General features: G+C 63.2%; 109 protein-coding genes, 1 tRNA gene and 8 pseudogenes (1 of these 118 cut by a window edge). 54 read left to right on the top strand and 64 right to left on the bottom strand.

All coding sequences use genetic code 11. The features are described 5' to 3' along the window. Window positions 1-474 carry the 3' portion of a DUF4238 domain-containing protein gene (locus BN2694_RS15470; RefSeq protein WP_135667218.1) on the top strand. Its footprint begins 129 nt before the window's first position, so only the last 474 of its 603 coding nucleotides appear in the window; its start codon lies off the left edge, out of view; its stop codon occupies window positions 472-474. 659 nt (window positions 475-1,133) lie between these two features. Here the strand turns inward: BN2694_RS15470 and BN2694_RS15465 are convergent. Then, window positions 1,134-1,508, bottom strand: a complete 375-nt coding sequence (locus BN2694_RS15465) for a DUF7718 family protein (protein ID WP_135667216.1) — start codon at window positions 1,506-1,508, stop codon at window positions 1,134-1,136. A 6-nt stretch (window positions 1,509-1,514) separates the two neighbouring features. Further along, window positions 1,515-1,757: a MarR family transcriptional regulator gene (locus tag BN2694_RS15460; protein WP_135667214.1), complete on the bottom strand. Its 243-nt coding sequence runs from the start codon at window positions 1,755-1,757 to the stop codon at window positions 1,515-1,517. Between the two features lie 556 nt (window positions 1,758-2,313). On the opposite strand from BN2694_RS15460, the pseudogene BN2694_RS15455 reads away from it, so the two are divergent. From BN2694_RS15455 to BN2694_RS15440, 4 genes and pseudogenes are all read left to right on the top strand, one after another. After that, window positions 2,314-3,296 (top strand): annotated as a pseudogene (locus tag BN2694_RS15455) (tyrosine-type recombinase/integrase). A gap of 465 nt (window positions 3,297-3,761) precedes the next feature. Continuing rightward, the gene (locus BN2694_RS15450) at window positions 3,762-3,950 is read left to right on the top strand and encodes a hypothetical protein (protein ID WP_135667212.1); all 189 of its coding nucleotides are present in this window, start codon (window positions 3,762-3,764) and stop codon (window positions 3,948-3,950) included. A 122-nt stretch (window positions 3,951-4,072) separates the two neighbouring features. Next, window positions 4,073-5,068: an aldo/keto reductase gene (locus BN2694_RS15445; protein WP_135667210.1), complete on the top strand. Its 996-nt coding sequence runs from the start codon at window positions 4,073-4,075 to the stop codon at window positions 5,066-5,068. A 160-nt stretch (window positions 5,069-5,228) separates the two neighbouring features. Next, on the top strand, window positions 5,229-6,146 hold the full coding sequence (locus BN2694_RS15440; RefSeq protein ID WP_135667208.1) for a thiamine-phosphate synthase family protein: 918 nt from the start codon (window positions 5,229-5,231) through the stop codon (window positions 6,144-6,146). Between the two features lie 24 nt (window positions 6,147-6,170). Here the strand turns inward: BN2694_RS15440 and BN2694_RS15435 are convergent, their stop codons facing one another. Then, a complete protein-coding gene (locus BN2694_RS15435; RefSeq protein ID WP_135667205.1) occupies window positions 6,171-6,407 on the bottom strand; it encodes an HTH domain-containing protein in 237 nt (78 codons plus the stop codon). 140 nt (window positions 6,408-6,547) lie between these two features. Between BN2694_RS15435 and BN2694_RS15430 the strand changes: the two genes are divergently transcribed. Then, on the top strand, window positions 6,548-8,542 hold the full coding sequence (locus tag BN2694_RS15430) for a hydantoinase/oxoprolinase family protein (RefSeq protein ID WP_135667203.1): 1,995 nt from the start codon (window positions 6,548-6,550) through the stop codon (window positions 8,540-8,542). Continuing rightward, window positions 8,539-10,123 (top strand): annotated as a pseudogene (locus BN2694_RS15425) (hydantoinase B/oxoprolinase family protein). The gene BN2694_RS15430 and the pseudogene BN2694_RS15425 overlap by 4 nt, the downstream one beginning before the upstream one ends. Before the next feature lie 91 nt (window positions 10,124-10,214). On the opposite strand, the pseudogene BN2694_RS15420 reads toward BN2694_RS15425, so the two are convergent. Further along, window positions 10,215-10,456: pseudogene (locus tag BN2694_RS15420) on the bottom strand (AAA family ATPase); the annotation flags it as partial. 81 nt (window positions 10,457-10,537) lie between these two features. Between BN2694_RS15420 and BN2694_RS15415 the strand changes: the two are divergent. Beyond that, window positions 10,538-10,622: transfer RNA gene (locus tag BN2694_RS15415), tRNA-Ser, on the top strand. 486 nt (window positions 10,623-11,108) lie between these two features. Here the strand turns inward: BN2694_RS15415 and BN2694_RS15410 are convergent. The 4 genes from BN2694_RS15410 to BN2694_RS15395 all read right to left on the bottom strand — a co-directional run bounded on the left by BN2694_RS15410 (window position 11,109) and on the right by BN2694_RS15395 (window position 15,412). Further along, on the bottom strand, window positions 11,109-12,965 hold the full coding sequence (locus BN2694_RS15410; RefSeq protein ID WP_135667201.1) for a DUF2070 family protein: 1,857 nt from the start codon (window positions 12,963-12,965) through the stop codon (window positions 11,109-11,111). Between the two features lie 47 nt (window positions 12,966-13,012). Beyond that, window positions 13,013-13,561, bottom strand: coding sequence for a GMP synthase subunit A (locus BN2694_RS15405; RefSeq protein WP_135667199.1), 549 nt, complete (start codon window positions 13,559-13,561; stop codon window positions 13,013-13,015). A gap of 73 nt (window positions 13,562-13,634) precedes the next feature. Beyond that, entirely contained in the window at window positions 13,635-14,696 is a 1,062-nt protein-coding gene (locus tag BN2694_RS15400; RefSeq protein ID WP_135667767.1) for a sensor histidine kinase, read from the bottom strand. 125 nt (window positions 14,697-14,821) lie between these two features. Continuing rightward, entirely contained in the window at window positions 14,822-15,412 is a 591-nt protein-coding gene (locus tag BN2694_RS15395; protein WP_135667197.1) for a DUF7097 family protein, read from the bottom strand. Between the two features lie 81 nt (window positions 15,413-15,493). Here BN2694_RS15395 and BN2694_RS15390 point away from each other — a divergent pair, with 81 nt between their 5' ends. Continuing rightward, on the top strand, window positions 15,494-15,868 hold the full coding sequence (locus tag BN2694_RS15390; RefSeq protein ID WP_135667195.1) for a DUF192 domain-containing protein: 375 nt from the start codon (window positions 15,494-15,496) through the stop codon (window positions 15,866-15,868). 169 nt (window positions 15,869-16,037) lie between these two features. Beyond that, window positions 16,038-17,576, top strand: coding sequence for a (R)-citramalate synthase (locus BN2694_RS15385; protein WP_135667193.1), 1,539 nt, complete (start codon window positions 16,038-16,040; stop codon window positions 17,574-17,576). Between the two features lie 110 nt (window positions 17,577-17,686). On the opposite strand, the gene BN2694_RS15380 is transcribed toward BN2694_RS15385, so the two are convergent. Beyond that, a complete protein-coding gene (locus tag BN2694_RS15380) occupies window positions 17,687-19,738 on the bottom strand; it encodes a histidine kinase N-terminal 7TM domain-containing protein (RefSeq protein WP_135667191.1) in 2,052 nt (683 codons plus the stop codon). A 231-nt stretch (window positions 19,739-19,969) separates the two neighbouring features. Here BN2694_RS15380 and sugE point away from each other — a divergent pair, with 231 nt between their 5' ends. Beyond that, window positions 19,970-20,293 carry a quaternary ammonium compound efflux SMR transporter SugE gene (gene sugE / locus BN2694_RS15375; RefSeq protein WP_135667189.1) on the top strand — a complete coding sequence of 108 codons (324 nt, stop codon included), beginning with the start codon at window positions 19,970-19,972 and terminating at the stop codon, window positions 20,291-20,293. Between the two features lie 107 nt (window positions 20,294-20,400). Here the strand turns inward: sugE and BN2694_RS15370 are convergent, their stop codons facing one another. Further along, on the bottom strand, window positions 20,401-21,075 hold the full coding sequence (locus tag BN2694_RS15370) for an HAD family hydrolase (RefSeq protein ID WP_135667187.1): 675 nt from the start codon (window positions 21,073-21,075) through the stop codon (window positions 20,401-20,403). A gap of 120 nt (window positions 21,076-21,195) precedes the next feature. Between BN2694_RS15370 and BN2694_RS15365 the strand changes: the two genes are divergently transcribed. Continuing rightward, window positions 21,196-21,711, top strand: coding sequence for a redoxin domain-containing protein (locus BN2694_RS15365; RefSeq protein ID WP_135667185.1), 516 nt, complete (start codon window positions 21,196-21,198; stop codon window positions 21,709-21,711). A gap of 85 nt (window positions 21,712-21,796) precedes the next feature. After that, the gene (locus BN2694_RS15360; protein WP_135667183.1) at window positions 21,797-22,222 is read left to right on the top strand and encodes an arsenate-mycothiol transferase ArsC; all 426 of its coding nucleotides are present in this window, start codon (window positions 21,797-21,799) and stop codon (window positions 22,220-22,222) included. Between the two features lie 15 nt (window positions 22,223-22,237). On the opposite strand, the gene BN2694_RS15355 is transcribed toward BN2694_RS15360, so the two are convergent. The 4 genes from BN2694_RS15355 to BN2694_RS15340 form a co-directional block, all read right to left on the bottom strand. Continuing rightward, complete coding sequence (locus tag BN2694_RS15355; protein ID WP_135667181.1) at window positions 22,238-22,573, bottom strand: ArsR/SmtB family transcription factor; 336 nt, start codon at window positions 22,571-22,573, stop codon at window positions 22,238-22,240. Between the two features lie 75 nt (window positions 22,574-22,648). Then, entirely contained in the window at window positions 22,649-22,888 is a 240-nt protein-coding gene (locus BN2694_RS15350; RefSeq protein WP_135667179.1) for a thioredoxin family protein, read from the bottom strand. A 44-nt stretch (window positions 22,889-22,932) separates the two neighbouring features. Next, complete coding sequence (locus BN2694_RS15345; RefSeq protein ID WP_135667177.1) at window positions 22,933-24,087, bottom strand: permease; 1,155 nt, start codon at window positions 24,085-24,087, stop codon at window positions 22,933-22,935. A 126-nt stretch (window positions 24,088-24,213) separates the two neighbouring features. Next, window positions 24,214-24,750 carry a bifunctional nuclease family protein gene (locus tag BN2694_RS15340; protein ID WP_135667175.1) on the bottom strand — a complete coding sequence of 179 codons (537 nt, stop codon included), beginning with the start codon at window positions 24,748-24,750 and terminating at the stop codon, window positions 24,214-24,216. A gap of 172 nt (window positions 24,751-24,922) precedes the next feature. On the opposite strand from BN2694_RS15340, the gene BN2694_RS15335 reads away from it, so the two are divergent. Next, window positions 24,923-25,168: a hypothetical protein gene (locus tag BN2694_RS15335; RefSeq protein ID WP_135667173.1), complete on the top strand. Its 246-nt coding sequence runs from the start codon at window positions 24,923-24,925 to the stop codon at window positions 25,166-25,168. Window positions 25,169-25,203: 35 nt separating this feature from the next. Here the strand turns inward: BN2694_RS15335 and BN2694_RS15330 are convergent, their stop codons facing one another. From BN2694_RS15330 to BN2694_RS15295, 8 genes are all read right to left on the bottom strand, one after another. Next, window positions 25,204-25,461, bottom strand: coding sequence for a DUF3194 domain-containing protein (locus BN2694_RS15330; RefSeq protein ID WP_135667171.1), 258 nt, complete (start codon window positions 25,459-25,461; stop codon window positions 25,204-25,206). Next, entirely contained in the window at window positions 25,458-25,856 is a 399-nt protein-coding gene (locus BN2694_RS15325; RefSeq protein ID WP_135667169.1) for a prefoldin subunit beta, read from the bottom strand. Before BN2694_RS15325 ends, BN2694_RS15330 begins: the two co-directional genes overlap by 4 nt. A gap of 64 nt (window positions 25,857-25,920) precedes the next feature. Next, the gene (locus BN2694_RS15320; RefSeq protein WP_135667167.1) at window positions 25,921-26,565 is read right to left on the bottom strand and encodes a hypothetical protein; all 645 of its coding nucleotides are present in this window, start codon (window positions 26,563-26,565) and stop codon (window positions 25,921-25,923) included. A 110-nt stretch (window positions 26,566-26,675) separates the two neighbouring features. Continuing rightward, entirely contained in the window at window positions 26,676-26,957 is a 282-nt protein-coding gene (locus BN2694_RS15315; RefSeq protein WP_135667165.1) for a KEOPS complex subunit Pcc1, read from the bottom strand. A gap of 15 nt (window positions 26,958-26,972) precedes the next feature. After that, window positions 26,973-27,107, bottom strand: a complete 135-nt coding sequence (locus BN2694_RS15310; RefSeq protein WP_135667163.1) for a DNA-directed RNA polymerase subunit P — start codon at window positions 27,105-27,107, stop codon at window positions 26,973-26,975. Between the two features lies 1 nt (window position 27,108). Then, window positions 27,109-27,390, bottom strand: a complete 282-nt coding sequence (locus tag BN2694_RS15305; RefSeq protein ID WP_135667161.1) for a 50S ribosomal protein L37ae — start codon at window positions 27,388-27,390, stop codon at window positions 27,109-27,111. Between the two features lie 144 nt (window positions 27,391-27,534). Next, the gene (locus BN2694_RS15300; protein WP_135667159.1) at window positions 27,535-28,254 is read right to left on the bottom strand and encodes a DUF2103 domain-containing protein; all 720 of its coding nucleotides are present in this window, start codon (window positions 28,252-28,254) and stop codon (window positions 27,535-27,537) included. A 68-nt stretch (window positions 28,255-28,322) separates the two neighbouring features. Next, the gene (locus BN2694_RS15295) at window positions 28,323-29,654 is read right to left on the bottom strand and encodes an MFS transporter (RefSeq protein ID WP_135667157.1); all 1,332 of its coding nucleotides are present in this window, start codon (window positions 29,652-29,654) and stop codon (window positions 28,323-28,325) included. A 127-nt stretch (window positions 29,655-29,781) separates the two neighbouring features. Here BN2694_RS15295 and BN2694_RS15290 point away from each other — a divergent pair, with 127 nt between their 5' ends. Next, a complete protein-coding gene (locus BN2694_RS15290) occupies window positions 29,782-30,051 on the top strand; it encodes a hypothetical protein (RefSeq protein WP_135667155.1) in 270 nt (89 codons plus the stop codon). A gap of 109 nt (window positions 30,052-30,160) precedes the next feature. Here the strand turns inward: BN2694_RS15290 and BN2694_RS15285 are convergent. The 5 genes and pseudogenes from BN2694_RS15285 to pth2 all read right to left on the bottom strand — a co-directional run bounded on the left by BN2694_RS15285 (window position 30,161) and on the right by pth2 (window position 34,026). Further along, window positions 30,161-30,558, bottom strand: a pseudogene (locus BN2694_RS15285) (helix-turn-helix domain-containing protein). Between the two features lie 135 nt (window positions 30,559-30,693). Further along, window positions 30,694-32,058 carry a tRNA pseudouridine(13) synthase TruD gene (truD, locus tag BN2694_RS15280; protein WP_135667153.1) on the bottom strand — a complete coding sequence of 455 codons (1,365 nt, stop codon included), beginning with the start codon at window positions 32,056-32,058 and terminating at the stop codon, window positions 30,694-30,696. 96 nt (window positions 32,059-32,154) lie between these two features. Next, window positions 32,155-32,859 carry an archaeal proteasome endopeptidase complex subunit beta gene (psmB, locus tag BN2694_RS15275; protein WP_135667151.1) on the bottom strand — a complete coding sequence of 235 codons (705 nt, stop codon included), beginning with the start codon at window positions 32,857-32,859 and terminating at the stop codon, window positions 32,155-32,157. After that, the gene (psmA, locus tag BN2694_RS15270) at window positions 32,856-33,593 is read right to left on the bottom strand and encodes an archaeal proteasome endopeptidase complex subunit alpha (protein ID WP_135667149.1); all 738 of its coding nucleotides are present in this window, start codon (window positions 33,591-33,593) and stop codon (window positions 32,856-32,858) included. Before psmA ends, psmB begins: the two co-directional genes overlap by 4 nt. A 94-nt stretch (window positions 33,594-33,687) precedes the next feature. Continuing rightward, window positions 33,688-34,026, bottom strand: coding sequence for a peptidyl-tRNA hydrolase Pth2 (gene pth2 / locus BN2694_RS15265; protein ID WP_135667147.1), 339 nt, complete (start codon window positions 34,024-34,026; stop codon window positions 33,688-33,690). 108 nt (window positions 34,027-34,134) lie between these two features. Here pth2 and BN2694_RS15260 point away from each other — a divergent pair, with 108 nt between their 5' ends. The 4 genes from BN2694_RS15260 (at window position 34,135) to BN2694_RS15245 (ending at window position 37,119) form a co-directional block, all read left to right on the top strand. Further along, window positions 34,135-34,893, top strand: coding sequence for a Yip1 family protein (locus BN2694_RS15260; protein ID WP_167880063.1), 759 nt, complete (start codon window positions 34,135-34,137; stop codon window positions 34,891-34,893). A 78-nt stretch (window positions 34,894-34,971) separates the two neighbouring features. Further along, entirely contained in the window at window positions 34,972-35,559 is a 588-nt protein-coding gene (gene dcd, locus BN2694_RS15255) for a dCTP deaminase (protein ID WP_135667143.1), read from the top strand. Continuing rightward, window positions 35,556-36,452, top strand: coding sequence for a thiamine-phosphate synthase family protein (locus BN2694_RS15250; protein WP_135667140.1), 897 nt, complete (start codon window positions 35,556-35,558; stop codon window positions 36,450-36,452). Before dcd ends, BN2694_RS15250 begins: the two co-directional genes overlap by 4 nt. Window position 36,453: 1 nt before the next feature. Continuing rightward, the gene (locus BN2694_RS15245) at window positions 36,454-37,119 is read left to right on the top strand and encodes a class I SAM-dependent methyltransferase (RefSeq protein WP_135667138.1); all 666 of its coding nucleotides are present in this window, start codon (window positions 36,454-36,456) and stop codon (window positions 37,117-37,119) included. A gap of 56 nt (window positions 37,120-37,175) precedes the next feature. Here the strand turns inward: BN2694_RS15245 and BN2694_RS15240 are convergent, their stop codons facing one another. The 7 genes from BN2694_RS15240 to BN2694_RS15210 form a co-directional block, all read right to left on the bottom strand. Next, window positions 37,176-37,943, bottom strand: coding sequence for a DUF7001 family protein (locus tag BN2694_RS15240; protein ID WP_135667136.1), 768 nt, complete (start codon window positions 37,941-37,943; stop codon window positions 37,176-37,178). A 125-nt stretch (window positions 37,944-38,068) separates the two neighbouring features. After that, complete coding sequence (locus BN2694_RS15235) at window positions 38,069-38,998, bottom strand: sulfide-dependent adenosine diphosphate thiazole synthase (RefSeq protein ID WP_135667134.1); 930 nt, start codon at window positions 38,996-38,998, stop codon at window positions 38,069-38,071. Window positions 38,999-39,099: 101 nt separating this feature from the next. Continuing rightward, window positions 39,100-39,720 (bottom strand): trimeric intracellular cation channel family protein, encoded by a 621-nt coding sequence (locus BN2694_RS15230; RefSeq protein WP_210409012.1) that lies wholly within the window; start codon window positions 39,718-39,720, stop codon window positions 39,100-39,102. A gap of 111 nt (window positions 39,721-39,831) precedes the next feature. Beyond that, window positions 39,832-40,065: a hypothetical protein gene (locus BN2694_RS15225; protein WP_135667130.1), complete on the bottom strand. Its 234-nt coding sequence runs from the start codon at window positions 40,063-40,065 to the stop codon at window positions 39,832-39,834. Between the two features lie 71 nt (window positions 40,066-40,136). After that, the gene (locus BN2694_RS15220; RefSeq protein WP_135667128.1) at window positions 40,137-40,787 is read right to left on the bottom strand and encodes a chemotaxis protein CheC; all 651 of its coding nucleotides are present in this window, start codon (window positions 40,785-40,787) and stop codon (window positions 40,137-40,139) included. A 73-nt stretch (window positions 40,788-40,860) separates the two neighbouring features. After that, a complete protein-coding gene (locus BN2694_RS15215) occupies window positions 40,861-41,622 on the bottom strand; it encodes a 4-phosphopantoate--beta-alanine ligase (RefSeq protein ID WP_135667126.1) in 762 nt (253 codons plus the stop codon). Window positions 41,623-41,657: 35 nt separating this feature from the next. Next, window positions 41,658-42,542 carry a pantoate kinase gene (locus BN2694_RS15210; protein ID WP_135667124.1) on the bottom strand — a complete coding sequence of 295 codons (885 nt, stop codon included), beginning with the start codon at window positions 42,540-42,542 and terminating at the stop codon, window positions 41,658-41,660. A gap of 93 nt (window positions 42,543-42,635) precedes the next feature. Here BN2694_RS15210 and BN2694_RS15205 point away from each other — a divergent pair, with 93 nt between their 5' ends. Both BN2694_RS15205 and BN2694_RS15200 read left to right on the top strand, forming a co-directional pair. Further along, window positions 42,636-43,070, top strand: coding sequence for a hypothetical protein (locus tag BN2694_RS15205; RefSeq protein WP_135667122.1), 435 nt, complete (start codon window positions 42,636-42,638; stop codon window positions 43,068-43,070). A 46-nt stretch (window positions 43,071-43,116) separates the two neighbouring features. After that, a complete protein-coding gene (locus BN2694_RS15200) occupies window positions 43,117-43,311 on the top strand; it encodes a hypothetical protein (RefSeq protein ID WP_135667120.1) in 195 nt (64 codons plus the stop codon). A gap of 71 nt (window positions 43,312-43,382) precedes the next feature. Here BN2694_RS15200 and aspS read toward each other — a convergent pair whose 3' ends face one another. Then, window positions 43,383-44,687 (bottom strand): aspartate--tRNA(Asn) ligase, encoded by a 1,305-nt coding sequence (gene aspS / locus BN2694_RS15195; protein ID WP_135667118.1) that lies wholly within the window; start codon window positions 44,685-44,687, stop codon window positions 43,383-43,385. A gap of 133 nt (window positions 44,688-44,820) precedes the next feature. On the opposite strand from aspS, the gene BN2694_RS15190 reads away from it, so the two are divergent. The 3 genes from BN2694_RS15190 to BN2694_RS15180 all read left to right on the top strand — a co-directional run bounded on the left by BN2694_RS15190 (window position 44,821) and on the right by BN2694_RS15180 (window position 48,209). After that, window positions 44,821-45,288: an Lrp/AsnC family transcriptional regulator gene (locus tag BN2694_RS15190; protein WP_135667116.1), complete on the top strand. Its 468-nt coding sequence runs from the start codon at window positions 44,821-44,823 to the stop codon at window positions 45,286-45,288. A gap of 323 nt (window positions 45,289-45,611) precedes the next feature. After that, window positions 45,612-46,022, top strand: coding sequence for an NAD-binding protein (locus BN2694_RS15185; RefSeq protein ID WP_135667114.1), 411 nt, complete (start codon window positions 45,612-45,614; stop codon window positions 46,020-46,022). A 6-nt stretch (window positions 46,023-46,028) separates the two neighbouring features. After that, entirely contained in the window at window positions 46,029-48,209 is a 2,181-nt protein-coding gene (locus BN2694_RS15180; protein WP_135667112.1) for an amino acid permease, read from the top strand. 38 nt (window positions 48,210-48,247) lie between these two features. Here the strand turns inward: BN2694_RS15180 and BN2694_RS15175 are convergent, their stop codons facing one another. Further along, window positions 48,248-50,734, bottom strand: coding sequence for a DNA topoisomerase I (locus tag BN2694_RS15175; protein WP_135667110.1), 2,487 nt, complete (start codon window positions 50,732-50,734; stop codon window positions 48,248-48,250). Between the two features lie 429 nt (window positions 50,735-51,163). On the opposite strand from BN2694_RS15175, the gene BN2694_RS15170 reads away from it, so the two are divergent. Beyond that, a complete protein-coding gene (locus BN2694_RS15170) occupies window positions 51,164-51,763 on the top strand; it encodes a DUF5789 family protein (RefSeq protein ID WP_135667108.1) in 600 nt (199 codons plus the stop codon). Between the two features lie 2 nt (window positions 51,764-51,765). Here BN2694_RS15170 and BN2694_RS15165 read toward each other — a convergent pair whose 3' ends face one another. From BN2694_RS15165 to BN2694_RS15150, 4 genes are all read right to left on the bottom strand, one after another. Further along, window positions 51,766-54,495 carry a cation-translocating P-type ATPase gene (locus BN2694_RS15165; protein WP_135667105.1) on the bottom strand — a complete coding sequence of 910 codons (2,730 nt, stop codon included), beginning with the start codon at window positions 54,493-54,495 and terminating at the stop codon, window positions 51,766-51,768. A 346-nt stretch (window positions 54,496-54,841) separates the two neighbouring features. Continuing rightward, window positions 54,842-55,039, bottom strand: a complete 198-nt coding sequence (locus BN2694_RS15160; RefSeq protein ID WP_135667102.1) for an HVO_2922 family protein — start codon at window positions 55,037-55,039, stop codon at window positions 54,842-54,844. Between the two features lie 115 nt (window positions 55,040-55,154). Continuing rightward, window positions 55,155-56,642, bottom strand: a complete 1,488-nt coding sequence (gene gatB, locus BN2694_RS15155; RefSeq protein WP_135667100.1) for an Asp-tRNA(Asn)/Glu-tRNA(Gln) amidotransferase subunit GatB — start codon at window positions 56,640-56,642, stop codon at window positions 55,155-55,157. A 167-nt stretch (window positions 56,643-56,809) separates the two neighbouring features. Further along, entirely contained in the window at window positions 56,810-58,186 is a 1,377-nt protein-coding gene (locus BN2694_RS15150) for an ATP-binding response regulator (RefSeq protein ID WP_135667098.1), read from the bottom strand. A gap of 174 nt (window positions 58,187-58,360) precedes the next feature. On the opposite strand from BN2694_RS15150, the gene BN2694_RS15145 reads away from it, so the two are divergent. The 3 genes from BN2694_RS15145 to BN2694_RS15135 are packed head-to-tail and all read left to right on the top strand — an operon-like array spanning window position 58,361 to window position 63,213. Further along, window positions 58,361-58,639, top strand: coding sequence for a DUF7518 family protein (locus tag BN2694_RS15145; protein ID WP_135667096.1), 279 nt, complete (start codon window positions 58,361-58,363; stop codon window positions 58,637-58,639). A 41-nt stretch (window positions 58,640-58,680) separates the two neighbouring features. Further along, a complete protein-coding gene (gene smc / locus BN2694_RS15140; RefSeq protein ID WP_135667094.1) occupies window positions 58,681-62,256 on the top strand; it encodes a chromosome segregation protein SMC in 3,576 nt (1,191 codons plus the stop codon). A 48-nt stretch (window positions 62,257-62,304) separates the two neighbouring features. Next, a complete protein-coding gene (locus BN2694_RS15135) occupies window positions 62,305-63,213 on the top strand; it encodes a segregation and condensation protein A (protein ID WP_135667092.1) in 909 nt (302 codons plus the stop codon). A 28-nt stretch (window positions 63,214-63,241) separates the two neighbouring features. On the opposite strand, the gene BN2694_RS15130 is transcribed toward BN2694_RS15135, so the two are convergent. Continuing rightward, window positions 63,242-64,231 carry an AEC family transporter gene (locus BN2694_RS15130; RefSeq protein ID WP_135667090.1) on the bottom strand — a complete coding sequence of 330 codons (990 nt, stop codon included), beginning with the start codon at window positions 64,229-64,231 and terminating at the stop codon, window positions 63,242-63,244. A gap of 132 nt (window positions 64,232-64,363) precedes the next feature. Beyond that, on the bottom strand, window positions 64,364-65,056 hold the full coding sequence (locus BN2694_RS15125; protein ID WP_135667088.1) for a phosphoribosyltransferase: 693 nt from the start codon (window positions 65,054-65,056) through the stop codon (window positions 64,364-64,366). 121 nt (window positions 65,057-65,177) lie between these two features. On the opposite strand from BN2694_RS15125, the gene BN2694_RS15120 reads away from it, so the two are divergent. The 9 genes from BN2694_RS15120 to BN2694_RS15085 all read left to right on the top strand — a co-directional run bounded on the left by BN2694_RS15120 (window position 65,178) and on the right by BN2694_RS15085 (window position 72,986). After that, window positions 65,178-66,560, top strand: coding sequence for an alpha/beta fold hydrolase (locus BN2694_RS15120; RefSeq protein WP_167880062.1), 1,383 nt, complete (start codon window positions 65,178-65,180; stop codon window positions 66,558-66,560). 115 nt (window positions 66,561-66,675) lie between these two features. After that, window positions 66,676-67,578, top strand: coding sequence for a PhzF family phenazine biosynthesis protein (locus tag BN2694_RS15115; RefSeq protein ID WP_135667084.1), 903 nt, complete (start codon window positions 66,676-66,678; stop codon window positions 67,576-67,578). Between the two features lie 77 nt (window positions 67,579-67,655). Continuing rightward, window positions 67,656-68,705, top strand: a complete 1,050-nt coding sequence (gene mfnA, locus BN2694_RS15110) for a tyrosine decarboxylase MfnA (RefSeq protein WP_135667082.1) — start codon at window positions 67,656-67,658, stop codon at window positions 68,703-68,705. A 156-nt stretch (window positions 68,706-68,861) separates the two neighbouring features. Continuing rightward, window positions 68,862-69,413 (top strand): YqaA family protein, encoded by a 552-nt coding sequence (locus BN2694_RS15105; protein WP_244605489.1) that lies wholly within the window; start codon window positions 68,862-68,864, stop codon window positions 69,411-69,413. A gap of 43 nt (window positions 69,414-69,456) precedes the next feature. Continuing rightward, a complete protein-coding gene (locus BN2694_RS15100) occupies window positions 69,457-70,014 on the top strand; it encodes a maltose acetyltransferase domain-containing protein (protein WP_135667080.1) in 558 nt (185 codons plus the stop codon). A 48-nt stretch (window positions 70,015-70,062) separates the two neighbouring features. Next, window positions 70,063-70,317 carry a hypothetical protein gene (locus tag BN2694_RS15095; protein ID WP_135667078.1) on the top strand — a complete coding sequence of 85 codons (255 nt, stop codon included), beginning with the start codon at window positions 70,063-70,065 and terminating at the stop codon, window positions 70,315-70,317. Further along, the gene (locus BN2694_RS17260) at window positions 70,304-70,474 is read left to right on the top strand and encodes a hypothetical protein (RefSeq protein ID WP_167880061.1); all 171 of its coding nucleotides are present in this window, start codon (window positions 70,304-70,306) and stop codon (window positions 70,472-70,474) included. The genes BN2694_RS15095 and BN2694_RS17260 overlap by 14 nt, the downstream gene beginning before the upstream one ends. A gap of 74 nt (window positions 70,475-70,548) precedes the next feature. Continuing rightward, complete coding sequence (metG, locus tag BN2694_RS15090) at window positions 70,549-72,645, top strand: methionine--tRNA ligase (protein ID WP_135667077.1); 2,097 nt, start codon at window positions 70,549-70,551, stop codon at window positions 72,643-72,645. A gap of 38 nt (window positions 72,646-72,683) precedes the next feature. Further along, window positions 72,684-72,986: a DUF7312 domain-containing protein gene (locus BN2694_RS15085; RefSeq protein ID WP_135667076.1), complete on the top strand. Its 303-nt coding sequence runs from the start codon at window positions 72,684-72,686 to the stop codon at window positions 72,984-72,986. Between the two features lie 55 nt (window positions 72,987-73,041). Here the strand turns inward: BN2694_RS15085 and BN2694_RS15080 are convergent, their stop codons facing one another. The 4 genes from BN2694_RS15080 to BN2694_RS15070 all read right to left on the bottom strand — a co-directional run bounded on the left by BN2694_RS15080 (window position 73,042) and on the right by BN2694_RS15070 (window position 76,161). Then, window positions 73,042-73,716: a TIGR00266 family protein gene (locus BN2694_RS15080; RefSeq protein ID WP_135667075.1), complete on the bottom strand. Its 675-nt coding sequence runs from the start codon at window positions 73,714-73,716 to the stop codon at window positions 73,042-73,044. 52 nt (window positions 73,717-73,768) lie between these two features. After that, window positions 73,769-73,918, bottom strand: a complete 150-nt coding sequence (locus tag BN2694_RS17255) for a hypothetical protein (RefSeq protein WP_167880060.1) — start codon at window positions 73,916-73,918, stop codon at window positions 73,769-73,771. Between the two features lie 104 nt (window positions 73,919-74,022). Continuing rightward, window positions 74,023-75,513 (bottom strand): cysteine--tRNA ligase, encoded by a 1,491-nt coding sequence (cysS, locus tag BN2694_RS15075; RefSeq protein ID WP_135667074.1) that lies wholly within the window; start codon window positions 75,511-75,513, stop codon window positions 74,023-74,025. A 180-nt stretch (window positions 75,514-75,693) separates the two neighbouring features. Beyond that, a complete protein-coding gene (locus BN2694_RS15070; protein WP_135667073.1) occupies window positions 75,694-76,161 on the bottom strand; it encodes a DUF7523 family protein in 468 nt (155 codons plus the stop codon). A gap of 76 nt (window positions 76,162-76,237) precedes the next feature. Here BN2694_RS15070 and BN2694_RS15065 point away from each other — a divergent pair, with 76 nt between their 5' ends. Further along, window positions 76,238-77,107 (top strand): CbiX/SirB N-terminal domain-containing protein, encoded by an 870-nt coding sequence (locus tag BN2694_RS15065; RefSeq protein WP_135667072.1) that lies wholly within the window; start codon window positions 76,238-76,240, stop codon window positions 77,105-77,107. A 20-nt stretch (window positions 77,108-77,127) separates the two neighbouring features. Here BN2694_RS15065 and BN2694_RS15060 read toward each other — a convergent pair whose 3' ends face one another. Beyond that, complete coding sequence (locus BN2694_RS15060) at window positions 77,128-78,234, bottom strand: outer membrane protein assembly factor BamB family protein (protein WP_135667071.1); 1,107 nt, start codon at window positions 78,232-78,234, stop codon at window positions 77,128-77,130. After that, complete coding sequence (locus tag BN2694_RS15055) at window positions 78,231-79,256, bottom strand: M48 family metalloprotease (protein WP_210409002.1); 1,026 nt, start codon at window positions 79,254-79,256, stop codon at window positions 78,231-78,233. The genes BN2694_RS15060 and BN2694_RS15055 overlap by 4 nt, the downstream gene beginning before the upstream one ends. A gap of 122 nt (window positions 79,257-79,378) precedes the next feature. Here BN2694_RS15055 and BN2694_RS15050 point away from each other — a divergent pair, with 122 nt between their 5' ends. After that, entirely contained in the window at window positions 79,379-80,458 is a 1,080-nt protein-coding gene (locus BN2694_RS15050; RefSeq protein WP_135667069.1) for a DR2241 family protein, read from the top strand. 23 nt (window positions 80,459-80,481) lie between these two features. On the opposite strand, the gene BN2694_RS15045 is transcribed toward BN2694_RS15050, so the two are convergent. Then, the gene (locus BN2694_RS15045) at window positions 80,482-81,039 is read right to left on the bottom strand and encodes a DUF7524 family protein (RefSeq protein WP_135667067.1); all 558 of its coding nucleotides are present in this window, start codon (window positions 81,037-81,039) and stop codon (window positions 80,482-80,484) included. A 33-nt stretch (window positions 81,040-81,072) separates the two neighbouring features. Further along, window positions 81,073-81,267 carry a methytransferase partner Trm112 gene (locus BN2694_RS15040; protein ID WP_135667065.1) on the bottom strand — a complete coding sequence of 65 codons (195 nt, stop codon included), beginning with the start codon at window positions 81,265-81,267 and terminating at the stop codon, window positions 81,073-81,075. 116 nt (window positions 81,268-81,383) lie between these two features. Here BN2694_RS15040 and BN2694_RS18065 point away from each other — a divergent pair, with 116 nt between their 5' ends. After that, window positions 81,384-81,617 carry a hypothetical protein gene (locus tag BN2694_RS18065; protein WP_210409001.1) on the top strand — a complete coding sequence of 78 codons (234 nt, stop codon included), beginning with the start codon at window positions 81,384-81,386 and terminating at the stop codon, window positions 81,615-81,617. 38 nt (window positions 81,618-81,655) lie between these two features. On the opposite strand, the gene BN2694_RS15030 is transcribed toward BN2694_RS18065, so the two are convergent. Then, complete coding sequence (locus BN2694_RS15030; protein WP_135667063.1) at window positions 81,656-83,035, bottom strand: adenylosuccinate synthase; 1,380 nt, start codon at window positions 83,033-83,035, stop codon at window positions 81,656-81,658. Between the two features lie 192 nt (window positions 83,036-83,227). On the opposite strand from BN2694_RS15030, the gene BN2694_RS15025 reads away from it, so the two are divergent. Next, on the top strand, window positions 83,228-83,533 hold the full coding sequence (locus BN2694_RS15025; protein WP_135667061.1) for a hypothetical protein: 306 nt from the start codon (window positions 83,228-83,230) through the stop codon (window positions 83,531-83,533). A gap of 22 nt (window positions 83,534-83,555) precedes the next feature. Here the strand turns inward: BN2694_RS15025 and BN2694_RS15020 are convergent, their stop codons facing one another. Next, window positions 83,556-86,165, bottom strand: a complete 2,610-nt coding sequence (locus BN2694_RS15020) for a DUF7527 domain-containing protein (RefSeq protein WP_135667059.1) — start codon at window positions 86,163-86,165, stop codon at window positions 83,556-83,558. Window positions 86,166-86,311: 146 nt separating this feature from the next. On the opposite strand from BN2694_RS15020, the gene BN2694_RS15015 reads away from it, so the two are divergent. The 4 genes from BN2694_RS15015 (at window position 86,312) to BN2694_RS15000 (ending at window position 89,524) form a co-directional block, all read left to right on the top strand. Further along, complete coding sequence (locus BN2694_RS15015) at window positions 86,312-86,698, top strand: DUF7541 family protein (protein WP_135667057.1); 387 nt, start codon at window positions 86,312-86,314, stop codon at window positions 86,696-86,698. A gap of 172 nt (window positions 86,699-86,870) precedes the next feature. After that, window positions 86,871-87,143 carry a DUF6684 family protein gene (locus BN2694_RS15010; RefSeq protein ID WP_135667055.1) on the top strand — a complete coding sequence of 91 codons (273 nt, stop codon included), beginning with the start codon at window positions 86,871-86,873 and terminating at the stop codon, window positions 87,141-87,143. 128 nt (window positions 87,144-87,271) lie between these two features. Beyond that, window positions 87,272-89,038: a cbb3-type cytochrome c oxidase subunit I gene (locus BN2694_RS15005; RefSeq protein ID WP_135667053.1), complete on the top strand. Its 1,767-nt coding sequence runs from the start codon at window positions 87,272-87,274 to the stop codon at window positions 89,036-89,038. A 213-nt stretch (window positions 89,039-89,251) separates the two neighbouring features. Continuing rightward, entirely contained in the window at window positions 89,252-89,524 is a 273-nt protein-coding gene (locus BN2694_RS15000; RefSeq protein ID WP_135667051.1) for a DUF7520 family protein, read from the top strand. Window positions 89,525-89,561: 37 nt separating this feature from the next. On the opposite strand, the gene acs is transcribed toward BN2694_RS15000, so the two are convergent. The 6 genes from acs to BN2694_RS14970 all read right to left on the bottom strand — a co-directional run bounded on the left by acs (window position 89,562) and on the right by BN2694_RS14970 (window position 97,639). Next, window positions 89,562-91,577 (bottom strand): acetate--CoA ligase, encoded by a 2,016-nt coding sequence (acs, locus tag BN2694_RS14995; protein ID WP_135667049.1) that lies wholly within the window; start codon window positions 91,575-91,577, stop codon window positions 89,562-89,564. Between the two features lie 95 nt (window positions 91,578-91,672). Further along, window positions 91,673-92,473 (bottom strand): CBS domain-containing protein, encoded by an 801-nt coding sequence (locus BN2694_RS14990; RefSeq protein ID WP_135667047.1) that lies wholly within the window; start codon window positions 92,471-92,473, stop codon window positions 91,673-91,675. 125 nt (window positions 92,474-92,598) lie between these two features. Beyond that, on the bottom strand, window positions 92,599-94,188 hold the full coding sequence (locus tag BN2694_RS14985; RefSeq protein ID WP_135667045.1) for a DHH family phosphoesterase: 1,590 nt from the start codon (window positions 94,186-94,188) through the stop codon (window positions 92,599-92,601). Window positions 94,189-94,290: 102 nt separating this feature from the next. After that, complete coding sequence (gene lrpA1, locus BN2694_RS14980; RefSeq protein WP_135667043.1) at window positions 94,291-94,719, bottom strand: HTH-type transcriptional regulator LrpA1; 429 nt, start codon at window positions 94,717-94,719, stop codon at window positions 94,291-94,293. 83 nt (window positions 94,720-94,802) lie between these two features. After that, on the bottom strand, window positions 94,803-95,738 hold the full coding sequence (locus BN2694_RS14975; protein ID WP_135667041.1) for a thiamine pyrophosphate-dependent enzyme: 936 nt from the start codon (window positions 95,736-95,738) through the stop codon (window positions 94,803-94,805). A gap of 2 nt (window positions 95,739-95,740) precedes the next feature. Continuing rightward, window positions 95,741-97,639, bottom strand: coding sequence for a 2-oxoacid:acceptor oxidoreductase subunit alpha (locus BN2694_RS14970; protein WP_135667039.1), 1,899 nt, complete (start codon window positions 97,637-97,639; stop codon window positions 95,741-95,743). Between the two features lie 334 nt (window positions 97,640-97,973). Here BN2694_RS14970 and BN2694_RS14965 point away from each other — a divergent pair, with 334 nt between their 5' ends. Together BN2694_RS14965 and BN2694_RS14960 are read left to right on the top strand one after the other, a co-directional pair. Beyond that, the gene (locus BN2694_RS14965; protein WP_135667037.1) at window positions 97,974-99,011 is read left to right on the top strand and encodes a sensor histidine kinase; all 1,038 of its coding nucleotides are present in this window, start codon (window positions 97,974-97,976) and stop codon (window positions 99,009-99,011) included. Between the two features lie 141 nt (window positions 99,012-99,152). Continuing rightward, on the top strand, window positions 99,153-99,551 hold the full coding sequence (locus tag BN2694_RS14960; protein ID WP_244605483.1) for a universal stress protein: 399 nt from the start codon (window positions 99,153-99,155) through the stop codon (window positions 99,549-99,551). Window positions 99,552-99,650: 99 nt separating this feature from the next. Here the strand turns inward: BN2694_RS14960 and BN2694_RS14955 are convergent, their stop codons facing one another. From BN2694_RS14955 to BN2694_RS18190, 3 genes and pseudogenes are all read right to left on the bottom strand, one after another. Continuing rightward, window positions 99,651-100,253, bottom strand: a complete 603-nt coding sequence (locus tag BN2694_RS14955) for a chemotaxis protein CheC (protein ID WP_135667033.1) — start codon at window positions 100,251-100,253, stop codon at window positions 99,651-99,653. A gap of 81 nt (window positions 100,254-100,334) precedes the next feature. Further along, window positions 100,335-100,997: an O-methyltransferase gene (locus tag BN2694_RS14950; RefSeq protein ID WP_135667031.1), complete on the bottom strand. Its 663-nt coding sequence runs from the start codon at window positions 100,995-100,997 to the stop codon at window positions 100,335-100,337. A gap of 115 nt (window positions 100,998-101,112) precedes the next feature. Further along, window positions 101,113-102,057 (bottom strand): annotated as a pseudogene (locus tag BN2694_RS18190) (mechanosensitive ion channel family protein). Between the two features lie 185 nt (window positions 102,058-102,242). Between BN2694_RS18190 and BN2694_RS14940 the strand changes: the two are divergent. Beyond that, the gene (locus BN2694_RS14940) at window positions 102,243-103,526 is read left to right on the top strand and encodes an outer membrane protein assembly factor BamB family protein (RefSeq protein WP_167880059.1); all 1,284 of its coding nucleotides are present in this window, start codon (window positions 102,243-102,245) and stop codon (window positions 103,524-103,526) included. Then, window positions 103,523-104,317 (top strand): hypothetical protein, encoded by a 795-nt coding sequence (locus BN2694_RS14935; RefSeq protein ID WP_135667027.1) that lies wholly within the window; start codon window positions 103,523-103,525, stop codon window positions 104,315-104,317. The genes BN2694_RS14940 and BN2694_RS14935 overlap by 4 nt, the downstream gene beginning before the upstream one ends. A 26-nt stretch (window positions 104,318-104,343) precedes the next feature. On the opposite strand, the gene BN2694_RS14930 is transcribed toward BN2694_RS14935, so the two are convergent. Further along, window positions 104,344-104,922 carry a thioredoxin family protein gene (locus BN2694_RS14930; protein WP_135667025.1) on the bottom strand — a complete coding sequence of 193 codons (579 nt, stop codon included), beginning with the start codon at window positions 104,920-104,922 and terminating at the stop codon, window positions 104,344-104,346. Between the two features lie 83 nt (window positions 104,923-105,005). Continuing rightward, window positions 105,006-105,323, bottom strand: a complete 318-nt coding sequence (locus BN2694_RS14925) for a hypothetical protein (RefSeq protein ID WP_135667023.1) — start codon at window positions 105,321-105,323, stop codon at window positions 105,006-105,008. Window positions 105,324-105,433: 110 nt separating this feature from the next. Here BN2694_RS14925 and BN2694_RS14920 point away from each other — a divergent pair, with 110 nt between their 5' ends. The 4 genes and pseudogenes from BN2694_RS14920 to BN2694_RS14905 form a co-directional block, all read left to right on the top strand. Beyond that, window positions 105,434-105,922, top strand: coding sequence for an Lrp/AsnC family transcriptional regulator (locus BN2694_RS14920; RefSeq protein ID WP_135667021.1), 489 nt, complete (start codon window positions 105,434-105,436; stop codon window positions 105,920-105,922). Then, window positions 105,919-107,064: a pyridoxal phosphate-dependent aminotransferase gene (locus BN2694_RS14915; protein ID WP_210409000.1), complete on the top strand. Its 1,146-nt coding sequence runs from the start codon at window positions 105,919-105,921 to the stop codon at window positions 107,062-107,064. Before BN2694_RS14920 ends, BN2694_RS14915 begins: the two co-directional genes overlap by 4 nt. Window positions 107,065-107,171: 107 nt before the next feature. Next, window positions 107,172-109,454: a type II/IV secretion system ATPase subunit gene (locus BN2694_RS14910; RefSeq protein WP_244605482.1), complete on the top strand. Its 2,283-nt coding sequence runs from the start codon at window positions 107,172-107,174 to the stop codon at window positions 109,452-109,454. After that, window positions 109,451-109,981 (top strand): annotated as a pseudogene (locus BN2694_RS14905) (type II secretion system F family protein); the annotation flags it as partial. The gene BN2694_RS14910 and the pseudogene BN2694_RS14905, both read left to right, overlap by 4 nt. A gap of 3 nt (window positions 109,982-109,984) precedes the next feature. Here the strand turns inward: BN2694_RS14905 and BN2694_RS14900 are convergent. Then, window positions 109,985-110,899, bottom strand: a pseudogene (locus BN2694_RS14900) (ISH6 family transposase); the annotation flags it as partial. Here BN2694_RS14900 and BN2694_RS14895 point away from each other — a divergent pair. Next, a pseudogene (locus BN2694_RS14895) lies at window positions 110,889-111,445 on the top strand (ISH6 family transposase); the annotation flags it as partial. The pseudogenes BN2694_RS14900 and BN2694_RS14895 sit on opposite strands and share 11 nt — an antisense overlap.

The following is a 111,445-nucleotide window of genomic DNA, read 5'->3' as shown; positions in this document are numbered from 1 at the left end:
GAGGAATTTGAGCAGTTAGGTACTGAGGAGTTCGCACGAGCTATCCAAAATGAAACACTCAGAGAAAACAGTATAGAAACCGCTGAAATATTTTTAAACAAGAATTGGACGTTACTTGAGAACAAAACAGGAACGCCGTTCTGGACATCGGATCATCCGCTTTGTCTGCACAATCAACGAGACTTCGGCCCGTTTCGAGGGGATCTTGGTATCGAAAATCAGGGTATAGAGATATATTTTCCCCTCTCTCCAAAATACATGCTGGGTATTCTAGACCCAGAGGATTTCGAGGATATTTATGCAAAAATGCCTGTTATCGATGGAGGCATTGTAGATAATTTTAACTCACTACAAGTTAGTCAATCAAATCGTCAACTATTCTCCGCTGAAGATGACTTCACACTCGCTGAAGAGATGTTGGAGGAAATACCTGAACTAAAAGATCCGGACAGACGACGTACGCAAGTGCGTTAATGTAAAAGTTGAATACATCGAAGAGATTGTATGTCAACCTAGGAAGTGCTGTTCAATATAGGTTGCCTGTATCGCCAACCTCGGTTTGAAGGAAGCTCTTGGTTAGCGGCCGTATGCGTGAGGTCAACTTCTTGGTCTCGGAATTTCAGTGCGCTTAGCTCGTACGTGTCCTCAGGGCGTTCTGACCGTTCGAAGAGGTCGTCACCACGCACAGAATTACACTCCACTTCAGTAATGGCGGAGTGGAAAACAATGTTCGGGTGCAGATGGGAAGGTCGAGTCGGAAAGACCCTGGGGTTCACACGGAGAGAATTCCGCTTCTCTCGATATGCACACGAGACGCTCGCGAGCGTGTGCATATTTCGCGGGTGCCGATGACGTCAGGGTAGGTCTCCGGCGTGATCGAGCCGTCATTCCGGAGGGGTATAAAACGAAACTCCATTCTGTTACCGTAGATTCTCTGATCTACGCCGTCGTGTGTACGAGTGCGACCCTCGGGTCTGATCAAACAGCAATCGGTCGTACTTTGAGAGAACCATCAACGTGAAGAGATGGACGAGTAGCCTATTCGTCGTCTTCGAGCGCGTCGTCGAGAGCATCCCGAACCTTCTCGAAGTGCTCGCTGATGCGGTCGGGCATCTCCTCAAGCTCGTCGTCGCTCACAGGTTGCTCTCGTTTTTGATGTCGTGCCATTGCTCGAACCTCTTGATATATCGTTGGACGTTCTCACGTAAGTCGTCTTCGGCGTAATCGAGCCCTTTGGCGGGCGGGATCGGACCGCTGACGTCTTTCACATCGACTTTCTCACCGTCTCGATAGATGTCCATGTGAAGCCCTTTCTCGGCGATATCGTGGCCGCCTTTCGCGCCTCGGTCATGGTCATACCGGACGACGGGCTTCCAGTCGCCACGGTGCCAGTATTCGAGTTGCACCATGAACCGAACGACTTCGCCCTGTTCGGTCGTGAACGCAGTCCGGATTTGTACCTTCTCCGCGATACGATCCGGCGGCGGGGTGACTTCGTAGTCTGACACAGCTGTTCACTCTCCTTCGAGTTGCAGATCGTCAGCATCGAGATCGCCCGTGAGGTACTGTTTTCCCTTCTCTGTGATCCGATAGATTCCTTCCATCTCTTTTGCGACAAGACCACCCTCTACGAGAACCGCGAGCCGTTCACTCACGTAGTGACGTGAATAGTCGGTGTTGATAGCCAGAACCCGAGGAGAAAGTATCAAACCGGAATCATCGAGGGTTTCAAGTAGACGATCATCTGCCTGAGTCATCCACGAAACCCTCGGTCTGCGCATATCCTGCACTTGGAAGACGATTCCATATTTCCACCGGATGATTGTCGGCTACAAAACATTCGTTACTCTATAGAATAACGTACGTTAGGATTTAAGTAAGAGGGTTACATCACCGATGAATTGAGAGTGACACACCCGAACCTGCGTCAGCAGGCTCACGAGAGGAAGTTGCCCGCCGGTGTCCCAGTCGGCAGGGGTGTCGCTCTTGGGAGCGACCCGGTATGAGATCACCAAGCCCACGACGAAAAGCCACCCCGACAGTACCACCGGGCGGTATCGCTACGCCGACCAATTTCACTTTCACCTCGCGTGTGGACTGCCCCTTTTCCCACGGGTGGTTTCACTTCCTGCTGCCTATGTACGAAGACGAGGCCGTGCCGACGGTTCGCAGCGACAAACAAACCGGACGCTGGCGATTCGCGCATCCGTGCGCACCGATCGCCCGCGAGTGTGAGAGCGATCGAATCCACTCCTTCAGTGGGAGTTCGTTCGGGCCTGAATCCGGTTGGTCCAAGAGCGGAGGGTGTCGAGCGTGAGCGCCGCTTTGGAGCCACTGTCCCCTTCCAAGGCGCTCGACCTGTATCTAGAGTCCCGCGACGACGCGGCGGATCAAACGCTCGACGGTCAGAAGTACCGCCTGCGTGCGTTCGTCGCGTGGTGTGACGAGGAGGGGATCGCGAACCTGAACGAGCTGTCCGGCCGGGACCTGTACGCCTATCGCGTGTGGCGACGCTCCGGGCGTTCCTTCGGTTCTGTGGCGAGGTGGACGCCGTTCGCGAGGAGTTGTTTGATCAGGTTCCACTTCCCCGGATGGACGGGTCCCAGGACGTGAGCGATAGTACGCTCGACCCGGACCGTGCTGTCGAGATCGTCGATTACCTGGAGCGATATGAGTACGCGAGTCGTCGCCACGTGATCGTTCTGTTACTGTGGCACACTGGGTGCCGAGTCGGGGCGCTCCGATCGCTCGACCTTGGCGACGTGGACTTAGAGGGTGAACGCCCTCGTGCCGACGGACCGGCGGTTCATTTCGTTCACCGCCCGGAGAAAGGCACCCCGCTCAAGAACGGGGAGAAGAGTGAGCGATGGAATGCGATCAGCGGTCACGTCGCCCAGGTTCTTGACGATTACATCCACGGTCCGCGAGAGGGCGTGACTGACGAGTATGGGCGTGCCCCGCTCGTGACGACCCGGAACGGCCGGGTGTCGGTGTCTGCTTGTCGAGACACCTTGTACCGCGTCACGCGCCCGTGCTGGCGTGGCGAGGGCTGTCCCCATGACCGTGACCCGGAGGAGTGCGAGGCCGCCCACTACTCGCAGATGAGTACGTGCCCGTCGGCGCGATCTCCCCACGACGTTCGGAGTGGACGGGTAACGGCGCACCGGCTCGCTGACGAGGATCGTTCTCTCGTGTCGGATCGGATGGACGCGAGTGAGGACATTCTGGATAAGCACTACGACCGGCGGAGCAAGCGTCAGAAGGCGGAACAGCGACGGAGGTTCTTCGAGCTATGAATTCACGTAATTTCAAGCCAGACGGAGAGGAGTACCGCGCGGAAGATACCTCAGTACGGGGAGGGCGGACTTGGTTTCCTGCCGAAGTACGACAGACAGATAATCGCCTGTTTATTCGTCGTCTTCGAGCGTATCGTCAAGAATCCGGTCAGGCATCCACGACAGCATCCCAATCGGTGTCGGTCGGGTTGCGCTCCGCTGTCAGCCATAGGTCCACGAAGACGTGCTCGTGTGGTAGCGCCCTACCCGAGATCTGTTCGCGAGCGCTCGCCCAGTGTCGTGATGGGGGCCACCATACTCGACGCACGGCCACGAGAGATGCGTGTATTATTTGAAAATAAATAAAATACATAGTATATGTCCTTCTACTGATCATATATCTGGTTCCGTTATAAATGAATCCAAACCGACAGACGAAAGCGGGGTCGAAGGCGTAAACTATCGACTGCCTTTTTGACCTTCGGTGTGCACGATACAGTTGTGGTAACGATGGGTGTCTTCGATCGTGACACGTTCCTCTCGGGTGCCGACGAGGCTGAGGCGCTCCCATATCTCTGCCTGTCCTGTGAGACGCCACACCCGGTCCAGTATCACACTTGTCCGGAGTGTGGGAGCTACGACGTGCGCCGCGCGAAGTGGGTCGGCGATCACTGACGTCGCCTCCGACGTTGGTGGTCAAGGCGACGACCCACCGTACCGTGGTCGAACCCGGGATTAGCCCTTCGGGCCAGGAGCGGGCGCTACAAGTGTGTGGAGGGCTAATATAGTGGTTGAACATGCAGCGGAGACTACTCGGGACGACGGGATGGGACGTGACGGAGATCGGTCTCGGGACCTGGAATATCGGCGGCGCAGCCTGGGGTGACGTTTCAGACGAGGACGGCCGCGCGGTCGTCCGCACTGCGCTGGACGCGGGGATCGACTTCGTCGATACTGCGGACGTCTACGGCGACGGTACCAGCGAGCGCCATATCGGGACCGTCCTCGAGGAGGACGACTACGACCGCGAGGACATCGTCGTCGCGACGAAGGCGGGGCGGCGACTCGATCCCCACACGGCCGAGGGCTACAACGCCGAGAACCTCGAATCGTTCGTCGATCGCAGCCGCGAGAACCTCGGAACCGAGACGCTGGATCTCTTGCAGTTGCACTGCCCGCCCAACGATGTCTACTACCAGCCCGAGGTTTTCGATGCGCTCGACGATCTGAAAGTCCGTGGGAAGATCGCCCACTACGGCGTCAGCGTCGAGAAGGTCGAGCAGGCACTGAAGGCCATCGAGTACCCCGGCATCGAGACTGTCCAGATCATCTTCAACATGTTCCGCCAGCGTCCGGCGGAACTGTTCTTCGAGGAGGCCAAGCGACGGAACGTCGGCGTGATCGTCCGGGTACCGCTGGCCTCGGGGCTGTTGACGGGCGCGATCGATCGAGACACGGAGTTCCCGGAAAACGACCACCGGAACTTCAACCGCGAGGGCGAGGCTTTCGACCGTGGGGAGACGTTCGCCGGCCTGCCCTTCGAGCAGGGACTGGACGCCGTCGACGCACTGGAAACCCACGTTCCCGAGGGCATGACGATGGCCCAGATGGCGCTGCGATGGATTCTCGATCACGATGCCGTCTCGACGGTCATCCCGGGTTCGACCTCGCCCGAGCATATCCGGGACAACGTTGACGCCGCCGGGATGGACTCCCTCAGTCACGAGACTTACGGCGCAGTCCGGGACATCTACGAGGAGTTCGTCTACGAGGACGTCCATCACCGCTGGTGAGTTCGGTCGCCCCCGTTTCCCTTTCCGATCCCTTCGTTCTCTCTCTCTCTCTCGCTGACCGAATTGCCCCGTGAGTGACGGGAAACACTTTCGCCCATCGTGTCCGGGTTCCCGAGTGGCGAAGTGGGTGCTTATAGGCCGCGGCGTCGAAACGCCTGGCATGCGATTCCCGAGCGAGATCGTCGTCGACAGATTTCTGCCGACGGCGCGGGCGATGCTCGCCAGAGCGCTCGCCGACCGGGGGCTGACACAGCAGGAGATCGCTGACCATCTCGGGGTCACCCAGGCCGCGGTGAGCAAGTACGTCAGTGGCGACGTCGCGGTCGAGGAGCGTTTCAGCGAGGATCCGCGACTCCAGCGGGCCGTCGATCGCGTCGCGGCGGGCTTTGCCGACGGCTCGATGGACGCCTACGAGGCCCTGGGGGAGTTCCTCGAGGTCGTCCGCGCCTTCGAGGATCGGGGGCCGATCTGTGCGATTCACGAGGAACAGGTCCCTTCCCTCGAGGGATTGGGCTGTGACCTCTGTGTGCGTGGCTACGACGAGTCGGTCGGCACCGAACGCGCGGTACTCTCGGCCGTCCGGAAGGCAACCCGGCTGCTGGAAGACGAGACGGCAATGGTCGCACTCGTCCCCAACGTCGGGACGAACGTCGGTATGGCGTTACCCGACGCCGAGGACGAACTCGACGTGGCGGCCGTCCCGGGCCGAATACACGCGATGCGCGGGCGGATCGACGTCCCCGCAAACCCAGAGTTCGGTGGTTCGGAACACGTCGCCCGGACCATCCTGGCGGCCAGGAGCGTCGATCCCTCGGTTCGGGCCGCGCTGAACCTCGCGACCGAGGAGGCAGTGCTGGCGGCCGCCCGCGATCGCGGGATCGATCCGATCGAATTCGACGCGGGCTACGACGACCGTCGAGAGCGCCTCGTGACCGTGTTCCGCGAGCGCGGCGAGGTACCGAAGGTCATCTATCACGAAGGGGCGTTCGGGATCGAGCCGATCACCTACGTCTTCGGGAGCGACGCCGTCGACGCGACGCGGCTGGCGATCGAACTGGCTCGGGACGCCTCTACGTAAGTCCGCACCACGCTGTCTCTTCGCTCACTGATCGACGTGCACCGGGATCCACCATACCCGAGAGCGCCCGCCGACCTTCTTGCTGGTGATGTCCGTCGAATCCTCGAGATCGTGGAGCTTGTTGAGTGCGGTCCGCCGGGAACAACCGAGCGCCTCGGCCACCTCACTCGCTGTCAGCGGCTCGGCGTAATCCTCACGGTCCTGGAAGATCGTCGTGACGTCCTCGACGGTGTACTCCGTGTCGCGGCCTGGTCCGCTCATGGGCCTCGATACGTGGGCCTGCTATTTATTTCTCACGTAGGAATCTGATTGTCGGGGTCCGTTGATCTCCTTCGGGTGTCTCTCGTGTCACACAGCCGTCTGCCCAAGCGTTTAACCGCCCGCTCCTCTGATCCGGGGCCATGAACGCGGGCGGGCGGACCTGGCTCGGCGTCGATGTCGGCGGCACGTTCACTGACGTGGTACTGATCGTCGACGGCACGCTCACGACAGCCAAGGTCCCGACGACGGACGAGCAAAGCGAGGGCGTCATCGACGGGATCGAGACGGCGTGTGCGGCAGCCGGGATCGAGTTGGCGGCCGTCGATCGGCTCCGACACGCGACGACGGCGGCCGTCAACGCGATGCTCGAAGGGGAGGGGGCGAAGACGGCGCTGGTCACGACCGAAGGGTTTGCGGATGTCCTCGAGATCGGCCGCCAGGATCGCCCGTCGCTGTACGACCTCGATGTGGGCAAGCCGGACCCGCTCGTCCCGTCCGACCGACGCTTCGAGATCGAGGAGCGTGCGACGCCGAACGGTATCGAGCGTGCCGTCGATCCAGACGCGCCACGAGAACTCGCCGATTCGATTCCCGAAGAGGTCGAAAGCGTCGCCGTGTGCCTGCTGCACGCCTACGCCCACCCCGACAACGAGCGGCGAGTCGCCGCCGCGTTGGACCAGCACGGCGACTGGTCGATCTCGACGAGCCACGAGGTGCTCTCTACCTTCCGGGAGTACGAGCGGACAGCCACTACCGTCGCGGACGCCTCCGTGACGCCAGTCATCGACGAGTATCTGGGCCGGTTGGCCGATCAGGCACGCGAGCGTGAACTGCCCGCTCCGCGTGTCATGCAATCGAACGGGGGGATCGCCGACGCGGCGACTGTCCGTGAGCACGCCGTGACGACGCTGTTGTCGGGTCCGGCGGCAGGGGTCGTCGGTGCGTCGACTGTCGCGAATGCCGATCGGCTGGTCACCTTCGACATGGGCGGGACCTCGGCGGACGTGGGCCTGGTCACCGACGGTACGGCGGCCAGAACCACCGACGCGACGGTCGCCGAGCGCCCGGTCGGCGTGCCAATGGTCGACGTCGAGACGGTTGGGGCGGGCGGCGGCAGTATCGGCTGGGTGGACGCGGGCGGGGCGCTCCGGGTCGGTCCACGATCCGCGGGTGCCGACCCCGGCCCGGCCTGCTACGGCCGCGGTGGCACTGCGCCGACAGTCACGGACGCTGCGCTCCAGCTGGGGTATCTCGGCGGCGGATCGCTGGGCGATCTCGAACTCGACGCCGACGCCGCCGAGGCCGTCCTCACCGACCTCGCCGCAGCGGCCGACCTTGCGGGGCCGGTGGAGGCGGCCCGGGGGGTCTATCGCGTCGCCAATGCGACGATGACGCGGACGATCCGGTCGGTGACCGTCGAGCGCGGTCACGATCCGCGGGTGTTCACACTCGTCGCCTTCGGCGGTGCGGGCCCGATGCACGCCGCTGCGCTGGCCGACCGGCTCGGGATCGAGCGCGTTCTCGTCCCAGCGGCCAGCGGCGTCCTCTCGGCGTTGGGCCTGCTCGCCGCCGACGAGACGCACGACGCTGCCCGCACCCACCGGAGACGCCTCTCGGCGGCCGACGTGGCGACGATCGAAGCGTGCTACGAGGAACTGGACGCAGCCGTCCGTTCGGACGCGAGCGACCCCGACCGTGCGACAATCGAACGGGAGGCTGACCTCCGGTATGCGGGCCAGAGCCACGAGGTGACTGTTCCCGCGACCGATCCCTTCGACCCGGCGGCGATGGGAGAGCGCTTTCACGCCGCTCACGAGCGGGTCCGCGGCTATCGCCTCGACGATGAGGCGGTCGAACTCCTCACGCTCCGGACGACCGCGCGGATCGACGGCGAGGACCCGCCGCTGTCGGGGCGGGAGAGTGGCGACACACGCCGGACGGTCAGAGACGTTTCCTTCGAGGGACGGTATCGAGAGACGCCGGTGCTGGCTCGCGAGGGCCTTTCCGCAGGGGGCGTCGTGGATGGGCCGGCCATCGTCGCGGGCGGGGAGAGTACGGTCGTCTTGCCGCCGGGATGGACGGCATCGGTCGACGAGCGCGGAACGCTCGTCCTGGACGGTGGTGTCGGCCGATGAGCGACGCTTTCGATGCGATCGAACTGGAGATCGTGCGCAACCAGCTAGAGGGCGTCGCCGAGGAGATGGGCGACGTGTTGATCCGCGGGGCGTATTCGCCGAACATCGCCGAGCGCCGGGACTGCTCGACGGCGATCTTCGACGCCGACGGCCGACTCGTTGCCCAGGCCGAACACATCCCGGTCCATCTCGGCGCGATGCCCGACGCCGTCGCCGCGGTGCGTGGCCGTGATCCTGACCCCGGCGACGTGTTCGTCCTGAACGATCCCTTCACCGGCGGGACCCACCTTCCGGACGTGACGATGGTCTCGCCGATCGTGGCCGAGGTGTCCGACACCGCGGAGTCGTCGAGCGGGCGGCGTCCACCCGACGGAGGCGATGAACTCGTCGCCTACGCCGCGTCGCGGGCTCACCACGCCGATGTCGGTGGGATGGCGCCCGGCAGCATGCCCGCCGGTGCGCGGGACGTCTATCAGGAGGGGTTGCGGATCCCGCCGACGCGACTCGTAACGGGCGGCGAGGTGCGCAACGAGGTCGAGGACCTGCTGCTGGCGAACGTCCGCAATCCCGCCGAGCGCCGTGCGGATCTGCGCGCCCAGCGGGCGGCCAACGAACGTGGCGCCGAACGGATCGGCGAGTTGCTCGCCGAACACGGAGAGAGACTCCTGACGGCGTTCGACGCGGTGATCGAGTACTCCCGCGAGCGAGTCGAGAGCGAGATCACTGCCCTGCCGGATGGCCGCTACGAGGCAAGAGACGTACTCGAGGGTGACGGAATCACCGACGCGGACGTCCCGATCGCGGTGACCGTGACGATCGACGGCGATCGTCTGGACGTGGACTTTTCGGAGACGGCCGAGCAGGTTTCTGGCAACGTCAACGCGCCGCTGTCGGTCGCAAAGAGTGCGGTTTACTTCGTCGTTCGGTGCGTGACAGACCCGGACGTGCCGCCGAACCAGGGTTGTTATGACCCGGTATCGGTCAGCGCCCCCTGTCGGATCGCTGTTGAACCCCGAGCTGCCGGCGGCCGTCGTTGGCGGCAACGTCGAGACCAGCCAGCGCGTCGCGGACGTGGTCTTTGCGGCGATCGGCGAGGCCGCGCCCGAACGCGTCCCGGCGGCCGGCCAGGGGACGATGAACAACCTCGTGATCGGCTCGCCGACGTTCACCTATTACGAGACGATCGGCGGTGGCGGGGGCGCGACGGCCGACACAGACGGCATGGACGGCGTCCAGGTCGGTATGACCAATACCGAGAACACGCCCGTCGAAGCCCTCGAAACGGCCTATCCGCTCCGGGTCGAGGCGTATTCGATCCGGCGCGAGAGCGGGGGCGACGGTGCCCACGAGGGTGGGGACGGGCTACGACGGTCGATCCGCCTGGAGAGCGCGGCGACCGTCTCGCTGCTGACCGAACGTCGCCGACACGCCCCGGACGGCCGGGCGGGTGGCGCGAGCGGGGCAGCGGGCCGGAACCTGATCGACGGTGAACCAGTCCCCGCGAAGACGACCCGCGAACTCCCGGCGGAGACCGTCATCACCATCTTGACGCCGGGTGGCGGCGGGTACGGACAGGGATAACACACAAAGTCGGCGCCAGCCAAGTCACGACCCGTATAACCGATCGTCGGACGGCCGGAATTCTGATGATTGGGGTACTCGCTGTCCTCGCGCTTACGTCGGCGGGAAGCAGGTCCGGGGTGAACTGTATTCGCGAAAAGGAGCGGTCAAACGTCGCCGCTGGACTCCGGGCAGTGAGGGTCTTGCCGGTCCCGGGGACGTCTTCCAGCGGGACGTTCCGCGACCGAGTACGCCCAGCAGGACGGTTTCGAGGAACTCCCGATCGGTGATAATCGCCGACTCGAGTTCCGCGAGGTGGCGATCGCAGGTCTCGCTCGCCTCGCTGTTATCCATGGGGTGTGGGGTCGCTGCCCGTCCTTTGTAGCTTCGAGAGATCGAAACGGATAAACACGGCACTGGAGTATGACCGAGTGAGCCGAGGTAGCCTAGCCTGGCCAAGGCGCCTGCCTCGAGAGCAGGTGTCCTCACGGACTCGGGAGTTCAAATCTCCCCCTCGGCGCTTCTCACGTCACAACCTCGCGAGAGCGTTTTATCGCTCTCGCGTCCGTGACAGCGTATCGTCGTCACGGGAGATTTGGATGAGAGAATCGAGCAAAGCGAGATTCGCGTAGTTCAAATCTCCCCCTCGGCGCTTCTCCTTCCGAACAGACGTGAGGAAGTTGTCCAACGCGGGAGTTTGAACGTTCGAGCGGGAGGTGAGCGACCACCGGGAGCGAACGGGAGTGAGTGGAGTTCAAATCTCCCCCTCGGCGTTTTTCGCGATTTCAATCCGTGAGCGACCGCATTGCGTGTCGCGAGCACTCGGTCGCGAAAACGGCACATGGAGATTTGAACGAGAGGGCACGCAGCCCGCGCAACGAAGTGAGCAGGACCGTGACCGCGTTGTTCAAATCGCTCCCTCGGCGTTTTCAATCCAGTACCGGCGAGTGTCCTCTATCGTTCCTGACAGTGCAGACAGTGCACTGTGACGAGTCGATCTAGCCGCTCACGTCAGGAGGAACACCAGGAGGCTGATCGTGACGACGACGACGACGAACAGCCCCGCCATGGCCGCGCCCATCGAGACGACGGCGTTGGCCGTACTCGCGAGCGTCTCGGTGCGGTCGTTGCCGAAGACCGTCACCTCGGACTGCTCGCTGGCCATCCCGGCCTCGACCGGTTCCAGATCTTCGAGTGCGTCTCCGACCAATTTGTCGATCAGCGTGACCAACTCATCCTCGGGGATGGCGTCCCCGACCTGGTTCTCGGCCTCGACGGTGTTGACGATGTGAGTATCCGAGGTCATCACTTCAAGCAGGTCGACGTCGTCGACGGTGTCGGTAATGCGCTCGCGTAGCCCCGGTTCCATGTTGTTGCCGTCAACGAGGACGTAGCCCGTCGAGTGACCGCCGACCTCGACGACGGCGACCCGAATGCCGAGCGGGCCGATCCCTTCCTGGGGGTCCCAGGGTGTTTCGTCGGCTGCGATACCGAGCCGAACCGGCGCTTGCTCGGCGTCTGCGAGGCGTTTGCCGAGGCGTTCGGCGCCGTGGATCAGGTCGAAAGAGCGCTCGCCACCCGGGACGACGTGGCCCAGATTTGGTCCGTCGAGACCGTTGTTACAGTTGTGGGCGTCGATCAGCAGGATATCATCCAGGTGTCCAGCGCGCGCCTCCGCGCGCGCCGAGAGCCCGACGGCGTACTCGATATCGTCAGCGAACCCGGGCGAGAAGGTGGTCGTCACCAGAGCGTCGTCGCCGAAGGCCTGTCCGGTCAGCGTTGCCTCGCCCTCCTCGAGTCGGTCGCCGGGGGTTGCTTTCTCCCCGTACTCGATTTTGTCCTGAGCGCGTTCGACCGCGTCGAGGATGGTTTGGACCTCACGTTCGGTGACGAGGTTGAAGTCGTGGCCGGCGGTGGCGTGGGGTGGAAAACCGAGTCCATCGGCCTCCTCGGCGACGCGCAGCGGCAGGTTTCCGCCGCCGATCTCGCCCATCGGCCCTGGATGGATCATCGGCAGCACGAAGCGGGCCTTCTCGGGACCGTCAGGGTGGCGGAACGAAAGCACCGTCACCGGGACCAGCGCCTCCTCGCCGATTTCCTCGAAGAAGCCTTCGAGTTCGCGCGAGCCTTCGGCGATGTGGCCGATGAATCCCCGGAGGAAGTCCAGGGCGCTCACGCCGAGGCTCCGTCGCCACGGCCGGTCGATCACGACCAGGAACAGCCAGACTGCACCGGCATAGAGGACACAGAGGACGACGAGCAAGGCGAAGTCCCCGGGGAGAACGACGAGCAACTCCGGCGGGGCCGCGTCCGGGCGCGAGAGATACGAACGCGTCAGTGGGCCGCCGATCTCGAGGTAGCGCATCGTTCCGCTGTAGACGAACAGGAGGACGGCGGCGACGCCGGTCTGGACGCTCGCGGGGATCGCTGCGACGGGGAGGCGGTGACGCGAGATCGCCATGACGATCAACAGCCGGAAGGCGAAGATCGCCGCCAGCGCGAACAACAAGGCGTTGAAGACGAATATCTGACCGAGCGGCGTGAAGACCGAGATCACGCTCGCTCCCATCAGCACACCGATGACGAGTAGTTCACAGCCGAGCGCGAGCAGCGATGCTCGATTGGGCGTCAGTTGACCGCCGAGCATTCGGTCGATCGGAGGCGTGAGGACACTGGCGACGAGTGTCGGAAAACCGATGTAAAAAATCCCCTGCCAGGCGTCCTCAAGGATGTACCGTGAGTCGAACGCTGCCAGGCCGGTGAGTGCGGCGATCAGCAGTGCGAAGGTGATCGAGGAGTACCATCGTGGCGCGCGGAAGATATACCGCGAGAGTCCAGCAAGATCTCCCTGCGTGGCCGTCATTGCTACGACTGGATCCCCCGATGGGGTTAAACCTGTCTCACCGCTGCTCACTCACAGACTGTGCGAAAGTTCTCGAAGACGGCTTGGCCCTCCTCGGTGTGGGCCACTTCGGGATGCCACTGGACGCCGTAGAGATCTCGGTCGGTGTCACTCATCGCCTCGACCGCACAGACGTCGGAGGTCGCCGTTCGCTGAAAGCCCGTCGGCACCTCTTTGACTTCGTCTGCGTGACTCGCCCACACGCGGGTTTCGGGCGCCAGCGAGCCAACGAGGGGATCGTCCTCTTCGAGGATCTCGACGGTCACGTCGGCGTAGCCACCGTACTCCCCGGCACCCACCGTGCCACCGAGTTCCGTGGCCATGAGTTGCATCCCGAGACAGATTCCGAGGATCGGTACGTCCAGATCGAGATACGTGGGGGAATTGCCGATCCGATCCATCGATGGTCCTCCCGAGAGCACGAGTCCGTCAGCGTCGATCTCTTCGGGGGGTGTCGTGTTCTCGATGAGGTCGACGTCGACGCCGATGTCGCGTAACGCCCGCTGTTCGAGGTGCGTGAACTGGCCGTGATTGTCGATCACGTCGATCCGGGTCATGGACGCCGATAGCGTCCTACCGGATAAATATCCCCGGAAACACCGGGCGTCCCGAGCGTACGCCGCTATGGCTCTAGAACCGTTCGTGACTGGTCGGCATGGCTCGACGCAATCGCAAGGTCACGACGCAGGTGTCCTCGGACTGCTCGAGTTCCAGTGTGCCGCCGAATCCCTCGACGATCCAGTTGACGAGCCACAGACCGAGTCCTTCGCTGTGCTGGAGTGGCGTTTCGGTCCCCGAGTTGAGGGGTTCGACTTCGGCGGCGGGGAGATGGCCGTTGACGTCGACGATCCGGACGACTGTCGACCTGGGACCGGGGTGTTCGACCTCGATCCGCAGAACCGTTTCGCTCCCGCCGTTGGCGATGGCCGTCTCGAATACGTTCTCGATCGCGGTTTCGAGCATCCAGTCGGCGCTGACCCACGCCGTCTCCGGGAAGTCGGTTTCGAAACGCACTCCGGGATGGGCTGCCCTGGTGGCCCGCACGCGGCGGTCGACGATCTCGACGGCGTCGATCGGATGACGGCGACGCCCTTCGCCGGTGACGGCGACCTCGATCTGTTGGGCCTGTTCGGACAGTTCCACCATCTCGTCTACCTTCCCGCGGATCGATCTGACGTGTACGCGTGCTGGTCCCGAAACCTCCGATTCGAGTTCGTCGAGTTGGCCGAGGATTACGGTCAGGTCGTTGCGAAGGTTGTGCCTGAGTGCCCGAGAGAGAACCTCCGTACTCTGGGTAAGCGTCCGCGTCGATCGCTCGAATTCCCGGACGATCCCGACGACGCCCCCACCGGTACCACCGATGACGATCGAACTGGCGAGCAGCGCCGACCCTGTCGACCCGAGGTCTGTGACAGCTCTCAATCCGACCAGGAGGTCCGTCACCGTTACCACGCCGATGCCGAGTCCCACGTGTGTCGCGACCCGCCAGACTTGTTCGCCCCGCAGTCGACACGACCGGAGCCAGACGCCGGTGGCAGTCAAACCGACCGCAGCGAGCAACCCGAGCACTGCAACCGTTGTCTCCGTGGTGGGTGTCCCACGATGGGTCAGGGCCGGGACGAAAAGTATGCCAAGGACGACACCCGTCCCCGTTACGTAGTTGATCCCGAGTGCTCGCTTTGTCGCTGTCATCCTCTCCACCTAGGTAGCGTCTCCGACGTGTCACTTAGGCATACGTCTGAAATTATCACATGTGAAAACTGCGTCGCTCGATACGCCCGACACTTTCCAATCCTCAGACATTCCGACCCCGTCGTTCACCCGTCCTTGCGCCGTTCGGCCGCCGACTCGAAGGCCAGCTCCGCGCGTTCCTGGCTTCGGCGTTCTTCCCGGGCAGCCAGTGCCGCGAGAGCAGGGGAGGCGGGATCATCCAGATTCGCCCAGGAGTCGTGAACCTTTGCGTGACACCATCGACAGAGGTAGACCGTGATCTCGTGGCTCACCTGGGCGTCCGTCTCGTCACCCGCAGTCGGGGTCGGACCGTCGGCCTGATCGGGTCTGCCGTCGGCATAGGAGAGGTGGTGCTCTTCGAGCAGCGGTCGGTCGTCGGTGTGGGCTGACCGTCGTTCTTCGAGTCCACACCGGACGCACTCCCGCTCGCGGTTGCGCGCCCGCATGTGCGGGCAGTCCTTCCAGTCCCACGGCCCCGACAACCCCGTCTCGTCCGGGTCGCCGACGACCGGACACTGGAACTCCCTCTCGCTCAATACCTCCGCAAAGTCCCGATCGCGATCGCCGTGTTCGACCGCGAACCGACAGCGGCCCTCGTCGGTGCAGTAGTCACATCGGTCGACGTACGCATAGGGATCGTCGACGCCGACGGTCGTCCCCGCGTCCGTCTTCTCCATGGCACTCCGGCTAAGACAAAGCCCTTCAAAAGCCCATCGGCGTCCCAAAGGCGTTAGTCCGCACCCACTGTAGGGTCCGACATGCGTGTCGTTCACGATCCGGCGGGGGACGGCGACGACGAAGGCGGGCGAACTGTCCTGGCGACCGACGTCGCCGTCGCGGACGACGCTCTGGCGAAGCTCCGTGGACTCCGGTTTCGATCGTCGCTCCCGGACGGGTTCGCACTCGTGTTTCCCTTCGAGGGGGTCGGCCGCCGGGACATCGACATGCTGTTCGTCCGGACGCCGATCGACGTGCTGTGGTTGGTCGAGGAACGTGTCGAGCGCGTCGATCGGCTTCGGCCGTGGCTCGGCTTCGGGCTGGCAAAAGCGGACTGCGTGATCGAGTTACCCCCCGGCGTCGCCGCCGATGTCTCGACTGGCGATCGCGTCTTTCTAGAGGATGACGGTGAGTGACTGTCGACCGGCCCGCGGACGCCGTTGTGTTCCGCCGGGACCAATATCTTCATCAATGTCGAGCACATTTCCGTGAGTACAATGTCGGAACACCCGACGAGCGAGGATAGAGGAAGTCGCCGCAAGGCGGCTGGGCGCGAAATTCTCCCAGCGTAGCGAGGACCGAATTTTGTCAGGACTGTTCGGCGAGCACCCGGCGACCCAGCCACTCGAATCGCTGACGAACGTCGGCCTGCTCGATACGACGCTTCGAGACGGTGAACAGGCACCCGGGGTATCGCTCTCGCCCGCGGAGAAAGCACACATTGCCCGCCGACTCGACGCCGCCGGCATCGACGTGATCGAGGCCGGTAGTGCCGTCACCGGGCCGGGCGAGCGCGAGACGATCCGCCGCGTGGCGGACCTCGACCTGGACGCGACGGTCACCAGTTTCGCCCGGAACGTCGAGAGCGACGTCGACCTCGCCTTGGACACCGGCGTCGACGGCATCCACCTGGTCGTCCCGGCCAGCGACCGCCACATCGAGGATAAAATCGGGACGACCCGCGAAGACGTGATCGCCGACACCGCCGAGCTGGTCGAGTACGCCGTCGATCACGACCTCTGGGTCGAGGTGATCGGCGAGGACGGCTCCCGCGCCGATCTGGACTTCCTCGAGGAGCTCATGCGTGAGGCTCTCGACGCCGGCGCCGATCGGGTCTGCTATGCCGACACCGTTGGGCATGCCACGCCCGACCGGACGCTGGATGTCGTCTCCCGACTCGCCCAACTGGGGCCGACGAGCACTCACACCCACGACGACCTCGGGCTGGCGGTCACCAACACCCTGGTCTCGCTCGCTGCGGGTGCCGATCTCGTCCACGGGACGATCAACGGCATCGGCGAGCGGGCCGGTAACGTCGCTTTAGAGGAGGTCGCCATCGCCTTAGATCACGGCTATGGCGTCGAGACGATGGATCTCACGCAGGTCCACGATCTCGCCCAGCTCATCGCCAACAAGACGGGCATCCCGCTGGCTCCCAACAAGGCCGTCGTCGGCGAGAACGCCTTCACCCACGAGAGCGGCATCCACACCGACGGCACGCTCAAGGACGAGTCGATGTACGAGCCTTACCCACCCGAGAAGGTGGGTCGGGAACGCCGCCTCGCGCTGGGCAAACATGCCGGCCGGGCTGGCGTGGCCGCGGCACTCGACGAGCACGACGTCGACGTTACCGACGCGGAGCTCGACGCCGTCTTCGAGCGTGTGAAGGAACTCGGGGAACGGGACAAGCGTGTCACTGACGCCGATCTACTCGCGATCGCCGAAGATGTCCAGGATCGCGATCGCGAGCGCCGGATCGAACTCGTCGACCTCAACACGGTCGCCGGGAGCGGCACCCCGACCGCGAGCATCCGCCTGTTGATCGATGGCGTCGAACGCAAAGAGGCCTCGGTCGGCGACGGCCCCGTCGACGCTGCGATGAACGCTGTCGAGGCCGCACTCGGTCACCACGTCGACTGGAGTCTCGATTCCTACCACGTCGATGCCATCACCGGCCAAACTGATGCTGTCGTCACCGTCGAAGTCGAGATGTCGAAAGGCGATCGCTCCGTGACTGTCGCTCGCAGTGACGCCGACATCACCAGGGCCTCCGTCGAGGCCATGGTCGAAGCCATCGACCGACTGGTCGAGACGGAGTCCGAACCGCTGGTCGCTGACGACTAGACTATCTTGCCCTGGAAGGTATATTCGCTAACGGACCTGAGCGTGAGTGGAAAGCCTGGATGTCCGGAGTCAACGTATTTCCCATCCGCTCGCCTCAGGGACGTGGACGATCAGTCTTCGTGTTTTGGCTTCGGCGCTGTACTGGTCTCGATTTCGGGTTCGACGCTCTGGACTTCGAATCGGGCGCCGCCGGATTCGCTTTCGACGGCTCGGATCGACCAGCCGTGAGCGTCGACGATGTTTTGGACGATCGCGAGGCCGAATCCCGTTCCGTTGTCACTGGTCGTATAGCCGCTTTGAAACACCTCGTTGCGCTCCTCCTCGGGAATCCCAGGGCCATCGTCAGCGACATAGAAGCCATCTTCGACCGTCCCGACCCAAATCGCGACGTCCGCTCCGGCGTGATCGATCGCATTCCGGTAGAGATTCTCGAACAACTGCGTGAGTCGGCTTCGATCGGCGTCGATCACCCCTGTTTCTCTCACTTCGAGCGTCGATCGTTTCGTCTCGACGGTCTCCCAGGCGTCGGCTGCGACCGTCGCAAGATCTACAGTGACCGTTTCGTCGACAGTCTGGCCCTGTTTTGCGAGCGTGAGCAAGTCTCCAATGAGGTTTTCTATCCGCTCGTGGGCGGTCTCGATCCGGTCGAGATATTTCTCGTCCCCGTGTACCCGCGCGAGTTCGAGATTCCCCGACGCAACGTTGAGTGGGTTCCGGAGGTCGTGACTGACCGCATTCGCGAACGCTTCGAGGTGGTCGTTGGTCCGCTCTAGTTCCTGTTCTCGTTGATGTCGCTCGGTCACGTCACGAGTGTGAACCACGAGGCCCTCAACGAAGGGGTTGCCGGTGAGGTCTCGGCCGATCGATTCGACGACCCGGACGGAGCCGTCCACGTCTTCGATCCGGTACTCGAAACGGACGATGTCGGTCTCAGTTTCGACAGTGTCGAGTGCCGTTTGCACCCGGTCGCGGTCGTCGGGATGGACGTACATGAGAATCGACGTTCCGAGTAGCGCCCCGGCGTCGTAGCCCAGTACCTGGTCGACCGACGGACTGACGTATTGGACCGTTCCGTCGGTATCGAGAACTGTGATAACGTCCGATGCGTTCTCGATGAGTGCCTGATACCGGTTCTCGATACGTCGACTGTCCGTCACGTCACGGATTGTCAGTAATCGACCGAGTCGGTCGTCGTCCCGGAGCGGTGCGAGACGCACGGTGTAGAACCGCTGTCCGTCGTCGGTCTCGATGACGATATCGTCGTGGGTTTGGCTCTCGGGGTCGGTGCGGGCAAACAGGTGTGCGACCTCCGGTAGTGCCGTCGTCGCCTGCATCCCGATCGCTTCTTCGTCGGCCAGTACGTGTGCCGCCGGGTTCAGATCGACGATTCGGTCGTCCTCGTCGAGGACAACGAACCCATCTCGCATGTTCTCGATGACGGTCGAACGGCCGATCGGAACGACATCAAGCAGCTGAAAGCGAAAGATAGCGTAGCCAACTGCCACTCCCGTAACGGTGAACCCTGTCGGCATCGTGAACAACACGTCCCAGGGCTGACCGCTGCCGTTCACAACGTTTGTCGCCAGCGGGGCGAGTACGCCGACCGTCAGCGCGACCGACTGGCGGCGATAGAGTCGGTCCGACGTCAGTATCATCCACAGGAACAGGCCAGCGCTGGCCAGAACCAGCGTATAGGAGTACAACAGATGGACGTAGTGGTACGCGCCGAAGGTGTATTCGAGGTAGGCCACCCCGTCGCTGGTCGTCGCCCTGACTATCTTGGTCCACATGAGGTCGTGCCACTGATCAGTCGCAGTTACCAACAGCGTCACGATTGGTTCGACGGCGAGTAGCGACACTGTCTCGCGGGTGAGCCACTGCTCGCGGCCCGTATAGGCTACCGCGAGGGCAAACCACGCGCCCGGGACGAGAACGATAGAGATCTGCTCGACGTGTAGCCACAACTCCATCCTGCCGGCAGTCGATGCGATATCACCAACTCCCGTAGTAAGTGTCCACCCCATTGTCCCCATCATCAGGACGCCGAACGCTGTGAGCGTCTTATTCGGCCCCCGGTGCCACCGTACCACAAACGCGTAGATCGCCAGCAGAAGCGAGACGCTCGCGGCGGCAAACGCAACTATGACGCGGAGTTCTTGCATTCGATTTCCTCTGTGACGCGATCGCTCGTGCCTCAGCAAGATCCAGGCCGACTGATCACGACAGCAGACCTGAAGGCTACTTTCCCTGTCGCTATTTCGCTTCCGCTATCGTTGCACCCTGGCTCATTGGTGGGGCAGTCCTTAGCGTTTGTCTTCTGAACGGGCGTTTGCGTGGGGAGTTTCGGCATAGATCACTGCGTTCACATACTGGGCCGGCCTAGCCGAGCGGTAATGTCTTGGTGGATCCTGTTCGTGGCAGGCCTGTTCGAAATTACCTGGGCGATCGGCCTCGAATACTCCGACGGACTCTCGAAACCACTGCCGACACTCGGAACGGCCTTCGCGCTCGTGATCAGCATGGTCTTGCTAGCCCAGGCTGTCAAAGAACTCCCCGTGGGGACTGCCTACGCAGTCTGGACCGGGATCGGGGCCGTCGGGACGGCTTCTCTGGGAATCGTCCTCTTCGACGAACCGGCCACGCTCGCACGGATCTTCTTCATCGGAACGATCGTCGTCGGGATTGTCGGCCTGCACCTCGTCTCCGGTGGCTCCTGATACTGGTGGCTATACGTTCGTAAAGATATCCGGCACACCGTCGTACCGGATCATTTCGAAATGTTATAGCCACCAGTATGAGACGGACTGTTCGATCTATCCCGTTCTCAGTCACTCGCCGGCCGCTTGCCGTCGAGAATAGCTGGTAGCTCCGCGAGGCCGTCGATCTCGTATTCGGGTGTGACCGAAAGTTCCGCGCTCTTGCGATGGGGTCGGCGGACGAACGCCGCGTCGATGCCGGCCGCGTGAGCCGCCTGGACGTCGGTTTCGCTGTCACCCACGTACAGCACGTCCGTGATTCCGAGGTCGTCGATAGCCCGCTCCAGATAGTAGGGTGCGGGTTTCTTCCGCCGGAGGCTCTCGACCGCTGGTCCTCGGCCATGGATCGTCTCGAAGTGCCCCGCGAGGTCGAAGGTCCGCAAGCCGAACTCGACGGTCGCCTGCTGGTTGGAACTCACGACTCCCATCGGACGCTCCAGCTCAGCAAGCGTCCCGATGTCCTCGTAGAGGCCTTTCTCCCCCCGGCGGATGGCGGCCTGCTGGCGTCTGGCCATCAGGCTATCGCGCTCGTGCCAGAAGCGACGGGGATCGAGGCCGTAGTGATCACAGACGGACTGCAGTTTCGGCACTGTGACCCCGATGCTCATCGCTTCGACGTGCTCAGCGGCGGGATCGTGGATACCGACCCGCTCGAAGGCCTCGCGGGCGGCGCGTCGATGGAGGTCCATCTCCGTTAGCTCCATCAGCACGCCGTCGTTGTCGAAGACGACGGCCTCGTACATACGCGAACGTAGTGGCTCCGCCGTCGAGAGCGTTCCGGTCGCGGCGGGTCCCATCGTAGTCGGCCGACGACGGTCTGTCCGGACAGTATTCTCTTATGAGCACACCCCTGAGTGGATGGTATGATCGAGGAGAGTGCGACGGCCCCTGACTTCTCGCTGCCGGGGATCGTCGACGGCCAACCGGCGTACTACAATCTGATGGATCCACTCCGGGAGGGGCGGGCGGCGCTTTTACTGTGGTATCCGGTTGATTTCGTGCCGACGATCACGCCGGATCTTCTCGCCGCCAGCGAGTGGCTCGACCGCGACGATCTGGTCGTCTGGGGAATCTCCTCGGACAGTCTGTTCGCTCACGAGGAGTACGCCGACACGCGAGGCATCGAAATCCCGCTTCTTGCCGACTCCCACGCTACGATCGCCGACGCATACGATGTCGTCCACGAGGAGTTTCGCGGTCACGCTGGTGTTCCCAAGCGGGCGGTGTTCGTCGTCGATCCCGACTGGACTGTTCGGTACGCCTGGAGTCGCGACGATCCGCTCTCGGCGCCAGCGGAGTCCCCGCTCGTCGGTGCGGCAGACGTGCTTACGTCGGTACTCGGAGAGTCAGTCGAGACACCGGATGTCACGTACGAGTGAGCGTGGCTGCGTTGGGGTGACGCTACGGAGTTCGACATCTTGGATATAGTAATCTACTCCACCGACGAGGTTCGAATCGGGATAGATGAAGGACACTGTCACGAGACTGGGGTTCGTCTGCGTGCAGAACGCGGGCCGAAGCCAGATGTCGACGGCTTTTGTCGAGCGGGAGCGGGCGCGCCGCGGCCTCGAAGACGAAGTCGAGATCGTCACCGGTGGGACTGATCCGGCCGAGGCAGTCCACGACGGCGTGGTCGAGACGATGGCCGAGGTCGGTATCGACCTCGCCGATCGGGTGCCCCAGGCGATATCGACGGCGGAACTCAACGAGTGTGACGTCGTGGTGACGATGGGCTGTTCGACGCTGGAACTCGACGCCGACGTCGCGGTTCGCGACTGGGCACTCCCCGATCCTGACGGGGAAGACCCCGAGCGCGTCCGTGAGATCCGCGAGCAGGTCGAGGCCAACGTCCGGGAACTGTTTGCGGATCTGTTCGGCTCGATCGAGTGATCGTCCCCGACGGCGTCACTCGAATTCCCGGATCACGTCGATGACGTCTTCGCCACACGCCGTCGGTCGGTAGGTCACGTAGTTGCCGTCGCGATCCGCGGTGACGAGGTCCGCCTCCTTCAGGACTTTGAGATGGTAGGAGAGTTTCGAGTATTCGATGTCGAAGATCGCGACGAGATCACAGACACACAGTTCCGATTCTCCGAGCAACCGCATGACGAGGACTCGGCGTTCGTCGGAGAGTGCCTCGAAAATGTTCATCGCGGCGTCGAGATCGCTCCCAGCGACGAGCGCTTGGAGCTCGGTCATCGTCTCGGGATCGACCCGATAGTCGTTCGACTGAGAGGACATTCGCGTGTCGGTGTCCAGGAGATCCAGACACAAATCAGTGTCTGCGCAGTGGCCGAGCGCCCCCGGCCAGTTCCGTCAGGCTGACTCGAAGATGTCGACGAGCCGGTCGATGTCTGGGATGTCGCCTTCAATCTCGATCTCGCCGTCGACGGCGACCGCGGGCGTGTGCATCACACCGCGATCGATAATCTCCATCTGCGCTTCGACCTTCTCGACGGTCGCGTCGACCCCGTCGAGTTCGTCGAGGGCTATTTCAACGTTCTGTGCGGTCTTCTGGCACCTGGGGCAGCCAGGGCCGATGACTTCGATTTGCATGGATTGGAGTGTGCATTGGTTCGAATTGGTTTGGTATCGATACCTCAGACGAGCACCAGGCCCCAGAGCAGGCCCGCCATGGTGGCCGCGACCGCCACGAGGCTGACGTACAGGGCCGTCCGCCTGGTGCCGATGGTCTTCCATATTACCAGCATGTTCGGCAGCGACAGCGACGGCCCGGCCAGCAGCAACGCCAGGGCAGGGCCGTCGGCCATCAGGCCGTTAGTGTACCCGAACAACGAGCCGACGATCGGCACTTCCAACAGCGTCGGCATGTACAGAATCGCGCCGATGGCCGATCCGAGTCCGGCCGACAGCACGGTCGTCTGGCCGAAAATCTCCCTGGTCAGCAGTCCGGGCGCGACCTGGTGGGCGACGAAGGTTTCGCCCCCGCTCGTGATCGTCTCTAGGGGACTCATTCCCTGGGCGATGGCCGCGATCGCACCGATGAGTCCGATGACGAACGTCCCAGCGATCAACAGCGGGAATATCGTCCGCGTGAAGAACCATGTCTCCTGGAACCACTCCTCGATCTCTTCGTGATCGAATTTGGCCCACAGCAGGTACCCGAGTACAGCAAACAGCGGCGCGAGCAGCGGTCCCTTGATTTCCCAGGTCAGCAGGCCGGTCGCGGCGATCAGCAGGATCGCAACCTGACTGCCGAAGAAGCCGGTAGTCACCCACGTCGGGCGACGGCCGGTTGCGTGTCCGCCGTCGGTCACCGCGGGTTGTGTTTCGGCGTTCTCGCCGTCCTCGCTCCCGAAGACGAAGGCCATCGTCAGGCCGATTGCGCCGGCCATCGTCACCGCGAAAACGGCTCGTGCGCCACCGAGTGGAAGGCTGAGTGCACTCGCGGTAAACACGATTGCGAGTACATTGATGGCTGGCCCCGAGAAGAGAAAGGCCGTCGCAGGACCGATCCCCGCGCCCTTCTTGTAGAGTCCAGCGAACATCGGCAGGATCGTGCAACTACACACCGCCAGCGCCACGCCAGCGACCGACGCCATCGAGTAGGCGTGCAGTTTTGGCGCGTCCCCACTCAGGTACTGCCTGACGAAATGGTCCGAGAGGACTGCTGAGATTCCTCCAGCGATGAAAAACGCCGGAACCAGGCACGTGATTACGTGCAGCGTCAAGTATGACAGGGTCTCGTCGATCCCTGCTCGGAGTACTTCGACGAGGAGTTCGACCGACGTCACTGTCCAATCACCATTTCAAATAGAGTTAGAATCGTCCTGGAGCATAGGACTTTCGGTTTAAAATAATATTGAAACAGCTGCTGTCCGATCGGGAATACACTGTACCCTAACGTCGGATGAGTATCGTCAGAAATCGAATTCGTCGCGCTCGTCGGGGTCCTCGGGATCGTCGGCCCGCAGATCGGAGGGATCGAGTGCATCGGGATCGTCGACATCGAGGTCTTGCTCGTTATCCGGTTCGAACGCTTCGGGCGGACGACCGGCCTCGTCGATCACTTCGTCGCTGACGACGACCGGGCAGTCCTCTCGAAGAGCGATCGCGATCCCGTCGCTGGGGCGGGCGTCGAAGACCGCGTTCTTTCGGGATCCGTCGACGTACTGCTCGGCATCGATCTTCGCGTAGAAGGTCCCATCCGAGAGGTCGTCGATCCGGACCCGGTCGATCGCGGCGCCGAACTCGGAGATCATCTCGATCAGCAGATCGTGCGTCAGGGGCCGCTCGAAGGGCTCGCTTTCGATGGCGAGTTGCATCGACTGGGCCTGGTCACCGCTGACGAAAATGGGGACGAGTTGCTCGCGGGCGCGCAGTAGGACCACCGGCGCCCCCGCGCCGTCATCGCCGACGCCGACGCCGACCCCCTCGATCGTCGCTTGGTGTTCCATGGCCCCAGGTTGGGCGTGCGAGGTGAAAAGCACTCCCCTGACCCACGCTCGATCGAGACCGAGACAGGATCGATCCCGCCGACGGCGGAACTATACCTGCCTCATCGCTTCCCGTCTGGCCCCCGTTTCCGCTGTCATCGTCTTTTTGTCCGCCGGCCACCAAGGAAACTCGATGAGCGATCTCGTTCCGGAGCGCGAGTACGACCGTGGACAGGCACTGAAAGCGGTGCTCCCGTTTCTCGCGCTTGGCCTCGCGGACCTCCTTTTGCTCCTGTTCTGGGGACTCGATCCACTCTGGGGGTTCATGATACTCCCGCCGATCCTGTTCATCAGCGTCCTCGCCTGGATCGGCTTCCGAACGGGATTCATCGGCGATCGTACCCAGGATCGTGCCGCCCCACTCGAGGACAGTCGCTGATTTATCCGGAGAAAAGATCGTCGACTGCCGGATCCTCACCCGGACAGAAGGTCATCCACCGCCGAACGCGCGGCCAGCGCGGCGTCGTCGGCGACCTGTTCCGAGTCGGCTCTCCCCTCCGGCGCGTCGAGATAGATATCGACTTCGAGTGTGTCGTTCTCGAAGGTCACCGCCACGTCCAGATCTGCGACTGTCGAGCGATCGAACCGAGAGAAGACGACATCCTCGGCAGCTTCAGCGGCAGTCTGGACGACAGTCTCGTCGCTGGGTTCGGCGGTCTCCTCTTCGGTCATGCCCCGCCGGCGCCCGGACCGACGTCGGGGCCGCCGCCGAGGGCACCGCCGCCGCCCCCGAGCATCTCCTGGAGTTCGCCCTGGAGTTCCTCGAACTGCTCTTCGACGCGCTGCTCCTGTTTCTCGAGGGTCTCGACGCGGACCTCGAGGTTGTCGACCTTCTCGGAGAGGTCGTCTTCGGCCTCGTCGTAGTCGGTCTCGACGAGGAGTTCGCCGACTTCCCGGTACATCCCGGTGTCGGGATCGACGTCCTCGAGGGTATCGAGGGCGTTTTGGGCCTCAGTTAGCTGGGTCTCGGCCTGCTGTTTCTGCTGGGCGACCTGCTGGGCCGTTTCCTGGAGGTCCTGCAACTCTTCGAGTTTCTCTTGTGCTTCAGGTGGCAGATTTCCCTGCATATCCCTTGAGTCGGGATCCGTACTGAAAAACCCACTCTTTGGCAGCGACCGTGACGTCATGATTTCATCGCCCGTTTCGATCGTTTCGCTGATGCGTGACTGTCCTGGCGACCGCGCCACCGAGCCCGCCAAGGAGGATCGGATACAGGATCCCCGCCAGGAGGACCCCCCAGAGCGGATCCGGACTGACCGACCCACTCGCGGACAGGCTGCCGTAACTGACCGTGATGTCCCACGCCGTCACGACCACGCCTGCCACCGCGAGCGTGGCGTATCCCACCGCGACCGAACTCCCTGTGAGGATGGCACCCCGAAGGTCGGGAGCGGACCCAACGAACGCGAGCACGAACCCCGCCGCCAGGAGCGTCACGATCGGCACGAGCACGAACCACCGCTCCCAGAGGATTCCCTCTGTAAGCGGGAGTCTTCCTGTCCTCGATCGTCCCAGCCCTGACACTTCCAGCATTACGTCGACGTTGTGGGCCGCATAATAGAGCCATCCCACGACCTGCCAAACTCCGGGTGGATCGATCTGGATGCCCAGTTCTCCGAGACCGCCGATCGTCTCGATGTCGTCGGCACTCAGTGACCCGGCTGTCCGCAGGTAGATCACTGCGAACCCGACGAGGTGCGCGGCCACCCCGCCGACGAACCCCGAAGCAACCGTTCGATACGGGCGGCTCCCGTGCCGCCAGTACCCCGCCGTCATGTGCTGGGACAGGTCGAACCACCGCATAAAACTGCCGACCGAGGACCCAGATTCGACTGTCAGATACAGAGACGACCTCTCTCAGCGGTCCGATAGCCACAGGACCGTCCTCAATCGGGTGGATGGGCGTCCTTGAGCTGTTCACTGGCCGGATGAACCGCCCCAGATTCCTCGGCGACGGCGACGAGTCCCGTCCACGTGTTCAGCCCGGCGCGAAGTGCGATCAGGTCCGCCGCCTCGACGGTCAGCGTCAGCGTGTTGTCTACCCGGCCGATCCGCGTCCGCGTCCGGTCGCCACCGATCTCGCCGATTTCTCGAGCCACACTGCGCTCGACGAGGCGGGCGCTGTCGGGGTCAGAATACTCGAAGGTGAGAACTGCTTCGTGGTCCATCCGACTGGAACCGTCTTACTGGACGCCGATCTCTTTGACGTCGCGGGAACGCTCCTTCAGCAGGACCCGGTGCCCACAATAGGGACAGCGGACGCCGCCGTACTCGTCGAGTTCGACGTCGCGTTTGCAGCGCGAGCACTTGTAGGCCATGTCACTCCTCCTCTGTGGTCTCGGCCAGTGCCGCGCGGATCGACCGCTCGGCGGTCCGGCCACCCGGAGTCTGGGGACTGTAGGCGCCGCCCGTGAACGTGTAGCCGCAGTAGCCACACTCCCAGACGCCCGTTCCCTGCCGCGAGACACGCTCCTCGCCGCACTCGGGACACTCGTGTTCGTCGCGCATGTTCTCCTCGATCTCGGCGACGCGACGTCGGGCGACCCGCCCGTAGCGCGCGCCGAACCGGCCGGCGCTGCCGGTCTCTCCTCGTTCGGCCATAGTACTATCTGATCACGCGAGCGCGCCCATAAACCTGTTGAGTTCGGCCCAAATCCGTACACGATCACCTGTTGAATCGCGCCCCAGATCCGTATCCGACCACCTGTTGAACCGTGGCCGGATTCCAACCCGGCTCGTGACCCATCACTCCGCCAGGTCGGCCTCCCGCAACGCCTCGTTGAGGTCAGCCCGGACGTGTTCGCCGAGTTCTCGATCGCCTGCAGTCGTGACGACGCGGTTCTCCTGGACGCTGGAGCCGTCCCGGATCAGGAGTCGGACGTTGCCGCCCTGATCGGCTCGGGTCGCTTTCGCACGGACGCCGCCACGAGCGCTCGACCCGCTCGCATCGATCGGTCCCGGGATAATCTTCTTGACGTGGGGGTGGCCGGCAACCGTCTCGATCGCTCGTTTGCCGTCTCGATCGCCGATCAACGTCGAGTGGGTGCCGCCGATCTTCTCGGCCGCGCTGGCCTCGACGACTTCCAGGGCGGGTTCTCCGCGGCGCTCGATCACCCGCTCGACTGGATCATTGCCTTCGACGCGGTAACACTCGTAATGCAACTGCGCGCGCACGGCATCGATGACCGTCCGATCGCCCGTGACGTACACTTCTTCGGGGCGCTTGCGGTGGACTTCGTCGACGATCTGGCCGGCGAAGTTCCGTAGTTCGACGCCGTTCAACTCCCCCGTCTCCGGAGTCGTCGTGACGACGCGTCGCCCGAGGATCTCTTCGTCGTCGATCGTCGTCACTCGGGCGCGCTCTCGGTCGAGTTCCAGAACTACCACGTCGGCATTGGCCGTGTGACATACCAGGCAGTAATCGCCCGGGCGGTCGAGTTCCGCGGCGCATTGCCGACACTGCATTCTTCCGGCTCTCGGGGCTCGTGCCGAATAAGCGGGACGATCCGCGAATGTAGCTCAACCGCGAGCGACTATCGATACGCCTCGAACTCCTCGCCGAAGACGAGGAAATAACCGGTCCCGATGACACCGATTACGGCAGCGAGCGTGAAGGCGATTTCCGGACTCACGTAATCCCAGAGGTACCCGCCGATGGCGGCACTCGGGATCACGACCAGGTTCCGGACGAGGTAGTACGTCCCGGTGACCCGACCGCCCGCATCGGCCTCGGCCGGGCCGACGATCAGCGCTTTGTGGGAGGGCAAGCCGGCGAATCGGAGCCCCGAAAAGGCGAAGACGGCGACCATCGCCGTCGCGGTCGCCGGCGCGTTGATGAGGACGACCGGAAAGATCGCATACACCGCAAAACCGAGCGCGACGACGGGCTTGAGGCCGACGTACTCGGCAGCCTTCGCTGCCGGGGCCATCACGAGCAGCGCGACCAGCATCTCGACGCCCAGCAGGATGCCGAAAAAGGCCGCTGGAGAGAGATCGACCGCATAGGAGAATCCGCCCACAGATAGCGTCGTCTCTAGACCCACTTCGGACAAACGTGTGACCACGAGCACGAAGAAGACATAGACCATGCCGTTGGCAAAGCGGACCAGCGTGTCGCCGACCAACAGCGGCCGGAGTGCCGCCGGCATCTCTCGTAAGTCCGCCCGGATCTGTTCGATCCCGGCGAAAGAATCGCCGACCGTGTCCTCGCTCGCGTCGTAAAGGACGTGCTGGACGAGTGTTCCGACCGCGCCGAAGACGACCGCCACCGCGAGGACGTACTGGAAACTCACCGTGAACTCGGGGTGGAGTCCGATCAGAACGGCCGCGAGCACCGGCCCGACGAGAAAGGCCACCCGGCGGAAGGTCTCCGTGCTTGCGAACCCGGCCGCCAGTCGTGAGGGCTCGGTCGCTTGCTTGACGACCGCAAACGTCGCCCCCAGGCCGAAGGACTTCCAGGCCTGGGCCAGCAGCAGACCGACGAAGATCCACACCCAGGGTTCGATCGTGACGCCGGCGATGGTGAACGCATCGAACTGCCCGGCGACCAGCCAGATGGCAAAGCCAAGCGTCGAGAGAAAGCCAAACAGCGTCAGTGCGTACCGCGATCCGATCCGATCGGAGATAGCGCCACCGGGATACGGGAACACCGCCGAGATGATATTCCCGAACGTACCATAGAGGCCGACGACGAACCCCGAAGCGCCCAGTGCAGTCATGTACTCGGGGAGGTAGCGGCTGGTCATCTGAAAGCCCAGGCTGAACGCGAACATCGCAAGCGAGAGCACGAGGACGTCCCGTCGGAGCGCGAAAAACGATCGGAAGGCGTCAATCGGGCCTGCGGTCTCGGCCTGTTCGTCCGGCATATGTCAGTTTCCGACGCCGGTCGCCTAAATTCTTGTCCAGCGATACCTGTCTTCGGTCTCTCTGCTCGACAACCGATACGTCCATCTGATCCGAGGATTCACTAACTTGCCGATAGATCCTTTGAGAATGCTCCACCCGTCTCGAGCAGTATCGCTGGCGTATCTCTGCCTCGGCGTCCTCCTGGCGGTGTGGGGTGCCGTAAGCGTCGGTGAGTCCACTCTCGGTGGCGCGATGGTGCTGGTCGGCGGAATCGTCCTCCTGGTGAGCAGTCTCTATGGACTCGTTCGCTACGAGATCAATCCGATCGTCACTGAATACGGACTACAAACGTACGCACTGCTGGCCGGCGCGGCGATCTTCGCCCTGGGTGTCGTTGTCCAACTGATCGTGACCTGAACAGGGACCGAACACGGTGGAGAGCCACGGCCCCGGTGGCGGCTTGTCGAACCACTCTTTCCGGTCTCAGTGCACCCGACGGCATGGACCACCTCCGAGGCCGTTCACGTCATCGTTCGGGTCGCGGCGCGCCCTCGTAGCGTTCGATTTCGTCGGTCTTCTCCACGCGATCGTAGATCTCCCCCAGCGTGTCTTCGCCCCGAAGCAGTTTGTGCTCCTCTAAGAACGCCCGACCGTCCTCGCTGAGTCCGTAGAACTTGTAGGGGCGGTCGTTGCGCCGCCGATCCTCGCCCAAGAACACTTCTTCGACGATCCCGGCGTCGACGAGTGCTTCGAGGTGCTGGCGGATCGTCGTCCGACTCTTGCTCGGGTTGACGTAGTCGAGTTCCTTCAGCGTCGGCAATCCGTCAGGATGGCCCAAGATGCCCTGCAGTAGCGAGAATCGTGTCTCCTGGGTACGTTGAGCCGGCTCCGGATGGTTTCGAGGTCGCTGGGTGGCTCTTCCATATTCTTGTGTTCAACTGATTCGTCTAAGACCGTTTCGCTCCAATACGAATCGTCTTGAGGAGACATAGAGGAACAGGCCTTACGCACAGACCACGGTCTCAATACTTGGAAATCCACCTGGCGAAACGAGTCCTCTTAGAGGTCCGCGGGATCTGCCTTCGTGATCTCTCGGAGGACGACCGTCGCGTACGACCCTTTCGGGAGCGCAAACGAGAGTGTCAGTGGATCGTGCTCGACGGAGACGTCAGTCCGGAGCAAGATCGCCCGTCGCGTCCCCTTCGAGTGGAACTCGCCCGGCAAATCGAAGTCCGCAGGATTGATTCCCAACTCGTCGAAGACTGCCCGTTCGATCTCACCCGGTTCGCCATCCGCCAGTTCGGTTTTGGTCCCGAGCAGCGGTGCCGTGACGAACGCCCGCCCGCGTTCGCAGTGACGACGGATCGTCCCGACGTTCTCGGCGGTCACGCGCTGGGTCCGGTCGGTGTCCGGCAGTGCAAGCCCGTCGGGGGCGTCGCTGTCGGCGAAACAGACCACGTCGCCAGCAACCGGCTCGTCGAATGGCAGCTCCCGATCTAAGCGTGCCGAGAGGATCCGGTTGAAAGCGTAGGATTGGGCGGCGTTGACGAACAGCCGCTGCAGATTCGTCGGGACGGTTTCCAGTGCCGCCCGGAAGTCTTCGGGTTCCTCGGCGCCGTTTTCGGCAAGTCGATGGCACATCGATCGCTCGTAGCCAAGGCGATTCGGGAGCCGATCGAGTGCGCCCGCCCAGTCTTCAGTTTCCGCAACGAACGCTCTCGCTTCACGAGTATCCTCGCGCTCGCGCTCGTGTGGATTGCCGACGTAGGCGAGGACGGCGCCTTTCCAGTCGCCACGCGCGATGGCGAGGCCGACCTCGTGGGTGACCGGGCGCTCGCTGCCAAAGCGCTGCTGGCCGAAGTAGTTGGGAACGCCGATCCGGATCGATCCATCGTTGGCCTCGGTGCTATGTTCGTCGCCATCGCCGCCGAACGCAGCGAGTTCGTCCAGGATGGCATCGACCTGTTCCGGATCGTCCGGTTCGCTGATGCGGATCTCAAATTCGTTCCCTGCCAGATCTCCGAAGAGGATCGGCCGGCCGCTCCGACCGAGGATCTCGATCTCGACATCAGAGAGGTCGATTGCTTCGAGATTAGCGGGGTCGACCTTCGCGACGGAGAACAGCTGGGTCGTTCGGGCGTGCTTATCCTTTGTCCCGGCCCAGGAGACGCGTTCGCGGCTCATCCCCAGGTGATCCGAGAGGACACTCGCGAAGTCGTTTGTGTCCCAGCCCGACAGCGTCGTCCGGAAGACGACATGCGGGTACGCGCCGGGTTCGGCATCGATCGGCTCGACGTCGAAGGCCTCTCGCTCCCTGACGCCGAAGGCTGCGGGCTCGCGGCGGAGGTGGCCGCCGACGCCGTCGCTATCGCTGACGTAGTACTCCATCCCGACTGCCCGTTCGATGGGGTGTGCCTGGCGCATGTCGAGGGTTCGAACGTCATACAGTGTCCCCGGAAAAGAGCGTGCTGGTCTCCCGCCAGCGGTCTGATAAGGGGATCTAACGGCGGCTCGATCCGCTTAGATCGCGTCGTCGAGGTCGTCGAACTCCTCGATCTCGACGCCCTCGTCGGTGATCTCGGCGATCACGAGCCCGTTGCCGGAGCCAGTGTCGCGCTCGCTTGCGGCCTGGACCGCTTTCGCCGCGAGATCGCGTGCGTCCGCGATCGACATCTCGGTATCGTACTCGCCCTCGAGGGTCCCGTAGGCGAGTTGCATCCCGCTGCCGGTGACGGCGTAATCGTCCGCCATGACGCCGCCGGCTGGGTCGATCGTGTAGACCTGACTGCCCTCGTCGTCGACGCCACCCAGAATCGGGTGGATCGCAAAGAACGGCCCACCGCGGGCGAAGTTACCCGCCAGCGTCGCCAGCGCGTCGATGCTCATCGGATCGCCGTGACGCGTCTCATAGAGGCTGGCCTCCGAACGCAGCGTCCGGATGAACGACTGGGCGCCGCCGACGCTGCCGACCAGCGTCATGGCTGCCGTCGGGTGGATCTGCTCGACCTTGACGACGTTCTTGTTCGAGACGAACCGGCCGCCGAGACTCGCCCGACGGTCGGTCGCGATCACGACACCGTCCTCGGTTGCGAGGCCCACGGTCGTCGTGCCGGTCTTGGTCACGTTCTCCGCGTCGCCTTCGTCGGTCGCGATCGAGCCGAGTTCGGGCGCGTAGGGATCGGGTCGTCCGCTGTCGTGGGGGCTCAAGTTCAGATTGGGGTTCATTCGTCGTCACCTCCGAGCAGGTCGCGCTCTTCGAGGTGCTCCTCGATCACGTCCTGGCTCACGCCGAGGACACCCTCCTCGTCGACCGTCTGGAGGTCGACGCCGTCGGGATCGAGCCCGTCGTCGTTGGGCTCGGCAAGTCCCTCCAGGGCGAGGCCGACGCCCTGTTCGAGCGTCATACCGTCCTCGTAGTTGTCTTCGAAATATTCCTGAATCTCTTCGCGGCCGCCGCCGACTGCAAGTGCCGACCACTCGTAGGGGGTACCCGAGGGGTCGGTCTCGAAGAGTCGCGGCTCGCCGTCTTCCATCCCGCCGACGATCAGCGCGACGCCAAAGGGCCGCGCGCCACCGGTCTGGGTGAACTCTTGGATCGTGTCTGTGATTGCTTTCGTCAGTGACTCGACGCCCATCGGCTCGTCATAGCGCAGGCGATTGACCTGCGAGCGCCGGCGGGCGAAGTCGATGAGTTTGCGTGCGTCGGCCACATGGCCGGCCGACGCGATGGCGATGTGGTCGTCGATCTTGTGGGTCTTCTCGATGCTGTCACGTTCGATCAGCGGCGATCGAGCCTGCCGGTCGGCCGCCAGGACGACGCCCTCTTCGGTCCGAACGCCGACGCTCGCGCTGCCGCGCTTTACGGCTTCACGTGCGTACTCTACCTGGTACAGTCGGCCGTCCGGCGAGAAGATCGTGATCCCGCGATCGTAGGCCTGTTGTTGCTGGTTTCCTTGCATAGTCTCGTGCGTTCACTGCGAGTTAGGGCACGTGATACATAAAGGCTTCAGTAAGAGATAAATAGGGGGATTGAAAGCGGTCGAGCGATCGTGGTCAGTACAGCGAGAGGTCGCCGGTCACACGGTCGATCAGCTCGTCGCGGCCAGGCCCGACCGCCAGCGCCGAGACGGTGCCCGGTTCGAGTTGGGTGTGGCCGGCGTCCCGGACGATCGCGTGGGCGAGTCCCTCGCGTTCGGCGACGTCGGCGAGTTCGAACAGTTGGGACTCGCCGTCGGCCTGGAGGACGACCTTCTTTTGACCCTCGCTTTTCCACTCGCTTCGGTCCCGTCGGTCGGCGTCCTCGTAGGCCGAAAGCGAGGCGTGGGCGACCTGGGCGGCGAGTTTACCCTCGCCCATGTTCAGGTCGGCTCGGGCGACGATTGCCTGTTTCATGTCTCCACTGTCGAAGCGGACTCTCTTATCGCTACTCACTTCGAACGGCGTCGGCTGTCCGGTCGTCAATCAAAAGTAATTTTGTCTCCACCGACAAACGCGGGGGCTGTGTTCCCGCAACTGAAAGCGTTCGTCCTCCGCCCGGAGTCGTGGTTCCGACGCCGCACGAGCGACCTCCACGGCGCTCGCGCGCTCGTCATCGCCTTCCTCGTCGCTATGATCGTCACGCTCCAGGCCGGTGGGTTCCTGTGGCTGGTCTCCGAGCGGATGACCGGCACGATCACTCGGGACAACCCGGACCGACCGCCGGAGTGGATGTGTGACGACGGAGGGGACAGCCCGTTCTCCGGGACCGACATCGGGGAGACGGATGGCACGCCGGCAGGGTGTACCGAACCGAAACAGGAGACAGTCGAGATCGGGACCGTGGTCTGGCAGGAAGCGACCGGGGTATTGCCCACGCTGTTCGTCGGCATGCTGTTGCTCTGGCTGATCGGCGGCGTGGCGATACACCTGCTGATCGGCGGGATCGGAACCGAGGGGACCGTCGGCCAGACGCTCGAAGTCCTCGCCTGGTGTGGCGTCGTCCAGGTGGTGACCATCGCGATCGTGGTCCCGCTGTTGGTGCTCTCGTTGCCGGACGGAGCGCTCTCGGCGTCCGATCCGGAGGCGGTGCTGTCGGCGGTACGGGCGCTCGGGGTCGGACCGATCGGCATACTGACGACGGCGGTCAGCGTCGCTGGCACACTCTGGCAGTCGTACGTGCTTTTCGGCGGCCTCACCGCCGTTCACGAGGCCAGTCGCATCCACGCGGCGTCGGTGTCTGCCCTCTTTGCGATCGTCCTCCTGCTCACGGCTCTCACCTGATCTACGGGCGTTGGTCCCGTCCGAGGACCCGGCGTCCGGATCGGGAACTTTACCCTTTCGCCACTGCAGGATCGGTACATGATCCTCTCCGATGCGGACATTCTGCGACGACTGGAAGCGGGCGACCTCCGGATCGAACCGCTGGACGATCCGGAGTTACAGGTCCAGCCCGCGAGCGTCGACCTCCGACTCGGCCGGGAGTTCCTGGAATTTCAACACGCCAACATCCCCTGTATCCATCCCAACAGTGAGCAGGAGGTCGACGAATACGTCGAGGAGACCGTTGTCGACGAGGACAGTGAGTTCATTCTCCATCCCGGCGATTTCGTGCTGGGAACGACGAAAGAGCGCGTGGCCATCCCCGACGATCTCATCGCCCACGTCGAGGGTCGGTCCTCTCTGGGGCGTCTCGCGATCGTGGTCCACGCCACCGCAGGACTGTGCGATCCCGGGTTCGAGGGACGCATCACCCTCGAACTGTCGAACCTCGGCACTGCCCCAGTGGCACTCAGCCCGGACATGCGCATCTCGCAGTTGACTTTCACCGAACTGACCAGTCCGGCCGACCGGCCGTACGGCGAGGAACGCGGCTCGAAGTATCAGGGTCAGGAGGGCCCACAGGCGTCCCGCATTCAGGGAGACCGAGAATTTGGGGGCGACCAATGAAGTTCGTCGAGGAGATCGTCGTCGAGGAGTTCCTACCGACTTTCCGGTCGATGCTCGCCGAGCGCCTCAGGGATCGTGATCTGACCCAGCGGGAGGTCGCAGATCTGCTCGGGATCAGCCAGAGTGCCGTCTCGAAGTACGCCCACGGCGAGGTCGAGCGCAACGAGACGCTGCTGGCCGATCAGCGCCTCGCTGAGCTAGTCGACCGGCTGGCCGACGGACTGGCCGACGGCGAGATGAGCCGGGTCCAGGCACTGGCGGAGACAGAGGTGTTCGTCCGTCGACTGGAGGAGGGGGACCTGCTATCCCAACTCCACGAGGAAGCGTTCCCCCCACTTGCGGAACACGGCGGGCCGATCGCGATCCACGATCCCGAGAGCCGGGTCCGTCAGTCCGAGCGGGTTCGCTCGTCGGTCCGTCGAGGGCTCGGCATCTTAGAGAACACCAGCGGGTTCGCCGGCCTGATTCCGGCAGTCGGCTCGAACCTCGTGGAGTGTTTGCCCGAGGCGACGGGGATCGACGACGTGGCGGCCGTCCCGGGGCGCGTCCTCGACGTGAAGGGGCGGGCATCAGTCCCCGGCGACCCGGAGTTCGGCGTCAGCGAACACGTCGCAAGCGTGTTGCTGGCCGCCCGCGAGCGGGGCAACGACGCCCGGGCGATGCTAAACGTCGGCTACGAACCGACACTCATCGAGGCGCTGGAGGCGGAGGGATACACCACCGTCGAGTTCGATGCGGACGCCGATCTCGTGGCCGCGTTCGCGGATGCCGGTGACGACGTCGCTCAAGCGGATGTCCTCTATCAGGCCGGCGGGTTCGGCGTCGAACCGATCGTCTACCTGCTGGGAACCGATGCACCGGCTGTCGCCTCCCTCGCCCGAGACCTCGTCTGAAATGACTGATACCGGTCCGGTCCAGCGGTTCTACGATCGCTGGGCGGGCCCATACGATCTACTGGCGAGTGCGCCGCCTGTCCACGAGTGGCGCCGCCGCGGTATTGCTGCCCTCGATCTCGCGGCCGGCGAGACGGTCGTCGAGATGGGGTGTGGGACGGGTGTGAACCTGCCGTTGCTCCGTGAACGCGTCGGAGCTTCGGGACAGGTGATCGGACTCGACCTGGCGCCGGGGATGCTCGATCGCGCCCGCGACCGGATCGAACGTTGCGGTTGGAAGAATGTCTCTCTGGTTCGTGGCGACGCCGTGGAGTCGCCGATCGATGCCGATGTTGACGCCGTCTTCGCGTCGTTCGTCGTGGGGATGTTCGCCGACCCTGCGGGGGTGATCGAAACGTGGACGGAGCTTCTGTCGTCGGACGGCCGGATCGCATTGCTGGACGCCGCACCCTCTGATCGCCGGATCGCCCGTCCCTCGAACGTACTCTTTCGAGGCTTCACTCGCTGGTCCGCACCGTCGAGTCGGACGGCAGCCGCGTCGCCCGCCGTCCGTCTGGGCGAACGCGTCAAGACTGCCCACAGCCGGGTCGCCACGCTAACGTCCGAGAACCGACGGGAAACCTTTGGACTGGGATACCTGCGACTCGTGGCCGGCACGTGCTCGTGATCGTGCCTGGCAGCCGTGATCGTACCTGGCAGTATTGTTGGGCGTGTGTCGTCCGATCACTCCTGGCGATACAGTTCCGCGTGTCGGTCACAGAAGGGTGGATCGCGGAGCTGTGCCTCGATGACGCCCGGCTGGCGGTGTGGATTCGAGAGCCGACAGTCAGGCTCGTCACAGAACTCCTCGCCGGTCTTGAGGTAGTGGTAGGCCTGGAGGGCGTACCCGCACAGCGCCTCGGTCGTTCGGGGGTCGTCCGCGACCAGGAACTCGCCGTCGACTTCGTTTTCGAGAACCTCACGCGGGGGCGCATCCCCTGAGAGCATGGCGTGTTTCTGCTGTTGTTTGTAGTACTGCTCGGGTTTGGCTGGGGCTTCGTAGACGCCGGGAACGGACACGAGGGCGGGCTGTCCGAGGACGTTCACGCGCTTGTGCCAGCGCCCGTCGTGGTCGCCCCAGGTACCCACGACGCGGTCGAGCAAGGGGACGTGCAGGTGATCGAGACCGCACTCCTCGGTGGGCACTCGATCGTGGAGGGCACGCTGGACGGCCAGCCCGTCGTAGATGACGCCGCCCGCCCGCTCGGGACGTTCGAGCGCTCGCTCCTCGTAGCGAACGATCCCGAGCATCGTGTTGCCGGTCTCGGGAGCGTCGGGATCGAGTACCCGCGCCTCGGCGAAGTCCTCGGGAAGGGCCTCGTCGCCGAATTGCGAGAGGAACCGATCCCGGACGGCGACGGTCGCGTCGACGCGTCTGTCCAGCCACTCGGCGATCACGTCGGCGTCCGCCGGCGTCGTCGGCGCGCGATAGAGCGTGATCCGCTCGACCATGATTAGAATATGGTACCACCGGGTAAAGCGCCTTGTGGTACCGTGTTCGGTCACGTCCTGCTGGCACGAAGTTCGACCCCGATCAGTCACAGTCTGCGGCATGCGACCCGACGATGGAACGGTGGTCAGTCGTCAGCGGGTACCCGCGTCGTCATGTCGACGGGTTCGGCATCCACGCCGAGTTCGTCGAGTGCGATCTGTGCGCCGCGTTTGCCCGACAGGAGCATGGCACCGAAGGTCGGTCCCATCCGCGGGAGGCCATAGGTCGTCGCCGTCGCCATGCCAGTCGCGATGAGGCCGTCGTGGACGAGGCCCGTGTGCTCGACGACGGCGTCCTCGCTCTCGCCGACCCACATCGAGTCGTGGCCTGGCGAGTCGTGACCGGGCGCGCCATAGGAGTCGTCGCCTGTGTTGTCCATGCCGGCGTTGGTCTTCGAATCCTCGATGCCGGGCGCGTTCAGGACGCCCCGCTCGTCGAGTTTCTTGACAGCCATCGCGTCGTGGCCGGTCGCGTCGATCACGAGGTCTGCCTCGACGGCGATCGGGTCGACGCAGGTGATCTCCCGGGGCAGGGCGTGGACTGGCGTCCAGTTCATGACGATGCCGCCGACGCGATGATCCTCGCGGATCACGATGTCGGTGAACTCCGTCATGTTCTGCATCTTCGCGCCGGCGTCACAGGCGGCCTTGATCAGTCCTGAACAGGCCTCGGGGCCGTTGGCCACGTACAGTCCCTCACTGTCTTGTGACTGTTTGAAGTCGACGTTCAGATCTTCGAGCACCTGCTGTGCTGGATCCCGGACGGTGACCTTGTTCATGAGGAACCCGCCGAGCCAGAACCCGCCACCGAGGTAGTTGTTCTTCTCGACGACCATCGTCTGGATGCCCCGCTCGGCGAGTTCCTTGCTCGCCATCAGCCCTGATGGGCCGCCACCGACGATGATCACGTCGCTGTCGGAGAAGTTCATGAACTCCTCGGTCCATTCTTGGCCGATCGCACGTGTTACCTCTGCCTCGCCGACGTCACTGAACTGACTGAACTCTGAGCCGCTCATATCACTAGGTGGTACCACTGGATGAATAAAGTAGGTTTCGATGACGGAAACGTCTCTGAATACTCTTTTCGAACCGGTACCAGCGACGGCAGAGAACTCGTCTACTCGCCGACTCGCTTCTGTGCGAGGCCGAGCATTTGCGCCGTCGGAAGTTCCCAGCCGTAGTTGACCGCGAGCAGGCGCGTCCCGACGACCATCGCGGCACAGCCGGCGGCGGTGAGACTGGCCGACGTGTCCAGTACCGTCAGCAGCCAGTAGGTAGTCCCGCCCAGCACCGCACAGCTCGCGTAGAAGTCATCGAAGAGGATGAACGGCGACCGATCCAGCAACACGTCGGCGTAGGCTCCGCCGCCGGCGGCGTTGATGGTCGCAACCGTGACGATGCCGAATGCGTTGACACCCGCCTCGGTCGCGACGATCGCTCCCGCGGTGGCGAACGCTGCCAGGCCCACGGCGTCGGCGACGAGCGTGATCGGATGTTCGTCCGGCGATTCGAGTAGGACGCTCAGTCCCAGAGCCAACGTGACTCCAAGGACGCCCAGTCCCATCTCGCCGAGGTTCTGGAGAGCCAGGGGCGTCCGCCCGACGAGGACGTCCCGCGTTGTACCGCCGCCGAAGGCCGTCACCAACCCGACCACGCCGATGCCGAAGACGTCGAACTCTTCGCGAATACCTTTGGCCGCGCCGACCAGGGCGAACGCGACGAGGCCGACGGTGTTCATCACTGCGAAGGGGTCAAGCAGCGTGGCATCGAGGAGTTCGCCGAGCACTGACTACGCCCAGGGAGGCGGCCCCATTGAAGGCTCCGTTTCGGACGCTGACGGTCGCACTCGTCAGTAGCTGTGGCGTTTACCGTGGAAGTAGATCGCCTGCTGGTCTTCGCCGAGTGTCTCGCCTGTTTCGACGTCTTCGCCGGCGGTACACCGTCGGCGGTACTTCCGGAAGAACGAGAGTGGCGTCCCCGGGTAAAGGTCACTCCACTGGTCGCCGCGGGCGACGACAATCCGCCGATCGTATGGCTCGCCACAGATGGGACAGGTTTCCGAACCGCTTCGAGCGGAGGGCATTCGGGACCGGCTATGTTACGTACCGGACCCGATTGTCGGTTTCGAATCGTTTTACTTGCGCTACATGTACGTCATGCGTTGTCAGCGATGTCAGAGGAGGGGGCCGTGTCCTCGCCGACGACCGTCGAGATGTCGATGTTCTGGATGAGATCGACGAGTTCGACCAGCCGCGGGAAGGTGTAAATTGTCAGCGCGATGTCGCCCTCGCTCGCAGTGAGTTGTGAGTCGATCACGAACGCGATGTCCTCGTCGGGCCACCCGCCCATCTTGTCGACGATCCCGTCCGCCGGTCCGTAGGCGAACGAGGGCGTGGACATGCCGACCGTCGTGTCCAAGACGTTCGCCCAGCCGTCGATGTATCCGCTGGTCATGATGTTGCCGACCTCTTGGATCGCCGAGCGCTCCATGTCATTGAACCCCTCGCTCTCGTCGTCGCCTGCATCGCCGACGAGTAGCCCTGCCAGTTGTTTGGCTTCCTCCGGGCCGAGCATGAACAGGACGTACCCGTGGGGCGGTTCGGTGAGTTCGACGTAGATGCCCACCCGCTTTCCGTCACCCATGTGTGTCCGGACGTCCTCGATGTCGAGAAAGTTGATCTTCGAGACGGCGATCTCGGTCTCGACGCCGGCCATCTGATCGAGGTGGTCCGAGACCGTCTCGGAACCCTCTCTGGCTATCTTGTTGAAAAGGTCCAGTTTCCGCACGTCGACTTCGAGACTCATACGCCCCATTCCGGACGCGTCTACCTAAACACACCGGCTCTCGCGTCGATACCGGTGACTGGCAGGTCGGACGCTATTGCCCACCGATATTGACGTCGCCGCCCCTGATCGCTCGCTCGGCGGCCGCGAGTGTTTCGTTCGGGTCGAACTCGTCGACGATCGCTCGGAGTTCGGTCTCCGAGTGTCCCTGTAATTCGCGGGCGTAGGCTGTGACGTTCGGGACCGCCCGAATCACGTTGTCGACGATCGGAACGGCAGCCACCTGTGCCGACCGCGAGAGCGGGTTCAGATCGACGACGATCTCGGTCTTGCCTATCTCGCCCAGCGCCTCGGCGCGATCGCCGTCCTCCAGCGGGACCACGACTACGTCGGCGTCGCCGATCCCGTCGGCGTCCACTTTCGCACGCTCGTGGTCGATCCCCGGGATTCGTCCGTCGGCAGTCAGTCCCTTCACTTCACTGGCGCCATGCTCGTGGAGGTGCTCGGCGATCGCTTCGATCCGCTCTTCGGTCCGGTTGAACAGGTTCACCTCCAGGTCTGCGCCCGTCACCTCGGCGAGTTCGACGATTTCCTCGGGGACCAGTGCCGCGACGTTACCGTTCACCGAGAGGACGGGATGATCGGCCAGCAGGAGGTGGGCGGCCGCGGCCTGTTCGGCCCTCTCAGCGCTCTCGGTCGTTTGCTCGCCAAGTAAGTAATCGAAGGCTTCGCCGCGACCCTGGGCGATCAGACCCTGCTGACTGGTAATGCCCTTCTCGACGCCTTCTTCGATGCGGTGGCGAGTCAACAGCGACTCGTAGCGTGGGTGACTCTCCGGAACGTCCACGTCACTCATGGGTCCCGCTCGGGGTTCGCCGCTAAAAAACGTCGCTACTGCTCGCCCCCGTCCGGACCGTCAAGCTGTTTGCCCTGGCCTTCGCCGGCCTCGACCTCCAGTGTCGCACCGGTCGGATCGACCCGACAGACGTTGGGATCGTATCCGGCCTCGGAGAGGCCGGTGTCCAGCGCGAACACGGTCTCGCCGAGCATCGCCATCGAGGCCTCGCCGTTGGCTGCGGTCACGTCTTCGATCACGTTCCGGACCTCGGCGGTCAGCAGGTCAGCCTCGCGGGCGAACCGCCGTGAAGCGTACATGAACTGCTCGACTGTCGGTTCGCTCACCACCCGGGAGAGTGCATCGCCACCCGCCGCCGAGAGCCGGTCGGTGTCGCCACCGATCACGTCCGCCGTATCCAGCTCGTCGAGCGTGAGATACTCGACCGGCGGCCGAGCCGGGATCCCGTCTAGCTCGTTCGTCTGTGGCCCGCCGGCTTCCAGTCGAAGCACCATTCCCCCGCGGGCCTGTGCGACGACGTCTCCCAGTCCGGTCCCGGCTTGAACCTCCGCGCCGTGGGCAATCGTGACGAGTTCGCTCGTCGAGAGTTCGCTCTCGAAGACAGCGTTCGCCCCGAGCGCCGTTCCCAGTGCCATCGCACCCGAGACGCCGAAGCCGGACCCGAGCGGCAGGTCGGTCTCGCCGATCACCGTCGCCTCGACGCCGAGCGCCTCGAGTACCCGATCGACGGCCTCGATCTCGACGCCGATGTCTTCTAAGACGACCGTCGTCTCCTCGGCCGGCCGGACCGTCACCCGAACGCCGTCAGTGAGCGTCAGACCGCCGCCACGGGACCCCGTCGTCGTCGGGTCGTCGGTCCGTTCGACGGTGAAAAAGCCCGTGACGTGGCCCGGGACGAACGCCGTCGCCTCGCCAGTCATCGCGCTGACTTGCGGGCCCACCCGGTAGAATCCTTCGGGATGCGTCCGGGTCGTCGCCAGATTGTGTGTTTACGTTGTTGTCGTTCGGATACAATGCCGTCAGTCAGTGTTTGGTTGCCCGACGAGCAAAGGGCAGAGCTTGAATCCGTCGCGGACCTGTTGGCGGAGGATCGCAGTACGACCATCCGAAACGGCCTCTCGGACCTGCGGATCCGCGTCGGCGTCGAGCAGGCAGTGGTCGAAAGCCGTCTGTTGGAGACGCTTTTGGACGCGATAGTCGACGACCGAGCAGACGAGTCGCTGGACGCCGATCCGACGATCGGACTCGTGATAGACGATCGTCACTTGCGGACGATCGCTGATGGACTGGGCGCGACGGTGACCGAGACGTTCGGGACAGTGATCCGGGCCGCCAGCGAGGACAAATATCTCAAGATGACCCAGGCCAAACGGATCGTCCGCCGGATCGACAGTCATGGCCTGCACCTGACGGGCGAACTCCGCGCGCAGGCGATCGGCGATCTGTGACGGAAGGCACACAGACAAAACGTCTTCGTCAGGGACTCAACCGCTGGTGATCCTGCGAGACGGAAACGTCTCGCTGGCTCCCAACGTCTTCGTCAAGGACTCAGACGTTGGCGATCCCGCGGGAACAGGGCGATGCCAGGCATTGGTTGCAGTCGGCGCGGAGCGCCGACGACGCCGGAAGACGTCCCTGCTCGCCTCGCTCCGCTCGGCTGTGCGAGAGGTCGGCTTTGCCGACCTCTAGGAACGTGGCCGGCGCAGCCGGCCACGCGGGCTGTGACTTCTGAGCTCCCGCTCGTCAGGGACGGCTTCGCCCTACGGGCTCAGCCGTTGCCTGTCTCGCGGGAACAGCACTGCTTCGCGGATGTTTTCCAGGCCGAGCATCGTCATGACGAGGCGCTCGCCGCCAAGCCCCCAGCCGGCGTGGGGCGGCATGCCGTACTTGAACATCTTGGTGTAGTATTCGAAGGCCGACGGGTCCAGGCCCTGCTGTTCGAAGCCCTCGACGAGGTGGTCGTGGCGGTGTTCACGCTGGCCGCCGGAGACGAGTTCCATCGAGGGGTGCATCATGTCGAAACCCGTCGAGAGTTCGGGGTCGTCGTCGTGGTCTTTGATGTAGAAGGGCTTGATCTCGCTGGGCCAGTCGGTGATGAAGTAGTGCTCGCCGACGTCCTGGCCGAGGGCGTGTTCGGCCTCCGTCGAGAGATCGTCGCCCCAGACGAGTACGTCGTCGAGTTCGCCTGTCGCGTTGACCCGCTCGATGGCCTCCTCGTAAGTGAGTCGCGGGAAGTCGCCCTCGGGGACCGTGAACTCCTCGTCGAGGCCGAGGAGCTCGAGTTCTTCTGCACAGTTCTGTGCGACGCCCTCGTAGGCGGCTTTCACGACCGTCTCGCAGGCGTCCATCGCCTCGGTGTGGTCGTAGAACGCGGACTCGAAGTCGATCGAGGTGGCCTCGTTGAGGTGCCGGGGCGTGTTGTGCTCCTCGGCGCGGAAGATCGGGCCGATCTCGAAGACCCGTTCCAGGCCGGAACCGACCATCAGCTGCTTGAACAGCTGGGGGCTCTGGTTCATGAACGCCTCCTGACCGAAGTACGTGATCGGGAACAGCTCTGTCCCGCCTTCGGTCCCGGTCGCGACGATCTTGGGCGTGTTGATCTCCGTGGCATCCAGGCTGCGGAAGGCCTCCCGCACCGAGCGCAGGACTTCCGCGCGGATCTCGAAGATTGCCTTTATCTCGGGCTTGCGCAGGTCCAACGTTCGGTTGTCCAGCCGCGTCGGGAGTTCGGCGTCGACCTTCCCGGAGGGGTCGAGTGGCAGTTCGGGATCTGCAGGGGCGATCACCTCGATGTCGTCGGGCGAGATCTCGACGCCCGTTGGCGCGCGTTCCTCTTCTTCGACGTCACCCTCGACCCGGAGGACACTCTCGCGGTGGACGTCCAAGGCCGTCTCGACGAGGTCCTCTGCGAGGTTGTCCTTCTCGATTTTGACCTGGATTTTCCCGGTCGTGTCCCGGAGAATCAGGAAGGCGATCCCGCCGAGGTCCCGGATCTCGTGGACCCAGCCCGCGACGGTTGCAGTGTCACCCGGCTCGGCGTCAGCAGCGTACGTTCGATCGTGCATGTGCCAGAGCATTTTCGGGCCGGGGATTAAACTCCACGTATTCTCGCTCCCGGTCGGTCGCCATTCGATCAGGGGGTTCCATTCGCTTCCGATGACCACAACGTTTCTGTTCCGGGTCCCGAAACGGTCCCCAATGGCCGCTCACGAACTCGACGACCTCGACAGGGCGATCCTCTATGCGCTCCAGGACGACGCGCGCAAGATTTCGACGAGCACGATCGCCAAGCGCATGGATGTCGCGCCAAGTACCGTCCGGACCCGGATCAGCTGTCTCGAGGAAGACGGCGTCATCGCGGGCTATCACGCCGAGGTCGATTACGAGAGCACGGGATTGCAGTTACACACGCTGATCATCTGTACCGCACCCGTCCCCGACCGTGAGGAACTCGCTGAAGAGGCCCAGGAGGTCGACGGTGTCGTCGCCGTTCGCGAGGTGATGACCGGCGTCGGAAACATCCACATCGAGGCTGTTGGCCTGGACGGTGACGACCTGAGCCGGATCGGCCGCGAACTCGATGAGATCGGTCTCACTATCGAGGACGAGGACATCATCCGTAACGAATACGAGACGCCGTTCAAAGGGTTCGCCGTCGAAGACTAGCCGGTCGATCGCTCTCTGCTGACTGTTCTCGTCACAGTGTCGTGACCACGGACATCGGGCGATCGGTGCGAGCGGGGTCTCCGGAACTGCCCGGAAGTCGATTCCGGAGCTAGCTGTATATTGTCCTCTCCAAACAGATATTGGGAGTGAAACGGATACATTTGCCAGTATATTTTGACGGTGCGTCAATATAGACGACTAGTTTATGACGCTCCGTGAATTATAGTCGGATGTATGGAACACTACGATTCGGCTGTCGCGTCCAATCGCGGAACTGTATCGCTTATCGAACCGTCGGGCCTGCCAGGAGCGTGCTCGCCAGGATGACCGAAACAGCAGCGGAACCGAGTGAGGTCATCGTCGTCGGCACGACGAGCGATGTCAGAGTGCTGGCCGAAGAACTCGCCGAGTCACGACCCGTCGCCTTCGTCACGGATCGTCGGAAGCAACACCGACTGGCCGACCGGGCCGGACTTTCGACGCACGTAACGTCGCTCGATGCCGGTCTTGGCGACGAGAAACTGTCGGGTGACGTTGCGATCGTCGCGACCGATCGGGATTCGACGAACCTGCTCATCGCTCAGCACTTCCGCGTCGGCCACGACGTCGATACCGTCATCGTTCGCGTCAACGACGCGGCCAGAGAAGGTGCCTTTGAGGGAATTGCGACGGAAACAATCACTCCAGTCGATCTGTACGACCGGACCGTACAGGAGACGCTGGAGATCCGCTAATTCACGATGCCGAAAGAACTCGAACGGGATCTCGGATTACTCTCCGTACTGGCGATAAGTATCGGCGCGATGGTCGGCAGTGGCATCTTTATCCTGCCGGCGCTCGCACTGAAAATGGCCGGCCCGGCGGTGGTGCTGGCGTACATTCTGGCCGCGCTGGTTGTTCTTCCGGCCGCTCTCAGCAAGGCCGAGATGGCGACTGCGATGCCGGAGGCAGGCGGAACGTACCTTTACATCGAACGCGGGATGGGGCCGCTACTGGGAACGATCGCGGGCATCGGAACCTGGTTCGCCCTCTCGTTTAAGGGTGCCTTGGCACTCGTTGGTGGCGTCCCGTACCTGCTGTTATACTTCGAGTTGCCGATAAAGCCGGTTGCACTTGCCCTCGCGGCGGTACTCATCCTCGTGAACCTCCTCGGGGCCAAACAAACCGGTCGCCTACAGGTCATCATCGTCGGGATCATGCTCGCAGCGATGGCCTGGTTCGTCGGTGGAAGCCTCGGATCGGTCCAGGGCGCCTCCTTCGAGGGGTTCCTGGGATCGGGAGCCGGCGGTATTCTCGAGGCGACCGGGTTCGTCTTCGTCTCCTATGCGGGAGTGACGAAGATCGCGAGCGTCGCTGAGGAGATCGAGGATCCTGATCGGATCATTCCTCGGGGGATGATCTGGTCGCTTGGCTTCACCACGCTGCTGTACGTGCTCGTCGTGGCGGTGATCGTCGGCGTCGATCCGGCGGGGATCGTCGGATCGAACACGCCCGTGGCCGACGTGGCCGAAGCGACCATGTCCACGCCCGGCGTCATTGCGGTGGTCCTCGCCGCGATCTTCGCATTGATCAGTACAGCAAACGCCGGATTACTCTCCTCCTCGCGATACCCCTTCGCGATGAGCCGAGACGACCTCGCGCCGCCGACGTTCGCCAAAGTCAGCGAGCGGTTTGGAACGCCGATCACGGCCATCACGCTGACCGGCCTAGTCATGCTAGCGCTGATCGCGTTCGTCCCGATCATGGACATCGCCAAACTCGCGAGCGCGTTCCAGATCCTCGTGTTCGTCCTGATCAACGTGGCACTGGTCGCGTTCCGGGAGAGCGACATCGCTTACGACCCCAGTTACGAGTCGCCGCTGTACCCCTGGCTGCAGGGCTTCGGCGTCCTGGGTGGTCTCGTCTTGCTCACCCAGATGGGGCTGATCCCGTTCGTCGGTGCGATCGCGATCATCGTCGGCAGCGTCGGCTGGTACTTCGCGTACGCCCATCGCAACGTCGCCCGCGAAGGCGCACTCACTGACGCGATCCGGCGTGGCATCGACCGCCGGGCCGTCGAGGAAACCCGATCGGTCTGTCACGACGCCGACGAGTCGGATGTCCTCGTGGCCCTCACCGAGGATACCACGGCGGCCGCCGAGGAACGGCTACTTGACGTGGCGATCCCGGTCGCTCGCGCCCGGAACGGGAGTGTTACCGTCGTCCAGTTCGATCAGGTGCCCGACCAGACGCCGCTGTCGTACGCCGAGTCGACGCTCTCGGAGGCTGATCAGGTGTTCGAGGAACGGACGGCTGCGCTCGCAGAGAACGCAGGTGTCCCCGTCGAGTACGGGGAGATCGTCAGTCACGATGTCGATCGGACGGTGGCGAACGTCGCCGACCTCCACGGTTACGATCTGGTCGTCGTCGACGAAACCGGCCCAACCTTCACCGAGAAACTTTCGGACGTGATCATGGGCCCGAGTCGCTCGTTCGACGTGCTGGGCGTCGATGCCGAGAGTCTGGACGGGATCGATCGCATCGCCCTGGTCGACGATGGCGGGCCGTTCGATCCCGAGAAGGTACGAATCGCGAACCTGCTCGCGACAGCCCGTGACGCGACGATCGAACTCGTCCATGGGGTCACACCGGATGCGACGCAGGAGCGGCGTGATTCAGTCGACGAATACCACGCCGAGATGGCCGATCTCTGTTCGGTCCCGACCGAATCGGCGATCGTCGAGAGCGACGACGACGCGGCCGCACTCGTCCGTGCGACCGAGGATGCCGATGTTGTGGTCGTTGCGGACACCGGGAGTGCGGTCCTTCGTGATGGTCCCGGCGTCGACATCGCGAAACGTGGCAACGCCCTCGTGTTACACCCGGGAAGCGACGGACAGCCCGGACTGATCGGACGGCTCATCCAGCGCGTCGTCTACTGATCGACACGAAAAAAGCAAGTCGACCCGGTCGGCCGGTGTCAGGCCGACAACTCGGTCTGCCACTCTCGGATTCGATCGGCGCTGATGCCCTGGACGTTCCCGGCGACAGCGTCCGGATCCACCTCTTCGAGATCCTCGGGTGCTTCGACGCCTGCGTCCTCGAGCTTCTCGGCCGTCGCCGGGCCGATCCCGTCGAGGTCCTCCAGATCTTCGACGGCGTTGCGGGCCTGGAACTCCTCGTAGTTGCAGATGGGACACCCCAGTTCCCAGGGTTCGTCGTCACCGTCGTCGTGGACCTCGATGTGTGGCAGGTCGTGCTCCTCGCAGGTCTCGTCGGTCACGACAATTTCCCCTCGGCGGGGCAACGGCAGCGAGTACTCACAGTCGGGATAGCGCGTACAGCCCACCAGCCGCGATCCCGATCGAAGGTGCTTGATCGCGAGTTCGCCGTCGTGACTGTTGCCACACTTGGGACAGTCGCCGATCACACGGTCCTCGCTCTCGTCGGCTTCCTCGGCCTTGCAGCGCGGACAGCCGTGGACGAACGTGTCCCGGCCAGCCAGCATCTTGACGTGCCGGAGGTCGTGTTCCTCGCAGCTCTCGTCCATCACCTGTGGCTCGCCGCTACTCGGTAGCGGGAGCGTGAACCGACACTCCGGGAAGCCGTCACAGCCGACGAAGTACGAGCCCTGGCGACTACGTCGGATCAGCAGGTCCTCGCCGCACTCCGGACAGGGGCCGAGCGTTCGGTCGGCCTTCAGTGATTCCTGGAGGAACTCGCCGATCTCTTCGCGGGACGCGCGCAACTCCTCGAAGATCTCGCCAAGCATCTCTCGGGATTCCTCGGTCACGTTCTCCAAGGTCGCCTCACCCTCGGCGATGGCGGTCATGTCCGCCTCGAGCTGGGCGGTCATCTCCTCGCTGACGATGTGGTCGGCGTACTCCTCGGCGGCTGTGACGACCGCTTCGGCGAGTTTCGTGGGCCGGGGCGGATCGTTCTCGACATATCCCCGGTCGTAGAGCTTTTCGACGATGTTGTGTCGCGTGGCTTTCGTCCCGATCCCCATCTCCTCCATGTGCTGGATGAGCCGCGACTGGCCGTAGCGGCGTGGCGGCTGGGTCTGCTTGGCTTCGAGTTCGACGTCCTCGATCGACAGTTCCTCGCCCTCGCTGACCTCTGGAACGACGGTCTCACCCGCCGACGAGTAGGGATAGACCGCATGGTATCCCTCTTCGAGCAGCCGCTTGCCATTGGCCTTCAGCGACCGCCCCGAAGCTTCCGCGACGACTCGCAGATGCGCCCAGGTCGCCGGCTCGGCAACGGTCGCGAAAAATCGGCGAACGACGAGTTCGTAGACCTCCCAGGCGTCCGCGCCGATGTCATCACGGTCGGGGAGTTCGCCGGTCGGGTGGATCGGCGGGTGGTCGGTCGATTCAGTTTCCCCACGGGTTGGCTCGATCTCGTCCTGGGCGAGCAGGGACTCCGCGTCGTCGCCGAACTCATAACTACCTTCGAAGGCACCCAATAGTTCCCCAGGGTCGAGATCGTCGGGGTAGACGGTGTTGTCCGTCCGCGGGTAGGTGAGATACCCGTCAGTGTAGAGTTCTTCGGCCAGCGACATGGCGCGCTGGGCAGAGTAGCCCAGAGAACTCGCCGCCGAAATGAAGGCGGTCGTATTGAACGGCGCGGGCGGATCGTCGGTTCGCGTCCGTCGTCGGACTTCGGTAACAGTTGCTGTCCCGGACTCACGAAGATCGGCGTAGGCTGCATCGGCCGCATTTTCCGCCCAGATACGCTCGGCCTCGCTGCCGTCGTCGTCGTAGAAGTACTGAGCTTCGAACCCCTGGCCGTTCTTGGCGAGATCGGTGACGATCTCCCAGTAATCGTCGGGATCGAAGGCCTCGATCTCGCGTTCGCGGTCGACGATCAGCTTCAGCGTCGGGCTCTGGACCCGGCCGACCGAGATGAAGTCGTTGCCGAGTTGCTTGGCCGAAAGCGAAAGGAAGCGCGTCAGTGCTGCCCCCCAGATCAGGTCGACGATCTGGCGGGCTTGTCCTGCTGCCGCGAGATCGAAGTCGATTTCGTCGGGGTTCTCGAAGGCCTCTCGGACTTCCCGTTCGGTGATCGATGAGAAGCGCACGCGCTCGACCGGGGCGTCGGTCTCCTCGCGGATCAACTCGTAGGCCTCCTTGCCGATGAGTTCGCCCTCGCGGTCGTAGTCGGTCGCGATGACGACCTCGTCGGATTTCCGGGCGAGACTGCGAAGCGTCGCGACGATGTTTTCCCGCGTTGGCATCGTGACGATGTCGGCGTCGATCAACTCGGCAGGTTCGACGTCACGCCACTCCGAGTACTCCGGCGGGAAGTCGACGCCGACGACGTGCCCCGAGAGGCCGACGACGAGCTGGCCCCCCCATCGATAGACGTTGACGCCGTTGGTCCGTTCGGCGCTCGCCGAGTCCCCACTGAGGATCTCGGCGATCCGCCGGGCGGCGTTGTCCTTCTCGGTGACGATCAGCCGCATCTACGATCACCACCGATCGGTAGCTGGCTCATTATCCCTCGCTACGCGCAGAACGTCTCATATGTCTTTCGGCGCGAAAATCGCAAGACGTGAGTGGGACAAGGCGCGCACGTGTTGCACGCTCGCGCCCGTGACGTACACCCGATTGCAGCAGCCGGTGAACCGCATGCTTCTCGGAGTTATCCACCAGTATCGTCGATCTTTGCTCCGCGCCGAATGGTCTCTCTCTGTGTTCCCTGGCGATCGGATCGACACCGTCGTCGAGTGGTTTCGTCCGCTCGTGGGCTGTCTCCTCAATCAGCATGTCCGTCCGCTCGATGATCTCGTTGGGTTCGTCGTTCATATCCCGCTGATTCTGTCAAACATATGTCTAGTCTTACGTTTTATTTGAGCAATAGGTCTATGAGTCTTGGGACCGAACCTCGGGGAATGGCAGACGACAAACAAGGCCGAGACAAACAGGCCCACGACGCCGAGCGACGACAGCGCGAGCGCGAACTCGAGACGGAACTCCAGCGGCGTGACGAACCGGAGCCGCCGATTCCAGCGACCGAACTCGGCGAACTGGAAGACGCCCTCGAAACGCTATCGTACCCGACGACCGCAGCCGACGTGGTCGAGACGGTCGGTGACCGGCAGATCGAGTCGCCGGATGGCACGTTTCGGCTCGAGGAACTACTCCCCGACACTGACGCCGAAACCCTCGACTCACCTGCCGCAGTCAGCGTCCAGGTTCAGCGGCCCACCGTCGCGGCCGCGATGAAACGGATCATCGAAGCGAGCGACGACCTGCAGGACGCCGACTTCGGCGGGTCCCGCCGTGACGCCTACCGGAAGACCCTGCAGGCGCTCGCGGCGATCGAGGCAGATGATGACGACGAGGGGATCGATGTCATCACCGAGTGGATCGTCGATCGCATCGACGAGACAGGGAAACTCCCCGGATCACGGGAGGTGCGGCGTGAGGCCGCGAGATTCTGTCGGTCGAACGGCTACGAGGTTCGGGTCGACGAGTGGCTAGGGATCTGAGATCAGCTCGGGGACCGACCTTCGGTCCTGCCGTGGGAGTTGTCGAGTCGATCGAGACCCAACACTAGCGCCGTTCCGAGGATGGTGAACGCCCCGATCGCCACGGCCATCCACAGCCAGTGGGTCCAGCCCAGCGCCACCACGTCGAAGAACGAATTCACAGGCGTATACAGCACGCCCAGGTGCAGGACGATCGAACTGGCGAGCGCGCCGACGAGCCACGTGTTCGAGAACAGCGATAGCCCGTACGGCCATCGCAGGATCTGGGCCTGGATGATCTCCCCGATGACGATGAAGGTGAACAGCAGCGTCTGGGCGACGACGAGATCGCCACTCACCGAGAGTCCATGGAAGAACAGCGGTAAGCCAATCCCGGCGTAGATGAGACCGAACGCCAGGATCAAGAGGAGGCTGTGGCGATTGATCACCGGTTCGTCCGCGCCCCGTGGCGGTCGCTCCATGATCCCGTCTGTCTTGGGGTCGACGCCAAGCGCCAGGGCTGGGAGGCCATCGGTCACGAGGTTGATCCACAGCAACATGACGGGCGTCAGAATTAGCGCCTGGGACTGGCTGGCGAACTGATCGGGAAACAGCGTACTCCCGATCAACACGCCGAAGAACACCGCCAGCACTTCGCCGGCGTTGGCAGACAAAAGGAAGTTGACGAATTTTCGGATGTTGTCGAAGACACCACGCCCCTCGGCGACGGCGTCTCGTATCGACGCGAAGTTGTCGTCGAGCAACACCATGTCGCTGGACTGCTGGGCGACGTCGGTCCCGCGTTCGCCCATCGAAACGCCGACGTCGGCCCGCTTCAGGGCGGGCGCGTCGTTGACGCCGTCGCCGGTCATCGCGACGTTGTGCCCGTGGGAAAGGACTGCTTCGAGGACGCGGACCTTCTGATCGGGGGCCATCCGCGCGAATATCTCGACATCCTCGACGGCATCGGACAGTTCCTCCTCGGAGAGGGCCTCGACTTCTGATCCCGTCATCGCGCCCGCGGGATCGAACCCGACTTGCTCGCCGATCGCGGTCGCAGTCTCGCGGTTGTCGCCGGTGGCCATGATCACGTCGATCCCGGCACGCCGACAATCTGCGACGGCGTCGGGGACCTCCTCGCGGGCGGGGTCGATCATCCCCTGCAAGCCCAGAAAGACCATGCCGTCCTCGATCTCGTCGTCGTCGGCTTCGGGATCGACGCCTGACTGCTCGGCGAATCCGAGAACGCGAAGCGCATCGATCGCGAATGACTGGTTCCGGTCGAGGATCGCCTGGCGGCGCTCGTCGGTGAGTTCGACGACCTCGCCACCGTCGCGGATCCGGTCACACCGTTCGAGGACGACCTCAGGTGCACCCTTCATGTACGCCGCTCCGTCGCCGGTCACGACGGTCATCCGCTTGCGCGCCGAGGAGAAGGGAACCTCACGAACGCGCTCGACGGTCGGTTCGATGCCGGCTTTCTCCGCGGAGACCTTGAGCGCGACCTCCGTCGGGTCGCCGAAGAAGGGGTCGTCCTCGTCCGGTGGGGCGCGCTCGGCGTTGTTACAGATCGTGCCACACCGGAGGATCGGTTCGAGCGGATCGGGTTCGATTTCCTCGTCGTCGTGTTCGAACTCGCCGGTCGGGGTCGTTCCCGTCCCGGTCACGTCGTACTCGTGTCCGTTCGTGTAGATCCGCCGGACGGTCATCTCGTCTTCGGTCAGCGTCCCGGTCTTGTCCGTCAGGATGACGTCGACCGACCCCAGACTCTCGACGACCGGCAGCCGACGGACGAGGGCGTTCTTACTGAGCAATCGCCGGGAGCCAAGCGCGAGCGTCAGGGTCACGACGGCTGGCAGTCCCTCGGGGACGGCGGCGACGGCGAGCGTGATCGCGACCAGCAGCGTCGAGATCGGGCCGGCACCGGTAAACAGCAACTGGATGATCCCGACGAAGACGATGATCGCCATGATCCCGAGGCCGATCGTGCGGCCGAGTTGATCGACTTCCTTCTGGAACGGCGTCTGGGTGTCCTCGGTCTCGCTGAGTTGCTCGGCGATCGCGCCGACCTCGGTGTCCATCCCGGTCTCGGTCACGACTGCTCGTCCCCGCCCACGGACGGCCGAGGTGTTCATGTACACCATCCCAGTGCGTTCGGCGATCGGCGCGTCCGCCTCGACGGGGCCGCTGTCCTTTCTGACCGTGGCGCTCTCGCCGGTCAGCGCCGACTCGTCGGTTTCGAGACTGGCCGTTTCGACGAGTCGCGCGTCGGCGGGGATCGCGTCACCGCCTTCGATGACGATCACGTCGCCCGGCACCACGTCCGTGGAGTCGACAACGTGACGCTCGCCCTCCCTGATGACTGTCGCGTCGGGCGTCGAGAGGTCTTTCAGTGCTTCGATGGATTTCTCGGCCTGGTAGTCCTGAACGAACCCGAAGATCCCGTTGGCCAGCAGTATGAGTGCGATCAGCGCCGCGTCGACGTACTCGGGTTCGTGACCGGGCAGCAACCCGACGGCCAGCGAGATCAGCGCGGCGAAGATCAGCAGGTAAATCAGGACGTCCCGGAACTGATCGACGAAGATCGCGAGCGGCGAGATCTCCTCGTCGTCGCGGATCTCGTTGGGGCCATACTCTTCGAGGCGACGACTGGCTTCCGCCTCGCTGAGGCCGTCCGGACCGGAGTCCATCGCCTCGAAGACGTCCTCGACGGGGCGACTGTGCCAGGGCATCTCCGTACGTTGCTCACTCATCGTCCTCTCAGGTCCGCCCGCGGCGGTTCACGGGCCTGGGTGGCTGTTGACTAGCTGCCGGGCGCTGAGGTATCGACGAAACAACTCGACTCGGAAAGTGGCGGTTCTCTGTCACGTCCATTGACAATCGTTCCCAGCAACGACGGACAGGGTAATAAATCACATATTTCGTCTGAGGAGTCCAAATTCGGGCGTATTAGTCCTTCTTCGGACCGGGGTCCAGTATCGTCGGCGTATCGCAAAATCGTACGTTTCTGGCTGTGAGCGTCCGGATACCGGCCGCGATAGCCGTATTCTGGTGGAAACGCGCTCGGGCGGGAAGGTCACTGCTCGCCCGCGATCAGATTTATTGACCGCCCGAGGTATCGACGACGGGCGCGTCCCCGGCGACGCGCTTGACGCTCTCGATCCCGCGTCTGGCCCCCTGTTTCGAGACGTATCCTTCGGCGCCATCGGCGATGATCTCGCCGTTGGCCGCGACGAGCCGCCAGCGCCATTCGTCGGCTGCATCCACGAACAGCTCGAAGCGTGGTTCGGCAGGCATGGTCTAGCGGGTGTACGCACTAACAGTCCGTAAGATTGGGGGAGAACGATGGTTTCCGCGTCCCGGAGTCACGTCTCGAACAGTCTCTCGGCCTCCCAAACCCGTCGCCACTGGTTCAGTCTTCGAGTTCCTCCCGCAATAGCTGATTGACGTCCCCGGGGTCGGCCGAGCCCCCGGTCTTTTGCATCACCTGGCCGACGAGGAAGTTGATCGCGCCGCCCTCCCCGTCGTGGTAGTCTTCGACTGCGTCGGGGTTCTCGTCGATGGCTTCCTCGACAGCGCCCTGGAGTTCGTCGCCCCCGGTCTTGCCAAGGCCCTCCCGGTCGACGATCGTATCCGGAGCCTCGCCGTCGTCGAGCATTCCCCGCAGGACCGTTTCGCGGGCGTTCTTGGCGGTGATCTCCTCGCTCGCGACGAGTTCGACGAGGCGCTCGATCTCGTCGAGACGGTCCGCGACGTCGGTGATTGCCATGTCGCGGTAGTTGAGTTCGCCCAGGAGTTCGTCGGCGACCCAGGTCGCCACGAGGTCGGGATCGAACTCGGCGGCCAGGTCCTCGTAGAAGTCCGCGACCTGCTTGGTCGTGGTGAGCTTCGAGGCAGCCTCCTCGTTGAGGCCGTACTCCTCGCCGAAGCGCTCGCGTCGAGCGTCGGGCAGCTCCGGGATCGACAGCTCTTCTTTCCAGTGACTGACCTCCAGGGGCGGCAGATCGGCTTCCCGGAAGTACCGGTAGTCCTTCTCCTCTTCCTTCGAGCGCATCGAGACCGTGATGCCCCGTGACTCGTCCCAGTGGCGGGTCTCTTGCTCGACTTCTCGGCCGCGCTGGACGGCGTTCTTCTGGCGCTGGGCCTCGTAGGCCAGTGCCTTCTCTGCGCCCTTGTGACTGGAGATGTTCTTGACCTCCGTCCGGTTGGCCTCGGTGAGCACCTCGTCGCTGATCTCCCCATCCTCGTCTACGTCCGCGGCGTCGACCAACGAGAGGTTGGCGTCGATACGGAGCGACCCGTCCCGCGTCGCGTCGAAGACACCCAGGTACTCTAAGACTTCCTCCAGCTTGGCGAGGAAGGCCCGGACTTCAGTGGCGTCCCGGAAGTCTGGCTCGGTAACGACCTCCATCAGGGGGACGCCAGCACGGTTGTAGTCCACCAGCGTGTAGTCGGCCGTGTCGATGTTGCCGCCGGCGTGCTGGAGGCTTCCCGGGTCCTCTTCGAGGTGGGCACGTTCGATCCCGACTGTGCGGCGATCACTTTCGACGGTGAATTCCAACTTGCCGTCCGCACAGATCGGCGCGTCGTACTGGCTGATCTGGAAGTTCTTCGGTAGGTCGGGATAGTAGTAATTTTTCCGGTGGAAGTGAGTCTGTTCGGGAATGTCGGCGTCGATGGCCTTCCCCACTCTGACGGCGGCCTCGACGGCACCTTCGTTGAGTACCGGCAGCGATCCAGGAAGGCCGAGACACACCGGGCAGGTGTGCGTGTTGGGCTCGGCTTCGGCGAGGTCTGTCGAGCAGCCACAGAAGATCTTCGTGTCGGTTTCGAGCTGGACGTGGACTTCCAGCCCGATCACGACCGCGAGATCCCGTTGCTGGGTGGCTTGGGCAGTCATTGCCCGCGGTTGGCCCCCCCGCGGCTAAAGGCTAACGACCCGGGCGGCCGGGAGACGGCTTCGGAACCGATCCGGCGAAGAACCAGCTCAGGGATTCAATTCCGGCGTCCACGACGTGTTCGTGGCGGCGATCTATCGGCTGACCCAAACTCGATCCGACAGCCGCTTCACTCGATGAATGTAACGTCGGAGAACACGAATCGCGTCCCGCTGTCGTCCCCGTCCGCGATATCGACGCCCCACTCGTGTGCGGACGCAATCTGTTTGACGATGGACAGGCCGATACCGGTTCCGTCATCTGCTGTCGAATATCCGAGCTCGAACACTTCTTCCCGACGTTCGTTCGGAATACCGGGGCCGTCGTCTTCGACGGAGAATCCGTTGCTGTTGGTAGCAACCTGAACCGTCACGTCATCGCCGCCGTGACAAACAGCGTTGCTGAATAGGTTTTCCAGTAGCTCTTGGAGCCGACTTGGATCCGCCTCGATCGTCCCTCCATCGCCGATCTCGATCCGCGCAGCACCCGTCTTGACGTTTGCCCAGGCCTCCTCGGCGACACGTTCGAGTTCGACCGCGTCGGGCTGGTGTGCGGCCTCGCCCTGTCGTGCAAGGGTTAAGACGTCGTCGATCAGTCGGTCCATCCGCGCCAGTGCGCGGTTCATCCTGTCGAGAGCGTCCCTGTCTCTACATTCTTCGGCGAGCAGTTGTGCGGATCCCCGTGCCACTTCGAGCGGGTTCCTGAGATCGTGGCTGATCACGCTGGCGAACGTTTCCAGTCGTTCGTTTTGGCGCTGTAGCTCCCGTTCGCGTTCCTTGCGTTGGGTTATATCCCGCGAGATGAGTTGAAACGTGTCGCGGTCGCTGTCGAAATCGACCGGGACGAAGATGTTGTGGAAGTGCTTGCCCTCGAAAACGTCCTCGGTCCGTTCGGGTTCGGTGTCGTTGATGACGGCCCGTCCCGTTGCGAGACGCTCCTCACCGACATCGCCGAACAACTCGGGGAGGGTACTGCCGATGACGGCTTCACGCGCGGAGCCGACGTCCGCTGCAAGCGCCGGATTCGCCGTGAGTATCGTCCCGTCGCTGGCTACATGTGCGATCCCATCCGGCGATGTCGAGACCAGGAGTTCGTACTTCTGTTGGGCGCGGTTCTCGCTGACGACGCTCCGGATCCGCTTTGCGAGCCGACCGTACTCCTCGTCTTCGACGACCTCGAGTTTCAGGAAGTAGTCGTCGACTCCGGACGCGATCGCCTCGCTCGCGACCTCTTCGTCTCCGCGACCGGTCAGCAAGACGAACGGGGTCTCTTCTCCGAGGGTCTCCCTGACGGCTTCGAGAAACTTGAGACCGTTCCGCTCGGGCATCTCGTAATCGGAGACGATACAGTCGACCTGCTCGTCTTCCAGGAACTCGATCCCCTCCTGTGCGCTCGTCCGGGCGAACGTCTCGAATCCGTGTTCGGTCGCCAAGGTATCGGCAGTCATCTCGGCGAAGAACTCGCTGTCATCGACGACGAGAACGTGGATCGGCCCACGCTCCATCATAGTCGACGCCTCTCCTCCAGGCACATATCTATTCAAAATCTTTGTGGGCCGTATAAAAGTTGTTTCCCGCTCGGTCTGTCGTGGTGCGCCGTTCGTGATTGTTGCCCGAAACGTATCAGAAACGATGTGAATGTCTGACGTAGGTTTAAGCGGACGGAGGCAGGTGGTTGTTCTATGAGCGGCAATCGCGTCGAGGAACTGGAATCGAAAGTCAAGGATCTAGAAGCGACCGTCGAGGGGCTCACCGACGAACTCGTCGAGTGCAAGGTACGACTGCGCGAACTCGAGAACGCAGTCGACGCCGACATCGGTTTCGAGGATCCGGTCGACCTCGAACGGGACGCCGGGGCTGAGAAACGCGATCCCGAGTCGGGGCCAGCCGAAGCCGATAAGTCCCAGGAGGACGACCTCCCCGAGGACGCCGAGACCGAATCGGACATCATCATCGCCTGAGGTCCACCGGGTGCCCGGATCGAGGGAGGAGTCGCTACCCCATGCATATCACAGAGGTCGTCCTGGACAACTTCAAGAGCTTCGGCCGCAAGACACGCATCCCGTTCTACGAGGACTTCACGACCATCAGCGGCCCCAACGGAGCGGGCAAGTCCAACATCGTCGACGCGATCCTTTTCGCGCTTGGGCTTGCCCGCACGTCGGGCATCCGCGCCGAGAAGCTCACAGACCTCATCTACAACCCCGGCCATCAGGATGGCGAGCGACCGGACGGCGAACGCGAGGCCAGCGTCTCGGTCGTGCTGGACAACAGCGATCGTACCCTCTCTCGGTCCCAGGTCGAAAACGCCGCCGGCAGCGAAAACGTCGGCGATGTCGACGAGATCGAGATCAAGCGCCGGGTGAAAGAGACCGAGGACAACTACTACTCCTACTACTACATCAACGATCGGTCGGTCAACCTCGGTGACATCCAGGATCTGCTCTCCCAGGCAGGAGTCACCCCCGAGGGATACAACGTCGTGATGCAGGGCGACGTCACCGAGATCATCAATATGACCGCGGGCGCCCGCCGAGAGATCATCGATGAGATCGCGGGCGTCGCCGAGTTCGACGCCAAGAAGGCCCAGGCCTTCGAGGAACTGGAAGTCGTCGAGGATCGCATCGACGAGGCCGAACTCCGGATCGAGGAAAAGGAGGACCGCCTCGAACAACTCAAAGACGAGCGCGAGACGGCCCTGGAGTACCAGGACCTCCGCGAGGAGAAGGCGGAGTACGAGACCTACGAGAAGGCTGCCGAACTCGAGGACAAACGCGAGGACCTCGCCGAGGTTCAGGAGTCGATCGGTGAACTGGAACAGCAACTCGCAAAACGGCAGCGTGAACTCGACGAGCGCCAGGGTCGGGTCGTCCGTCTGGAGGACGAACTTGAGGAACTCAACGCCGAGATCGAGCGCAAGGGCGAGGACGAGCAACTACAGCTCAAACGCGAGATCGAGGAGATCAAAGGCGAGATCGCCCGGCTGGAAGACGCGATCGAGAGTGCAGAGGAGAAACGGGAAGCCGCCGAAACCGACCGCCGGGAGGCGTTCGTCGAGATCGATCGCAAGCAGGAGACTGTCGACGATCTCGGGGACGACGTCCGCGAGATCAAAGTCGAGAAGTCCTCGGTGAAAGCCGAGGTCGACGACCTCGAGGTCGAGCTGGCGAACGTCGAGGAGGAGATCGAGGCGGTCGGGGCCGAATACGCGGAGGTCCGCGAGGACCTCGAGGACAAAAAGGCCGATCTAGAGGACACAAAAGAGCGCCGCAACGACCTTCAGCGCGAGCAGGACCGCCTGCTCGACGAGGCCCGCAGGCGCTCGAACCAGCAACGCGAGATCGAGGGTACCATCGAAAACCAGCGCGAGTCCCTGCCCGAACTGGAGGCCGAGATCGACGACCTGGCGGACGAACGCCGGAAAGCGGCCGAGAATCGCGAGACGATCGATGGCGTCGTCGAGGATCTCCAGGCTGAGAAACAGCAACTCCAGGAACAGATCGGGGAGATCGAGGACGACGTAGAATCCGCCAGACAGGAGTACGCCGAACTCGAGGCCCGGGCCGAGCAGTCGGGCGATGGCTCCTATGGTCGGGCAGTGACGACCATCCGGAAGGCAAATCTCGATGGCGTCCACGGCCCGGTGGGCGAACTCGGCGGTGTCGATCCGCAGTATGCCACTGCCTGTGAGACAGCCGCGGGCGGTCGGCTGGCGAACGTCGTCGTCGACGACGACGGCGTCGGCCAGCGCTGTATCGAACATCTGAAGTCACGCAACGCCGGCCGGGCGACGTTTCTCCCGCTGACCGAGATGGACCGGCGCTCGTTGCCATCGGCACCAGACCTCCCCGGTGTCGTCGACTTCGCGTACAATCTCGTCGACTTCGATTCGCAGTACGCGGGCGTGTTCAGCTACGTCCTGGGTGATACCCTCGTCGTCGAGGACATGGGGACCGCCAGAGATCTCATGGGCGAGTTCCGGCTGGTGACCCTGGAAGGTGATCTCGTCGAGAAGAGCGGCGCGATGACCGGGGGCTCCTCCGGTGGGTCCCGGTACTCTTTTTCGGGCGGCGAGGGGAAACTCCAGCGCGTCGCCGAGCGGATCACCGACCTCGAAGACGAACGCCAGAACCTCCGTGCGGAACTTGGAGACGTCGAGGAGCGCCTGGAAGACGCCCGAGACCGTCGATCGGAGGCCGCCGATCAGTTGCGGGAGATCCAGGCCGAGATCGAGCGCCGCGAGCGCGAATACGAGGAGACCGAGGAGCGCATCGCGGAGCTACAAGAGGAACTCGAAGAGATCGAGGCCGAACGCGAGGACGTCTCCGAGCAGATGGACGAGATCGAGGCCGAAATCGAGGCCGTCGAAGACGAGATCGACGGGATCGAGGCGACGATCGCCGATCTGGAAAGCGAGATCGAGGATTCGGAACTGCCCGCCTTGACCGACGAGGCCGAGTCGCTGCGCGAGGAGATCGACGAGCGCGAGGACGAACTGGAGACTCTGGATGCCAGATTGAACGAGTTGCAACTCGAGAAGCAGTACGCCGAGGACGCCATCGAGGACCTCCACGACGAGATCGAAGACGCCCAGAACCGGAAGGCCGAGCAGGAACAGCGTATCGAAGATTTGGAGGGCGATGTCGCCGAGCAGCAAGACCGCCTCGACGAGAAGGAGGCCGCTGTCGCGGAACTGGAGGCGGAACTCACGGACTTGAAGGCCGAGCGCGAGGAACTGCGCGAGGAACTCCAAGAGGCCCGGGACGAACGCGACGACCAGAAGGATCGCGTCAACACCGTCGAGAGTGATCTCGCGGACGAACGCGAGACTGCAGAGCGCTTAGAGTGGGAGATCGACGAGCTGGAGGCCGAGGTCGGCGAGTACGACCCCGAAGAGATTCCCGACCACCACGTCGTCCAGACGCGGATCGGGCAGCTCGAAGCGGAGATGGAGGCCTTAGAACCGGTCAACATGCTCGCCATCGAGGAATACGACGAGGTCGAGGCCGATCTCGAGGACGTACAGGACAAACGCGGTACCCTCGTCGAGGAGGCTGAGGGGATCCGCGACCGGATCGAGACTTTCGATGCGCGCAAGAAGGAGACGTTCATGGACGCCTACGAGGCTATCGACGAACACTTCCGGGAGATTTTCGAGCGACTATCGAATGGGAGCGGTCGCCTCCACCTCGAAAACGAGGACGATCCCTTCGAGGGCGGGCTCACGATGAAGGCCCAGCCGGGAGACAAGCCGATCCAGCGGCTGAACGCGATGAGCGGCGGCGAGAAGTCCCTGACGGCGCTGGCGTTCATCTTTGCGATCCAGCGGCACAACCCGGCGCCGTTCTACGCCCTAGACGAGGTTGATGCCTTCCTGGATGCCGCAAACGCCGAACTGGTCGGCGAGATGGTCGACGAGTTCGCCGGCGACGCCCAGTTCGTCGTCGTCTCTCACCGGTCGGCGTTGCTGGAACGCTCAGAACGGGCGATCGGCGTCACGATGGGCGCGGACAACGCCAGTGCCGTCACTGGGATCGACTTGAGTGGAGACAGTGCGGAGGTGGCTGCGGATGACTGATACGGTGGATTCGTACAGACGATCCCCTGGCGTGGAGGTGACTCGTCGATGAGCGACGAGGTTCCACTCGACATCACCGGTCATGAGGGTCGCGAGCGCCCCGACGGCGGCACCGAGATCGTCCAGGATACCGGCCTCGGAACGGGCGAACCGTCGATCGGCGGACCGGACGGAGACGACGTTGAACCGGTCGAGGTGCTGGTCGGCTTAGCCGAGGACGGCGAGATCGATCCCTGGGACATCGATGTCGTCCGCGTGACCGACAAGTTCCTCGATCGGCTCGACGATGCCGACCTCAGAACGTCCGGACGGGCGCTGTTTTACGCGAGCGTGCTTCTCCGGATGAAAAGCGACGCGCTCCTGGAAGACGACGGCGAGGAGCAACCCGTGCCTGAAATGGAGCCGGATCCCTTCGCCGCACAGCCGGGGGAGGGTGCGGGAGCCGATCCCTTCGAGGCGCTTGAAGACGAGATGGACCGCCGACTCGAACGCAAGCGTGCCAGGGGAACGCCCCAGACGCTTGATGAACTCGTCAGGGAGCTGCGAGAGGCCGAACGCGACTCGTGGTGGAAAGAGTCCAGGGAGTACGACACCAGCGATTCCCCGCGGGGGTTCCAGCGGGGCACCCAAGAACTCGACTATCACGCGAACGACGACTTCCGGGCTGACTCGGAGCCGACAGCCGCGGACGTGACCGACCGGACCCACGGCGAGGACATCGAGGAACTCGTCGAGTCGGTCGCGAGCTGCCTGGAGACACATTACGAGGCGGGCCGAGACGAGGTGCTGTTTGCAGAAGTCGATGATGTCGGTGGCTCGCGGGTAGAGACGTACCTCGGCATACTCTTCTTGACGGATCAGGGCCGTGTCACCCTCCAGCAAGACCAGTGGTTCGGCGACCTCTGGCTCAGAGACCCCGATGCGCCCGAGACGCCCGAGCCTGCGGGCAACGGGTGACCCGCCCGGCTACTGTTGGATGGTACCGCTAGACGATCACGCCGGCCCGCAGCAGCGCGATCAGTACCGTCAGTATCGGGATACTCAACAGCGTGGAGGTCAGGATCGCTGTACTGGCGAATTCGGGGGGTGAGATAGGCCCGTCCCCGTGTTCGCTGAACTCGCCGACGAGGATGATCGGCGTCACCGCCGAGGGGGCGGCACACTCAAGGACAAACACCCGGGCGACGGTCTGGTTTTCGAAGCCGATTGGAACGAGCGTCGAGCTGAACAGAATTGCGATCGCCGCACCGACCACCGGTGCGACGGCGAGTTTCAGCGCGTTGGGAACGAGCACGCCCCGGAGGGCTGCTCCGTAGTTCGTCCCTGACAGCTGGATGCCGAGGATGAGCAGCATGACCGGGATTGAGGAGTCCCCGACTAGCTGTAGTGTCGACATGGCCCCCGAATCAACCGGCGGAGCGAGGCCGAGCCAGCGGACGGCCAGCGCGACGACGACAGCGTAGACCAGGGGGATCTTGGCCGCGCGTTTCACGCCCGCGAACGCGCCGCCACTGCCGCGGGCGGCGACGTAGGTGCCGACCGTGTACAGCAGTACTCCCTGAACGGCCGCGTAGAGGACGGCCGTGCTTCGACCGGTCGCACCGAAGGCGAACTCCGAGAGCGGGATGCCGAAGTTCCCTCCGTTCGAGAACGCCGCAGCGAGGACGAACGCGCCAAGCAACGGTTCGGTGCGACCGGCGAGCCGGCCCGTGCCACCGGCAATGACGATCATCGCCGTGGTGAACGCGATGACGCCGACGGCGACCAGCAGGACAGTCGCGCCGCTCAACGGCGTCGTCACGAGTGTGTGAAAGACCAGTGCCGGCACCAGCACGTAGATGGTAATCGTGTTCAGCGGCCCGGCATCAACGTCCCTGGTCCGTCCCAGTGCGAAGCCGACGGCCGCAATGGCGACGATCGGCAGGATGGCGGTCGCGAAGATCCCAATCAGTCCGTCGATCGAGATGGCAGACACGCCTGGGGATTGGTCAGGCCGGGTCACAATCCCTTCGATCAGTGCGACGCGCCAGTCCAGCGATATCGGGGCAGCGCTGTACCGTCGCGTTATCGCTCCTCAGAGCAGCTGCCAGGTATTCTCTGTCGTCTCTCAGAGCAGTCGCCAGGTGCCCTCGCCGATGTCCTCGATCACGTCCCGGCGTTCCATCTCCGTCAGCACTTCCTCCATGCGGTCGGGCTGGGCGATCTCCATCTCCATGCGTTCGATCCCGTGATAGGAGCGCAGCAGCGAGCGGACGTCGTCTTCGCTGAACCGGTCGGCGTCGGCTTTCTCCATGACGCTTTCGATCAGGTCGATCATGTCCTCGATGAAGTTCCAGGGGTAGACGACCCAGGTCCACTCCTCGAGCCGTTCGCCGACGAAGTCCGGTTCGACCTCACTGGTCTGGAGTAGCTGTAGCGTGGCAGTCCGGACGGCGTTGGGATCCCGATCCTGGACGTACTCGGTGGCGTGTTCGATCGACTGGCCGGTGTCGGCGATGTCGTCGATGATCAGGACGTCCTTGCCCTCGACCGAGCCCTCGGGCATGGGATAGCGGACCTCCGGCTCGTCGGCCTTGGCGGCGGTGCCGACGTAGTGTTCGATCTTGAGGCTCGTCAGGTCGTCCAGCCCGAGGAAGTCACACAGGATCCGCCCGGCGAACCAGCCCCCGCGAGCCAGCGCGACGACGACGTCTGGCTCGAAGTCGTCAGCCTTCACGTCGTCGCTGACGTCCCGGCAGAGGCCGTAGATGTACTCCCAGTTAGTGATCGTACAGGGGAACTCGTCTGGCAGATCGGCCATTCAGGTGGTCACCGGAGGGACCCAGGTTGCGGCGACAATTAGGGCTTTACATACTTCCCGGCTTCAGGCGCTGTAGTCCGGGGGTCTGCTTATGATGGTTGCCTTCGAACGGAGCTCAACGATGGGAACCCGCCGACGCTTCCTCCAGGTGTGTGTCGCCCTCTCCGGCGTCACCCTTGCCGGTTGTTCAGAATCGGACGACGGAACGTCGACCGCCACTGGAACGACGACCGTCACTGGGGAGACTCTGGAAACGCGAAGCCGCGAGTTCGTCGCTGGGCTGGCTGCCGGAGAGTACGATCGACTGGTCGAGACCTCCCCGTTCACTGCGGAACTGGCGGCCCAGCTCGACGCGGGACGACTCGAACAGATCTGGACGGACAAGACGGTCACAATCGGCCAGTTCGTCGAGATCATGGCTGTCGAGTCCGGCCGAGTACAGGGGTATCACGTCGTCGACGTTGTCGTCCGGTTCACTGCGGGCCGGCGGATCGTCAGACTGTCGTACACGGACGGTGGCGAGATAGCCGGCCTGTTCGTCAGACGCCCCGCTCCCGAGGCCTCGTACTCGCCGCCCGAGTACGTCGAGGAATCGGCGTTCGCAGAGCACGATCAGTCCGTCCAGGCGACCGACGACTGTTCGCTCCCGGCGAAACTCACACTCCCCGCGGGCGAGCAATCGGTTCCCGGCGTCGTCCTCGTTCACGGCTCCGGTCCCAACGATATGGACGAGACGATCGGGCCGAACAAGCCCTTCAAGGACCTCGCGTGGGGGCTTGCGAGTCGAGGTGTCGCAGCCCTCCGGTACGACAAACGGACCTACGCCTGTGACATCGACCGGGCCACGCTCACGCTCGACGAGAAGACCACTGACGACGCCCTGACAGCACTCGACGTACTGCGTGCTCACCCTCGTGTCGACCCGTCCCGGACGGTCGTCGTGGGACACAGCATCGGCGGGATGGTGGCACCGCGGATCGCCGACCGCGACGACGCGATCGCGGGCGCAGTCATGCTTTCGGCCAACGCCCGCCCACTGCTAGACGTGATCCCCGCCCAGTACGAGTACCTGTTCCGGCTTGACGGGGAACTCGACGACGCGGAGGCGGCGCAACTTGAGGAGGTCGAGCGAACCGTCGATCGGGCCCGGTCGCTGGATATCGAGGACGGCGAGGTCGTCCTCGGACTGGGCGGGCAGCCGTTCTGGCGAACCATCCAGGAGTACGACCAGGTGGCGACTGCCGAGGCCCTCGACGTACCGTTGGCCATCTTCCAGGGCGAACGTGACTATCAGGTCACGATGGAGGACTTCGAACGCTGGCGGGACGCCCTGAGTGATCGCGAGAACGTGTCGTTCAGGTCTTATCCCGCACTGAACCACTTGTTCATGTCGGGCGAGGGCCAGCCCGTGCCGGCGGAGTACTTCCAGCCGAACAACGTCGACCATGCGGTCGTCGAGGACGTGGCCGATCGCGTTCTGGATATGACTGACACTGGAACGTGACCGGACGCGTTCTGGAGGTGACTGCTGAGAAATACCCGGTTTGTAGCTGTTGGACCCCGGACTGGAGCCGTCTGCTGTCGGTAGGCATATTCGGCTGGTCCACCCAGAAGACGGTATGACAGACTACGAGCGACGCGAGGTACACCTCGTCGACGCGTTCACGGCCGAGTCCTTCGCGGGCAACCCCGCAGGCGTCGTCCCCGAGGGCGACGGTCTCGAAGCCGACCAGATGCGGGCGATAGCCGCGGAAATCGGGGCCAGTGAGACGGTTTTCGTCCGGGAGAGTGAAGACGCCGATCGCCAACTGCGATACTTCACCCCCGAACAGGAGGTCGATCTCTGTGGCCACGCGACGGTCGCCGCCTACGCCCGCCTGTTCGAGCAAGCGGTCCTTGATGCCGGGGAGTACACCGTCGCGACGGGTGCTGGTGAGGTAACAGTCGAAATCGAATCTGACGGGACAGTCTGGCTCGAAGGCGCAGCACCGTCAGTAAGCGTAGTCGACATCGACTACGGCGAACTCGCGGACTTGCTCGGCCTGACCGAGACTGCCTTCGCGGGCGTCGGCGAGGACCTGCCGGTCGCCCGCGCTTCGACCGGGATGCCGTTCCTGATCGTCCCCATCAACTACTTCGAGCAGCTGGGCGACATCACGCCGGACTTCGGCGCGATCGCGGATCGCTGTGGGGCCGAGGGGGCTGTCGGTATCTATGCGTTCACGTTCGACACGCTGGATCGTGAGTCGACGGTCCACGGTCGGCTGTTTGCCCCGTCGCTGGGCGTCAACGAGGATCCGGTGACTGGGACTGCAAGCGGTGCCGTCGGCGCGTACCTCCGTCGCTTCAGCGGGGTCGAGGGAACGGAATACCGGTGTGAACAGGGAGACTTTCTCGATCGGCCGGGGCGCGTCCGCGTTCGAACCGGGGACGCGATCCGCGTCGGCGGCCGGGCAGTAACGACGATGAGCGGCGAAATCGCTGTCCCGGAGTCAGAAGACGGCGAGATCATCGAGGCCTGAACGCCGGTCGAATCCCTTGTTGTCACGGTTCTTTAGCGAGCGGAACCGATAAACCGATCACGCCCCTATGGGTTGGTATGCAGCGGGCCGAGCCGCAGGCGTTCGAACGTGTCCTCTCCTCAATGTGCACTGTCCCACATCCCGCGGCCCGCGAGGCGGCCGAACGCTTCCTCGCGACCAACCCTGGCGATCCGGGGACCTATCAGACGGTCGCCGACCTCGAACGCGAGGCAGTCGACATCCTCGGCGAGGTCGCCGGACTTGACGATCCGGCCGGGTACATCACCAGCGGTGGCACCGAGGCGAACATCCAGGCCGTCCGCATCGCGCGTAACCGCGCCGAGACGGACGATCCGAACGTCGTCGTGCCCGAGAGCGCTCACTTCAGCTTCCGGAAGGCCGCCGAGATGCTCGGCGTCGACATCCGGCAGGTTCCGACGACCGACCATCGTGCCGATGTCGACGCCACGGCCGACATCATCGACGACGACACAGTCGGGGTGGTCGGCGTCGCCGGGACGACCGAGTACGGACACGTCGATCCGATCCCCGCACTGGCCGATCTGGCCGAGGACGCTGGGGCGATCATGCACGTCGACGCCGCCTTCGGTGGCTTTTTCCTGCCCTTTTCGGACTTCGCGTGGGACTTCGAGGACGCCGCCATCGACACGATGACGATCGATCCCCACAAGGCCGGACAGGCAGCGGTCCCGGCCGGTGGCTTTCTCGCCCGTTCGACGGACTACTTAGACGAGTTGACGATCGACACGCCCTATCTCGAGTCCGAGTCGCAGTTCACGCTGACGGGAACCCGCAGCGGGGCCGGCGTCGCGAGCGCCGTCGCGGCGATGGAGGCGCTGTGGCCGACGGGATATCGCGACCAGTATCACACCTCGATGGACAACGCTCACTGGCTGGCTGATCGCCTCGCCGAACGGGGCTATCGCGTCGTCGGGCCGGAACTGCCACTGATCGCGGCCGACGTCTCGCTGGAACTGGTCAATCAGCTCCGCGGTCGGGGGTGGCGCGTCACCAAAACGGGATCGGGTGAGATGCGCATCGTCTGTATGCCCCATGTGACGCGTTCGATGCTGCGGTCGTTCGTCGCCGACCTCGACTGGTACTGAACACGGACCGGCCACTCCCAGCGGTGCTGCATACGGCGGTGAGGACGAAATATGAAGGTTTAGGTGCCCGTGATCTGAATATCTGCCGTGATCGCCGCCCTCCCGCTCTCCCCACCTGCCAACGTCGTGTTCGGTCTGCTAGGTACACTCCACGATCTGCTCGGTCCCGGAGGTGACTTCCTGGCCTGGCTCTACACCGTCCTCGAGGACTCGGTCCGCCAAGCGAGGGGGCCGCCCGGGCTGGTCATCATCGCGATCTACTCGTTTTTGATCGCGTTCCTCCTCCCTCTCCCCAGCGAGATCGTCCTCGCGCCCGCCGGGCAGATGCAACTGGGATTACCGTACGATCTGACGCTCGCGATGATCGTCTTGGTCAGCGGGTTCGGCAAGGCCGTCGGGAGCGTCTTCGCGTTTCACATCGGCCAGGAGGCCAAGGAGTACGGTCCGCTCGTCAGACGCATCAAGCAGTCCCGGTTCGACTTGATCGAGTGGTCCGAGCGCAAGACAGTCCAACTCGCTCGCCAGTACGGCTATGTCGGTCTCGCGTTGGCCCTGTCGGTCCCGTTTTTCCCCGACACGATCTCGATTTATGCCTTTACCATCCTTGAGAAAGATTACACCAAGTTCGCGCTTGCAACCTTCGCGGGCAGCGTCGGCCGCCTCCTCGTGACGATCGGCGTCTTGGGCGGGGCGTTCGTGCTGTTTTGAGTCCCGGCGGAAGCGCCTTTACTCGGGCGCCCGGAGTCCGGTCATGGCATCCGAGAAGCAGAAGATGCTCCGCGGCGAACTGTACGACGCCTCGGACCCGGAGCTGGTCACAGAACGCGAACGTGCCCGGGAACTCGTCGCGACGTACAATCGTACTGCGCCTGACGCGACCGACGACCGACGGGCGCTACTCGGGGAACTGTTCGGTTCGGGCGGTGAGATGGCACACGTCGAGGCCCCGATCCGGGTCGACTACGGCTACAATATCGAAGTTGAGGCGGGGTTCGAGGCGAACTTCGGCTGTGTCTTTCTGGACGTCCGATCGATTACCTTCGGCGCAAACTGTCTGCTCGGTCCCGGGGTCCACTGCTATACGGCGACGCATCCTGTCGATCCGGACGCACGGGCTGAGGGCCTAGAGTCGGGAGAGCCCATCACCGTCGGCGAGAACGTCTGGATCGGCGGGCAAGCCGTCCTCTCCCCGGGCGTGACCGTCGGCAACGGCGCCGTGATCGCCGCCGGGGCCGTCGTCGTCGAAGACGTGCCGGCCCGGACGGTCGTGGCTGGCAATCCGGCCACGGTCGTTCGCGAACTCGACTGACCGTCCAGAGAATATATAATTATGCGGCCGCCGCGCGATTCGGCGCCTGTGAATCGTCGAAGCCTCTCCAGCCAGGTCGTCCTCGGGGCGATCATCGTCGGCCATTACCGCTCGCGCTCCCGAGGGGTCGCCGATTCCCTCATCAGTTCCGTTGGGGGCAGCGAGCAACGCTCGACGATGGCGGCCTTCGAGGGTTCGGACCCGACGACGCTGTTGGGCGGTGTCGAACTCGGCCTCCGGGAAGCGGGGATCGAGGATCGGCCGGCGACGATCAACGCGACCGCGCTCTGTGGGGGGCTGTGAGATCGTCGTCCCGCCCGGGTGGAACGTCCGGCTGGACATCCTCCCGATCTTCGGCGAGGCCGAAGACGAACGCAAGCGACGTGATCGCGATCACGACGAGGGGGATCTGGTCGTGACCGGCTTCGCTGCCTTCGGTGCTGTCAGCATCTCTGACTGAATGACGGATCGGCTGGCCGATTTCGCCGTCCGGAAACCGGCGGGTTTTAGGCCGGAATAGCGATACTTTCGGCTATGAGCCACGACGAGTTCCCGACCGAAAACCCCGCAGTCGTGACCTGCGGGTTGCCCTATGCCAACGGGGACCTGCACATCGGCCACCTGCGGACGTACGTCGGTGGCGACGTATTGACCCGTTCTCTGGAGAAACTCGGCCAGCAGACCGCCTTCGTCTCCGGATCGGACATGCACGGGACGCCGATCGCCGTCCAGGCGATTCAGGACGACATCGACCCGGCAGACTTCGCCCTGGAGTACCACCAGCAGTACGAGGAGACGTTCCCCCAGTTCGACATCGACTTCGACAACTACGGCCACACCCACCAAGAGACCAACCGCGAGTTGACTCACGAGATCGTCGAAGCCCTCGAAGCTGAGGGCTACGTCGAGGAACAGGAGATCAAGGTCGCCTGGGACCCCCAGGACGACCAGCCACTCCCCGACCGCTACGTCGAGGGGACGTGTCCCTACTGCGGTGAGACCGCCCGTGGCGACGAGTGTGACGAGGGTTGTGGTCGTCACCTCGAACCCGGTGAGATCGAGAATCCTGTCTCGAAGATCTCGGGCAACCCTGCCGAGTACCGCGAGCGCACCCACAAATTCTTCACGGTCTCGAAACTCGCCGATTATCTCTCTGACTTCCTCGATCGTCTGGAGGGGACGCCGAACGCACAAAATCAGCCCCGCCAGTGGATCGAGGAGGGGCTACAGGATTGGTGTATCACGCGGGACATGGACTGGGGCTTTGAGTACCCTGGAGACGGTGAGGACAGCGAGGATCTGGTCCTGTACGTCTGGGTCGACGCGCCCATCGAGTACATCGCTTCGACGAAGCAGTACACCGAACGGGTCGGTGCCCAGACCTATGACTGGGAGGGTGCCTGGAAAGCCGACGAGCCTGCTGGCCCCGACAGCGGGGAGATCGTCCACGTTATCGGGCGGGACATCATCCAGCACCACACCATCTTCTGGCCCGCCATGCTCCACGTCGCCGACTACAACGAGCCACGGGCCGTCGTCGCCAGCGGGTTCATGAGTCTCGACGGCGATGCCTTCTCGACGAGTCGCAACCGCGCGATCTGGGCGCGGGAGTACCTCGATGAAGGGTTCCATCCGGACCTCCTGCGGTACTACCTGACGACCGTCGGCGGGTTCCAGGACGACATCGACTTCTCGTGGGATCGCTTCCGCGAGCGGGTCAACGGCGAGCTGGTCGGGACGGTCGGGAACTTCGCCTATCGGTCGCTGCTCTTTGCCCACCGCAACTACGGCGGCACGCCCGAGGCCGACGTCTCCACGGAAGTCGAGGACCGCATCGAGGACGCTCTCGAGGACTTCCGTGCAGGTGTCAACGACTACTCGATCCGGACGGCTACGCAAGCCGCGGTCGAGCTTGCGAGTTTCGGCAACGAGTACATCCAGCGCCACGAGCCCTGGAACTTAGACGACGACGCCGCGCCGGTGATCCGCGATTGCGTCCAGATCGCCAAGGCCGTCGCCGTGCTCACCCAGCCAGTCACGCCCGAGACGGCCAGTCGACTCTGGGGCCAACTCGAGGAGGACGGCTCGGTGGCCGACGCGACCCTCGACGCTGCCCTCGAGGATCCGCCCGCCGCGTTCGGCGAGCCGACGGAACTCTTCGAGAAAATTCCGGCCGAGCGCGTCGAGCAACTCAACGAGAAACTTGAGGCACGCGTCGCAGAAGCGACAGCGGACGACGGGGAGACCGAAACCGAAAGCGACGACTCCGCCAAGAGCAAAGAGGGCGGTATGGATCTCGAACCCCTCGCTGATGACCGAATCGGTTTCGACGATTTCCAGGAACTCGACATCCGCGTCGGCGAAATCGTCGAAGCGGAACCGATCGAGGACAGCGACGATCTCGTTCGCCTCGAAGTCGACATCGGTATCGAGACCCGACAGGTCGTCGCCGGGATCAAGCAACTCCACGACGTGGAAACCCTTCCGGACACGCGCGTCGTCCTGCTGGCGAACATGGAGAAGGCCGAACTGTTCGGCTACGAATCCAACGGGATGGTCCTCGCGGCGGGCGAGGAGGCAGACCTGCTGACGACCCAGGAAGACGCGGTGCTGGGCTCGAAGATCCGCTGACACGTAGCACTTTAACCGACTGACCGACTACAGCTGGTATGTCCGAGGACGACGAGTGGAGTTACGACGTTGGGGAAATCGGTGACGAGGAGGACACCGAGCAGACTGGCGAGGAGTCCGTGCGTTCGCCGGAACAGGCGACGGTTACTGAGGAACCTGGTGATGACGAGGACGGCTGGCGATTCTCCCTTGAAGACCTAGAAGCGGACGACGAAGACCAAGCCGGCTGGCTCGGTCTCTCGGCGGAGGTCGAGGCCGGATCACCGGCCCTCGAAAACGTCGTGTTCGTGCTGTTGGGTGTCGCGTTGGCCGTCGTCGTCGCCCTCCAGCTGTTTCTGTAGTAAAATCGGATATTTGCCGCACTCGATCACGACGCGTGTGTTTTGGACGGTCCTGTCAGCTGTCACTCGGCATCCGTGGTGCGAGTATCGACACCAGCGCGTCCATATCCCGCGTCTGGTACCAGGCTGTCCCCGGTCCGGTGAACTCGAAGACGACGCCTTCACCGCTCAATAGCGTCGACTTGAGGCCACCGACGCGTTGCGTCTCGAAGTCGATCGTATCGTCCCAGGCGACGAGATGTTGATTGTCCAGGACGTAGGACTCGCCGGGGCCGAGGTCGAGCCGTTCGAGACCGCCGTAGGCGTCGATAAACGCCGAGCCGGTCCCTTTCAACGCGAGTGGAGTGAGCGATGCCTCGCCGAGCATGGATTTGAGCCCGCCGAGTTCGGAGTCGATCTCGACTGTCCCCTCAGCCGCGAGGAACGCGCCATCGATGGTGTACAGCGTCTCGCCCTCTAATTGGTGTTCCATCACGTCACCGGGGGACGGCGGGGCGAACGTGATCTGGCCGGGGCCGTCTTCGGCGACAAACTTGTTGACGAACGCCGACTCGCCGCCGAGCATCGCCTTCGCGGAGCCGAGCAGTCCGTCACCGCTCGATTCTGTTTCGACGACTATCGTCGGGGAGTGGCCGACCATGGCCCCGGGCTCGGCCATGATCGACTCTCCGTGGTCCAATTCGACGACGAGATGCGTGTAGGACGGTCTGTGCGTGTACTCGAAGTCCATATTCGTCAGCACTGTCTCGGACAACTGAGTTAAAAGTATCCCAGAACGTCATTCACGGCCCGATGAAGATCCGCGACGCGTCGCCGTACCGTTTCCAGACGCTCCAGATCGTCGGGAAGAAATCGGTCTCGAAGTCGCTGTCGTACAGGACGACGCCGAACCACCCCTTGCCGGCCCAGTCGAGTCCGATGTACTTGCCCATAATGTCGGCTACACGGAGACCGATGAAAAGTGTACTGCGGACGGTGGTGGCGGGCGATCGGTGGTGTAATCTAATCGGCGACGAAACACGCAGACGTCCCCTATTCAGGGGAGTCGATAACTCGGTCCGTCGTCTCCGTCCTCGACCTCGACGCCAAATGCGGCCAGTTCGTCGCGCAACTCGTCGGCACGCTCGTAGTTGCCGGCTTCACGTTCGGATTCGCGGACATCCAAGACGAGTTCGACGAGTTCCCCGGCGAGGTTGACCTCGCCGCCGTCACCGCCTATCTCACTCAGCGGCAACCCGAGCACGCCGACGGCGAACTCCTCGTAGGTCTCGATCGCCTGCCGGAGGCCACGATAGTCGTAGGCGTTCCGGTCGTCGACGTGGCGGTTGACCGCGTTGGTCAGTTCCAGGAGCGCAGCCAGCGCCTCGCGGGTGTTGAAATCGTCGTTCATCGCCTCGGGTACGGCCTCGCGCGTGTCGCCGACGGCTTCCCGCAAGTCACCGTCTTCGACCTTCGTCGTCGCGTTGACGTTGTCGGCGGTGTCGACGGCGCGCTCGTAGCCACGCTTCAGGCGATCGAATCTCTCTTCGGCCTCTGTGAGTGTCTTCTCGCTGTATGTCGCCCGGCTGTGATAGGCCGTCGACAGCAGGAAGGTTCGGACGACACCAAGGCCGTATTCCGCGATGGCTTTCTCGACGGTGGCGAAGTTGCCAAGCGAGGACGACATCTTCTCGTCGGCTGTCTCCAGCAGTCCGACGTGCAGCCAGTGCTCGGCGAACGTCTGTCCGGTCGCGGCCTCGCTCTGGGCGACCTCGTTCTCGTGGTGGGGAAAGATCAGATCCTGACCGCCGACGTGGATGTCCAGGGTCTCATCGAGGTGGGTCATGCTCATCGCCGAGCACTCGATGTGCCAGCCCGGCCGCCCCTCACCCCACGGCGAATCCCACGTTTGGGCCGTCTGGCAAGCATCCGCTGCGGGTGCAGCCTCGGGATGGCGATGCTCGGCGATGTCATCGGGGGCGACGCCGCCGGCCTTCCAGAGGGCGAAGTCCTGGGGGTGGCGCTTCTCGCCGCGCTCTTCGGGATTTCCCTGGGCGTCGAGATTCTCTACAGTCTGGTTCGAAAGCTCGCCGTACTCCTCGAATTCAGTCACGTCGAAGTACACCGACCCGTTGGATTCGTAGGCGTATTCCCGGTCGATCAGCGTTTCGACGAGGTCGATTATTTCGGGGACGTGCTCGGAGACGCGGGGGTAGACCTCGGCGCGTTTGAGGTTCAGCGAGCGCATGTCTCTGATGACCTCTTGGATGTAGGATCGGGCCACGTCGTCCTCGCTGTCGCCCACTTCGCCGACCCGGGCGACGATCTTCTCGTTGACGTCGGTGAAGTTCTCGACGTGGTGGACATCGTACCCGAGCCACTCGAGCCAGCGGTGCATGACGTCGACGTGGACCCACCCGCGGGCGTGGCCCAGGTGTGGCGGGTCGGAGGTCGTCAGGCCACAGTAATACAGCGTGACCTCGTCGGGATCCTGTGGCTCGAACGCCTCCTTCTCGCCCGAAAGCGTGTTCGTCACGCGCAGGGTCATTGGCAGAAGGTTCGGCGGCGAGCGTTTCAATCCGTCGGATCGGGCGACGTCCAGGGGGGCTTGCCGCCGGCTGTTCGTAGAGTCAGTGGACTTTCGACGATGGTCTGGCCGCTTGTGCCCGCGTCAGTGATTGATGGCTTTCTCCACTCATGGGTGAGTGTAGGCGACAGCATGGTCTCACTACACAGCGTCTTCGAGGAGCTGGACGGTCCTGGGACCGTCCCGGCGTTCGACCAAGACGACGAGTGACTCGTCTGCGACACCCGCCGCCTCCACGGTGACGTCCTCGGCGTCCAGACGGGCGAGCGCACGTGTCAGTAGCCACGGGTCGACATCTCCTTCGACAAGGACGGCCGTCAGGGAACCCCTTCCCGGAGAGAACGTCGCGTCCCCGACCGTGAGGAGGCCATCGGCGGGATCGTCGACCCGGCCGACGCCGGTTTGCATCGTGACTCGAACCGATCGGTCCCGATCGTCGCGTTCGGACAACTCCACGGCGTAGCGCCGGAGCGCCGCGGCGACCGGTTCTTCCTCGCCGACGGATAGTAGCCTGGCGGCCGCAGAGTAGTTGATTACACCAGCCCGTAGCGCCTCGTGGACGAACGGTCGCGCCCGGACCGCTTCCCGGGCCTGCTCTGCGAGGGTCATACCCCGCCTGCGTCCGGTGGTCGCATAAATCCCCAGTAGGCCAACGGCTAAGGCGACGCTCGGCCAACCGGGAGCAATGCCTTCCCTGGTCGTCGCTGCTCACGGGTCACACCTCAATCCCGAGTCGAGCCGTCCGGCCCACGAACACGCCCGGCGGATCCGAGAGACTGCTGCCTTCGAGTCCGTACAGACTGCCTTTTGGAAGGAAGAACCGCACTTTCGGGAGGCGCTGCGGACCGTCGACAGCGACGCGGTGTATCTCGTCCCGCTGTTCATCAGCGAGGGCTATTTCACCGAGCAGGTGGTCCCCCGAGAATTTCGCCTTGAGGACTGGCGTGGCTGGAACTCGGACGGTACCAGTGCCGTCTCGGCGACCCTTTCTGCCGCTGACACCGGTCAGACCGTCCACTACTGTGGCCCCGTCGGAACGCACGACGCGATGAGTGACGTGATCGTCCGCCGGGCAGAGTCGATTGTGCGCGATCCCGATGTCGGTGAGGGGTACGGGTTGGCGGTCGTCGGCCACGGCACCGAGCGCAACGAGAACTCCGCGAAGGCAGTCGAGTATCACGCAGACCGGATCCGTGCTCGCGATCGCTTCGAGGAAGTACAGGCACTCTTCATGGACGAGAAGCCGGAAGTCGACGACGTGACCGACTATTTCAGTAGTGACGATGTGGTCGTCGTCCCCCTCTTTATCGCGGACGGCTATCACACCCAGGAGGACATCCCCGAGGACATGGGACTCACTGACGATTATCGGACGGGGTGGGAGACGCCCACAATGGTCGACGGCCACCGGATATGGTACTCGGGGGCAGTCGGGACCGAACCGCTTTTGGCCGACGTGATCCTCGAGCGGGCGGCCGACGCCGGCGCGGACGTGACCGCGGCCATCGAACGCGTCCGCGAGGAGACCAGCGGCGTCGGTGCGTCGGCCGACTGACCCTGGCTCGTCCATACCGCTCAGGGGACGTGGCAGGTCGCGCCCTGCTCCGAAACGACGAGGACGCCGTCGTCGACGAGGAACGGACCAGCCTTGATATCGTCGTATTCGACCGTCCAGCGGTGGCTTCCGTCGTCGGTCGCCAGCGCAGTCAGCCCCGAGTCGCTCTCGACGAAGACGCCGCGGTCGTCGGCGGCGACGCGATCTAAGTAGTCGGTCGAGTCTCTCTCCGCACGGTTTCGACCAGCGCCCGAATCGTCGCTCGTTGCCCACTGACGCGCCCCCGACCGGTCGAACGCGACGACGTCGAGAGAGATGCGACAGTAGATCGCGTCGGTGGTCACGGCGAATGAGGCGACGCGGTCGCTCGATATCCAGCGCGTCTCCCCGGTGTCGCCCTCGAGGGTCGTTAACCCGTGTCCTGCCAGTGCGAAGACCTCCCCGTCGACGATCGAGAGCCGCCGGGCATTGACGGTCGACCGGTTCCAACGCCGCGTTCCGTCGGGGTCGAAGCAGACGACGGATCCGCCGACCCAGCAGACGACCATCTCGGCGCTCGCGGCGACCGTCGGCCCGAACCCCCCGCGGTCGCTCCCGAGTTCCGGTTCCAGGTCGACCCGCCACCGCTCGGAACCGTCGGCGCAGACTGCCAGCGCGCCGTCGGCGGTCACCGCGTAGACGCGCTCATCGGCGACGGCCAGCGCTTCGACCCCGCCGTCGACCGTCGTCTCCCACATCTGTCCGTCGGGGCCGAACCGGACGACCGGGGTCGACTGAGTGTCCGCCTCGACGAGTGCGACGGCCGCGCCGCCGTCACCCAGCGCGACCGCGCCCGCCGGTCGGTCGAACTGCTCGGTGAAGCGTTCGCGACCATGGGCGGTGTCGTAGGCGACGACCTCCGCGCCGTCGACCCATGTCTCGGTGTCGATGTCGTACGACATGCCCGAACTCCGGACGGTGTACAGCGTCTCGCCGGTGACGCCCATGTCTTCGGCCCAGGAGAGACCGCCGATCGACTCCTCGCGCCAGCGGATGTCTCCACCACCGGGGTAGTACCCACAACCCGGGAGAGCGATGCCGGTCACCGTGGTTCCGAGAGCGGCGAGAAACCGTCGTCGAGAGGTCACGCCCGTTCACCCGCGAGTTCCTGCAGGCGTTCGATACGCTCGTTGGTTGAGGGATGTGTCGAGGGGAAGATGTCGCTGCTGATCAACTCGCGCTCCTCGCCGAACTGGTAGTCGTCGATCGGCGCGACGTACAGCGCTTCGAGGCCGCCGTCGACGTGCCGGAGATCCCGATCCGGACGGTCACTCATCTCGTCGTCGACCGTCCGCAGTGCCGAGGCCAGGGCGGCCGGCTTACCGGTGATCGCTGCGGCACCACGGTCGGCCGCGTACTCCCGGTACTGGCTGAGTGTCCGAAAGAGGGCGAAACTCGCCAGCCAGAACAACGCCGAGATAGCCATCGTCACGATCGCACTGACGACCAACACGACGATGGCGATAAACAGCCCTTTCGCGCCGTCATCGTCGGTATGTCTGAACGATCCGAGGACGTGAAAGATCCCGCGCAACACGAAGAAGGCGGCGATCGCGACGACGTAGGTCAGCGACGGCAGGACGTACGACAGTGACATCACGGTCACATCGTGGTTCTTGACGTGAGCGAGTTCGTGGGCGAGCACGGCGTCGAGTTCGTCGCCCTCGAGTGTGTCGAGTGCGCCCTCAGTGACCACGATCGTTGCCTTCGAGGGACGGACTCCGATCGTGAAGGCGTTGGGGACGTCCGAACGGCTGACGGCGACGCGTGGTCGCTCGACCTCGGCGATCTGTGCGAGCCGGTCGACGCGAGCCACGAGATCCGGCCGCTCGTCGGCGGTGATGCGTCCGGCGTCCACAGACCGGAGCGCGATAGAATCACCGAGGAGGAACTGCGCGGCAAACCCGACGGCGACCGCCCCGATCGCGAGCCACGACTCGACGTAGACTTCGCCGTTGTACGGGCGGGCAGTTGCCCAGGCGAGGAGGTCTAGGCCGATCGCGTTGATCGCAAAGACGAACGCGTAGATGAATGCCACGGGGAGGACGGCCACGAACACGAGCGCGAGGCCGATACGGATCGTCAGCCCCCTGTCGGTCTCCCACTCCATGCAATTACCACATCGTTTGCCGCGTGGTCAGGCAGAGCGTATCAATGTTGTCACTGAGAGTGCGAATCGACGGGATCTGCCGGTGGCGGAGCGTTTTATCCGCCGGCGACCGACGAGCGCGTATGGACCGCGACCCGGTAGAGGCGCTTCGCGAAGCGGCCCCGGACGGTGTCGAGTACGACGGGCTGATCGCTCGTCTGGAGGGGGAGACCCTTCAGGTCGCCGTCGACGGATCGACGACTGTCGCCGACGGAACGCTCGCGGATCTCCCCGATTCGTTCGTTCCCTTCGTCACGAACTGGGCCTTCTGGCACGCGATCGCCCCCCAGCGACCGGCCGACCGCGCGTTCCTTCGGTGGCTCGAACGGGCCCATGAGGACGGCGACCAGTCTGCCGTCCCGGCTCGATACGATGACCTCGAAGACGGGGTTACCCGGACGTGGGGGCAACTGCGGATCACCACGACGCTGGCCGACCGGGGCCAGCGCCGATACGAGGTACGACACGTCGACGACCGGGACGCCTCTATTGGGGACCTCCAGACCTACGGCGATCCGGATGCTGCCGCGGAGATCGCCAGACGCGACGATCGCGGCCGGTACCGACCGCTGCGGACCGCGCCGACGCTACCGACGGGCTGGGTGTTCCCGGCTCTCGGACCCGAGACGCTCGTTGCGGTCGTCGGGGCCTTCTACCCGGCGACGATCGAGAACTGGTACCGGGAACGGGACGGGGGCCTCGACGTGACCCACTATCGGGAAGCAGCCGACAGACAGACCGGTCGCTACCGATCAATCTCCGAATTGCCCGTCGAGGCACTCGAATGGGCCGCCGAGGCTTGCTGTGCCGATTCACAGTGTCTCAAGCGCCGCGAGTGGGACGAGGACGGGGAAACAGAGCTGGACGTCCCACGCGGCGACGGGGAGTTCCCCTGCCGGGAGCCGTGTTCGCTGTTCGTCGCCGCGGCCAAGGAGTGGACCGACCTGGAACGCGAACAGTCCCGGACCTACGAGTTCGAGTTGACGCCGAGCGAGAAGGCCCAACTGGATGAGTTAGTCGATGCCGTCGCCGACGGGCGGGTCGACGAGATCCGCGAGGCTGAACTTGGAGAGGGAGCCAACCGGTACCGGACGCGGTACTTGCGCGCGAAACGTTTCGAAGACGGGGCGTTGCCGGCGACCGAGCGTGACGACGACGCGTGATCGAGTGTGCCGCTTCGGTTTCCTCAATCGCCGACGAGGGCATACAGCGCGAAGGTAACGCCGAGAAACACGACCGAGGCCCCGAGCGCGACGACGAACTGTCGGAATACGAGGGCTGCGCCGACAGCGAGCAACAGCGCCAGCGCTGCGAGTGACAGTACTGGCAGTACCGGACTCCCCTGGAAGGGCCCACCGGGTTCTTCCGGTTCTTTCGGCTGGGGCTTGGATAGCGACTCGTCGACCTCGACTGACTGGGCCGCCTCAACCGGCTTGCTGATATCCACGTCGACGTACCGTGTCGTCGCCCCGTACCCGACGGCGACCTTGAGTTTTCCGCGGATCGACGCGCCGTTTCGGACCTCGACGGTCACGCGGCGTTCGCTCTCGCCGTCGACGTAGTGGTTGGTCGCCTCGATCGCGGCGACCGAGGACAGCGGATCGTCGAGGTGGAGGTGGACGTGTGAGGACTCGCCGTGGTTTATCAGCCGGATCTCGAAGCTCCCCCTCGTCTCGTAGGACTCGGGAACCGCCAGATCATGCAGTTCCTCACGGTTGACGTGAATGGGGAGCGGACTGTGCACACTGGAGTGTCCGCGCGGAATGTTAAAAAAGCTTCAGGCCGGGGCGTCCTCGCGCATGTCCGGCGGGAGGAGATTCGGGATGCCGTCCTCGATCGGGTAGGTTTCGCCACAGTCGGTACACGTGAGCGTCCCGGCGACGATCTCGCCGTCCTCGCGTTCCCCGACGTCGAGTTCGAGGTCTTGTTTGTCCAGCGGACAGCAGATGATGTCCATCAGATCCTCCTGCATACACCAAGCCTGTCTCCCGCGCGCCAAAAGCGTGCCGCTCGCTCTCAGTCGTGTCTGTCTCTCGCGACCGGGCTGACCGGTAGCTCATTATGCCAGGCACCTCTCCGGGAGTATCTATGAGTCCGTACGATGTCGCCGTCGTCGGCACCGGCCCTAATCCATCCGATCCCAGCGTCGAGAGCTTCGCGATGGCATACCGTCACGCCGAGGCCTACGAGCGCCGCGACGACTGCCAGTTGGTCGCCGCAACTGACCGTCACGCCAACCGTGTCGCCGCCTTCGGTGATCGCTTCGACGTGCCCGTGCTGGAAATCCAGGACGGCCTCTTCAAGACGATGGCACAAGCGTGACGTCGGGCCGGACAGCGAGAAGGCTCTGATTGAGGCGATCAGTACGGCCGTTCGCGGACGATCGTGTCTTCACGCGACGGGCCGACACCGATCGCGTAGATCGGGACATCGAGTTCGTCGCTGACGTACTCTAGGTACGTGCGAGCGTTCTCCGGGAGGGCCTCGTACCCATCCTCGGCGATCACGTCCCAGTCCTGGTCGTCCCACCCGTCGAACGTGCGGTAGACGGGCTCGCAATCGGCCCACTGTTCGGTGGTCGCGGGCATCGTTTCCAGTTGCTCGCCGTCGAGTTCGTATGCGTCGGCGACCTTGAGTTCGTCCAGTCCCGCGAGCGTGTCGACGTGGTTGACTGCGAGGCCGGTAAAGCCACTGGCACGGGTCGAATGCCGGAGCATCGGCAGATCGAGCCAGCCGACCCGGCGCGGTCGGCCGGTGACGGTACCGTACTCGTCGCCGGCCTCGCGGATGTACGTCGCGAGTTCCTCTTCGGCGGGATCGCTGTCACCGTCGTACCCGGGTGTGTCACCCTCGACGCCGGCCAGTTCCGTCGGGAGTGGCCCGCTACCGACCCGCGTGAGGTAGGCCTTGACGATGCCGATCACTTCACCGTCGCCGATGACGCCAGGCGAGAGCCCGGTGCCGACCGTCGCCCCGCCCGCGGTCGGGTTCGAGGAGGTGACGTAGGGATAGTTTCCGTGATCGATGTCGATGATGGTCCCCTGGGCCCCTTCGAGCATGAGACGCTTGCCGGCCTCGCGGGCGTCACTCAGGAACGCACCGGCGTTGACGGCCATGTCCTCGCGTTCGATCCGGCGGCCGTACTCGCGGAACTCCTCGAAGAGGGCATCGATGTCGAAGGCGTTTGGATACGCCTCGAGATCGTCTGGGTCGAGGTCGTAGACGTCGTCCGCGATGGCCCGTTTTTGCGGGACGACGTATTCGAGTCGTTCGCGCAGGACCTCGGGGTCCAGCAGGTCGCCAATCCGGACTCCGCGACGGCCGGCCTTGTCCTCGTAAGTCGGACCGATCCCGCGGCCCGTGGTGCCGACCTCCTGGTCGTCTTCGCTCTTGACGTCTTCCTCGATGCCGTCGAGCACGCGATGAAACGGCATGATCACGTGTGCGCGTTCGGCAACCCGCACGTCGGGTTCGAGTCCCCGTTCCCGGAGCATTTCGAGTTCGTCGAATAGCGTCCGCGGGTTGATCACACAGCCGTTTCCGAGGACGCCGACTTTGCCCCGGATCGCGCCACTGGGCACCAGCGAAAGTTTGTACTCCTCCCCGCTGTGGCACACCGTGTGCCCGGCGTTGTCGCCGCCCTGATACCGGACGACGACGTCGGCCTCGTCGCTGTAGAGGTCGACGACCCGGCCTTTCCCTTCGTCGCCGAGTTGGGACCCTACGATCGTAACGGTCATCACTCGCCCGTTTTTTCCACCTCGGTATACAGATTACGGTCCCAGCGTCTCGATCGTCACTGTGCCGAGGATCGGATCTCTGGTTGTTACTGTATCACAAGCGTTATATCGTCAGTCAATGTAGGTTCAACAGCTAATTTTCGCGGATGGACAACAACCTTTAAAACCTCCGAACACAAGTTAACACGTGCCATGATAGATAGGCTAGAGAAAGAGGTGGACATGCTGGAGCGACATCTGCAGGTTCTGCGGATGGTCATCGAGAACGAACCGATCGGGATCGTAAAGATGTCGAACGAGACGGGGTACCCCCATCACAAGGTTCGATACTCTCTGCGGGTACTGGAAGAAGAGAACCTGATAGAGCCTTCAAGCCAGGGTGCGATTACAACCGAGGAGACAGACGAGTTCGTCGCCGATCTCGACGAGAAGGTCGATCACACGATCGAGAAACTCGAAGGGATGAAGATCGACGACGCGGCGGAAGTCGAGAACTGAGCGCGATTGCTTTTGCGGTCGCCTACAGTTCCGGGACAGGCATGTGGAATTGTTCGTCCCGCGCCTCGACGAGACATAGGTGATACCCCTGTTTGCGGGAGACCTTCACGAAGCTCTCGCGCTTGTCTCGACTGAGCAGGCCCCCGCCGGTCGACTCGGCCGCAGTTTTCAGTGCTTCCGGTTCAAAGAAGCTCGCGGTGACGTACATCGCCCCGGCCAGCGATTCGTTGGATTCGCTGACTCGGGTGGCCGTCGTGACGAGCGAACGCATGTCGTCTTCGGTGGCCGCCTCGCGAGTGTCGTTGAAGTTCGCGACGACCAGCGGATTGCCCATGCGGTCGCGCAATACGACGTCGAAGGTTTCGTGTGATCGCTTCGTCTGGCCGTCCTCGGTGTATTCGACGCTGGCCTCCCCGTTGAGTTCCGCTCGGTCGACCAGCGGCAAAGCGTCGTAGAGATCCGACAGGCCGTTCTGGTGACCGGTGTCACGGATATCGAAGGCCAACTGGCGAAGGAGCCAGGACACGAATCGGAACTCGATCGTCTCTCGAAGGAACGCATCGAAGGGCTGATCGGCGACGACCGCGCCGTCGGTTTCGAACTGGGTGTGGTACTCGACGTTGAGGTTCTCGTTGATGTCCGAGCGGCTCGCTCCGCTGTCGTGGACCGTCTTCAGTGTCGGCTCTCCTTTCGAGTCGTATCGAACGAACAGATCCGTCCCATCCATCGCTTCCGCCCGGCTGAGTCGCGTTTCGGCTGTGGTATCCGGCGCATCGACTTCTTCGAGCCGGGTCTGTAGGGAGTCGCGTTGCTCTCTGAGGTCGGCCAACTCCTCGCGTGCCTGCTCGAGTTCCGTCTGCAGTTTGTCGCACTCGTCCAGGAGTTCGTCCCGTTCGTTGGCGATCTCATCGCGCTCCTCACGGGCACTTTCGAGTTGTGCCTCGAGTTCCTCGATCCGTCCCTCTCGTTCGGCGATCGTCTCCTCTACATCCCGAACGCGGTCGTCGGTTCCGGCGTTGGCGCTCTCGTCATCGACCGTCTCGGTCGATGCGTCTCTCTCCGTCTCCTCGGATTCTGTCGGCGTCTCGGCCGTCGTTTCGGACGTTGTCTCCTCTTGAGCTGTCTCGGCCGACGTGTCGGCGACGGCGCTGTGGGGCTCCGTTTCGTCACTCGGTTCCGGTTTCGGACGGGCCGTCGGATGGGTTTCGCCCATCGTCGACTCCGTCGTGGCGTCGTCCGTGGTCTCGCTCCTCGTCCGGTCCGGGTCGAGCGAGGGGATCGTCCGGGTTTCGAGATCATCCGCACTGCCTGCCGAGGAATCGTGTGCCGAACTCCCTCCTGTTGACCGATCACTCCCTGAAGGCTCCCGGGAACGGCTTCTCGCCGTTTCTCGCTCCGAACGCGCAGATTCGACTTGCTCTTTCCCGGTGGATGGCGTTCCAGACTGGGTCTTCTCACGTGTTTGTTCCTCGGTTTCGGCGGTAGTGTCTGCCGTCGGTCGTCGCTCGTGCTCGGTCGTCCTCGCCGCGGACTCGGTCTCCTGTCCGGTGGTCGTCGTCTCGGCAGTGGCCGACCGATCCCGCTGGGCTGTGTCGTTCGTTTCGCGTTCTTGGGTTGTGGCTCCTTGCTCACTCGATCCGCCGCTGGCCGGCGTGGTCGTCCGCTCGGCAGCCTCCCTCGGCCCGTCGTCTGTTGTCTCTGCCTCTGTCGTTGTCTCCGGGCTTGTCTCGGCGTCGTCGACTGTTCCAGCGGTTTCCGTCTCACTGGCCGTACTCTCGGCTTCGTCGGACGCGGTCGCCTCAGCCGTGTCCGTCTCTTCTGGATTCGGTTCTCCGGTTCCCGATTTCCCGGCACTCGGTTCTTCGGCACTTGGTTCTCCCGTACCCGGCTTTCCAGTACTCGGCTCTCCCGTGCCCGGTTCTTCGTCACCCGACATTGTCCCTTCGGTTGGCTCCTCGGGGGGCGTCGCCCGTTCGTCGGACTCGTTCTCGGCGGGTTCGTCGCCGGCCGAATCCTCGGTGGATCCGGGCGCTCCCCCAGCGACCGTCGTGGCGTCCTGGTCCACGTCGTCCGACGCCGCGGTCGAGCTTCCGGACGCAGGAATCTCGATCGGATCGACATCGACGGCCCGGACCTTGTAGATCCCGACCTCGCCGTCGGCCCGCTGGAAGGCCTCGTCCTCACTCAACAACTGCCCGCTGTTGCCGACGAAGGCGACGCCCATCGAGCGCCCGCCGTGATAGACGACGTAGTAGTCCCCGCTGAGAACGTTTTCCGAGAGTTCGATGTAGCCGGTAAAGCCGCCGTCGGAGAGCGTCGTATCGACCTTCGAGAGCGGCGTCTCCTCCGTGTAGTACTTCGCCCGGACCTCGTCGCCGCGGTCCTGCATGACGATCAACAACGGGAGCGCCGGCGTGGGGGCCTCGTAGGCCGTCCCATCGGCGGCCTCGAAGTCCTCGATAGCCCCACCGATGATCCCGACGACAGTGCCGTTGAGCATACAGAGCGTCCCGGCCGGCGAACGGACGACCCCGGAGAAGTCCTGCCTTGCGAGTTCCTGCAGGCCTCGATAGCCGCCGCCGAACGAGCGAGTCTCCCACTGGTCGACCCGCTCGATAGCGCGTGTAGTCATTGTCCTGAACAAGTCGTATAGACGGCATATACTTTGCGCCCGCAACCGACGGCTACCGCTTGAAATCACTCAAACGCTGCCCTACAAGTGACGGACGGACCGCCGGCTCCGATGGACCTTTCCGGACTCCAGCCCTAATTGCCCCCATGAGCGAGCAAGTCGACGCCGGCGGGTACCGCCGCGCCAGCCCGTGGCCCGTCTTCGTCGCACTGGGGTTTGCCCTCTCGGAACTTGGGATCTTCGTCGGGCTCTATCCCGTCGCCGTCGGCGGACTGTTGTTGCTTGCAGGCAGCGTGGCGGGGATTCTGCGGGAATCGAACTACGCCACCGACGTTTGGCGTCCACTCGCCGGCCTCGGTGCTGTCTTGTCCGTCCTTGGCCTCGCCATCGTCGCGACACAGATCGACCCGACGACGTTGGACATCCTCGCGGTCGTGGCTGATCCCGGCGGGATCGTCGGCCGTGGCCTCGCCGTCGTCGGTGCCGGTGTGATCCTGTTCGCAGTCGGACTCCCCGGACTGCTGCTGGAGTGATAGTGATTACTGTCGGTCTGTTCCACATCGACCGCACGCAGTTGTGCAGTCGTCGCGGTAAATCGCTACAGTAATCACTATGAGTCGCCTTTCCGAACGATCGTCGTCCCCGGACACCCGCCTGTTTTCCGCTTCCAACAGTCTATTTACGGCTTGTGGCGAACCCTCGCCTATGGAGATCGGTCCGCTCGATCACGAGACCTTGCTCGATCTGCTGGTCAACGTCATCCCCCTGGGCATCCTCGTGTTCTTTTTCGCCGCGTTCGTGCTCGTCAGTCCGTTTGGCTGGGATCCCGTGGCTTCGGGCCTGCAACTGGCGATCGTCGGGTCGATGATCGTCCTGCTCACGATCCTTTCGTATTACGCCGGGCGGGCAATCGCGAACGCCGAGCGCGGTGGCGAACCCGAGGAACCGCCGGGCGTGCTCCCCGAAACGCGAGACTGATTGTTTCGAACGTCTTTCGTTTTCCTGTCGACAGATCCTAAATAACCCCCAGTATCGGGGGATGAACACCATGAGAGAATGGTGCCGACAACGCACCCTTTTAGTAGGAACCTCCCGGAGAATGGGCCATGGCAGGACAGCAGCTCGCACTGACGGTGTTGATGGGGCTGGTCCTCGTCGGGGTGGCCACACTCCTCACGCGTCTCGAGGACTGGCGGCGCTACACGGCCATGGCGGGCGGCGCCGTCACCGTCGGCGAGGAGAGCGGGTACGGCCATCGCGAAAAGCCCGGGGGCGTATTCAGGTGGCTCACGACCGTCGATCACAAGGACATCGGTATTCTGTACGGCGTCTTCGCACTCGTCTCGTTGGCCATCGGTGGCATCATGGTGCTCATCATGCGGTTGGAATTACTGACTCCCGCATCGGACGTGGTCAGCCCACAGTTCTACAACGCCTTGCTGACGAGTCACGGGATCACCATGCTGTTTCTGTTCGGGACGCCGATCCTCGCGGCGTTCGGTAACTACTTCATCCCGCTGTTGATCGGTGCCGACGACATGGCGTTTCCACGAATCAACGCCATCGCTTTCTGGCTGTTGCCCTTCGGCGCGCTCCTCATCTGGGCTGGGTTCCTGATTCCGGGGATCGCCCCGTCACAGACCAGCTGGACGATGTACACCCCCCTGTCGGTCGAACAGGCCCACTTCGGCACCGATCTCATGTTGCTAGGGTTGCACCTCACGGGCATCTCGGCGACGATGGGGGCGATCAACTTCATCGTGACAATATTCACCGAACGCGGTGAGGGTGTCAACTGGGCGAACCTGGACATCTTCTCCTGGACGATGCTCACCCAGTCGGGGATCATCCTCTTCGCGTTCCCGCTGTTGGGTAGTGCGATCGTCATGCTGTTGCTGGATCGGAATCTCGGGACGATGTTCTACGCGATCGGTGAGGGCGGCGGTCCGATCCTCTGGCAGAACCTCTTTTGGTTCTTCGGCCATCCGGAGGTGTACATCCTCGTGCTTCCGCCGATGGGGCTGGTCAGTTACATCCTCCCTCGCTTTGCCGGCCGGAAGCTCTTCGGCTTCAAGTTCGTCGTCTACTCGACGCTGGCCATCGGCGTCCTCTCCTTTGGCGTCTGGGCCCACCACATGTTCGCGACCGGGATCGACCCGCGCTTGCGAGCCTCGTTCATGGCCGTCTCCTTGGCGATAGCAGTGCCCAGTGCAGTGAAGACGTTCAACTGGATCACGACGATGTGGAACGGTCGGATCAGGCTCGCGGCACCGATGCTGTTCTGTATCGGCTTCGTCTCGAACTTCATCATCGGCGGCGTGACCGGGGTCTTCCTGGCAGCGATCCCGATCGACCTGGTGTTGACTGATACGTACTACGTCGTCGGGCACTTCCACTACATCATCATGGGCGCGATCGCCTTCGCAGTGTTCGCGGGCATTTACTACTGGTTCCCCATCTTCACCGGGAAGATGTACCAGCGCACGCTGGCGAAGTGGCACTTCTGGCTGTCGATGATCGGGACCAACGTGACCTTCTTCGCCATGTTGCTGCTGGGGTACCTGGAGATGCCCCGGCGGTACGCGGCCTACGAGTTCGATCCGGCGGTCGCACCGCTCGACGCGATCACACTGCTCCACCAGGCGGCAACGGTCGGGGCCGTCATTCTTCTGATCGGCCAGCTGATCTTCGTCTGGAACGTCGTCCAGTCCTGGCTGGAAGCGCCAGCAGTCACCGACGAGGACCCTTGGGATCTCAAAGACGACGGCCTGTTCACCCGGGAGTTCGGCTGGCACGCCGACCGCCTCGCGCTGCCCGACGGCGGCGAGGAAGAGGCGATGACCGACGGCGGCGAGACGGAAACGGACCAGTAGCCTTCGATCGTCCGATAGCTCTACCTTCACTCGCTTGTCAGCCGAGACAGTTCTGTTTTCGCCCGTTTGTCAGCCGAGGACGAGCACGAACGCGGCGATCCCCATCATCAGCACGATCGCAACCAGCGCCGCGAGCAGGAGTTCTTTCTCTTCCATACGTGCACTTCGGGTGCGGGATGAAAAGCCTAATCGGCTCCGGCACGAAGAGCAGTCATGTCAGTAACCACCGCCATCCGTGGGCGACGGGTCGTCTTGATCGTCTACCTCGTCGTGGTCACAATCGCGGGACTGATGGGTGCGATCCTCGGTGCGACACGGCCCGATGTCGTCGACCCGGTCCTGTTCGGCGTTTTTCCGTTACCGCCGTCGGTACTTGGCATGGCCGTCTACGGGATGGTGACGGTCGGTCTTGCCATTGGCGTGCTATTGGTCGCCGTCTCCTACGTCGCCACCCGGTTCGACACGCACGAGCCAGGCGGCGAATGACAGTTCCCGACTGACGGCGACCGTCGGTCCGCCCGCGCTACGACCGCGGTGACTCGCCACCGTTCGTCTGGACCTGCTGGCGGATCTGATCGGGGACAGAAGGGTCTCGAAGCGTCGTCGTGTCGCCGAGTTCCTCGCTGTTGGAGATGTTTTCGAGCACGCGGCGCATGATCTTCCCCGAGCGGGTCTTGGGCAGGTCCGAGACGAACAGCACGCGGTCCGGGCGCGCGAAGGCACCGATCTCGTCCTCGACAGACGAAATCACCTGCTGGCGAACGTCCTCGCTCTGTTCGATCCCGTCCCTGAGCACGACGTAGACATCGGGGACGTGGCCGCGCTCGACGTCTTCGCGGGCGACCACGGCGGCCTCGGCGACTGCCTCGACCTCGGCGACGGCACTCTCCAGTTCCATTGTTCCGAGGCGGTGGCCGGCGACGTTCATCACGTCGTCGAGCCGGCCCAGGACTCGATAGTAGCCGTCTTGACCGTGGACGGCTCCATCGCCAGTCTCGTAGACCCAGTCTCGCCAGTCGTCGCTGTCGGTATCCGAGAACCGTTGCCAGTACTCCGCGATGAACCGCTCGTCGTCCCCGTAGACCGTCTGGAGCATCCCCGGCCACGGCCGCTCGATCACGAGGTTACCCGCCCGGCCGGTCGCGGGTTCGATCGGTGTCCCGTCGTCCTCGTAGAGCGCGGGTTCGATTCCGGGACACGGCCGCCCGGCACTCCCCGGCTTCATGTCCGCCAGCGCCGGTAAGTTCGTGATGAGGTGGCCCCCGGTCTCGGTTTGCCACCACGTGTCGACGATCACCGCGTCCCCGTCGCCGACGTGCGTGTAGTACCACTGCCAGGCCTCTGGCTGGATCGGCTCGCCGACCGTCGTGAGGTGCCGGAAGTCGAAGTCGTGGCCGGCGAGGTGTTGCTCGCCCCACTTCATGAACTGCCGGATCGCCGTCGGCGAGGTGTGGAAGATGTCGACGTCGTAGCGTTCGGCGATCTCCCAAAGCCGCGATTTGTCGGGGTAGTCCGGGGTCCCTTCGTACATGACGCTGGTCGTGCCCAGTGCTAACGGCCCATAGACGATGTAGGAGTGGCCGGTGATCCAGCCGATGTCCGCCGCACACCAGTAGGTGTCCGTCGGTTCGATGTCCAGTACGTACTTCGAAGTGCCCGCAGCATAGGCCAGATACCCACCAGTCCGGTGTTGACAGCCTTTGGGTTTGCCCGTCGTCCCCGAGGTGTACATCAGGAACAGGGGGTCCTCGGCCTCACGGGCGACGGGTTCGACGTGAGCGCCGCGCTTCTCGGCGAGGACATCGTCGACGAGGACGTAGGGGTCTTCGCCGGTGAGTTCGACCCCCTCGTGGAGGTCGTCGTGTCGCGACCACAGGAGTGCCGTCTCAACGTCCGTCCTCTCGTCTTCGAGTGCTTCGTCGGCCTTCGCCTTGTGATCGAGCCACTCTCCGCGGCGGTAGTAGCCGTCGATCGTCACGAGCACGTCACTATCAGCGTCCTCGAGACGGTCGGCCAGCGCCTGTGCCGAGAAGCCTGCGAAGACGACCGAGTGGACCGCCCCGATTCGGGCACACGCGAGCATCGTGATCGGCAGGGCTGGGACCATCGGGAGGTGTAGCGTGACCACGTCGTCCTCGGAGACGCCGACCTCTTTGAGGACTGCCGCCATCTCGTTGATTCGCCGGTAGAGATCCTGATAGGTAATCGTCCGTTGGGCTCCGCCCTCGCCCTCCCAGATCAGGGCGGCCTGGTTTTTGCGCTCCTCGAGGTGCCGGTCTACGCAATTGACCGATGCGTTCAACGACCCACCGACGAACCACTCGAAGAAGGGAGGGTCGCTGCCGTCGAACACTTCGTCCCAGTGCTCGTCCCAGGTGAGCAGTTCGCCGTACTCCGTGAATCCCTCGGGGAACCCATCGAAACGCTCGTAGACGCTGGGGTCCGTGACGTTCGCGTCCCCGACGAACGTCGTCGGCGGTCGATAGTACTCTTGGTCTGGCAACCGTGCTTCTAGTCCTAAATCCTCATTTTCGTTCATGTTGGACTCACGGTCCACATGTGTACGCTCACCAACGTGAACGTGCGTAAAGAGGCGAGATTGACAGGTATCGGCTATCAGGCCGCGGCGTCGGGCTACTCGTCCTCTTTGAGACGCTCTGTTGTCTCCACCAGCGGGTGTCTGGCGTAGTCGACGATCGTGATGTCCTCGATCGATTTCAAGTTCTCTTCGATGGCCGTCTTCTCCATCTCGAGTTCGACCGGTTCGTCGACGACGATGACGTACGCCTCCATCTCCTCGATGCCGAGTTCCGAAGCGGCAGTGGTCCGGTGATGACCGTCCGCCAGGAGGAGGTCGCCGGCGTTGTCGATGACGACCAGGGGCTCGGCCAGTCCACGTTCGATCTCGTACATCCGCCCTTCGAGTTCGTCGCCGTAGACTTTCGTCTGGGTCGGCGTGAGGTTCGCGAGGGCGACAACCCGGCGCTCCTGACTGGCGTCAACGCCGTGGACCGCCTCGATGGTCTCCATCAGTTGTTCGACCTTGTCGGGCGTCGCGCGCTCGATCTGGCTCCGCAGGACGTCCGTGTTCGTGATAATTCCGACGAGCGTCCTGTCGTCGTCGACGACCGGCAGGCGCTGGATACCCGACCGGAGGATGACACGGGCAGCGTCGTCGACATCCATCTCCGGGTGCCCGACCATCAGATCGGTGGACATCACGTCCTCGATCGACGATGTCTCCTCGGCGAGCAGGAGGTCGCTCGCGCTCACGAATCCGCGGACTTCTCCGCCGGTACAGACCGGAAAGCCGCTGTGATCGCCGCGTTCCCGGATCCGCCGGGCTACCTCTTCGACTGTGTCCTCGGGGGCGACCGTCGCGACCTCGTGGGTCATGTACTCTTCGACGGTCGGCGAGTCCTCAGCACTGTCCATCGTCGTTGCTCAAGAGGTCTCGGTTGAAAAATCCCACGCCAGCGTCGGAACTCGGGCCCTCCCGTCGTGTCATCCCGGCAAGAGAGTCGTCCCCAACTGTCGTCCGTCAAGCGAGTAATTGCCACTTAGTCCGGTTCGTCATCGCCGATCCAGCGGCCACGCTCGCCCGTGTCTTCGCTGGTCTCGTTGTCCGGATTATCTCTTGATAGCCCGTCGTCGGTGGGGGTGCCAGGGCTCTCCATCGACAAGCTGTTGCTCAGCGAATCGGCGGTGTCAGCCCCGGTCCCGTACGTGCCCAGTGAGATCTGAGAGGGGTGCATCTCGAGGACTTCAAGGAACCGGTCGGTGACGAGTCCATCGACGACTTCCCGGAGGGATTGCTCGCCCTCTTCGACCCACTCCATGACCCCGAGTTTGATCTGAGCGCCGGCCATGTCCGCGTGTCCGCCCGCGCTGCCGACCTGGTCGAAGGCCGCCCGCAGCGCCTCGCCGAGATCGAGATCCGTCCCGCGGGCACGAGCCGAGACGTAGATTGTCCCCTCTTTGATCCCGTAGACGAGCGTCGTCGTGACCGCCTCGAGGTTGAGAAGCCGGTCGGCAGCCTGTGCGAGCGTGTCTCGGTCGGTTATCTGTCCGACCCCGCTCAACAGGACCGACCCGTAACGCTCCCGGCTGACGATCGCCTCCGCGATCGTCTCCAGCGTGGCAGAACTCACGTTCGGGTTCTCGATGCGTTCTAAGGCACCGACGTCGGCGTGAGGCAACAGGAACGCACCCGCTTCGAAGTCGGCGACCGACACTTCACGGCTGAACTCGTCGGTGTCGACCCGGATCCCGAACAGCAACCCGGTCGCGATGTCTTCCGCGGGCTCGATCCCGAGCCGACGGTAATAATCCACCAGCAGCGTACTCGTCGCGCCCACATCGCTTCGGAGGTCCGTGAACCGGGCGGCGACTGGCCCTCGTGGCGGATGGTGATCGATCACGACGTCGATGTCAGTCTCCTCGGGTAGCCCGTCGTTGACTCCGGGTCTGGCGTGATCGACCAGCGCGAACCCGCCGAAGGCAGAGAGGTCTTCTGCGGGCTCGAGTTTCCGGAGGTCGTACTCCAGAAGGTTGACCATCGCCTGGTTCTCCTGGTGGTTGATCGATCCATAGTAACACACCTGCGCGGGACAACCCAGCCGATCGGCGATCCGTTCCAGTGCAAGTGCGCTGGCGATGGCGTCCGGATCCGGGTTGTCGTGGGTCATGATCGCGAGTTCGCCCTCGATGTCCCTCAGGACCGACTGGAGCGCGTGTATCGAGTTCCCACCGGTCCCGACGCGATCGGTCAGGTAGCTCGCCAGCGCCGCGCGCGGATCGACGATTCGATCCGCCAGTTCCCCCAAGGCGGCTCGCGTGTCCGCCGAGGCCTCGGACCCGATGTAAGCGAGCAAGAACGCACTGGGGTAGACCTCGCGGGTGGCCCTCGCTACCGCGAGGTTCCGTGACGGATCCTCGCCCGATACGATCACCGTCTCGACGCCGTCGACGGCTCCGAGTATCTCGGGGTCGCTCGGGTCTCCCTCGATCACCTCGATGGCGGACGTCTCCACCTGACCGTACTCGGCCTCCGCTTCCCGAACCACAACAGTCCGTCCCGGACGCTCGGCCAGCGTGCCGACCAGCGTCTCTCCCAAGGACCCACAGCCCGCCACCAGCCGGGTGTGCATGTCCCGGTGGTCGGATCTACAGTCCCTAAAAACCACTCCTCTGGCCCGTTCGTTGCTCGTGGCTGTTGCTCACGATCGCTCGCGCCTCGATCGTCCGGCTACTCACTTCAGCCGTTCCTGCAGGAACGATGGATGGACGGCTACGACCCCATCAAGGGCTTCGATATCGTCGTTGATGACATCACCCAGCGCGTCCCCATCGGTCGCTCGCACCTCGGCCATGACGGTGTGGTCGCCGCTTGAGGTATACATCGCCTCGATCGCCTCGACCTCCTTGAGGGCGCGGGTCACCTCGACGTAGGCCTCGCTCTCGACGTCGATCCCGACGATAGCGATGCTCTCACCGGGCAGTTTCTTCGGATCGACGTCCGCAGAGTACCCGACGATGACGCCGTCGTCTTCGAGTTGTGTGATGTACTTCCGGACCGTCGGCTTCGAGACGCCCACCCGGTCTGCGATCTCGGCGTAGGATGCCTGGGCGTCGTCCTCGAGGACATCCAGGAGACGCTCGGCCGTCGCTTCAGCGCTCATGAATGTATATTTCGGTTACGTCGAAAAATACCTTCCGAACGTGAAAGCCCTAGCCGCTTCCTGTCGCTCGCGATCGCGACAGCTCAGGTGTGATGTTCGAGTAGATCGTAGCTGCGCTTCCAGTCGGCGTCCTCGTCGAAGTACTTCTCGGCCAGTGGCTCGTCGGGCATCTCGCCGGTGGCTTTCTTCTCTTCCGTGTAGGAGGGGCGGTCCTCGTCGACGTAGAATCGACCGGTGAGGACTTCACCCTCGTAGAGTTTCGACTCGACCTCGTACATCATTTGGGCCGCCTCTTCGCGGTCGGTGATGTCGAAGTCGTAGTCATCGGACTCCTGGACGTCCGTGTATGGGACGTAGGACTTGGCGTCTTTGTTCCAGGTCGGACACTGCGTCAGGAAGTCGACGTGAGCGAACCCGTCGTGTTCGATCGCTTCCGCCAGGATCTCAGCCGCCTGGTTGGGGTTCGTTGCGGCCGTCCGTGCGACGTAGGACGCCCCGGCAGTCAGTCCGAGACTCAGCGGTCGGATCGGATCTTTCGCGGAGCCGTGGGGCTGGGTCTTTGACTTGTGGCCCTTCGGACTGGTCGGGGAGGTCTGGCCTTTCGTTAGCCCGAAGATCTCGTTGTTGAACACGATGTAGGTCATGTCGTGATTCTCACGGGCCGTGTGGATGAAGTGGTTGCCACCGATGCCGTAGCCGTCGCCGTCACCGCCGGCGGCGATCACTTCGAGGTCCGGGTTGGCCAGCTTGGCTGCACGGGCGATCGGGAGCGACCGGCCGTGGATCGAGTGAAAGCCATAGGAGTTGAAGTAGGAGTTGAGCTTGCTCGAACAGCCGATCCCCGTGACTGTCAATACTTCTTCGGGAGTCCGACCGACTTCCGGCATCGCCTGTTTCAGTGCTTTGAGGACACTGAAGTCACCGCAGCCCGGACACCAGGTCGCCTGCGGTTCGATACCGGGTGTAAACTCTTCGCGTTCGATCTCGCGATCATCGCCGATTGCACTGAATGCACTCATGGTTAGTCACCTGCCGCTGGGACGAAGGTAGTCGAATCACCTGGCACGTCGGGTTCCTCGGCGACGATCGCCTCGAAGCCCTCGACGATCTCGGCGGGTTCGAAGGGGTTGCCGTTGTACTTCAGGAGACTCGACAACTTCTCGCCGAATCGACCGAGTTCCTTCTGGGTGAGGCCCTTGAACTGTCCGCTGGCGTTCATCTCGACCACGACGGCCTCCTCGACGCTCTCTAGGAACTCCGTGACTTCGGCTTCGGGGTAGGGCATGAGGTCGCTGACGCCCAGAGCCTTGACTGCCTGGCCGTTCTCGTTGAGCCGGTCGACGGCCTCGAAGACCGTGCCCTGCTGGCTCCCCCAGGTGATGATCCCGTACTGGGCGTCTTCGGGGCCGCGATAGGCCTGGTTCGAGGACTCTTTCTCGTCGAGGTCCTCCCGAATGGAGTCGAGTTTGCCCATCCGCCGGGACATCTGGGCGACCCGGTTGTCCGGGTCCTCGTCGATGTGGCCGTACGAGTTGGTCTCGTTGCCGGAAGTAAGGTGGCGGCCACCCTTCTGGCCGGGGACCGTCCGCGGGCTGACGCCGCTTTCGGCTTCGGCGTCGAACCGCTTGAAAGTACCCGACTCGTGGTGGGCTGCCTCCTTGATCTCCTCCTCGGAGAGAACCTTCCCGGCATCCGGGTCGGGTTCCCTATCGAAGAACTCCACGGGTACCGACCGGAGCTCGCCCTCGATTTTCTGGTCGTAGACGACGATCGCCGGCAGTTGATAGTCGTAGGCGAGTTCAAAGGCAAGTCGGGTCTGTTCGTAGGCCTCCTTGACGCCCGCAGGGGCGAACACGACCCGGTTCGAGTCGCCCTGACTCGTATAGAGGACGTGTTCGAGGTCCCCCTGTTCGGGCTTGGTGGGCATGCCCGTCGACGGGCCAGCACGCATCGCCTCGACGAGGACGATCGGCGTCTCGGTCATCTCGGCGAGACCGAGGGGCTCGGACATCAGTGCGAACCCGCCGCCAGAGGAGCCCGACATCGCCTTGACGCCAGTGTGACTCGCACCCAGCGCCAGCGATGCAGCCGCGATCTCGTCTTCGACCTGCTCGGCGATCCCGCCGAACTCGGACATGTGCTGGGACATGATCGTGAACACTTCTGTCCACGGCGTCATGGGATAGCCGGCGATGAACCGACACCCGGCGTCCAGGGCCCCGTAGGCGATGGCGTTCGAGCCGTTCATCAGGCCTAGTTCGTGCTCGTTCTCGCCGGTCGGTACCTGGAGTTCGTGGGTGTGCTCGAACTCCTCGGCGCGCTCGTAGGCATCGTCGAGGACTTTCAGGTTGTCCTCCTGGATGTCCCCGGACATGTTCTGGGTGATGAGCTCCTTGAAGTACGAAACGTCCATCCCCAGCAACGCGGCGGTAACGCCGACCCCGGCCGTGTTCCGCATGACGTCACGACCGTGTTCGCGCGCAATCTCCCGGAGATTGATCGGATAGACGTGCCAGTTGTTTTCTTCGGCACGTTCCTCTAGGTTCAACTCGGCGACGTCCTCCTCGTCGAACAGCCCAGTGTCGTAGACAATAATGCCGCCCTCGCGGAGTTCGTCTAAGTTCTCTGCGAGTGGCTTGAGTTCCTCGTTGCCATAATAGGCTCCCTCGGAGGGATTGCGTGCGAAACTGTCGCCAAGCGACAGCAGGAAGTTATAGCCGTCTCCGCGCGACGTTACCTCCTCGTCTTTCGCCCGTACTTCTACGTACGTGTGGCCGCCCCGGATGCGGGAGGGGTAGTGTCGATGTGTAAATACATTTAGCCCCGCCCGCATCAGGGCTTTCGCGAAGTTCTGGCTCGTCGAGTCGATCCCGTCACCGGAACCACCCGCGATTCGCCAGATGAGTTCGTTCTCTGTCATTGGATATCAACGGCTCCGTTGGTGCCGTACACAAAGGTGGGACGGGCCGGACAAAAGGGTTTGGCTTGTGTCAATTGTGGAATGATTATGATAGTCCACACGTGGGTATTATCGGCCTGAACCTGACCGATTACGTCCATGACTGGAGATGGTCTTTTCTGCCGTTTTCTGGCTACTGATCCCACTGAATGGCGTCCGGTGGAAAGTGCGATGATGCATCTCGCTGTAACTCCCATCGTCAAACCACCTGGGACCGTTCCGTCAACGCCGTTTGACGATCTACGTATATGTCGGTGCCGCCAGTGTTTTCCCGAAACCGATCGCATTTTCCGCCATGGAATTCGATCTCAGGCGGCTTTTCGCGAGTGCCTCGGTGAGTGCGACCGGCGTGGCCGTCCTTGCGATTGCCGTCGTGGCGTTCTGGGTCGGTCTCCCCTCAATCTACGATCTCGGTTTGGTTGTGTTGGGGGGCCTCGTCGGACTCACACTGGTGATCGCCGGGGGAGTCCTGTTCGTCTTCACGGAACTCCGGACAGATCACGTCCTCCGGGTGGCTGGCTGGAACGCTCTGGGCGTCGTTGTGCTCGGACTCGTCCTGGTGCTGGCCGTCGCCAGCCCGTCGGTGTCCCTCCCTGCGGCCGTCATCGCGAACGTCCTCGGGGTGAGTGCCGTCGCGCACGTTCTCATCGGGGTGACCGACGTTCGCCGGATCAGGGTCGGCGAGTTGGCCCGCGAACGACAGAAGCTCGCCGTCCTCAACCGGCTCGTCCGGCATAATCTCCGTAACGACGCCCAGGTGTTGCTGGGTAACTCGGAAGTTCTCGTCTCGGAACTTGAGGACGACCGCCTCGCATCCATGGCCGACGCCCTCGCCACGAAGGCCACCGCACTGGCGTCGATGAACGAGAAGTTGGGTGATTTCCAGGCTGCGATCGATCACGACCCGGCCGACGAACGTACGGTCGACCTTCAGCAAGTGGTCGCGGACGTCGTCACAGATTGCTCCACGTCCTTCCCCGAGGCGACGATCGAAACCGACCTGGCGGCGGGGATCGCGGTCCGTGCTGACGATAAACTCGCCGACGCGATCCGGGAGGCCGTCGAGAACGCGATCGTCCACGGTGGCGGGAAGGCGCAAGTGACGGCCGACTGCAGAGACGGCCGCGTCGAGATCAGCGTGAGCGACGACGGGCCGGGCATCCCGGACCACGAAATCGCCACGCTTGCCGAGGACACGGAGATCACGCAGCTCGAACACGGGACCGGCGTTGGCCTGTGGGTGCTCCGAACGGTCGTCGACGCCTATGGGGGGACGCTCCGGTTTGACACCGAGGACGGGACGACGGCGACGATCCGCTTGACTGCGGCGTGAGCGGTCACACTGATGGTGCTGGCAGTCTGATCTCCCGTCGGTTGGACTATCTCGCCCATTCCTAATTATTAATAATGCAAAAGTATATGCTCCCACGCGACGTACGTTCTGAGTGGGTACAGAAAGATGGGTCCACATATATTGATCCCAACGGACGGAACAGACCGATCCGCCGAACGCATCGAACGTGCGTTCGATGTCGCCCAGCAACAGGATGCGATAGTCCACGCACTCTACGTTGTCGACACCCAGCGGTACGGCGAACCGGCCCTGAGCAGCGTCGAAGTGCTGATCGATTGTTTCGAGGACGAGGGTCGGGACCACCTTCGCTCGCTCGTCGACGCGGGGGAACGCCGGGGTGTGACCGTCGAAGGGCACTCCCGACACGGCGACCCGGCTGGCGAAATCGTCACGGTGGCCGAGAAACTGGGCGTTGACCTCGTTGTCCCGTTGCTGGTGGACGTGACACCAGCACAACTCCGCCGGCAGGGCCTCGATAGCGAGCGAATCGCAGACGTTAGATCTCCTGCCTCCGCTTGAGACGATCTGCCACTCACATCTCGTTTCAGCTCCCGCGTCGACTCCATGCCGTCAGTTCTGGCAACGATCCCACCTGTCGTCGTCCGACTGTCGGTCGTATCACACCTCGATCGCGCCCATCAGCTCGACGAGTTCCTCTAGTTCTGGAAAGGTATAGACCTTCACGTCGATGTTAGAGTCCAGTGCCTGCACACGGGAGTCGAACATCAGCGCCATTTCGGAGCCCCGATCGCCGACCAGATCGTTGACCATGCCGCTGCCGGGGCCGTAGGTGAACGTCGGCGTCGAGATATCGATCGTCGTGTCGAGGACGTTCGCCCAGCCGTCGATGAACCCCGAGGTCATGATATTGCCGATCTCCTGGATGGCAGAGCGCTCCATGTCGGTGAAACCTTCCTGATCCGGATTGGCTCCGCCCATGTCACCGATCATCCCGCGGGCGAGGTCTTTCGCGCTCTCGCCGTTCAACAGAAAGAGGATGTGCCCGTGCGGTGGCTCCTCTAACTCGATACTGATGCCGATCTGCTTCTCGTCGCCGATATGGGTCTTGATGTCGGGGATGTCGATGAAGTTGATCTTGGTGATCTCCATCTCCGTCTCCATGTCCGTCATCTGGCTGAGGTGATCGGCGACCGTGTTGCCACCCTCTTTGGCCATCTTGTTGAACAACGCGAGCTTCCGGATATCGATCATCAAGCTCATGTGCGGTCGTAGAGTTCTGTTTCAAGCCCGCCCTAATAAGTCATGGACCTGCAGTTCTCATCGACGAGAATGAGATGTCGGTCACTCGACTCGATAGCCGACCGCGACGCCTTCGCCAACAGGTAACAGAGACGCCTCGAAGGCCGGATCCTCGTGGAGCGCCTCGATGACGGCCGCGATCCCTGCCGACATCTCGTCGGCGTCTTCCCGATCGCCCGCCAGCAGACCACGAACAGCGTCAGCGTCGATGGAGCCGCCAGCGATCGCATTATCCGCGACGACGATCCCACCAGGTGCGATCTTCTCGCGGACCGCTTCGAAGGCCTCTCGATAGCGAGTCTTCTCGTTGTCGATCAGTACCGCGTCGAAGGGGCCGTCGTACGCCTCGATGATCTCGATGGCGTCGCCGTGCTCGTAGTGGAACGTCGCTCCGAAGTCTCCCCGGGAGAGATACTTACGAGCGAGGTCGAGTTCCTCGGCGTCGACCTCCGTGAGGACGACTTCACTGTCCGCGGGCAACGCTCGCGCGAACCAGTACGCCGAGTAGCCATACCCCGACCCGAACTCGAAGACGCGGCGTGCATCGACCATGCGGGCGAGCAGGGTGAGCCACCCACCGACCGCGGGACCGACCGTCGGGAACCCCTCCCGTTCGGCATACGCGTCCATCTCCCTGCTGATCTCGTCCGGCTCCGGGCCGACGACTGTGGCGTACTCCTCGATCCACTCCGGTACCGTGGGCATACGTCTTATGGGGTCACACTCGGCAAAACGGCGTCGGTCTCCCCCACGTTCGCCCGGTAGTGCACGCTTCAGTCCCTGTAATCGTCGGCCCGTACGTGTCCTCACGGACCGTGACTCATCGACTCCGGCTGACCGGAAACGCCACCCGGTCGGGGTTGTCGTTGAACCGTTCTAAGATCGCCTCGTACATCGCGTTGCGAGCGCGGGTCCCTCGGCGCGGGTGGACGAGATACCGGAGGCGCAACTCGACCCAGGACTCTGCCTGGCGGACGTTGACCGTCGGTTGTTCGACCACGTCGAGTTCAACCGGCGTCTCGGCGAGTCGATCCCGATAGTTCGCGATCTCCCGGGCCATCTCCGCGCCGAGGTGATCGGTCGCCACGTCGATCATCACCTCGGTCGCGAAGTCGAGATCGGTCTCGTAGGCCACTTGGACGGACAGCTCGTTCCAGACGTACGGGACCCCGTCGCCGTAGAAATTGACGACGTGACTCGAGAGGACGACGCTGTTGGGGACGGTGACGATCCGACCCGAGGGCTGGTTCGTCGAGACGAGGTCGCCGTCGATCTCCTAGACCTCCGTGACGAAGAAGCCGATCGCGGCCACGTCCCCGCGCGTGTCCTCGATGGCGATGCGGTCGCCGACCTGGTAGGGCCGGTTGATCAGGATGTAAAACCAGCCGATCAGCGAGAACAGCGGCTGCTGGAGGGCGAAGGTGACCGCGAAGCCGACGACGCCCAGCGAGACGAGCATCCCGACCCACTGATCGGTCAGTGCGCCAAGTGTCGCGATGGTCGCGACGGCCCCGAAGGAAAGCCGGAGGACGTTCCTGGCGTCGTGACGGCGGCGCTTGTCCTCGGCGTGGGCGGCGACGTATCCGAGGACGAGTCGATAGGCGCCGAGGGCGGCCGCCAGGATCGCAACGACCGCCAACCCCTCGATGAGAAATATCTCTCCGTCTGCCGCCAGCCCCGGCACGTCGATCCGACCGATTGTGACAATGGCGAGGGCGCTGGCGATCGCCAGCGCGAGCAACACGTACGGAAGCCGTCGCGTCATGCCCTCGAACTTGCGGGGCCGACTGAAAACGGTTGTCCTGCACAGTGGGTGGCGGCTTCCTTGGGGCGTTTGAACGCCGTACTGCGACGACCTCCAGTCCCCATCCAGGTACCGTTCGGTCTACGTGTCGCGACGACTAGACACCAATCCGAATGTTCTTTCCATTGGCCTTCTGGACAGGAAGTATGGTCCGCCTCTCCCGTCGAGCCCTCCTTGGTGGCGTCGGGTTGCTGCTCGGTGCAACGTCGGGCTGTCTTGAGATACCTACACGCATGGAATTCAGCCCCGCTGACTGGCCACGTCCACGATCCGACCCAGGGCAGACGAATTACTCGCCGACGGCCGGCCCGGTCGAAGCCGCTGAAGTGGCGTGGTCACGGTCAGCTCTAGTTGATCCCGAGCGGGTACTGCTGCTCGCTGATGGAACGCTATACACCACGATCCTCCCTGATCTCGGCGATGAATGGTCGCTCCACGGTCTCGACGCCGAGACAGGTGAGACGCAGTTTCGTGTGCCACGGGTGGACACCCTATACTCGCTCGCCGAGACGACATCCTACGACAATGGCGTCCTGCTCGGAAACGGACACGGTCTGTATGGTGACGCCGTTCTTGGCATCAATCCCGACGCAAGCCCGGCCTCACGTCGATGGGCAAGCACAGTCCTGACACCGAACTATACGACACTCGATAGCACCGATTATACGGTTATCGACGGAACCTGGTATTTCTGTCACGGCCACGATCCCGCTGAACTCGTCGCTGTCGACGTCGATGACGGGACACAGCGGTGGCACCGAGAATTTGCGTTGGACGCTGTGGAATCCCCGTCAGTGACGGCCGTCGGCAAGCGACTCGTGACGAGCGTCTCCACCGACGAGCGATCGACGATGCACGTTTTCGATCCCGAGGGAGGGCACCTCCGCACAATATCATTGGATCACCGCTGGCAACGGCTCATGGGCACCGACGGAGTCGTCTACGCCGAAGTGGACCCGTCCCCCACACGGCCGACGATGGGAGCGTACGACATCGACGAAGGCGAGCAACTGTGGCAGCGCCAGGTCGCGCCAACGGGATATATCCGACTGCACAGTGCCGTCGGCCCCGATCTCATGCTGGTCGCCAGCAGGGAACGCACCGGTGGTGACGACAGCAGTTTGGCTGGGGGGATCCGTCTGCATGCATTCGATCGCCGGAGTGGAGACCTCCGATGGGAATGGAGTGGTTCACACGACCGGTTCGAGCACCACGGTTCGGCGGCGTCGCTCGCGATCGGTGGTCGGACTGCGTATCTCATCTTCGCCGCCGGAACTGTCGTCGCATTCTCGATAGAAGACGGGTCCGTCCGCTGGCAGACTACTGTCGACGGCTCTGTCTCTGGGTTCGTGAGCCAACCAATAATCGGCGACAGGCGGCTGTATTTCTTCATCCAATATCGGGGCATCTTTGCCCTGGAAGAACCATGACCGATCGATCGTTCGCACTGCACTGGCTGCTCGAATATACCGGACGGTATCTTCGTGAACAGCGAACGTTTGTGATCGCGTTCACGGTGTTGGGACTTGTCCAGGGCCTGCTGTTCGGCGTCATCACGTTTGTCGAGATCCCGCTGATTACGGCCGCATTTCCGAGACAAGGGGCGATCTATCCGATGCTATCGCTCGTGCCGAACGGCCCACTCGTCGCCCATCCCCTCCCAGGGACGTTCGTTGGTCTCCATCCCACGCTGATTGCCGTCTACATCGTGAGCGCTATACTGAAAATCGTGGCTATCACGCTCGCACTCGCCGCGGCAATCTGGCGAAGTACACCCGAGACAGACGGGTGGCTGCCACCTGTCCGTCGACTGCTCTGGCTCGGTGTGTTCGTCGCTGTGGTGACCACCGTATTAATTCCGGGGGTGGTCGGATATGCGCCTGTCTCCGGCTGGTTCGAGCCGATTGCGGTGGTGCTTCTCCTGGCGTATCTCGTCACGCGCCTGTTCGTCGTGCCGGTGACGATCGTCCGGGACGGGCGAAGCCTGCCGTCCGCGATCCGGTGGAGTTGGGCGGTCTGTCGGAGTGTGATCGTGACGATCGCAATCCTCGGTTTCGCGATCCTGCAGTACTGGTTCTCCGGGCTTCCGTGGATCGGCGTGGCTCCCGAGCCGACGAGGCTCATCCTCGCAACCGTGTTCGACACGGCGGTCTTCGGGGCTCCTTACACCGCATTGATGTGTGCGACCTACGATCAGGTCCCGGCTGACTTGCGGGAGTGAGGCAAGCCACGAGCGACGATACCAATTCAGGGCCGGACGCTGCCGTCTTTCCACTTAATGTTACAGCCACGCGAGGGACGGAACTCGCGGGTGATCTCCTCGCCGGCCAGCAGCTCCTCGACGATCTCGCGCATCTCGAAGGTCTCCGGTTCCGCATCGGGACTCATCGCGTCGTCGATGCGGCCGTGGTAGGCCAGGCGAAACTCGCCGTCGACGTTCTCCAGCAGGAACGGGTCGGGCGTACAGACCGCGCCGTAGGTCCGCGCCACGTCCTGAGACTCGTCCTGGAGGTAGGCGTCGTAAGCTATGGTACCGTCTTCGACCAGTTCGACCATCCGCTCGAAGGAATCGTCGGGGTACTCCTCGGCGTCGTTCGAGTTGATCCCCACCACGGCCAGCTCGTCGTACTCGGCGGCCAGTTCGTTCAGCGGGTCGAACTTTGCCTTCGCGTAGGGACAGTGATTGCACGTGAACACTACTAGCACAGCTTCGTGATCGTCGAAGTCCGCCAGTGCGTGGGTTTTGCCGTCGGTCCCGGGAAGCTCGAAGGCCGGCGCGACCTCGTCGCGTTCGATGGCCTCGCGTTCGGAATCGAGTGCGGTCATACCGTCGTCCTGTACTCGCTGTGGGCACATAGACGTTGACCCGGAGGCAACCCGTCCCACAGGTTGCTCGCGGCGATGCTCGATCAGTCGGCGAGTCGCTCCGAAAACGTCCGGTCGAACTGTTCGGCGGCGGCGAGTACGTCGCTGTCCCCGTTGACGGCGTATCGAATCTGGCCGTCGTCTCCATCGTCGGTCGCTTCGAAGACGCCAACGTCGACGAGGTCAGAGATCGTTTCGTCGAGGTAGAGTCGTTTCAGCGTCACGTCGGTCATTCCGGCGAGTTCCGACCGCGTGACGGTCTCCTCGGGATCCAGTTCGACCGCGGCGTCGATGAGCGCCGCTGCAGCCTCACTCGTGGCGACGAAGTTCCACCCGGATCGGTGTCCGTCCTGTCGTTGCATCGCAGGCATATAGGGAACTAACGGTCTTAAACGTGCTCTTCACAGACGAACACGGTCCTGGCGACCGACAGGTAGCAAACCTTATTGTCCGCGCTCGCCCGGCGACGTGTATGGACAGTCGCGACGAACTCCTGGCGCTGCTCCGAGAGAACGCCCGCTACTCGACGGCCGAACTGGCTCGCTTGGCCGACATGGACGAGGAGAGTGTCAAAGAGGCGATCGCCGCACTCGAGGCGGATGGTGCGTTGCGGGGCTACCAGGCTGTCGTCGACTGGAGCGAACTTGATCGTGAGCGTGTCCGCGCGATGGTCGAACTCAACGTCACGCTCGACCGCGAGACCAGCTACGGCGACATCGCCGATCGGATCGTGAAGTTCCCCGAAGTCCAAGCCTTGCGGCTGGTCAGCGGTGACTACGACTTCGCTATGGAAGTCGAGGGCGACTCGATGAGTGAAGTGTCGTGGTTCATCAGCGAGAAGGTCGCCCCCATCCCCGAGATCACCCAGACTGTCACTCACTACGTGATGGACTCCTACAAGGAGAACGGCATCGAGTTCGGGGACGGCGACGAGGACGACCGGCTCTCCGTGTCACCATGACCATCGAGCCATCAGAGCGCGCACGGACCGTTCCACCGTCGGGTATTCGGCGGTTCTTCGAACTCGCCGAGCAACAGGAGGACATCATCTCGCTGGGCGTCGGTGAACCTGACTTCTCTGCGCCCTGGAGCGCGCGGGAGGCTGCCATCGCTTCCCTGGAACAGGGCAAGACTTCCTACACCGCCAACCGGGGCAAACTGGAACTGCGTGAGGCGATATCGACCCACGTCGCCGACCGTCACGATCTCGGATACGAGCCCGACGAGGAGATCCTGGTCACGACGGGCGTCAGCGAAGCGGTCGACCTGGCGTTGCGAGCGATCGTCGACCCCGGCGACACCGTCGCTGTGGCGCAGCCGGCGTACATCTCCTACGTCCCAGGGGCGATCTTCGCCGGCGGTGACCCACTCCCCGTGGTGACGCGCCGAGAAGACGATTTCACGCTCACGCCCGAGGTACTGGCCGAGAGCGGGGCGGACGAGGCCGACGTGCTCGTGATGAACTACCCTAACAATCCCACGGGGGCGACCATGACCCGGGCGGAACTTGAGCCGGTCGCCGACTTCGTCCGCGAGCACGATCTGACCGTTCTCAGCGACGAGGTCTACGCCCAGTTGAGCTACGAACACGACCACACGTCGATCGCGACGCTGCCCGGCATGCGCGAGCGGACGATCGTCTTCAACGGCTTCTCGAAGGCCTACGCGATGACCGGTCTCAGACTTGGCTACGCCCTCGGCCCGTCTACCGTGATCGCGGCGATGAATCGCATCCACCAGTATACGATGCTTTCGGCGCCGACCACACCACAGTACGCGGCTATCGAGGCCTTGGAAAGTTGTGACGACGAGGTGACCGAAATGCGCAACCAGTTCAACCGCCGCCGACGGTTTGTCCTCTCGCGCTTCGAGGAAATGGGAATCGACTGCTTCACGGCCAGTGGTGCCTTCTATGCGTTCCCCGAAGCGCCGTGGGACGATAGCGAAGCCTTTGCCGAGGCGCTCTTAGAGGAGGAAGGCGTCGCCGTCGTTCCGGGGACTGTCTTCGGCGAGGGCGGTGCAGGCCATCTCAGAGTTTCCTATGCGACGGGTCTTGACGAATTGAAAGAGGCTATGGCACGGATCGAGTCGTTCCTCTCCTGATCGCCTTCGCCGGGTGTGTCCGTTCTTGGATCGCCTCGATTAGTGTGTCCAAACATTCACGGCGTCTTACGTAACCTTTTTTCGTATGAGTGAGAGAAGCACTACTTATGGCAATCGAAGACACGGGCGGGGGGGATACTGAGTCGGCAGGAGCGCGGCTCATTGCACGTTTCCGTGACGGTGATGAGTCAGACCAGGACGGAGACGAGGACGGAATCGTGGGATACAAACGGACAGGACAATCGGGAGATGAAGACCAGAAGCAGGTATTCGACGATGTTGAATCACTGTTAGCCCAGGGGACCGAGCAGGCGAATACGCTGGACGACGTCGTCGAAACCCGTACCGTCAACGTCAACGAGGAACTCGACGAGGACGAGTTCTTCTCGACGGTCGAGGGCCACACGACGCTCGTCAACCGGTACGACCTCGAAAAGACGGTCCCGATCGAGAAGAAACGCCACTTCGAGGAGGTCGAACGCTACTGGGTCAACAAGCCCTACGCGTGTGTCGTCGTTTTCCACTCACAGAAGGAAAACGAGCGCAAGTACTACGCGATCGAGCCCGTGCTGACCGAAATCGAGGCGGAACTCAAGGATTTCCTCGAGAAAAAACTCAAAACCACTATCAAGTATTCCGAAGAGGACGTAAGCGTCGCCGACGGGGAGGCGAGCCGGAGCGCGGTAATCGAACGGGAGGCCGAGAAGCTCCTCCATCGCTACGACATCTACGATCAGCCGGTGGCCGTGGAGTCGGATTCGGGCGGCCTGCTCAGTGGTCTCCTTGGGAACGGATCGGAGCCAGACGTCGAGGACGGCGTAGCTGGGGACCGACTCGACGGCATTGGGGCGCGGCCCGAACCGGCGATTCTCGAAAGTGATCCAAATACGCTGACTGAGTATCAGGTCGAAAAACTGCTGTACCTGCTAAAGCGAGACTACATCGGCTACGCGAAGATCGACCCGATCAAACACGACATCAACGTCGAGGACATCTCCTGTGACGGATACAACTCCCGGGTGTTCGTCTACCACACGGAGTACGAGAATATCATCACGAACGTCGAACACGGCGAGACCGACCTCGACGATTTCGTCGTGAAACTCGCCCAGCGCTCGGGCAAGGGTATCAGCAAACGCCAGCCCCAGGTCGACACGACTCTGCCGGACGGCTCGCGTGCCCAGCTCACTCTCGGACGAGAGGTCTCCGATCACGGGACCAACTACACCATCCGGCAGTTCAAAGACGTCCCGTTCACGCCCATCGACCTCATCAACTGGAACACCTTCAGCTTGGACGAGATGGCGTTCCTCTGGCTATGCATCGAGAACAACAAGTCGATGATCTTCGCCGGCGGGACGGCCTCGGGGAAGACGACTTCGCTGAACGCCGTCTCGCTTTTCATTCCGTCCAATACCAAGATCGTCTCCATCGAGGACACCCGCGAGGTCGAACTCCCACAGCGTAACTGGGTCGCAAGCGTCACCCGCCCCTCCTTCGGTGAGGACGAGATCGGCGACATCGACGAGTTCGACTTACTGGAGGCTGCACTCCGCCAGCGGCCGGACTACATCGTCATGGGTGAGGTCCGTGGCGAGGAAGGGCGTGACCTCTTCCAGGTCATGTCGACGGGTCACACCGGGTACTCGACGTTCCACGCCGACACGGTCGGCGAAGTCATCAAGCGTTTCACGACCGACCCGATCAACGTCTCAAAGACCCTGTTCACGGCGCTTGACCTGGTTTCGATCCAGACCCAGACGCGGGTCCAGGGCAACAAGGCCCGCCGGAACAAGACGCTGACCGAGATCAACGAGTACTCCCCGGAGAACGACGAGATCAACGTCAGGGACGTCTATCAGTGGCAGGCCGAGTCCGACGAGTTCCTCCAGATGGGTTCCTCCAGTACCCTAGAGGAGATCAAGTTCGACCGCGGGTGGGACCAGGACCGCCTCGACGAGGAACTGTTCATGCGGAAAGTCGTCCTGTCGTACCTCATCGAGAACGGTCTGAAGACCTACACTGAGGTTGCCGCGACCCTGCAGGCGTTCATCAACGATCCCGAAACGATCATCACGTTGATCGCCAACGACACGCTCGATCGGAGTCTCGAAGACCTCCGGGAGATGGAATCCGTTCAGATCGAGGTCGATCCGGCCAAAGAGGAGATGGTTCCCCGACCGGATCCATCGCCGGAGCTACTCGAGCAGGCCGAGGGGGTGTTGGACAACGCCGGGCCGCTGTTCGATCGCTACGAGAATCGCGAGCAGACTGACATCGTGAGTGCCCTCACACACATGGAGTCCGAAGAAAACTCCGGTGAGAACGAGGGCTTTGACTTCGGACAGTTCGTGCCGAAAGCAGGGTCTGAAAGCACGACCGAAGAATGAGCTTAGAACAACGACGCGTCGGGGGTCCGATGGGCGAATCCGGTGGACTCGCCGATCGATTCTACCCGCTGTACCGGCGACTGTTCGACGAGGACGGGGATTTCGTCGCCAACGTCGAGTCAAAGCTCGCCGAGGCACGGATGTCGGACAACGTCGAGATGTTTCTCTCGCGGGCGCTCGCCGTCGGCGTGATATCCGGGACTGCGCTGTGGTTGCTCGGCACCCTGCTCGGGTATCTCCTGTTTGCGACACTGTTCGCGGGGCAGGCGCCGTCGTTCATCGGGCTGAACCTCCCGGAGAACGTGCTCGCGATCGTTCAGATGTTGAAACTGCCGTTCCTGACGCTGGTCACGGGGACTATACTTGGTGGGATCGGGTTCGCCGTCGGGTTCGGCTCACTGGTCTCGATGCCGTACTTCCGGGCCAGCGCCCGCGAACGGGAGATCAACGTCATGCTCTCGGATGCGGTCTCGTTCATGTACGCGCTGTCGGTCGGTGGCCTCAATCAATTGGTCGCGTCGCAAAGCGATCTAGAGTTTGCCTCTGGTGCTCTCAATTGAGAGGTCACAGCTCATTGCTGTTTTGGTCGATCGCTGGAGCAGTTCGTCAAGGAACGACTGGTAGTACTCTGGATCGGCGTACTTCACCAGCCGAAGCTGGAGTATCGCCTCTAATCCCTCCGTTGTCCAGCGCATCCACTGGTTCTTGCAGCGCTTGCTGACTTCTCCCATCAGCCGTTCGACGGGGTTCGAGGTCCACGGCACCTCGAACCCCTCGACAGCCTGCTCGGCAAACGTCACAATCGACGGCAGCCACCGCCGTAGATACCCCGCAGCCTTCTCTGACCCGTACTGATCCAACTGCCACGCTGTCTTCTCGATACGCTCGGTCGTTCGCGCGATCCGCTCGCGGATCGCCGCGAACTCCTCGTCTGAACGGTGCTTGGCGACCGAATTTTTCAGATGGAACACCTCATCGATCACCTCCGAGACGATCTCGTTCCGTCGATCCAAGGAGAACACGCCATCGTCCCAGAGGTTGTAGTCCAGCGTTCGGCCGACGTGGACAAGATCGAGTTGGTGATCGCTGTATTCGTCGGTAAAGGCCGTAACGATGCCGTCATCAGCGTCACTGACGACTGTCGCGTCGTCAGTGACTGCGTCGATCTCATTGAGGTCAGCTGCTGTCTCGTCCCAATCAGCGTTCACCGAAAGATCCAGCAAGGAGCGTGACTCCTCTGCAGTATCTTCGCCGAGCGTGGCTTGGACGGAGTGGTACGAACGGTCGTCGTCTTGACTGTGACACTTCGTGCCGTCAGGAATAACCGCATCAGCGTCTGTATCAGCGACACAGTCGGGAAGGAACTGCTTGAGCTTACTGCCGTACTTTCTCGCGCGGCGGTTGATAGTGGTCGGCGACGGCATCTCCGAGAGGATGCCGTCGCCGACCACTATCAACCGCCGCGCGAGAAAGTACGGCAGTAAGCTCAAGCAGTTCCTTCCCGACTGTGTCGCTGATACAGACGCTGATGCGGTTATTCCTGACGGCACGAAGTGTCACAGTCAAGACGACGACCGTTCGTACCACTCCGTCCAAGCCACGCTCGGCGAAGATACTGCAGAGGAGTCACGCTCCTTGCTGGATCTTTCGGTGAACGCTGATTGGGACGAGACAGCAGCTGACCTCAATGAGATCGACGCAGTCACTGACGACGCGACAGTCGTCAGTGACGCTGATGACGGCATCGTTACGGCCTTTACCGACGAATACAGCGATCACCAACTCGATCTTGTCCACGTCGGCCGAACGCTGGACTACAACCTCTGGGACGATGGCGTGTTCTCCTTGGATCGACGGAACGAGATCGTCTCGGAGGTGATCGATGAGGTGTTCCATCTGAAAAATTCGGTCGCCAAGCACCGTTCAGACGAGGAGTTCGCGGCGATCCGCGAGCGGATCGCCGCGAACTCCTCGTCTGAACGGTGCTTGGC

The sequence above is a fragment of the Halorhabdus rudnickae genome, assembly GCF_900880625.1.
In the GTDB taxonomy this organism is placed as follows: domain Archaea; phylum Halobacteriota; class Halobacteria; order Halobacteriales; family Haloarculaceae; genus Halorhabdus; species Halorhabdus rudnickae.
Note: the sequence above shows the minus strand (reverse complement) of the source record. Positions and strands in the feature narration are given on the sequence as shown.

Bases quoted from the DNA above. Each gene is read 5' to 3' on its own strand.
- BN2694_RS15460 (WP_135667214.1), bottom strand. From the start codon at position 1,757: ATGACTCAGGCAGATGATCGTCTACTTGAAACCCTCGATGATTCCGGT.
- BN2694_RS15445 (WP_135667210.1), top strand. From the start codon at position 4,073: ATGCAGCGGAGACTACTCGGGACGACGGGATGGGACGTGACGGAGATC.
- BN2694_RS15440 (WP_135667208.1), top strand. From the start codon at position 5,229: ATGCGATTCCCGAGCGAGATCGTCGTCGACAGATTTCTGCCGACGGCG.
- BN2694_RS15435 (WP_135667205.1), bottom strand. From the start codon at position 6,407: ATGAGCGGACCAGGCCGCGACACGGAGTACACCGTCGAGGACGTCACG.
- BN2694_RS15430 (WP_135667203.1), top strand. From the start codon at position 6,548: ATGAACGCGGGCGGGCGGACCTGGCTCGGCGTCGATGTCGGCGGCACG.
- BN2694_RS15410 (WP_135667201.1), bottom strand. From the start codon at position 12,965: ATGACGGCCACGCAGGGAGATCTTGCTGGACTCTCGCGGTATATCTTC.
- BN2694_RS15405 (WP_135667199.1), bottom strand. From the start codon at position 13,561: ATGACCCGGATCGACGTGATCGACAATCACGGCCAGTTCACGCACCTC.
- BN2694_RS15400 (WP_135667767.1), bottom strand. From the start codon at position 14,696: ATGACAGCGACAAAGCGAGCACTCGGGATCAACTACGTAACGGGGACG.
- BN2694_RS15395 (WP_135667197.1), bottom strand. From the start codon at position 15,412: ATGGAGAAGACGGACGCGGGGACGACCGTCGGCGTCGACGATCCCTAT.
- BN2694_RS15390 (WP_135667195.1), top strand. From the start codon at position 15,494: ATGCGTGTCGTTCACGATCCGGCGGGGGACGGCGACGACGAAGGCGGG.
- BN2694_RS15380 (WP_135667191.1), bottom strand. From the start codon at position 19,738: ATGCAAGAACTCCGCGTCATAGTTGCGTTTGCCGCCGCGAGCGTCTCG.
- sugE (WP_135667189.1), top strand. From the start codon at position 19,970: ATGTCTTGGTGGATCCTGTTCGTGGCAGGCCTGTTCGAAATTACCTGG.
- BN2694_RS15370 (WP_135667187.1), bottom strand. From the start codon at position 21,075: ATGTACGAGGCCGTCGTCTTCGACAACGACGGCGTGCTGATGGAGCTA.
- BN2694_RS15365 (WP_135667185.1), top strand. From the start codon at position 21,196: ATGATCGAGGAGAGTGCGACGGCCCCTGACTTCTCGCTGCCGGGGATC.
- BN2694_RS15360 (WP_135667183.1), top strand. From the start codon at position 21,797: ATGAAGGACACTGTCACGAGACTGGGGTTCGTCTGCGTGCAGAACGCG.
- BN2694_RS15355 (WP_135667181.1), bottom strand. From the start codon at position 22,573: ATGTCCTCTCAGTCGAACGACTATCGGGTCGATCCCGAGACGATGACC.
- BN2694_RS15350 (WP_135667179.1), bottom strand. From the start codon at position 22,888: ATGCAAATCGAAGTCATCGGCCCTGGCTGCCCCAGGTGCCAGAAGACC.
- BN2694_RS15340 (WP_135667175.1), bottom strand. From the start codon at position 24,750: ATGGAACACCAAGCGACGATCGAGGGGGTCGGCGTCGGCGTCGGCGAT.
- BN2694_RS15335 (WP_135667173.1), top strand. From the start codon at position 24,923: ATGAGCGATCTCGTTCCGGAGCGCGAGTACGACCGTGGACAGGCACTG.
- BN2694_RS15330 (WP_135667171.1), bottom strand. From the start codon at position 25,461: ATGACCGAAGAGGAGACCGCCGAACCCAGCGACGAGACTGTCGTCCAG.
- BN2694_RS15325 (WP_135667169.1), bottom strand. From the start codon at position 25,856: ATGCAGGGAAATCTGCCACCTGAAGCACAAGAGAAACTCGAAGAGTTG.
- BN2694_RS15320 (WP_135667167.1), bottom strand. From the start codon at position 26,565: ATGACGGCGGGGTACTGGCGGCACGGGAGCCGCCCGTATCGAACGGTT.
- BN2694_RS15315 (WP_135667165.1), bottom strand. From the start codon at position 26,957: ATGGACCACGAAGCAGTTCTCACCTTCGAGTATTCTGACCCCGACAGC.
- BN2694_RS15310 (WP_135667163.1), bottom strand. From the start codon at position 27,107: ATGGCCTACAAGTGCTCGCGCTGCAAACGCGACGTCGAACTCGACGAG.
- BN2694_RS15305 (WP_135667161.1), bottom strand. From the start codon at position 27,390: ATGGCCGAACGAGGAGAGACCGGCAGCGCCGGCCGGTTCGGCGCGCGC.
- BN2694_RS15300 (WP_135667159.1), bottom strand. From the start codon at position 28,254: ATGCAGTGTCGGCAATGCGCCGCGGAACTCGACCGCCCGGGCGATTAC.
- BN2694_RS15295 (WP_135667157.1), bottom strand. From the start codon at position 29,654: ATGCCGGACGAACAGGCCGAGACCGCAGGCCCGATTGACGCCTTCCGA.
- BN2694_RS15290 (WP_135667155.1), top strand. From the start codon at position 29,782: ATGCTCCACCCGTCTCGAGCAGTATCGCTGGCGTATCTCTGCCTCGGC.
- truD (WP_135667153.1), bottom strand. From the start codon at position 32,058: ATGCGCCAGGCACACCCCATCGAACGGGCAGTCGGGATGGAGTACTAC.
- psmB (WP_135667151.1), bottom strand. From the start codon at position 32,859: ATGAACCCCAATCTGAACTTGAGCCCCCACGACAGCGGACGACCCGAT.
- psmA (WP_135667149.1), bottom strand. From the start codon at position 33,593: ATGCAAGGAAACCAGCAACAACAGGCCTACGATCGCGGGATCACGATC.
- pth2 (WP_135667147.1), bottom strand. From the start codon at position 34,026: ATGAAACAGGCAATCGTCGCCCGAGCCGACCTGAACATGGGCGAGGGT.
- dcd (WP_135667143.1), top strand. From the start codon at position 34,972: ATGATCCTCTCCGATGCGGACATTCTGCGACGACTGGAAGCGGGCGAC.
- BN2694_RS15250 (WP_135667140.1), top strand. From the start codon at position 35,556: ATGAAGTTCGTCGAGGAGATCGTCGTCGAGGAGTTCCTACCGACTTTC.
- BN2694_RS15245 (WP_135667138.1), top strand. From the start codon at position 36,454: ATGACTGATACCGGTCCGGTCCAGCGGTTCTACGATCGCTGGGCGGGC.
- BN2694_RS15240 (WP_135667136.1), bottom strand. From the start codon at position 37,943: ATGGTCGAGCGGATCACGCTCTATCGCGCGCCGACGACGCCGGCGGAC.
- BN2694_RS15235 (WP_135667134.1), bottom strand. From the start codon at position 38,998: ATGAGCGGCTCAGAGTTCAGTCAGTTCAGTGACGTCGGCGAGGCAGAG.
- BN2694_RS15230 (WP_210409012.1), bottom strand. From the start codon at position 39,720: ATGAACACCGTCGGCCTCGTCGCGTTCGCCCTGGTCGGCGCGGCCAAA.
- BN2694_RS15225 (WP_135667130.1), bottom strand. From the start codon at position 40,065: ATGCCCTCCGCTCGAAGCGGTTCGGAAACCTGTCCCATCTGTGGCGAG.
- BN2694_RS15220 (WP_135667128.1), bottom strand. From the start codon at position 40,787: ATGAGTCTCGAAGTCGACGTGCGGAAACTGGACCTTTTCAACAAGATA.
- BN2694_RS15215 (WP_135667126.1), bottom strand. From the start codon at position 41,622: ATGAGTGACGTGGACGTTCCGGAGAGTCACCCACGCTACGAGTCGCTG.
- BN2694_RS15210 (WP_135667124.1), bottom strand. From the start codon at position 42,542: ATGACTGGCGAGGCGACGGCGTTCGTCCCGGGCCACGTCACGGGCTTT.
- BN2694_RS15205 (WP_135667122.1), top strand. From the start codon at position 42,636: ATGCCGTCAGTCAGTGTTTGGTTGCCCGACGAGCAAAGGGCAGAGCTT.
- aspS (WP_135667118.1), bottom strand. From the start codon at position 44,687: ATGCACGATCGAACGTACGCTGCTGACGCCGAGCCGGGTGACACTGCA.
- BN2694_RS15190 (WP_135667116.1), top strand. From the start codon at position 44,821: ATGGCCGCTCACGAACTCGACGACCTCGACAGGGCGATCCTCTATGCG.
- BN2694_RS15185 (WP_135667114.1), top strand. From the start codon at position 45,612: ATGACCGAAACAGCAGCGGAACCGAGTGAGGTCATCGTCGTCGGCACG.
- BN2694_RS15180 (WP_135667112.1), top strand. From the start codon at position 46,029: ATGCCGAAAGAACTCGAACGGGATCTCGGATTACTCTCCGTACTGGCG.
- BN2694_RS15175 (WP_135667110.1), bottom strand. From the start codon at position 50,734: ATGCGGCTGATCGTCACCGAGAAGGACAACGCCGCCCGGCGGATCGCC.
- BN2694_RS15170 (WP_135667108.1), top strand. From the start codon at position 51,164: ATGGCAGACGACAAACAAGGCCGAGACAAACAGGCCCACGACGCCGAG.
- BN2694_RS15165 (WP_135667105.1), bottom strand. From the start codon at position 54,495: ATGAGTGAGCAACGTACGGAGATGCCCTGGCACAGTCGCCCCGTCGAG.
- BN2694_RS15160 (WP_135667102.1), bottom strand. From the start codon at position 55,039: ATGCCTGCCGAACCACGCTTCGAGCTGTTCGTGGATGCAGCCGACGAA.
- gatB (WP_135667100.1), bottom strand. From the start codon at position 56,642: ATGACTGCCCAAGCCACCCAGCAACGGGATCTCGCGGTCGTGATCGGG.
- BN2694_RS15150 (WP_135667098.1), bottom strand. From the start codon at position 58,186: ATGATGGAGCGTGGGCCGATCCACGTTCTCGTCGTCGATGACAGCGAG.
- BN2694_RS15145 (WP_135667096.1), top strand. From the start codon at position 58,361: ATGAGCGGCAATCGCGTCGAGGAACTGGAATCGAAAGTCAAGGATCTA.
- smc (WP_135667094.1), top strand. From the start codon at position 58,681: ATGCATATCACAGAGGTCGTCCTGGACAACTTCAAGAGCTTCGGCCGC.
- BN2694_RS15135 (WP_135667092.1), top strand. From the start codon at position 62,305: ATGAGCGACGAGGTTCCACTCGACATCACCGGTCATGAGGGTCGCGAG.
- BN2694_RS15125 (WP_135667088.1), bottom strand. From the start codon at position 65,056: ATGGCCGATCTGCCAGACGAGTTCCCCTGTACGATCACTAACTGGGAG.
- BN2694_RS15120 (WP_167880062.1), top strand. From the start codon at position 65,178: ATGGGAACCCGCCGACGCTTCCTCCAGGTGTGTGTCGCCCTCTCCGGC.
- BN2694_RS15115 (WP_135667084.1), top strand. From the start codon at position 66,676: ATGACAGACTACGAGCGACGCGAGGTACACCTCGTCGACGCGTTCACG.
- mfnA (WP_135667082.1), top strand. From the start codon at position 67,656: ATGCAGCGGGCCGAGCCGCAGGCGTTCGAACGTGTCCTCTCCTCAATG.
- BN2694_RS15100 (WP_135667080.1), top strand. From the start codon at position 69,457: ATGGCATCCGAGAAGCAGAAGATGCTCCGCGGCGAACTGTACGACGCC.
- metG (WP_135667077.1), top strand. From the start codon at position 70,549: ATGAGCCACGACGAGTTCCCGACCGAAAACCCCGCAGTCGTGACCTGC.
- BN2694_RS15085 (WP_135667076.1), top strand. From the start codon at position 72,684: ATGTCCGAGGACGACGAGTGGAGTTACGACGTTGGGGAAATCGGTGAC.
- BN2694_RS15080 (WP_135667075.1), bottom strand. From the start codon at position 73,716: ATGGACTTCGAGTACACGCACAGACCGTCCTACACGCATCTCGTCGTC.
- BN2694_RS17255 (WP_167880060.1), bottom strand. From the start codon at position 73,918: ATGGGCAAGTACATCGGACTCGACTGGGCCGGCAAGGGGTGGTTCGGC.
- cysS (WP_135667074.1), bottom strand. From the start codon at position 75,513: ATGACCCTGCGCGTGACGAACACGCTTTCGGGCGAGAAGGAGGCGTTC.
- BN2694_RS15070 (WP_135667073.1), bottom strand. From the start codon at position 76,161: ATGACCCTCGCAGAGCAGGCCCGGGAAGCGGTCCGGGCGCGACCGTTC.
- BN2694_RS15065 (WP_135667072.1), top strand. From the start codon at position 76,238: ATGCCTTCCCTGGTCGTCGCTGCTCACGGGTCACACCTCAATCCCGAG.
- BN2694_RS15055 (WP_210409002.1), bottom strand. From the start codon at position 79,256: ATGGAGTGGGAGACCGACAGGGGGCTGACGATCCGTATCGGCCTCGCG.
- BN2694_RS15050 (WP_135667069.1), top strand. From the start codon at position 79,379: ATGGACCGCGACCCGGTAGAGGCGCTTCGCGAAGCGGCCCCGGACGGT.
- BN2694_RS15040 (WP_135667065.1), bottom strand. From the start codon at position 81,267: ATGCAGGAGGATCTGATGGACATCATCTGCTGTCCGCTGGACAAACAA.
- BN2694_RS18065 (WP_210409001.1), top strand. From the start codon at position 81,384: ATGAGTCCGTACGATGTCGCCGTCGTCGGCACCGGCCCTAATCCATCC.
- BN2694_RS15030 (WP_135667063.1), bottom strand. From the start codon at position 83,035: ATGACCGTTACGATCGTAGGGTCCCAACTCGGCGACGAAGGGAAAGGC.
- BN2694_RS15025 (WP_135667061.1), top strand. From the start codon at position 83,228: ATGATAGATAGGCTAGAGAAAGAGGTGGACATGCTGGAGCGACATCTG.
- BN2694_RS15020 (WP_135667059.1), bottom strand. From the start codon at position 86,165: ATGACTACACGCGCTATCGAGCGGGTCGACCAGTGGGAGACTCGCTCG.
- BN2694_RS15015 (WP_135667057.1), top strand. From the start codon at position 86,312: ATGAGCGAGCAAGTCGACGCCGGCGGGTACCGCCGCGCCAGCCCGTGG.
- BN2694_RS15010 (WP_135667055.1), top strand. From the start codon at position 86,871: ATGGAGATCGGTCCGCTCGATCACGAGACCTTGCTCGATCTGCTGGTC.
- BN2694_RS15005 (WP_135667053.1), top strand. From the start codon at position 87,272: ATGGCAGGACAGCAGCTCGCACTGACGGTGTTGATGGGGCTGGTCCTC.
- BN2694_RS15000 (WP_135667051.1), top strand. From the start codon at position 89,252: ATGTCAGTAACCACCGCCATCCGTGGGCGACGGGTCGTCTTGATCGTC.
- acs (WP_135667049.1), bottom strand. From the start codon at position 91,577: ATGAACGAAAATGAGGATTTAGGACTAGAAGCACGGTTGCCAGACCAA.
- BN2694_RS14990 (WP_135667047.1), bottom strand. From the start codon at position 92,473: ATGGACAGTGCTGAGGACTCGCCGACCGTCGAAGAGTACATGACCCAC.
- BN2694_RS14985 (WP_135667045.1), bottom strand. From the start codon at position 94,188: ATGCACACCCGGCTGGTGGCGGGCTGTGGGTCCTTGGGAGAGACGCTG.
- lrpA1 (WP_135667043.1), bottom strand. From the start codon at position 94,719: ATGAGCGCTGAAGCGACGGCCGAGCGTCTCCTGGATGTCCTCGAGGAC.
- BN2694_RS14975 (WP_135667041.1), bottom strand. From the start codon at position 95,738: ATGAGTGCATTCAGTGCAATCGGCGATGATCGCGAGATCGAACGCGAA.
- BN2694_RS14970 (WP_135667039.1), bottom strand. From the start codon at position 97,639: ATGACAGAGAACGAACTCATCTGGCGAATCGCGGGTGGTTCCGGTGAC.
- BN2694_RS14965 (WP_135667037.1), top strand. From the start codon at position 97,974: ATGGAATTCGATCTCAGGCGGCTTTTCGCGAGTGCCTCGGTGAGTGCG.
- BN2694_RS14955 (WP_135667033.1), bottom strand. From the start codon at position 100,253: ATGAGCTTGATGATCGATATCCGGAAGCTCGCGTTGTTCAACAAGATG.
- BN2694_RS14950 (WP_135667031.1), bottom strand. From the start codon at position 100,997: ATGCCCACGGTACCGGAGTGGATCGAGGAGTACGCCACAGTCGTCGGC.
- BN2694_RS14940 (WP_167880059.1), top strand. From the start codon at position 102,243: ATGGTCCGCCTCTCCCGTCGAGCCCTCCTTGGTGGCGTCGGGTTGCTG.
- BN2694_RS14935 (WP_135667027.1), top strand. From the start codon at position 103,523: ATGACCGATCGATCGTTCGCACTGCACTGGCTGCTCGAATATACCGGA.
- BN2694_RS14930 (WP_135667025.1), bottom strand. From the start codon at position 104,922: ATGACCGCACTCGATTCCGAACGCGAGGCCATCGAACGCGACGAGGTC.
- BN2694_RS14925 (WP_135667023.1), bottom strand. From the start codon at position 105,323: ATGCAACGACAGGACGGACACCGATCCGGGTGGAACTTCGTCGCCACG.
- BN2694_RS14920 (WP_135667021.1), top strand. From the start codon at position 105,434: ATGGACAGTCGCGACGAACTCCTGGCGCTGCTCCGAGAGAACGCCCGC.
- BN2694_RS14915 (WP_210409000.1), top strand. From the start codon at position 105,919: ATGACCATCGAGCCATCAGAGCGCGCACGGACCGTTCCACCGTCGGGT.
- BN2694_RS14910 (WP_244605482.1), top strand. From the start codon at position 107,172: ATGGCAATCGAAGACACGGGCGGGGGGGATACTGAGTCGGCAGGAGCG.